Origin of the sequence: Pseudomonas sp. S5D5 (genome assembly GCF_003013355.1) — a bacterium.
Classification (GTDB): Bacteria; Pseudomonadota; Gammaproteobacteria; order Pseudomonadales; family Pseudomonadaceae; genus Aquipseudomonas; species Aquipseudomonas aylmerensis.
On the sequence record NZ_PTEO01000001.1, the window covers coordinates 3,280,609 to 3,395,951 of the forward strand.

At 59.4% G+C, this 115,343-nt stretch carries 90 protein-coding genes and 1 pseudogene (2 of these 91 only partly in view); 34 read left to right on the forward strand and 57 right to left on the reverse strand.

Annotated elements, in window-relative coordinates; translation table 11 throughout:
• The 7 genes from C9990_RS15330 to C9990_RS15360 form a co-directional block, all read right to left on the reverse strand.
• Nucleotides 1-975, reverse strand: the beginning of a protein-coding gene (locus C9990_RS15330) for a hypothetical protein (protein WP_106803814.1). The gene continues 2,916 nt to the left of window position 1, outside the view; only the first 975 of its 3,891 coding nucleotides appear in the window; it begins with the start codon at nucleotides 973-975; its stop codon lies off the left edge, out of view.
• Nucleotides 976-1,380: 405 nt separating this feature from the next.
• A complete protein-coding gene (locus tag C9990_RS15335) occupies nucleotides 1,381-6,807 on the reverse strand; it encodes a YopT-type cysteine protease domain-containing protein (protein WP_157955080.1) in 5,427 nt (1,808 codons plus the stop codon).
• 513 nt (nucleotides 6,808-7,320) lie between these two features.
• A complete protein-coding gene (locus C9990_RS15340; RefSeq protein ID WP_157955081.1) occupies nucleotides 7,321-11,532 on the reverse strand; it encodes a YopT-type cysteine protease domain-containing protein in 4,212 nt (1,403 codons plus the stop codon).
• A 245-nt stretch (nucleotides 11,533-11,777) separates the two neighbouring features.
• Nucleotides 11,778-13,460, reverse strand: coding sequence for an ATP-binding protein (locus C9990_RS15345; protein ID WP_106803817.1), 1,683 nt, complete (start codon nucleotides 13,458-13,460; stop codon nucleotides 11,778-11,780).
• A complete protein-coding gene (locus C9990_RS15350; RefSeq protein ID WP_106803818.1) occupies nucleotides 13,457-14,959 on the reverse strand; it encodes an ATPase domain-containing protein in 1,503 nt (500 codons plus the stop codon). Before C9990_RS15350 ends, C9990_RS15345 begins: the two co-directional genes overlap by 4 nt.
• A gap of 120 nt (nucleotides 14,960-15,079) precedes the next feature.
• On the reverse strand, nucleotides 15,080-16,138 hold the full coding sequence (locus C9990_RS15355; protein ID WP_065905361.1) for a tetratricopeptide repeat protein: 1,059 nt from the start codon (nucleotides 16,136-16,138) through the stop codon (nucleotides 15,080-15,082).
• 76 nt (nucleotides 16,139-16,214) lie between these two features.
• Nucleotides 16,215-17,108: a bestrophin family protein gene (locus C9990_RS15360; protein ID WP_106803819.1), complete on the reverse strand. Its 894-nt coding sequence runs from the start codon at nucleotides 17,106-17,108 to the stop codon at nucleotides 16,215-16,217.
• 222 nt (nucleotides 17,109-17,330) lie between these two features.
• On the opposite strand from C9990_RS15360, the gene C9990_RS15365 reads away from it, so the two are divergent.
• The 4 genes from C9990_RS15365 to C9990_RS15380 are packed head-to-tail and all read left to right on the forward strand — an operon-like array spanning nucleotide 17,331 to nucleotide 21,216.
• Nucleotides 17,331-18,098, forward strand: coding sequence for an SDR family NAD(P)-dependent oxidoreductase (locus C9990_RS15365; protein WP_106803820.1), 768 nt, complete (start codon nucleotides 17,331-17,333; stop codon nucleotides 18,096-18,098).
• Between the two features lie 11 nt (nucleotides 18,099-18,109).
• Complete coding sequence (locus C9990_RS15370) at nucleotides 18,110-19,294, forward strand: acetyl-CoA C-acyltransferase (protein ID WP_106803821.1); 1,185 nt, start codon at nucleotides 18,110-18,112, stop codon at nucleotides 19,292-19,294.
• A gap of 9 nt (nucleotides 19,295-19,303) precedes the next feature.
• Nucleotides 19,304-20,431 carry an acyl-CoA dehydrogenase gene (locus C9990_RS15375; RefSeq protein WP_065905356.1) on the forward strand — a complete coding sequence of 376 codons (1,128 nt, stop codon included), beginning with the start codon at nucleotides 19,304-19,306 and terminating at the stop codon, nucleotides 20,429-20,431.
• Between the two features lie 11 nt (nucleotides 20,432-20,442).
• The gene (locus C9990_RS15380) at nucleotides 20,443-21,216 is read left to right on the forward strand and encodes an enoyl-CoA hydratase (protein WP_065905355.1); all 774 of its coding nucleotides are present in this window, start codon (nucleotides 20,443-20,445) and stop codon (nucleotides 21,214-21,216) included.
• Nucleotides 21,217-21,354: 138 nt separating this feature from the next.
• Here the strand turns inward: C9990_RS15380 and C9990_RS15385 are convergent, their stop codons facing one another.
• The 12 genes from C9990_RS15385 to arnC form a co-directional block, all read right to left on the reverse strand.
• Nucleotides 21,355-22,506: an acyl-CoA dehydrogenase family protein gene (locus C9990_RS15385; protein ID WP_106803822.1), complete on the reverse strand. Its 1,152-nt coding sequence runs from the start codon at nucleotides 22,504-22,506 to the stop codon at nucleotides 21,355-21,357.
• Between the two features lie 3 nt (nucleotides 22,507-22,509).
• Complete coding sequence (locus C9990_RS15390; RefSeq protein ID WP_106803823.1) at nucleotides 22,510-23,613, reverse strand: enoyl-CoA hydratase/isomerase family protein; 1,104 nt, start codon at nucleotides 23,611-23,613, stop codon at nucleotides 22,510-22,512.
• A gap of 142 nt (nucleotides 23,614-23,755) precedes the next feature.
• Complete coding sequence (locus tag C9990_RS15395; protein WP_106803824.1) at nucleotides 23,756-24,466, reverse strand: HPP family protein; 711 nt, start codon at nucleotides 24,464-24,466, stop codon at nucleotides 23,756-23,758.
• Nucleotides 24,467-24,649: 183 nt separating this feature from the next.
• A complete protein-coding gene (locus C9990_RS33085; protein ID WP_348775363.1) occupies nucleotides 24,650-24,889 on the reverse strand; it encodes a type VI secretion system contractile sheath small subunit in 240 nt (79 codons plus the stop codon).
• 208 nt (nucleotides 24,890-25,097) lie between these two features.
• Nucleotides 25,098-26,720 (reverse strand): glycosyltransferase family 39 protein, encoded by a 1,623-nt coding sequence (locus C9990_RS15405; RefSeq protein ID WP_106803826.1) that lies wholly within the window; start codon nucleotides 26,718-26,720, stop codon nucleotides 25,098-25,100.
• A 3-nt stretch (nucleotides 26,721-26,723) separates the two neighbouring features.
• Nucleotides 26,724-28,103 carry a UDP-glucose/GDP-mannose dehydrogenase family protein gene (locus C9990_RS15410; RefSeq protein ID WP_106803827.1) on the reverse strand — a complete coding sequence of 460 codons (1,380 nt, stop codon included), beginning with the start codon at nucleotides 28,101-28,103 and terminating at the stop codon, nucleotides 26,724-26,726.
• Nucleotides 28,100-28,501, reverse strand: coding sequence for a 4-amino-4-deoxy-L-arabinose-phosphoundecaprenol flippase subunit ArnF (arnF, locus tag C9990_RS15415; protein WP_106803828.1), 402 nt, complete (start codon nucleotides 28,499-28,501; stop codon nucleotides 28,100-28,102). Before arnF ends, C9990_RS15410 begins: the two co-directional genes overlap by 4 nt.
• Nucleotides 28,498-28,845, reverse strand: a complete 348-nt coding sequence (gene arnE / locus C9990_RS15420; protein WP_065905342.1) for a 4-amino-4-deoxy-L-arabinose-phosphoundecaprenol flippase subunit ArnE — start codon at nucleotides 28,843-28,845, stop codon at nucleotides 28,498-28,500. The genes arnF and arnE overlap by 4 nt, the downstream gene beginning before the upstream one ends.
• Nucleotides 28,842-30,497, reverse strand: a complete 1,656-nt coding sequence (gene arnT / locus C9990_RS15425; RefSeq protein WP_106803829.1) for a lipid IV(A) 4-amino-4-deoxy-L-arabinosyltransferase — start codon at nucleotides 30,495-30,497, stop codon at nucleotides 28,842-28,844. Before arnT ends, arnE begins: the two co-directional genes overlap by 4 nt.
• The gene (gene arnD / locus C9990_RS15430) at nucleotides 30,494-31,378 is read right to left on the reverse strand and encodes a 4-deoxy-4-formamido-L-arabinose-phosphoundecaprenol deformylase (RefSeq protein ID WP_106803830.1); all 885 of its coding nucleotides are present in this window, start codon (nucleotides 31,376-31,378) and stop codon (nucleotides 30,494-30,496) included. The genes arnT and arnD overlap by 4 nt, the downstream gene beginning before the upstream one ends.
• On the reverse strand, nucleotides 31,378-33,369 hold the full coding sequence (arnA, locus tag C9990_RS15435; protein ID WP_065905336.1) for a bifunctional UDP-4-amino-4-deoxy-L-arabinose formyltransferase/UDP-glucuronic acid oxidase ArnA: 1,992 nt from the start codon (nucleotides 33,367-33,369) through the stop codon (nucleotides 31,378-31,380). Before arnA ends, arnD begins: the two co-directional genes overlap by 1 nt.
• Complete coding sequence (gene arnC / locus C9990_RS15440; RefSeq protein ID WP_065905334.1) at nucleotides 33,366-34,403, reverse strand: undecaprenyl-phosphate 4-deoxy-4-formamido-L-arabinose transferase; 1,038 nt, start codon at nucleotides 34,401-34,403, stop codon at nucleotides 33,366-33,368. The genes arnA and arnC overlap by 4 nt, the downstream gene beginning before the upstream one ends.
• A gap of 412 nt (nucleotides 34,404-34,815) precedes the next feature.
• Here arnC and C9990_RS15445 point away from each other — a divergent pair, with 412 nt between their 5' ends.
• Both C9990_RS15445 and xerC read left to right on the forward strand, forming a co-directional pair.
• Nucleotides 34,816-35,628 (forward strand): M949_RS01915 family surface polysaccharide biosynthesis protein, encoded by an 813-nt coding sequence (locus C9990_RS15445; RefSeq protein ID WP_106803831.1) that lies wholly within the window; start codon nucleotides 34,816-34,818, stop codon nucleotides 35,626-35,628.
• Nucleotides 35,629-35,736: 108 nt separating this feature from the next.
• The gene (gene xerC / locus C9990_RS15450; RefSeq protein WP_065905329.1) at nucleotides 35,737-36,651 is read left to right on the forward strand and encodes a tyrosine recombinase XerC; all 915 of its coding nucleotides are present in this window, start codon (nucleotides 35,737-35,739) and stop codon (nucleotides 36,649-36,651) included.
• A 92-nt stretch (nucleotides 36,652-36,743) separates the two neighbouring features.
• Here the strand turns inward: xerC and C9990_RS15455 are convergent, their stop codons facing one another.
• Both C9990_RS15455 and C9990_RS15460 read right to left on the reverse strand, forming a co-directional pair.
• Nucleotides 36,744-37,601: an SDR family oxidoreductase gene (locus C9990_RS15455; RefSeq protein WP_106805662.1), complete on the reverse strand. Its 858-nt coding sequence runs from the start codon at nucleotides 37,599-37,601 to the stop codon at nucleotides 36,744-36,746.
• Between the two features lie 95 nt (nucleotides 37,602-37,696).
• Complete coding sequence (locus C9990_RS15460; protein ID WP_065905327.1) at nucleotides 37,697-38,599, reverse strand: LysR family transcriptional regulator; 903 nt, start codon at nucleotides 38,597-38,599, stop codon at nucleotides 37,697-37,699.
• A gap of 114 nt (nucleotides 38,600-38,713) precedes the next feature.
• Between C9990_RS15460 and C9990_RS15465 the strand changes: the two genes are divergently transcribed.
• Entirely contained in the window at nucleotides 38,714-39,325 is a 612-nt protein-coding gene (locus tag C9990_RS15465) for a LysE family translocator (protein ID WP_106803832.1), read from the forward strand.
• Here the strand turns inward: C9990_RS15465 and C9990_RS15470 are convergent.
• A complete protein-coding gene (locus tag C9990_RS15470) occupies nucleotides 39,322-40,206 on the reverse strand; it encodes a LysR family transcriptional regulator (protein WP_106803833.1) in 885 nt (294 codons plus the stop codon). The two genes, C9990_RS15465 and C9990_RS15470, sit on opposite strands and share 4 nt — an antisense overlap.
• Nucleotides 40,207-40,938: 732 nt before the next feature.
• Here C9990_RS15470 and C9990_RS15475 point away from each other — a divergent pair.
• Both C9990_RS15475 and C9990_RS15480 read left to right on the forward strand, forming a co-directional pair.
• A complete protein-coding gene (locus tag C9990_RS15475; RefSeq protein WP_371920700.1) occupies nucleotides 40,939-42,147 on the forward strand; it encodes a methyl-accepting chemotaxis protein in 1,209 nt (402 codons plus the stop codon).
• A 4-nt stretch (nucleotides 42,148-42,151) separates the two neighbouring features.
• The gene (locus tag C9990_RS15480; protein WP_106803835.1) at nucleotides 42,152-44,170 is read left to right on the forward strand and encodes a bifunctional diguanylate cyclase/phosphodiesterase; all 2,019 of its coding nucleotides are present in this window, start codon (nucleotides 42,152-42,154) and stop codon (nucleotides 44,168-44,170) included.
• Here C9990_RS15480 and C9990_RS15485 read toward each other — a convergent pair.
• Nucleotides 44,094-45,314: a multidrug effflux MFS transporter gene (locus tag C9990_RS15485; protein ID WP_106803836.1), complete on the reverse strand. Its 1,221-nt coding sequence runs from the start codon at nucleotides 45,312-45,314 to the stop codon at nucleotides 44,094-44,096. The two genes, C9990_RS15480 and C9990_RS15485, sit on opposite strands and share 77 nt — an antisense overlap.
• Nucleotides 45,315-45,446: 132 nt before the next feature.
• Here C9990_RS15485 and C9990_RS15490 point away from each other — a divergent pair, with 132 nt between their 5' ends.
• Nucleotides 45,447-46,343 (forward strand): LysR family transcriptional regulator, encoded by an 897-nt coding sequence (locus tag C9990_RS15490; RefSeq protein WP_106803837.1) that lies wholly within the window; start codon nucleotides 45,447-45,449, stop codon nucleotides 46,341-46,343.
• Here C9990_RS15490 and C9990_RS15495 read toward each other — a convergent pair.
• The 3 genes from C9990_RS15495 to C9990_RS15505 all read right to left on the reverse strand — a co-directional run bounded on the left by C9990_RS15495 (nucleotide 46,320) and on the right by C9990_RS15505 (nucleotide 49,651).
• Nucleotides 46,320-47,516 (reverse strand): iron-containing alcohol dehydrogenase, encoded by a 1,197-nt coding sequence (locus C9990_RS15495; RefSeq protein ID WP_106803838.1) that lies wholly within the window; start codon nucleotides 47,514-47,516, stop codon nucleotides 46,320-46,322. The two genes, C9990_RS15490 and C9990_RS15495, sit on opposite strands and share 24 nt — an antisense overlap.
• Before the next feature lie 19 nt (nucleotides 47,517-47,535).
• On the reverse strand, nucleotides 47,536-49,020 hold the full coding sequence (locus tag C9990_RS15500; RefSeq protein ID WP_371920654.1) for an APC family permease: 1,485 nt from the start codon (nucleotides 49,018-49,020) through the stop codon (nucleotides 47,536-47,538).
• 271 nt (nucleotides 49,021-49,291) lie between these two features.
• Entirely contained in the window at nucleotides 49,292-49,651 is a 360-nt protein-coding gene (locus C9990_RS15505; RefSeq protein ID WP_106803839.1) for a helix-turn-helix domain-containing protein, read from the reverse strand.
• A gap of 100 nt (nucleotides 49,652-49,751) precedes the next feature.
• Between C9990_RS15505 and C9990_RS15510 the strand changes: the two genes are divergently transcribed.
• On the forward strand, nucleotides 49,752-50,501 hold the full coding sequence (locus C9990_RS15510) for an SDR family NAD(P)-dependent oxidoreductase (RefSeq protein WP_106803840.1): 750 nt from the start codon (nucleotides 49,752-49,754) through the stop codon (nucleotides 50,499-50,501).
• Between the two features lie 195 nt (nucleotides 50,502-50,696).
• Here C9990_RS15510 and C9990_RS15515 read toward each other — a convergent pair.
• From C9990_RS15515 to C9990_RS15545, 8 genes and pseudogenes are all read right to left on the reverse strand, one after another.
• Nucleotides 50,697-50,911, reverse strand: a pseudogene (locus C9990_RS15515) (IS3 family transposase); the annotation flags it as partial.
• Nucleotides 50,912-51,259 carry a hypothetical protein gene (locus C9990_RS33090; RefSeq protein ID WP_256595093.1) on the reverse strand — a complete coding sequence of 116 codons (348 nt, stop codon included), beginning with the start codon at nucleotides 51,257-51,259 and terminating at the stop codon, nucleotides 50,912-50,914. It abuts the pseudogene before it with no gap.
• On the reverse strand, nucleotides 51,189-51,881 hold the full coding sequence (locus tag C9990_RS15520; protein ID WP_256595094.1) for an MFS transporter: 693 nt from the start codon (nucleotides 51,879-51,881) through the stop codon (nucleotides 51,189-51,191). Before C9990_RS15520 ends, C9990_RS33090 begins: the two co-directional genes overlap by 71 nt.
• Nucleotides 51,878-52,963: an alcohol dehydrogenase gene (locus C9990_RS15525; protein WP_106803841.1), complete on the reverse strand. Its 1,086-nt coding sequence runs from the start codon at nucleotides 52,961-52,963 to the stop codon at nucleotides 51,878-51,880. The genes C9990_RS15520 and C9990_RS15525 overlap by 4 nt, the downstream gene beginning before the upstream one ends.
• 79 nt (nucleotides 52,964-53,042) lie before the next feature.
• On the reverse strand, nucleotides 53,043-54,200 hold the full coding sequence (locus C9990_RS15530; RefSeq protein WP_177410336.1) for an FAD-dependent oxidoreductase: 1,158 nt from the start codon (nucleotides 54,198-54,200) through the stop codon (nucleotides 53,043-53,045).
• Nucleotides 54,201-54,202: 2 nt separating this feature from the next.
• The gene (locus C9990_RS15535; RefSeq protein ID WP_106803843.1) at nucleotides 54,203-54,871 is read right to left on the reverse strand and encodes a cupin domain-containing protein; all 669 of its coding nucleotides are present in this window, start codon (nucleotides 54,869-54,871) and stop codon (nucleotides 54,203-54,205) included.
• A 70-nt stretch (nucleotides 54,872-54,941) separates the two neighbouring features.
• Nucleotides 54,942-55,283, reverse strand: coding sequence for a carboxymuconolactone decarboxylase family protein (locus tag C9990_RS15540; protein WP_213554135.1), 342 nt, complete (start codon nucleotides 55,281-55,283; stop codon nucleotides 54,942-54,944).
• 91 nt (nucleotides 55,284-55,374) lie between these two features.
• Nucleotides 55,375-56,148 carry an SDR family NAD(P)-dependent oxidoreductase gene (locus tag C9990_RS15545; protein WP_106803845.1) on the reverse strand — a complete coding sequence of 258 codons (774 nt, stop codon included), beginning with the start codon at nucleotides 56,146-56,148 and terminating at the stop codon, nucleotides 55,375-55,377.
• 197 nt (nucleotides 56,149-56,345) lie between these two features.
• On the opposite strand from C9990_RS15545, the gene gcvA reads away from it, so the two are divergent.
• Complete coding sequence (gcvA, locus tag C9990_RS15550) at nucleotides 56,346-57,275, forward strand: transcriptional regulator GcvA (RefSeq protein WP_106803846.1); 930 nt, start codon at nucleotides 56,346-56,348, stop codon at nucleotides 57,273-57,275.
• A gap of 317 nt (nucleotides 57,276-57,592) precedes the next feature.
• Here gcvA and C9990_RS15555 read toward each other — a convergent pair whose 3' ends face one another.
• The 11 genes from C9990_RS15555 to C9990_RS15610 all read right to left on the reverse strand — a co-directional run bounded on the left by C9990_RS15555 (nucleotide 57,593) and on the right by C9990_RS15610 (nucleotide 74,717).
• Complete coding sequence (locus tag C9990_RS15555) at nucleotides 57,593-58,945, reverse strand: aminotransferase class III-fold pyridoxal phosphate-dependent enzyme (protein WP_256595095.1); 1,353 nt, start codon at nucleotides 58,943-58,945, stop codon at nucleotides 57,593-57,595.
• Between the two features lie 84 nt (nucleotides 58,946-59,029).
• Nucleotides 59,030-60,505, reverse strand: a complete 1,476-nt coding sequence (locus C9990_RS15560; RefSeq protein WP_106803848.1) for an NAD-dependent succinate-semialdehyde dehydrogenase — start codon at nucleotides 60,503-60,505, stop codon at nucleotides 59,030-59,032.
• A 611-nt stretch (nucleotides 60,506-61,116) separates the two neighbouring features.
• Nucleotides 61,117-62,550 carry an amino acid permease gene (locus C9990_RS15565; protein ID WP_106803849.1) on the reverse strand — a complete coding sequence of 478 codons (1,434 nt, stop codon included), beginning with the start codon at nucleotides 62,548-62,550 and terminating at the stop codon, nucleotides 61,117-61,119.
• Nucleotides 62,551-62,750: 200 nt separating this feature from the next.
• Nucleotides 62,751-63,605 carry a DMT family transporter gene (locus C9990_RS15570; protein ID WP_106803850.1) on the reverse strand — a complete coding sequence of 285 codons (855 nt, stop codon included), beginning with the start codon at nucleotides 63,603-63,605 and terminating at the stop codon, nucleotides 62,751-62,753.
• 69 nt (nucleotides 63,606-63,674) lie between these two features.
• Nucleotides 63,675-64,397: a haloacid dehalogenase type II gene (locus C9990_RS15575; protein WP_106803851.1), complete on the reverse strand. Its 723-nt coding sequence runs from the start codon at nucleotides 64,395-64,397 to the stop codon at nucleotides 63,675-63,677.
• Between the two features lie 68 nt (nucleotides 64,398-64,465).
• Nucleotides 64,466-64,795, reverse strand: a complete 330-nt coding sequence (locus C9990_RS15580; protein WP_106803852.1) for a tRNA-binding protein — start codon at nucleotides 64,793-64,795, stop codon at nucleotides 64,466-64,468.
• 45 nt (nucleotides 64,796-64,840) lie between these two features.
• The gene (gabT, locus tag C9990_RS15585; RefSeq protein WP_106803853.1) at nucleotides 64,841-66,124 is read right to left on the reverse strand and encodes a 4-aminobutyrate--2-oxoglutarate transaminase; all 1,284 of its coding nucleotides are present in this window, start codon (nucleotides 66,122-66,124) and stop codon (nucleotides 64,841-64,843) included.
• 252 nt (nucleotides 66,125-66,376) lie between these two features.
• Complete coding sequence (gene gabP, locus C9990_RS15590; RefSeq protein ID WP_106803854.1) at nucleotides 66,377-67,807, reverse strand: GABA permease; 1,431 nt, start codon at nucleotides 67,805-67,807, stop codon at nucleotides 66,377-66,379.
• Between the two features lie 787 nt (nucleotides 67,808-68,594).
• Entirely contained in the window at nucleotides 68,595-70,160 is a 1,566-nt protein-coding gene (locus tag C9990_RS15600) for a PucR family transcriptional regulator (protein WP_106803856.1), read from the reverse strand.
• Nucleotides 70,161-70,263: 103 nt separating this feature from the next.
• The gene (locus tag C9990_RS15605; RefSeq protein WP_106803857.1) at nucleotides 70,264-73,170 is read right to left on the reverse strand and encodes an FAD-binding and (Fe-S)-binding domain-containing protein; all 2,907 of its coding nucleotides are present in this window, start codon (nucleotides 73,168-73,170) and stop codon (nucleotides 70,264-70,266) included.
• 254 nt (nucleotides 73,171-73,424) lie between these two features.
• A complete protein-coding gene (locus C9990_RS15610; RefSeq protein WP_256595096.1) occupies nucleotides 73,425-74,717 on the reverse strand; it encodes an MFS transporter in 1,293 nt (430 codons plus the stop codon).
• A 484-nt stretch (nucleotides 74,718-75,201) separates the two neighbouring features.
• On the opposite strand from C9990_RS15610, the gene C9990_RS15615 reads away from it, so the two are divergent.
• From C9990_RS15615 to C9990_RS15630, 4 genes are all read left to right on the forward strand, one after another.
• On the forward strand, nucleotides 75,202-76,803 hold the full coding sequence (locus C9990_RS15615; RefSeq protein WP_256595097.1) for an amidohydrolase family protein: 1,602 nt from the start codon (nucleotides 75,202-75,204) through the stop codon (nucleotides 76,801-76,803).
• 9 nt (nucleotides 76,804-76,812) lie between these two features.
• Entirely contained in the window at nucleotides 76,813-77,793 is a 981-nt protein-coding gene (locus C9990_RS15620; RefSeq protein WP_106803859.1) for a GTP-binding protein, read from the forward strand.
• Between the two features lie 305 nt (nucleotides 77,794-78,098).
• Nucleotides 78,099-79,538 (forward strand): ATPase domain-containing protein, encoded by a 1,440-nt coding sequence (locus tag C9990_RS15625; protein WP_106805665.1) that lies wholly within the window; start codon nucleotides 78,099-78,101, stop codon nucleotides 79,536-79,538.
• Nucleotides 79,539-79,561: 23 nt separating this feature from the next.
• The gene (locus C9990_RS15630; protein ID WP_065905277.1) at nucleotides 79,562-79,927 is read left to right on the forward strand and encodes a response regulator; all 366 of its coding nucleotides are present in this window, start codon (nucleotides 79,562-79,564) and stop codon (nucleotides 79,925-79,927) included.
• Nucleotides 79,928-80,137: 210 nt separating this feature from the next.
• Here the strand turns inward: C9990_RS15630 and C9990_RS15635 are convergent, their stop codons facing one another.
• The 3 genes from C9990_RS15635 to C9990_RS15645 form a co-directional block, all read right to left on the reverse strand.
• On the reverse strand, nucleotides 80,138-80,386 hold the full coding sequence (locus C9990_RS15635; protein WP_065905276.1) for a CsbD family protein: 249 nt from the start codon (nucleotides 80,384-80,386) through the stop codon (nucleotides 80,138-80,140).
• Nucleotides 80,387-80,596: 210 nt separating this feature from the next.
• Nucleotides 80,597-81,976 (reverse strand): heavy metal sensor histidine kinase, encoded by a 1,380-nt coding sequence (locus C9990_RS15640; RefSeq protein ID WP_106803860.1) that lies wholly within the window; start codon nucleotides 81,974-81,976, stop codon nucleotides 80,597-80,599.
• Nucleotides 81,973-82,644 (reverse strand): heavy metal response regulator transcription factor, encoded by a 672-nt coding sequence (locus C9990_RS15645; protein ID WP_065905273.1) that lies wholly within the window; start codon nucleotides 82,642-82,644, stop codon nucleotides 81,973-81,975. The genes C9990_RS15640 and C9990_RS15645 overlap by 4 nt, the downstream gene beginning before the upstream one ends.
• Before the next feature lie 146 nt (nucleotides 82,645-82,790).
• Here C9990_RS15645 and C9990_RS15650 point away from each other — a divergent pair, with 146 nt between their 5' ends.
• From C9990_RS15650 to C9990_RS15660, 3 genes are all read left to right on the forward strand, one after another.
• Nucleotides 82,791-83,294, forward strand: a complete 504-nt coding sequence (locus C9990_RS15650) for a heme-binding protein (protein WP_065905271.1) — start codon at nucleotides 82,791-82,793, stop codon at nucleotides 83,292-83,294.
• Between the two features lie 10 nt (nucleotides 83,295-83,304).
• Entirely contained in the window at nucleotides 83,305-83,715 is a 411-nt protein-coding gene (gene uraH / locus C9990_RS15655; protein ID WP_106803861.1) for a hydroxyisourate hydrolase, read from the forward strand.
• A gap of 218 nt (nucleotides 83,716-83,933) precedes the next feature.
• Nucleotides 83,934-85,253 carry an ankyrin repeat domain-containing protein gene (locus C9990_RS15660; protein WP_256595098.1) on the forward strand — a complete coding sequence of 440 codons (1,320 nt, stop codon included), beginning with the start codon at nucleotides 83,934-83,936 and terminating at the stop codon, nucleotides 85,251-85,253.
• A 91-nt stretch (nucleotides 85,254-85,344) separates the two neighbouring features.
• Here C9990_RS15660 and C9990_RS15665 read toward each other — a convergent pair whose 3' ends face one another.
• Entirely contained in the window at nucleotides 85,345-86,178 is an 834-nt protein-coding gene (locus C9990_RS15665) for an oxidoreductase (protein ID WP_106803862.1), read from the reverse strand.
• A 317-nt stretch (nucleotides 86,179-86,495) separates the two neighbouring features.
• Here C9990_RS15665 and C9990_RS15670 point away from each other — a divergent pair, with 317 nt between their 5' ends.
• Nucleotides 86,496-87,623: an NAD(P)/FAD-dependent oxidoreductase gene (locus C9990_RS15670; protein ID WP_106803863.1), complete on the forward strand. Its 1,128-nt coding sequence runs from the start codon at nucleotides 86,496-86,498 to the stop codon at nucleotides 87,621-87,623.
• Nucleotides 87,624-87,644: 21 nt separating this feature from the next.
• On the opposite strand, the gene C9990_RS15675 is transcribed toward C9990_RS15670, so the two are convergent.
• Nucleotides 87,645-88,589, reverse strand: a complete 945-nt coding sequence (locus C9990_RS15675) for a LysR family transcriptional regulator (protein WP_106803864.1) — start codon at nucleotides 88,587-88,589, stop codon at nucleotides 87,645-87,647.
• Nucleotides 88,590-88,692: 103 nt separating this feature from the next.
• On the opposite strand from C9990_RS15675, the gene araD1 reads away from it, so the two are divergent.
• From araD1 to C9990_RS15705, 6 genes are all read left to right on the forward strand, one after another.
• Nucleotides 88,693-89,691 (forward strand): AraD1 family protein, encoded by a 999-nt coding sequence (gene araD1 / locus C9990_RS15680; protein WP_106803865.1) that lies wholly within the window; start codon nucleotides 88,693-88,695, stop codon nucleotides 89,689-89,691.
• A 68-nt stretch (nucleotides 89,692-89,759) separates the two neighbouring features.
• On the forward strand, nucleotides 89,760-91,079 hold the full coding sequence (locus C9990_RS15685) for an MFS transporter (RefSeq protein ID WP_065905300.1): 1,320 nt from the start codon (nucleotides 89,760-89,762) through the stop codon (nucleotides 91,077-91,079).
• 45 nt (nucleotides 91,080-91,124) lie between these two features.
• Nucleotides 91,125-92,681 carry a UxaA family hydrolase gene (locus tag C9990_RS15690; RefSeq protein WP_106803866.1) on the forward strand — a complete coding sequence of 519 codons (1,557 nt, stop codon included), beginning with the start codon at nucleotides 91,125-91,127 and terminating at the stop codon, nucleotides 92,679-92,681.
• A gap of 116 nt (nucleotides 92,682-92,797) precedes the next feature.
• Nucleotides 92,798-94,384 (forward strand): aldehyde dehydrogenase (NADP(+)), encoded by a 1,587-nt coding sequence (locus C9990_RS15695; protein WP_106803867.1) that lies wholly within the window; start codon nucleotides 92,798-92,800, stop codon nucleotides 94,382-94,384.
• Nucleotides 94,385-94,548: 164 nt separating this feature from the next.
• Complete coding sequence (locus tag C9990_RS15700) at nucleotides 94,549-96,087, forward strand: cryptochrome/photolyase family protein (RefSeq protein ID WP_106803868.1); 1,539 nt, start codon at nucleotides 94,549-94,551, stop codon at nucleotides 96,085-96,087.
• The gene (locus C9990_RS15705; protein WP_106803869.1) at nucleotides 96,084-96,239 is read left to right on the forward strand and encodes a DUF2256 domain-containing protein; all 156 of its coding nucleotides are present in this window, start codon (nucleotides 96,084-96,086) and stop codon (nucleotides 96,237-96,239) included. Before C9990_RS15700 ends, C9990_RS15705 begins: the two co-directional genes overlap by 4 nt.
• 15 nt (nucleotides 96,240-96,254) lie before the next feature.
• On the opposite strand, the gene C9990_RS15710 is transcribed toward C9990_RS15705, so the two are convergent.
• Nucleotides 96,255-97,580, reverse strand: a complete 1,326-nt coding sequence (locus tag C9990_RS15710; protein ID WP_106803870.1) for an LLM class flavin-dependent oxidoreductase — start codon at nucleotides 97,578-97,580, stop codon at nucleotides 96,255-96,257.
• A gap of 329 nt (nucleotides 97,581-97,909) precedes the next feature.
• Here C9990_RS15710 and C9990_RS15715 point away from each other — a divergent pair, with 329 nt between their 5' ends.
• The 3 genes from C9990_RS15715 to C9990_RS15725 all read left to right on the forward strand — a co-directional run bounded on the left by C9990_RS15715 (nucleotide 97,910) and on the right by C9990_RS15725 (nucleotide 103,752).
• Nucleotides 97,910-99,487 (forward strand): efflux transporter outer membrane subunit, encoded by a 1,578-nt coding sequence (locus C9990_RS15715; protein WP_256595099.1) that lies wholly within the window; start codon nucleotides 97,910-97,912, stop codon nucleotides 99,485-99,487.
• A gap of 92 nt (nucleotides 99,488-99,579) precedes the next feature.
• Nucleotides 99,580-100,692, forward strand: coding sequence for an efflux RND transporter periplasmic adaptor subunit (locus tag C9990_RS15720; RefSeq protein ID WP_177343949.1), 1,113 nt, complete (start codon nucleotides 99,580-99,582; stop codon nucleotides 100,690-100,692).
• A gap of 9 nt (nucleotides 100,693-100,701) precedes the next feature.
• Nucleotides 100,702-103,752, forward strand: a complete 3,051-nt coding sequence (locus C9990_RS15725; protein WP_106803872.1) for an efflux RND transporter permease subunit — start codon at nucleotides 100,702-100,704, stop codon at nucleotides 103,750-103,752.
• A 32-nt stretch (nucleotides 103,753-103,784) separates the two neighbouring features.
• Here the strand turns inward: C9990_RS15725 and C9990_RS15730 are convergent, their stop codons facing one another.
• The 4 genes from C9990_RS15730 to C9990_RS15745 all read right to left on the reverse strand — a co-directional run bounded on the left by C9990_RS15730 (nucleotide 103,785) and on the right by C9990_RS15745 (nucleotide 108,565).
• Complete coding sequence (locus C9990_RS15730) at nucleotides 103,785-105,083, reverse strand: OprD family porin (protein WP_065905243.1); 1,299 nt, start codon at nucleotides 105,081-105,083, stop codon at nucleotides 103,785-103,787.
• A 79-nt stretch (nucleotides 105,084-105,162) separates the two neighbouring features.
• Nucleotides 105,163-106,533: an MFS transporter gene (locus tag C9990_RS15735; RefSeq protein WP_106803873.1), complete on the reverse strand. Its 1,371-nt coding sequence runs from the start codon at nucleotides 106,531-106,533 to the stop codon at nucleotides 105,163-105,165.
• A gap of 56 nt (nucleotides 106,534-106,589) precedes the next feature.
• Nucleotides 106,590-107,423 carry an inositol monophosphatase gene (locus C9990_RS15740; RefSeq protein ID WP_106803874.1) on the reverse strand — a complete coding sequence of 278 codons (834 nt, stop codon included), beginning with the start codon at nucleotides 107,421-107,423 and terminating at the stop codon, nucleotides 106,590-106,592.
• Between the two features lie 149 nt (nucleotides 107,424-107,572).
• Nucleotides 107,573-108,565 (reverse strand): LacI family DNA-binding transcriptional regulator, encoded by a 993-nt coding sequence (locus tag C9990_RS15745; RefSeq protein ID WP_106803875.1) that lies wholly within the window; start codon nucleotides 108,563-108,565, stop codon nucleotides 107,573-107,575.
• 227 nt (nucleotides 108,566-108,792) lie between these two features.
• Here C9990_RS15745 and C9990_RS15750 point away from each other — a divergent pair, with 227 nt between their 5' ends.
• Nucleotides 108,793-109,662, forward strand: a complete 870-nt coding sequence (locus C9990_RS15750) for an oxaloacetate decarboxylase (protein ID WP_065905235.1) — start codon at nucleotides 108,793-108,795, stop codon at nucleotides 109,660-109,662.
• Nucleotides 109,663-109,707: 45 nt separating this feature from the next.
• Here the strand turns inward: C9990_RS15750 and C9990_RS15755 are convergent, their stop codons facing one another.
• The gene (locus C9990_RS15755) at nucleotides 109,708-111,033 is read right to left on the reverse strand and encodes an LLM class flavin-dependent oxidoreductase (protein ID WP_106803876.1); all 1,326 of its coding nucleotides are present in this window, start codon (nucleotides 111,031-111,033) and stop codon (nucleotides 109,708-109,710) included.
• A 117-nt stretch (nucleotides 111,034-111,150) separates the two neighbouring features.
• Here C9990_RS15755 and C9990_RS15760 point away from each other — a divergent pair, with 117 nt between their 5' ends.
• Together C9990_RS15760 and C9990_RS15765 are read left to right on the forward strand one after the other, a co-directional pair.
• Nucleotides 111,151-111,564 carry a VOC family protein gene (locus tag C9990_RS15760; protein ID WP_106803877.1) on the forward strand — a complete coding sequence of 138 codons (414 nt, stop codon included), beginning with the start codon at nucleotides 111,151-111,153 and terminating at the stop codon, nucleotides 111,562-111,564.
• Nucleotides 111,565-111,940: 376 nt separating this feature from the next.
• Nucleotides 111,941-113,263 (forward strand): OprD family porin, encoded by a 1,323-nt coding sequence (locus tag C9990_RS15765; protein WP_065905229.1) that lies wholly within the window; start codon nucleotides 111,941-111,943, stop codon nucleotides 113,261-113,263.
• On the opposite strand, the gene C9990_RS15770 is transcribed toward C9990_RS15765, so the two are convergent.
• Nucleotides 113,264-113,746, reverse strand: a complete 483-nt coding sequence (locus C9990_RS15770) for a helix-turn-helix domain-containing protein (protein WP_106803878.1) — start codon at nucleotides 113,744-113,746, stop codon at nucleotides 113,264-113,266.
• 107 nt (nucleotides 113,747-113,853) lie between these two features.
• On the opposite strand from C9990_RS15770, the gene fabF reads away from it, so the two are divergent.
• A complete protein-coding gene (gene fabF / locus C9990_RS15775; RefSeq protein ID WP_106803879.1) occupies nucleotides 113,854-115,122 on the forward strand; it encodes a beta-ketoacyl-ACP synthase II in 1,269 nt (422 codons plus the stop codon).
• Nucleotides 115,123-115,195: 73 nt separating this feature from the next.
• Nucleotides 115,196-115,343, forward strand: partial view of a RidA family protein gene (locus C9990_RS15780; RefSeq protein WP_065905223.1) — the start only. The gene runs 233 nt beyond the window's last position; the window shows 148 of its 381 coding nt (coding positions 1-148); it begins with the start codon at nucleotides 115,196-115,198; its stop codon lies off the right edge, out of view.

The following is a 115,343-nucleotide window of genomic DNA, read 5'->3' on the forward strand; positions in this document are numbered from 1 at the left end:
GTTTTCCACCTGCAGTCCAGTGGTTGGGATATCCCAGCCATTGGTTTGCAGGTACTGTTTAAGGCTGATCTCACCTGATGTGCCAGCAAGCGTTTTCGCATAGGTGCTGTCGGGATCGACCGGGATTGTATTCTTCTCAAGATGCTCACCGATCAACGACGGTGGCAGGTCTCCGGTTTCCAGAAAGGTAACCATCTGCATGAAACCCTGGGCTGCGTGTCGCTGCGTATTGTGGTTAGCCAGTACCGTCCTCTGCCTGTCGAGGCTTTCTTCGCTGCGGGCTTCATGAAGACTGGAAAATTGCTCCAGGGGCAGTTCTTGGAAGGCCTTGTCCCGCTCCAGCTCTGCGACCCGCTGTGGCACTTCACCGGGCAGCGTTGCACGCTCCCGATAGAAACGCCCCACGAGCCATAATGGCGCGCTGTTGCTATTTTCCGACAAGGGCGGCTTGAATTTCGAAAACCCATAATTTGCGGCAATGACTTTGCCGGCCTGCATGACCGGACCGCTCACCTCTGCCCAGCGCTTGTCGTCTTGCCCACGGCTCTGCAGTACAGGATTGGAGGTAATGTGATGCTGAACCTTGTAGGAAATTTGGCCTGTTTCAGGAGATATCTGAACCGTGCGCGTATCGATCCCCACAGATCTCATCCAGTCGCCTACATCCGGGGACTGCATGGCGCGCCCCAGTTGTGCCCACCACTGGCCAAAGGTGGAATGTGGCGGAATGTTTTCCAGCATAAGCTCGCTGTCCCGGCTGGCGATACCGGTGATTTGTGGCAGTGTGCTGGCATAAAGCGCCGCCAGTTGAGTGTCGCCAGTGGCGCGAGAGGTACTCGAAAACGGGGAGGGTGTCGGGGTATCGCTTTCGGGGTCGATGCCATTGCCCGTAGCCGGCTGATCAACGGGAACCTGGGGGAAGGTGGAATTCTGGGTAGGTGTGCGAGGTGTTTGGGCTGCGGAGTTTGGCATCATCGGTGTGGTTCATCCAGGTCTTATTCAGAGGGTACCAGGGGCACATTTCATACCCTCAGGTACAAACCTTCGTACCCAAACTGTGATGAGTAATTCCACGCTTCGCCTGGCCAATGATTGCAGGCTATGTTCGTGTTGGGTGGTGATCCTGCGAACGCAATCAGGCCCGAATCATCTCCCTCACCTTACGGATGTATAGGCAGCATCAGCGCGTTTTTCCGGCACGGTTGCCTGGCAATCGTTGGCTCAGTAGGCTCGGTACCTACCGGCGGGGCTGAGGATCAGGCTGCTGGAGCCAGTCTCAGCCCCGCCGGCCAAAGGCGCGGGAACACGTGAATGCAGTCCTGCATTGTTGGCTTGATGGAGGGGCGGCGTCGAAAGCTCGACGCCGCTGATTTCACAGGTTCAAGGTGCCAATTTTTTCACATTGGCATTAAGCGTGCTGGCGGGTGTGTAGGCAAATTGCCAACCCGGTTTGCCCCCGAGCCCATCGAGGAAGTCCTGCAGGCCTTTGCTTTTGCCATTGCTAAGGGGGAACACTGACATCCCGCCACTATATTCCGGCGGATTGCCATTTCTGATCATCGCCACGTCAAGGTCCGGGCTATTGATATTGAAAAGAAACAACTCATCGTTTTTTGTTTTTTGAATGTAGACGGTATGCCCGAATTCTCCGCCTTGGTTGGTATGCTTGAAATTAATCAGCCCAGACTCTGTGATGTCTTCGGCATTGAAGGTCGCCTTCAGACTGTCTTGTTTGATGCCCATCAAGTCCAGATAGCGTCGTGAGTAATTAGTGCCCTCACCATTTGTACTTGCTATGACCGCGGTAAATACTTCGGGCGAAAGGGTTTTTTCAGATTGACCGATGAGCACGGAAGACTCGTAACAGATTCGCTGTTGATTGTCCGGCGCCTGATAGAGAATTTCCCAATTCTTCCGCAATTCTGCGTTAGAGAGGGGCGTAGTGCCAGAAAGCGCTAGGGGGTTTTCATACAGTTTTTTGACATCTGCGCTGAACACACTGTTTTTTTGCTGCCAGGCATCGTCATGGTCAAAAACCTTGAAGGTCAGCTTGTTGGGGTCGGTGTCGTGGGTTTTATATTGCGGTTTCAGCTTTTTATCGCGGGTCAGTTTTTCAAGCCCCTTTTGCATGGCCTCTGCACTGCTGAAGTCGGCGAGACCAAAATTAGGATCGTAGAAGTAATAGGATCTGCTGCCATCTTGGATTTTTACTCCTGCCGCCATGGCGTGCCCCGGCGAGTCGATCATTACTGACTTTGAAACAGTAGCGTCTGCCAATTCCTTGACCATGTCATTGACTGAGAGCTCCCGTACAGGCTGTCCTGCGTGAAAAGCACTGCGGGCACCCACTTGATTTTGCATCTTGCTCAGTTTGCCAATGAATTCTCGTGAGGCTGGATCCGTTGGAAAGGCCGCTGCGCTAAACATGTTTTTAATCAGTTGCCCTTCCTTTCCTTGCTCCATTGCGGTGGCCATCACGCGTGAAAGCGCAGCGCATTGCCCATCAGACAGTTGCGCGGTCTTGGAAAAGTAAACGACCTGCGGCATCGGGTGCACGTTGCCAAAACGTGGTTCGATGACGTCGATAAACTTCGCTGAACCATTGCGCCCCAGTTCGTAGGCGACGTCGTCGTACTTTTTGACCAGCATCCCAACCTGCCTTGCTGTGAGGTCTCTGTTACCCGCCAATTTCATGATATCGGGGGCTTTCATATTATTTGAGAAGCCCTTGATCGTTTCTGGGTTTCCAGAATAATACCCGCTCTCAAACGCCTCTTTTTCCGGCCCTTCGCGATGTGTCCTGACCGTTCTTTTCCAGTTATTGACAACGGCCTCATCGACTTTCTTGACGGTGCCATCGGCCGTCGTCCATTTCCCCAAGTCTTCCGTATTGAGTCGAGCAGAGGGCAGGAAGTCCCTCACCGCAGGGCCGTAGGCTTGGCCGGTTACCGTGTTGTAGCGATGCCATTTGCCATTTTGCAGGACAACGGGACCTTCCACTAACTCAGCGTTCACTTTGAAGGTGCCCAGAGACGATGCATCAAAGCGTTTGGCGGCGAGTAACAAGTCATAACTCCCAGCGGAGTTCGTCAGGGTGTTCAAACGGTGAGACACCGCGTTGAAACTGATCACGTTCGAGGATTGACTCCCCGACAACAAATCCCCAGGCAGAGCAGCTCTTTTAGGGTGGTTGGCTAAAGAGGGAAGCAGTCGTCGGGTGATTTCATCTTTGATTTGCTCACCGGTTAAATGTGCGGTGTTGGTAGGGACACTTCTTGAAATTTCGTTGATAGCGTCCGGCGACAGATTCGCTTGCAGAGGTCCTTGGAAGGCCTTGACTTCACGCTTGATCAATCCCCCGAATTGCTGCCTGAAAGAATCGACGCTGCCACTGGCAGGGTCGCACATTAACAGCCGCACGTTATTAAAACTTTCTGGATTTATATTGGAAGCCTTGAGCGTCGCCAACAGTTCAGCGGGTGTATTGTTCTTCCCGTTGTAATATATTTTCATCGGCTCATCGAGCAACAGGTCTGCGGCATTTGGGTCAATGCCATGCGCGCAAACGTTAAGTCGCTCAACGCCTTTGTATTCATCTACATAAGTAAAAATACCCGTCCCCGGCGAATTAAAATCCTTAATGTTTCGCCCAAAATTTATACTGTTGTCTTTGGTCAAACTCCTTTCCAGATGGTTTTCATTAACTCTTCGCGCAGCACTGTTGGAATACCTCGCCGTTTCAGGTGTAAAGTTATCAAGGGGCTTACCGTAGACCCTGTTCTTGATAACATCGTAAGGCAACCATTTGCCCGCAGCGTCATTGTATTTGGCCGCGACGCTGACAGGCTCGGTACTGCCCGCTACCTTGTAAGTTCCCATTGCAATATCGTGTCGGTTAGACAATTTCACCAAATCGACGTTATCCGTAATGCTCATCACCTTACCGAAACGCTGAGCCCCTATGACAGTGAGCTTTTGTCCGCCTTTTCCCACCAGGCGAACCAAGTCATCCAGGCCACCTACCGGGTTTGCTGCGGCAAGAATGCCTGCGCCGGCCATTTTGGCAATGCTCAAGGATTTGAGCGCCCCGCTGGTACCTATTTTGCCGATATTGCTGGCGACCTTCCCCGCAGGGACCACGAAACTCAAGCCATCCATGACAAACAGCATGGCGGCCTGTGCAGCGTCCCCGTCAATAGCTGCTTCGATGGCGTTCTTGAACGGAATCAAGCCCAGCAGGAACTCTCGTCCGGCGATGTGTTGTCGGGTGGTTTCCTCCAAGGCGCTTTCCCCGTGGGCAGCATTCTTGAATGTTTCATAGTCAGGTGTGAAATGTTGGCTGGCCGCCAGTTCCGCAAGGTATTCGGACTTCCCACCGAAATAAGACATCGGCATGGCGTTGACCGAACTGTCCTGAGGGGGCGGCACCCATTCTTTCTCTGGCGTTATGCGATGCAGCTGTATTTGCGAGGTGGTCGACTCGGCCCGAGGCGGTTTACCGGTTTTGTAGGCATTCCAATCAAGGCGGTGAGTTTTATTTATTTCGGTATTCACCAGCGGTTTCACACCGCCGAGTTCCAATTGACGGGGAAGATCCGTGCGTTTACGAATCAGCATGCTATTGGGGAAAACTTCGTAATGGCAGACATTGCCCTCGTGCTCAGAGCGAATTAACAATCCACCTAATCCTTTCGCAACGATTTCATCCGCCGAGGGGATGAGATGTGAAGCATAGCCGGTGATGGCCGGGCGTAAGTAATATAATTCCTGCTTACCAAACTCAAGATGCTTACGGTCCTCCTCGGGTAACTTCGAAAACATATTCTTCAGCAGGTTTTTATGGCTGACTTTCAAATCATGGTGGTAGGCATCGAATCTCGTTTTGAAAGTGAAGTTCGGGTCCGTCATGCCTTTGCTGGTAAGGTCATTAGCCGACAGGCTTGAATCGATAGACCTCCAGCGCCCAGGACGCAACTCGTTTGACATATAAACATCGACCGGCGAGAAATAACGATTGTCGCCGTATTGCTCGTTGGCCGATTGCAGGTAGTTCCTTTCCAGCGGTAGCGTCTCGCCAAACACATCCTTTAACTTTTCCAGCGCTATGTCACGGCGAGTCGGCATGGGCGTCATGAGGTGCTGGGAGACTTTCGACAACTCTTCAACTTGCTGATTAAAATGTGTCTGGCACAGCTTTAAATCCTCCAGTGAGGGAGTATCGCCCGCTTGATTGCCGATGACGCTATTGAGCTTCCCCCAGAGCATCAGCGATTCATTGGTAAACACGTTCCTGAGCGCTTGCTCATCACTGCTGAGCGGTGTCAGGTTGGCGCGCTCCATAATCTGAGTGAAGTTCATTTGAGCACTGGCCCCAGGCGCCTGTGCCTCAATGAACTTGACCGCAGCCCTCAAGTGCATCCACGAATTGGAGCCATAGGTAACGCTACTGGGGACGTCCTTGACCAATAGCTCCGGGGCGGCACGGGATAGCAGCAGATGCGTTCCAATGGGGGCTAGCCGTGCCGACGTTTTGCCGGTGGCGACCAAGTGGTCCGACAGTGTTTGCTTTACGCCCGCCAAGGGTTGACCGTAGAGGCGGTCGGCCGATAGATCGAACCCCGCCGTATGATGCTGTTTAGGCGCAAATACAGATTCGTTGTCCAGGGTGGTCATGATCGCGGTCAAGGCCCAATCCTGGAAGGTCTCCTCCGTTACTGCGGCGCCCATTTTTTCTTGAAGCGCCTTGCCCAACTCAAGCGCCTTGGGAGAGCCGAGAACATCCTCAATGACTCTGCGGGGGTTACGCAGGTCGTAAGTCTCAAGCGGCATCCTCTTCATGAGGTAATCCAGTGCGCCCTTCTTTCTGACAGTGGAGTTTCCCCCGTCCAGACCAGGAAGCTTCAAGTTATAGAGGACATGGCTGTAAACGTGTGTCTGCGACTCCAGATCCAGCGGTGGGGACCAGGATAATCCGCCGCCGAAGTCTCCATGGGGAGGCTCTTGCAGTGTCGGTATATCCAGGACTTCAATCATATTGTTCAGTTCAACGCGGCTTTTGGGTAGCTGCCATCCATTACCCGAGATAAAGGCTTCAAGGCTGACAGTGTCGCTGACTTGCTCCTCTTGGTTAAGGCTGTAGCTGGACAGGGGATGAACCTGCAGCAATGTGTCTTTCAAATACCTGGCGATTTGCGCTGGGTCATCGTTGGGGAGGGCGCGCAGCTTGGCCCCCAGGACGTGTTTATCCTGGGCATCTCCCAGCGTTGTCTGCTCATGCGCCAAGGCTTCATCAGAGCGCTCATGAACCCGCTTGGCCAGATCAGCCGGCGGTATCGGCTCAAATATTTTTGTGCGCTCCAGTTTCGTGGCGCGCTCTGCCAAGGTACCCATCGACCAAGGCCGCCTGGGCTCGCCATAGAACTTGCCGATTGTCTCCAAGGGGGCGGATGAACCGGAGGTGGGCGCTGTAATCGCTGTCTTTCCAAGCCCCAATACGCCCGCAGCTTTCATGACAGGCGCCATGAAAACAGGCCACGACTTATCCTGCTCGGGACCCCATAAGGATTTGCGTTCGCCATGAATGTAGCAGGAGATCTGGTCGAAACCCGGATAAATCTCGATGGGTTTCGATAGATCGATATGTTTGCTTTTGGCCCACTCGGTAAACTGTGGGCTCTTGATCGCGTCATGAAGATGCGACCACCATTTGCCGAACGACGAATCTTTAGGAATATTATCTAACGACTCCTGCAGGATCCCGTTTTTAATGCCATCGCGCAGGGCAGTGGCATAGAGTCCGGCGAGCACACTATCTGCTTCAACGTATCCGCTAAGATTCGAACTTTCAGGCGTTGTCTCTAACGGCCTACTCCTGCGCTCGGGTGTCGAGCTGTTCGCCTGAATCCCCCCTGACACTGCATTGACTGGAAGGGGTCTCAGGGAATTGCTGGTTGATAACATGCTCGCCTCGCTTCGCGTACTAAAAATATGGCCGTGTCATATGTCATGGTATGGCCCTATAAGTTGTTCAGCTTGGGCGGCGGGTTCCACAGCAGACATAGAAAGACTTATATGTTTACTGATAGGCGGATATACCCCTTGGGGCGGGCGGTTTTTAAAGAGAATTGATGAGCCCGAAGTTCAAGTCGCCAGGTATTCGGGCTGAGTGCGCTATTGTCAGGTAGGCAGACAGGTATATAGCAAGTTGGCAGGCGTCTTTTCTTTTAAATCTGCAGATAAATCCTGTGCGGCGTTATAGTTGCCGCAGCGGCGTCGAAAGCCCGACGCCGCTGATTTCATAGGCTCAAGATGAGAGGTGCCTTAGCTCACCATAAATGCCGGCGGTATGTCGCCTTTGACATAAAACACCTCTAACTCCTGCCCGTTCAATTTTTCAACGGCTTGCAGAAGGGTTGCCTTAGTGATTTTTTTATCCCTGACCAGTCTTTCACCGTCTTTGAGAACGATATCGACCACCGTCCGAAATGCGTCCGGGTCTTGGGTGGTGTCGACCGTAAAGACGGGCACCTTCTTCGTGGGGGTTGAGTATTGGGTGGCAAAACTATTGGCTTTGGCCTTGCTCGCGCTGAATGACATGACTTCACCGCCACTGCCTGATGTTCTCGCCGTATGTTGGATAATCGCAGCCAGATAGTCGTCGCCGGACGAGTCCGTTCCCGCTGCACGCCTGAGACCGGTCGCGAGAGTATCCCCGGTAGCTGTATGCCCCCGGAATATTTGGGTTGGGACGGCGAAGTCAAATTGCTTCAGTTCCTCAAGGGTTCGGACACTTGCCTTGGCTCCGGGCGTGGCAAGATGTTCACTGAGTAAACGAACCATGAACTTTTCAGCACTTCTTTCGCTGTCTGGTCGGATGGCCAGTCGTGCGTCATACAGCTTTTTAACATCCGTACTCAGCACACTGTTTGTTCGCTGCCACGCGTCAGTATGGTCGAAGACCTTGAACTCCAACTTCGCGGGGTCAGTGCTATGAGTCACGTAGCCTGGCTTCAGTTTCGTGTCGCGAGTCAGTTTCTCCAGGGCCTTTTCCATGTCCTGGGCATTGGAAAATTTCGCAAGCCCATGATTAGGGTCATAGAAGTAGAAGCTCTTTCCTGTGTCATCAACCCTTACCCCAGCCGCCATGGCGTGACCAGGAGAGTCGATCATTATTGACTTGGATACGCTGGCGTCGGCCAGCTCATTCACGATGCCTTGAATCGTGTCCTGACGCACTGTCTGCTGAGCATGGAAAGCACTTCGTGCGCCGACTTGGGTTTGGATCTTGCTCAGTTTGGCAGTAAATTCCCTGGAGGCCGCATCGGCCGGGTAGGCCGCTGCACTGAGCATGTTTTTGATCAATAGCCGTTCTTTGCCTTCTGCCATGGCGTCCGCCATGACGCGTGACAGCGCGGCACATTGGCCATCGGACAATTGCCCGGTCTTGGAAAGGTAGATGACTTGAGGCATAGGTATTACGCTGCCGAGCCCGGGTTCTATGGCGTCGATAAAACGAGCTGAGCCACCTCGACCGAGTTGGTAAGAGAGATCGTCGAAGCGCTTGAGCAGCATCCCGACCTCCTTGGCAGTAAGGTTTTTATTGCCAGCCAGGGTGATGATATCTGCGGGCTTCATGGAATTGGAAAACCCCGCGATAGTTTGCGGGTTTCCTGATTGGTATCCGCTTTCAAACTGAGCTTTTTGCGGTCCAGTGCGATGGTCGTTAACGGTCTTTTTCCAGCTTTTGACAACGGCCTCATCGAGTGTCTTTCGGGGGCTGTCCGCAGTCGCCCATTTCCCCAATTCTGCCATTTGGGCCTGCAGCGACGGCAAGAAATCCTCCAGCGGTGCGCCATAAGGTTTCAGTGACAAAGGATCAAGTGCGTACCACTTGTTATCTTTGAACGCTGCCGCGCCCTGCACAATTTCGCCTTGATGCTTGAAGGTACCAATCGACACGCTGTCCAGGCCGTTAGGCGCCGTGAGCAAACCGCGGCCAGACAACTGCAGAGAATGAACACCGTCATAGAGTGACGATGCTGCGGATTTCGCACCTTTGGTCAACAAGCGCGTCAGGTCCGCTACGTCAGCGAAAAGATTGGCGTCTTTCAGCACGGCGCCGCCGAATTTTTTAACGCCTGTCAGCAGCCCTAAGGCGGTTTTTTTACTGGTTCTGTTAACAATGCCACCGCCTTTGGCGCCAGGATTATAAAGCGATATCAGATCCAGCATGGCATCGCCGATGGCTTCGTCCCATTTACCCTCAATCGCGTTTTCGATAGCGGACTTGAACGGAATAATGACATTCAGAATGCCGTTGTTGAGTTGATGGTTTTCCCGGTATCGCTTCTCAAAGTTTGTTTCACCTGAAGCATCTGTCTCGAAACTGTCCTTGTCGCTGAAAAAATGCTCGCTGACGGTCGTGGCAATCGCATCGGTCTTAGTGGTGAAAAATGTCTTGAGGGGGGCCGTTGTCGAGTTCGGTTCGTCGGCGCCGGGGGTACCTGATGCGGGCTGGATCTTGACCCGATCAATGATGACGGGGACTTTTGGCGGTGGCAGCCCTCCGTGCCCGATCCCATACTTATCCAGATCGAAAGGCAGCCGTGTAAACCCTTCGATATATTTATCGCCGTCTACCCCACGGGCGATATGGGTTGCACCGATTGGCAGTTCTTCAGGCAGGTCGGTTTTTTTGCGAATGGTCTGATCGCTTATAGAAAACTCATAGTAGGTGGTTTCCTCGCCACGCACCGTTTTAAACAATAGGCAACTGCGCCCAATATTTTTGTATTGTTTTTGACTGATGTCATCGTCGCTATCCTCACGCAGAGGGAGGCGGACGGAGTAAGCCGTTACGCCGCCGAATTCAAAGTTTTTTCGGTCTTCTAAAGGGAGTCGTGAAATTTGACTCTTTATGCGTGAAGTAAAGGCTTCTTTTACCCCGTCGAAATAAGGCGTAAACGTTTCCTTAAATACTTCTTTGATATCCGGAAGCTCATCGAATTTAGGCTCGACTTTTTTTAGAAGCTCCTTGTCAGAATCAGACCTGAGCGTATCGGTCTTGAGCCGACCCGACATATATAGATCAATAATCGAGTACGCTATGCCACCTCTGTTTTGGCGGCCCAGCTTGATGAATTCTTTCTCCAGAGGGACGTCATCGCCCAGTACTTTTTTGAGTTCGGCTTCTGCCAAGGCTTTTCGGGTCGGCAGCGGTGAGGAGAACACCGCGAGGCGTGTACTGAGCTCTGTTATCTGCTCGTTGAATTTGCCCTGCGTGTGTTCAATCGCTGCCGGGTCGTAGTTGTCATCGTCATTCTTGATCAGAAAACCATTGACGATACCCCAGTCAACCATGGCGTTGCGTCGCGCAAGGGCGGCTTGCACCGCTTGGCGCTCGCTAACCGGAGAGGTGTTGCCGAACTCGATCACTTGGTCAAATGTCATGGTCGCCGCAGTACCGGGCGCCTGTTGCTCAATGCGCGAGACGGCAGCACTGAACACCGCCCACTCGTTGGAACCGTACACCAAGTTCTCGGGCAACTGTTTGACCAGAAACTGCGGCGCGACCCGCGAGAGCAGCAAGTACCCCCTTAGGTCAGGGACATCGGCGTTTTGACGTTCCAGATGGTCATTGACCGCTGCGATGATCGCCGAAGCGGGTTTGCCCCAATTGTCGGGCTGGTTCAGGTCATAGCCTGCGATACGGTTGCGTTGTGTTTCGGGCGTGATGCCCAGTTCCAGTGCCAGCGCTGTCATCAACCATTCATTGACACTGGTTGGGGTTGAAATGCCCTGCAGTTCGGCTTCCAGTTTCTGACCCAGTGCCTGCGCCTGGGGGTTTGCGATCAACTGATCAAGTACCTTGCGAGGGGTTACGGGTGAATCCGTGTTGGTGACAGCGTGTGTGATCAAGGACTGAATGCTGGTATTGGCTGATTCGTTGACGAAAGCGCGCACGCGGTCTTGCTGGGATTGAGCCAAGGGTATGGTCCGACCCAGCAGCCCCCCGAAATCACCCAGCGCAGGCGGTGCGGGCAATGGCATGGCAATTTTCTGGGTCAATCGCAAGGTCTCTTGCCAACTGGTGGGTAACGGCAAGCCCAGCGCCTGGATGTACCGTTCGGCGCTTATGCTTTGCCCTTCGACAAGGTTGTTTTTGCGCGCAATGTAAGAGTCTGGTGGCAGGGTTATCTGCAGCGATCTAAGCCGCCGTTCAGTGCCATAGTATTGATGTTTCTGCAATTCACCTGTTTTAGTCAGACCGTCGATAAGTGCTTGTTGGCCCATGGCATCAGCCGCCGTCATCGAATGTTTTTGCGATGGTGGTGGCAGCTGGTTCTGGACACTGTGTTGGGCGAGCAGCGATCCTTGCCCGATGCTCCGAATAGATCGTTGATTACGTACGGGATCGATGCCCCGCTCGGAAGAAGATTCAGCAAGAGGCGCTTGGGGCGAAGGGGAAGTGGGTGTTTGCGGGGCGTTCTGAAGATGTGGGCGGGGAAGAGTAACGCTATCAGGTGAAATCATGGGTGGCATTCTCTGAGAGGCAAATGAACATACCCCGGGTGTTGTAACTGCGCCCGCGGTATAACACTTGGTATTGGCATCAGCCTCTAGCGTTCCAACTCTACCCTTTGCCGGAAGTTTCTATGTGCGCTGTCGACGGCGATACAAACCGCGCCACTGCGTATTAGTGGCTAGTTCGTCGCCATCAACGTAAATAGCTCGTCAGCGGACCCGGTCGGCCCCCAGTGTTTTGTTTAACCTGCGCCTCATTCCCTTATCTGCAGGTGAATCATCTCCCGCACCTTCGCCGTCAACAAATCAAAGGTAAACGGCTTGGTGATCAACTGCATGCCCGGGTCCAGGAACCCGCCCCGTACCGCCGCATGCTCGGCATAGCCGGTAATAAACAAAACCTTCAAGTCCGGGCGAATTTGCCGGCCGATTTCGGCCAGCTGGCGGCCATTCATGCCTGGCAACCCCACATCGCTGATCATCAGGTCGATGCGCTGGCTGGACTCGATGATCGGCAGCGCATTGTCGGCATCGCCGGCTTCGACGAAGGCGTAGCCCAACTCGCTCAGCACCTGGCTCACCAGCACGCGCACGGCGGGGTCGTCCTCGACAATCAGCACGCACTCGCCGGCATTCGCGAACGGCAATAGAGCGGAATCCAACGGCGTATCAGCCGTGACTTCACCGACAAAACGCGGGAGAAACAGGCTCACGGTGGTGCCTTTGCCCACCTCACTGTGGATGGTCACATGGCCATGAGATTGGCGTGCAAAACCGTAGATCATCGACAAGCCCAGGCCGGTGCCCTGGCCGATGGGTTTGGTCGTGAAGAACGGGTCGAATACCCGCCCCATGAGGCTTTCCGGAATCCCGCAGCCGGTGTCGCTGACGCTCAGTTCCACGTAGTCGCCGGGGTTCAAGGTGCCATACGCGGCGGTGAACACGCTGTCGAGGTGGCGGTTGCTGGTTTCAACGATCAGCCGGCCGCCGTCGGGCATGGCGTCGCGGGCATTCAAGACCAGGTTGAGCAGGGCGCTCTCCAGCTGATTGGGGTCGGCTTCGGCGGTCCACAGCCGGTCCTCCAGGCGCATGTCCAGGGCAATGCTCTCGTTGATGCTGCGTTGCAGCAGTTCGCCCATCGAAGTGACCAGCTGGTTGATCTGCACCGGCTTGGAATCCAGCGACTGGCGCCGTGAAAACGCCAGCAGGCGGTGAGTCAGGCCGGCAGCGCGGTTGGCCGAGGTCACGCCCAGGTCAATCAGGCTGTCGAGGTCGTCCAACTTGCCGCGCGAGACACGCCGCCGCAACAGCTCCAGGCTGCCGATAATGCCGGTGAGCATATTGTTGAAGTCGTGGGCGATACCGCCCGTCAACTGCCCGACCGCTTCCATTTTCTGCGATTGGCGCAACGCTTCTTCGTTGCTGCGCAACTGCGCCGTGCGCTCCTCGACTTGCTGTTCGAGGGTTTCCAGGGTGCGCTGCAGGCGCAGTTCGCTCTCGCTGAGGTCAATCAAGCGGTCCCGCGCGTCGTATTGCCGGCGGCGACCGCGCAGGGCCGCGCTCACCAGGCTGATCAGGGTGATGGGGTGGAAAGGCCGCTCAAGGAACGTGACATTGCCGAGCAGGCCACTCAGGTGCGAGGAACCATTCTGTTCGCTGCCGCCGTGGTGGGTCATCAGCACGATGGGCAGGTCCGACCAGGCTGGCTGCTGATGCAAATGCTCCAGTAACGGTTCCAGGTCCGCGCCCCGCAGCGCTTCGGCCGCAATGATCAGCAGGCCGGCACCTTGCTCCAGGGCCTCGCACAGCATCGGCAGGCTGCTGGCAACGATGCCACTGTAGCCAGCCTCGTTGAGCATCATCAGCGCCAAAGTACCGTCGCGGCCCATAGGCGCCAGGACGATGGCGCGCTCGGATACGGGTGAAATAGCCGTCACACGCCCTCATCCTTGAGCAGAGGCGAGCCTGCGCCCATGTAGGTTGGAATGCCACGCAACACGCCCTGGAAATTATCCAGCGGTTCGCCGACGGTCATGCCACGGCTGCTGATACGATATTCGCGGATGGTCGACTCGTGGGAGCCGGTGCGTTTCTTGATGATCGAGATGGCACGGCGCACCTTGCCCAGCGCCTCGAAGTAACGCAGCAGAATCACGGTGTCTGCCAGGTAAGTGATGTCGACCGGTGCCTGCATGTCGCCGACCAGCCCATGCTGCGCGACGGTCATGAAGGTGGCCGCGCCCCGGCGGTTGAGGTACAGCAGCAACTCGTGCATATGCAGGATCAGCGCGTTCTCTTCCGGCATGGCCGCCTGGTAACCGTTGATGCTGTCGATGACCACGGTCTTGATCCCTCGCTCGTCGACACAGCGGCGTACCCGGTGCGAGAACTCGCCGGGGGACAGCTCGGCGGCGTCCACTTGTTCGATCAACAGGTTGCCGGTAGCTTGCAGGGCGTCGAGGTCGATGCCCATGTTTTTCATGCGCTCGAACAGCAGGCCCAGTTCTTCATCGAAAATGAACAGCGCGGCTTTTTCGCCACGGGCCACGGCAGAGGCGGCAAAGATCATCGAGATCAGCGATTTACCGGTACCGGCCGGGCCGAGGATCAGGCTGCTGGAGCCGGTCTCCACGCCGCCGCCCATCAAGGCGTCCAGTTCGCGAATGCCGCTGCTCAAGGTCTGGCGCACGTAGCCACCGCGATGCTCGGCGGCCACCAGGCGCGGGAACACGTGAATGCCATCCTGCATGATGGTGAAGTCGTGAAAGCCGCCACGGTATTTCTGGCCGCGGTACTTCACAATGCGCACGCGACGGCGTTCGGCGCCGTAATTGGGTGTCAGTTCTTCCAGGCGGATGACGCCGTGCGCCACGCTGTGCACGGTTTTGTCGAGGGATTCGGTGGTCAGGTCATCCAGCAGCAGTACGGTGGCGTCATAGCGCACGAAGTAGTGCTTGATCGCGAGGATCTGGCGGCGATAGCGCAGCGAGCTTTGTGCGAGCAGGCGGATTTCCGAAAGGCTGTCGACCACCACGCGGGTCGGCTTGACCCGTTCCACCACTTCGAAGATCTGCCGGGTGGCTTCGCCCAGTTCGAGATCGGAGGAGTACAACAGGCTCTGCTGGTGCTCGGCATCCAGCAGGCTCTCCGGCGGAGTCAGTTCGAAGATATGGATATTCTCGTCCAGGTCCCACCCGTGGGACTTGGCGCCTTGGCGCAATTCGCGCTCGGTTTCGGACAGCGTGATGTACAGCGTTCGCTCACCTTCTTTCGCGCCGGCCTGCAGAAAGTGCAGGGCGACCGTGGTTTTACCGGTGCCAGGTTCGCCTTCCAGGAGAAACAGATGGCTGCGCGATAGCCCGCCGGAAAGAATGTCATCAAGACCTTCGATGCCAGTGGCTGCTTTTTCGGATAACAACGCTTTGGATGTAGACAAGAAGTGCCCTCAGGTCACATACGAGTAGAGGATGCGCGCCCTGGTGGACGCGCCATGTTCTCTTGACCGTAGCGCTTTGCGGCGGTTCAACCTGTTCCTGGAAAATACGGCCGGTGATGTCTACAGACCCTGTTGCAGGGCCGGATCGTCGGGGTTTTGCTGTTCGAGCTGGGCCAGCAGCACCTGCACGTTCTGCAATTGGCCGCTTTCTTTCCAGTAGGTGACGAGCAGCACCCGCGCCTTGCGATTGGCCGGGTGGCGCTGGATGATTTCTTCCAACTGGCGCTGGGCCGCTTCCTGTTCCTGCTGGGCGTGCAGGGTGGTGGCCAGGTCGTAGCGGTAATCCTGATTGTCCGGCTCCAGCTCCACGGCCTTGGACAGGCCCAGCAGCGCATAGGGGCGCTCGCCGTGGTGCAGCAGCCACATGCCCAGCGCATGTTGCAGGTAAGCCGATTCAGGGTGCGCCGCCAGTTGCCGCGCGAGCAGTTGACGGGACTCGTCGGTCTTGCCTTGCTTATCCAGCAGCTCGATCTGCGCGACCACCGCCTGCAAGTTGTCCGGCTGCAGGCGCATGGCCTGTTCCAGCGCATTTTGTGCATCGGGCAGCAGGGCGCTGTGGATGTACAGGCGCGCCAGTTGAATCCAGCCCTCAGCCGTTTCCGGCTGGGCCTTGAGCTTCTTCACGAACTCATCCAGCACCTGCTGCAAGGGCCCGAAATACAAGCCCAAGGTGTCGGGCGAGAGACCGAGCAACGCATTGGCGGCGGCAAAGCGCACGCCTTGTTCGGGGTCATCCAGGGCAGGGCCGAGCAACAGCGTGCGCTGGCCCGTGGGCACTAGGCCGACAATGCTATGGATAGCGGCTTCGCGTACCAGCGGCGAGTCGCTGGCGAGGTCTTTATCCGCCAGCTTCAAGGCCTGGGGGCTGGGGTAGTTGGGCAGTTCGGCATGCAATGCGGCGCGGCGCTCGGGCGACAGGTCCGGCCGGCCCAATTGCTGATAGAGCACGCGCGCCGCGCCCGGCTCGCCGTTATGCGCCTGTTTCAGCGCTTTCGCGTAACCATGGGCAATGGCGGGTGGCACGGCCACCGGTGTGGAACGGGAGAAATACCAGGTGATCAGTACAATCAACAACAGGGCGCACAGGCCGACGATGGAGTAACGGCGTGACTTTGACATGCAGGCGTCCGAAAGCTTGGGCAGCTAGAGCAAAGCCATCAGCTTCGGCCAGACCAGGGCAGGTGTCAAACCCGCGTCAGGTCAGCACGTATTCCACCGGCTCGAGCGGCGGCGGCAAGTCGGTTTCGCCGAGGGCCGCGAGAATCTCGCGCTCCAGGGTGCGCAGGATCGCGTTGCAGGGCAGGTCGTTTTCGTCAAAGCCGAAAGGGTCTTCGAGATCATCGCCGATCTCGTCCAGGCCAAAGAAGGTGTAGCTGACAATGGCGGTGAACACCGGCGTGAGCCAGCCCAGGGGCTCGGCCATGGCGAACGGCAACAGAATGCAGAACAGGTAGATGGTGCGGTGCAGCAGCAAAGTGTAGGGGAAGGGCAGCGGCGTGGCCTTGATCCGCTCGCACGAGGCCTGCACCTGGCTGAGGCTGACCAGCCGGGTCTCCAGTTGGGTGTAGCGCCATTCGCTGAGCACGCCCTGTTCGGTCAGCACGGAAAACCGCGCGCCGACCTGCTGCAGCAGCTTGTCGGGGAGGTTGGGGTGGCGGGTGTCGACGCCGCTCCACGGTTTGATTGCCAGCGCTTCATCTTCATGTCGCAGGCGGGCGACCAGGCCGTGCGCAAAACCACCCAGCGCGCGCAGCAGGCCGGCGCGCTCGGCCGGGTCACTGAGCACCTGGGTCTCGCGGATCAGCGAGCGTACATCGATGATCATCTGCCCCAGTTGCTTGCGGCCTTCCCACCAGCGGTCATAGCAGGCGTTATTGCGAAAGCTCATGAAGATCGACAGCGACAGCCCCAGCAGCGTGAATGGCGTGGCGTTGACCTTGGAGAAATACGCCGGGTGCAGGGTTTCCACCAGCACGATCACCGAGGCCAGCAACGTGACCAGCAGGCTGCGCAGGGCAATGCGCTTGGCTATCGAGCCTTTGAGGGAGAACAGGATACCCAGGAGGTTGGGTTTGGGACGCACAATCATCGGCGGGACAGGGCTTCTTCGGGGACGCGGCTTCAGGGGGTGTAGCCCCTCAGATTAGAAGCAAGCGCGACAGGCGTCCAATCGCTTGGACTGACTGGCCGATAAGCAGGATTGATGACTGGCCAAACCAGTCAAGCAGGTTGAAAGCTTTGACCATTGCTGCGCCAGCGTGCGGGAGCGACTATTTCCACGATTCGGTCCTTCTGGTTCAAGGAAACAATAATGCAGATTGAAAACAAGATCTTCCTGGTCAGCGGCGGCGCGTCAGGCCTGGGCGCGGCCACCGCAGAAATGCTGATTGCCGCCGGTGCCAAGGTGATGCTGGTGGATTTGAACGCCGACGCGGTGACCGCCAAGGCCAAGCAGTTGGGCGAGAACGCGCGCAGCGCCTTGGCCGATATCAGCCAGGAAGCGGCGGCCGAAGCCGCCGTGCAAGCGACTGTTGACGCCTTTGGCGGCCTGCACGGGCTGGTCAACTGCGCCGGTGTGGTGCGTGGCGAGAAAATTCTCGGCAAGAACGGCCCCCACGGGCTGGCCAGCTTTGCCCAGGTGATCAACGTCAACCTGATCGGCAGCTTCAACCTGCTGCGCCTGGCGGCAGCGGCCATTGCTGAAACCGAAGCGAATGCCGATGGCGAGCGCGGCGTGATCATCAACACCGCCTCGGTTGCAGCGTTTGATGGGCAGATCGGCCAGGCTGCCTATTCCGCCTCCAAAGGCGCGATCGCCAGCCTCACGTTACCGGCCGCTCGCGAGCTGGCGCGCTTTGGTATCCGCGTGATGACCATCGCCCCGGGCATTTTCGAGACGCCAATGATGGCCGGCATGACCGCCGAAGTGCGCGACTCGCTGGCCGCAGGCGTACCATTCCCGCCGCGCCTGGGCAAGCCTGCAGAATACGCGGCGCTGGTCCGCCACATCATCGAAAACAGCATGCTCAATGGTGAGGTGATCCGTCTCGACGGCGCCTTGCGCATGGCCGCCAAGTAAGGAGAACTTCCATGACTGATCCCATCGTAATTGTCAGTGCCGTGCGCACCCCCATGGGCGGCTTCCAGGGCGACCTCAAGGGCCTGACCGCGCCTCAGTTGGGTTCTGCCGCGATCCGTGCCGCGGTCGAGCGTGCCGGCATCGCCACCGATGCTGTCGATGAAGTGCTGTTCGGCTGTGTGCTGCCCGCCGGCCTCGGCCAGGCACCGGCGCGCCAGGCGGCCCTCGGCGCCGGGCTGGACAAGTCGACGCGCTGCACCACCCTCAACAAGATGTGCGGTTCGGGCATGGAGGCGGCGATCCTGGCACATGATTCGCTGCTGGCCGGCAGCGTCGAAGTGGTGATTGCCGGCGGCATGGAAAGCATGTCCAACGCCCCTTATCTGCTCGACCGCGCCCGCAGCGGCTACCGCATGGGCCACGGCCGCGTGCTCGACCATATGTTCCTCGACGGCCTCGAAGACGCCTACGACAAGGGCCGCCTGATGGGCACCTTTGCCGAAGACTGCGCTGCGCACAACGGCTTTACCCGTGAAGCCCAGGACGCCTTCGCCATCGCCTCGCTGACGCGTGCGCAAGAAGCGATCACCCATGGCAGCTTCGCCGCCGAGATCGTCCCGGTGCAGGTCACGGTCGGCAAGGAGCAGAAGACCGTCCAGCACGACGAACAGCCGCCCAAGGCCAAGCTGGACAAGATCGCCAGCCTGAAACCGGCGTTCCGCGAAGGCGGTACCGTAACGGCCGCCAACTCCAGCTCGATCTCCGACGGTGCGGCGGCCTTGTTGCTGATGCGCCAGTCCGAGGCGCTCAAGCGCGGGCTCAAGCCGCTGGCGGTGATCCATGGTCACGCGGCCTTTGCCGATGAGCCCGGGCTGTTTCCGGTGGCGCCGGTGGGCGCAATCCGCAAGCTGATGAGCAAGACCGGCTGGAGCATCGACGAAGTTGACCTGTTCGAGATCAACGAGGCCTTCGCGGTGGTCACCCTGGTGACGATGAGCAAGCTGGAAATCCCGCACGCCAAGGTCAACGTTCACGGCGGCGCCTGTGCCCTGGGCCACCCGATCGGTGCCTCCGGCGCGCGAATCCTGGTGACCCTGCTCGCGGCCCTGCGCCAGAAAGGCCTCAAGCGTGGCGTGGCCGCGATCTGTATCGGCGGCGGTGAAGCCACGGCCATGGCCGTTGAATGCCTGTATTAAGGAAACCCTATGCTGCCCAATGACGAACAACTGCAGATCAGCGACGCGGCCCGGCAATTTGCCCAGGAGCGGCTGAAACCGTTCGCAGCCGACTGGGACCGCGAGCACCGCTTTCCCAAGGAAGCCATCGGCGAAATGGCCGAGCTGGGCTTTTTCGGCATGCTCGTGCCGGAACAGTGGGGCGGCTGCGACACCGGCTACCTGGCCTACGCCATGGCCCTGGAAGAAATCGCCGCCGGCGACGGGGCCTGCTCGACCATCATGAGCGTGCACAACTCGGTGGGCTGCGTGCCCATCCTCACGTTCGGCAACGATCAGCAGAAAGAGCAATTCCTCAAGCCACTCGCCAGTGGCGCCATGCTCGGCGCGTTTGCGTTGACCGAGCCTCAGGCCGGTTCGGATGCCAGCAGCCTGAAGACCCGGGCGCGCCTGGACGGTGATCACTACGTGCTCAATGGCTGCAAGCAGTTCATCACCTCCGGGCAAAATGCCGGGGTGGTGATTGTGTTTGCGGTGACCGACCCGGCCGCCGGCAAGCGCGGCATCAGCGCGTTCATCGTGCCCACCGACTCCCCGGGCTACAGTGTGGCGCGGGTCGAAGACAAGCTCGGCCAGCACGCCTCGGACACCTGCCAGATCCTGTTCGAGGACGTGAAAGTGCCGGTGGCCAATCGCCTGGGCGCGGAGGGCGAAGGCTATCGAATCGCCCTGGCCAACCTCGAAGGCGGTCGCGTGGGTATCGCCTCGCAGTCGGTGGGCATGGCGCGCGCTGCCTTTGAAGCCGCCCGCGACTATGCCAGGGAACGCGAAAGCTTCGGCAAGCCACTCATCGAGCACCAGGCCGTGGCGTTTCGCCTGGCCGACATGGCCACGCAAATCGCCGTCGCCCGGCAGATGGTGCAGTACGCGGCGGCACTGCGTGACAGCGGCAAGCCGGCGCTGGTGGAAGCGTCCATGGCCAAGCTGTTCGCCTCGGAAATGGCTGAAAAAGTCTGTTCGGCCGCCTTGCAAACCCTGGGCGGTTACGGTTACCTGAGCGACTTCCCCCTCGAGCGGATCTACCGCGATGTGCGGGTCTGCCAGATCTACGAAGGCACCAGCGATATTCAACGCATGGTCATCTCACGCAATCTCTAAGGAGCCGATACATGAGTTACGAAACCATTTTGCTCGAAGTCCAGGGCCGCGTCGGGCTGATTACCCTCAATCGCCCGCAAGCCCTGAACGCCTTGAATGCGCAGTTGGTCAGCGAGCTGAACCAGGCGCTGGACGGCCTGGAAGCCGATCCACAGATCGGCTGCATCGTGCTGACCGGCTCGAAGAAAGCCTTTGCCGCCGGCGCCGACATCAAGGAAATGGCCGAGCTGACCTACCCGCAGATCTACCTGGACGACCTGTTCAGCGACAGCGACCGCGTGGCCAACCGCCGCAAGCCGATCATTGCCGCGGTCAACGGTTTCGCCCTCGGCGGGGGCTGTGAATTGGCGTTGATGTGCGACTTTATCCTGGCCGGTGACGGCGCCAAGTTCGGCCAGCCGGAAATCAACCTCGGCGTGTTGCCGGGCATGGGCGGCACGCAGCGCCTGACCCGCGCGGTGGGCAAGGCCAAGGCCATGGAAATGTGCCTGACCGGGCGCTTTATTGATGCAGTGGAAGCCGAGCGCTGCGGGATTGTCGCGCGCATTGTGCCGGCGGATGAATTGTTGGAAGAGGCCTTGAAGGTTGCCACATTGATCGCCGGCAAATCGGTTCCGATCAGCATGATGGTCAAGGAAAGCGTGAACCGCGCGTTTGAAGTGAGCCTGTCCGAAGGCGTGCGCTTTGAGCGCCGGGTGTTCCATGCCGCGTTCGCGACCCTGGATCAGAAGGAAGGCATGGCGGCGTTCGTGGCCAAGCGTGCGCCGGCGTTCAAGGACAAGTAAGCCCGCATCACTTACACCGATGATCCAAATGTGGGAGCGGGCTTGCCCGCGAATACGGCTAATCAGTCACTGCAGCTTTGACTGACCTGGCGCATTCGCGAGCAAGCCCGCTCCCACATGGGGGGTGTGGTCTTTCAGTTAGAGGGGATAGTTCTTCAGTTCCCTGGCAATCACCATCCGCTGTATCTCGCTGGTCCCCTCGTAAATCTGCGTGATCCGCGCATCGCGGTAGTAGCGTTCCACGGGATAATCTTCCAGATACCCATACCCACCGTGAATCTGCATCGCCGAGGAGCAGACCTTTTCGGCCATTTCCGAGGCGAACAGCTTGGCCTGGGAGGCTTCCGACAGGCACGGTTTGCCGGCCGAGCGCAGGCGCGCGGCGTGCAGGATCAACAAGCGCGCGGCGTTCAGGCGGGTTTGCATGTCGGCCAGCAGGTTCGCCACGCTCTGGTGCTCGATGATTGCCTTGTCGAACTGCACGCGGTCGCGGGCGTAGACCAGCGCAGCTTCAAACGCCGCGCGGGCGATGCCCAGGGCCTGGGCGGCAATGCCGATGCGGCCGCCTTCCAGGTTCGACAGCGCAATCGCCAGGCCTTTGCCGCGCTCACCCAGCAGGTTGGCCTCGGGCACGCTGCATTGGTTGAGGGTGACGGCACAGGTGTCCGAGGCGCGAATGCCCATCTTGTGTTCGGTACGGTCGACGACGAAGCCTGGGGTGTCGGTGGGCACCAGGAATGCGGAGATACCTTTCTTGCCCAATTGCGGGTCGGTCACGGCGAACACAATAGCGAGCTTGGCGCGCTTGCCGTTGCTGACAAATTGCTTGGCACCATTGATCACCCATTGGCCATCGCGCAACTCGGCGCGGGTGCGCAGGTTGTGCGCTTCGGAACCGGCCTGGGGTTCGGTGAGGCAGAAGCAACCGATTGCCTGGCCACTTGCGAGGTCGGCCAGCCAGGTCTGTTTCTGTTCCTGTGTGCCGTAGTTGAGAATGGGCCCGCAACCGACTGAATTGTGGATACTCATCAGCGCGCCGGTGGCGCCATCGCCGGCGGAAATTTCCTCGACCGCCAAGGCATATGCGACGTAGTCGACATAGGTGCCACCCCATTCTTCGGGGACCACCATGCCCAGCAGCCCGAGTTCGCCCATCTTCGCGACCAGGGCATCGTCGATCCAGCCGGCTTTCTCCCAGGCTTGGGCATGGGGGGCGATTTCGCCACGGGCAAAGTCACGCGCCATGTCGCGAATCATCACTTGTTCTTCAGTGTATTCAATATCTTGCATGGCTTAGTTCGCAACCTTCTCGAAGTGATGGAAGAAGCTCTCGACATGGGTGTGGTCCAGGCCGTGCAGCGTGGGTGGATTCCAACGCGGGGCCTTGTCCTTGTCGATGATCAGCGCACGAACGCCTTCGATGAGGTCGCCGCGTTCAAACCACTGGCGGTCAAGGTGCAGTTCCAGGGCAAAGCAGCGTTCCAGCGGCAGGCGCCGGCCGCGACGCAGCATTTCCAGGGTCACGGCCATGGCCAGCGGCGAGCGGGTGTGCATCAGTTGGGCGGTAGTGAGTGCCCATTCATGGCTGTCGGCGACCGTCACCTGCTGCAATTGCTCGACGATACTCGGTATATCCGGCAGGCCGAAGAAATGGTCGATGGCCGGGCGCAAGGCGGCCAGCGGCGCGTCGGGCAACTGTTGCACGGCGAGTTTGGCCAGTACGCCCTGCAGGTCCTTGAGTGGCGACTCGTGCCATTGCAGGCGGTCGAGCTTGTGGTCGAGGTCGGCCAGCTTTGCGCTGTCCAGGTACCAATCGGCGAGGCCGCAGTAGAGGGCGTCGGCGGCGCGAATCTGCACGCCGGTGACGCCGAGGTAAATCCCCAGCTCGCCGGGAATGCGCGGCAAGAAGTAGCTGCCGCCAACGTCCGGGAAGTAACCGATTGCCACTTCCGGCATGGCCAGGCGGCTGCGCTCGGTGACCACGCGCAGATCCGCGCCCTGCACCAGGCCCATGCCGCCGCCGAGGACAAACCCGTCCATCAACGCGAGGACAGGTTTGCGGTAATGGTGGATGGCCAGGTCCAGCGCGTATTCCTCGACGAAGAAATCTTCGTGCAGGGTGTCGCCGTTTTTGAAGCTGTCGTAGAGGGAGCGAATATCACCGCCGGCGCAAAAGGCCTTTTCGCCGGCGCCGCGCAGCACCACGGCATGCACCTGCGGATCGTCGGCCCACGCCTGCAGCTGGCGGGCGAGGCTGCGGACCATGTCCAGGGTGATTGCGTTGAGGCCGGCAGGGCGGTTGAGGGTAAGGTGGCCGATGTGGTTGCGCACTTCGGCCAGGACGTCGTCTTGAAGGATATCGGCGCTGCTTGCTTGGTTTGAAACCTGAGCAGTCATCTGTAACTCCCTGCTTTTATTGTTCTTTATCAAGAGGTTCAGCGAAGAACCATCTCGCGATCGTACCAGTGCAAATTTGCCCAGTACAACCTTCAATCATGCAGGTCGTTTTTGCATTTATGCAGCAGGCCGCGTGTCTGCGTCAGGGGATGCGGCTGGCCAGGACTTCACCAATACTGCGGCGCCGTGCGTGGGTTTCGGCGGCGTGGATCAACTGTTCCAACTCGCTGGGGGCGACATCGTAGAACTGCTCCATGTCGGCCAGCGCGAGCTTCAGGTCGGCAGCGGTAATGGCCGGGTCTTGAGCGGCCTGGGTGTCTGGCAGGACCACCGCGGGAGCCTCGACGGCGCCCTTGGGGTAGCGGGTGCGCGTGGCATTGTTGTAGGCCAGTGCACAGGCGAGCAGGGCGCCGGCACCCAGCAACACCGCGCCCATCTCATGCCAGCCGAGGGCGGCCGAGGCCGGGTCGGCCAGTACCAGGGTCATGGCCAGGCCACCGGCAGGTGGATGCAGGCAGCGCAGCCAGCACATCAATACCACCGTCATGCCTGCCGCCAGGCACGCACCGCCCAGGGTGCGCCCAAGGACGCGGGCCACCAGCAAGGCCACCACGCCGGCACACAGGTAGCTGCCGATGATCGACCAGGGTTGCGCGAGCGCGCCGGATGAGACCGCAAACAACAACACCGCCGAGGCCCCGAGTGGCCCCAGCAGGTGCAGGGCCACGTCCATGCCAAACACTTGGGCACATAACCACACGCTGAACAGCGTGCCGAGCGCCATGCCGATAGCGGCACGACTCCATTCGGTGGGACGGGTATTGATAGCAGCAGGGAACCAGCGAGCGAGCATTGACAGGCATTCCATAAACGACAGGCAAAAAAAAGGCTTGTCTGGTTGCCCGGAAAAGCCCTTTGAAAGTTCCAACATTGGGGGAAGGAACCTGTGCAGTGTGCCGTGCCTGTCGACAGCGCGCCAATGCATATTAATGCAGGTTAAATCCAAAAATAATGCAGTTAAATGAGACTGCCACACTTACAAAAGAGGGACCTGCACACTGAGCTTGCCCAGGACGCGATCATCGGTCTCGTCGTTGAACAAGCGTTTTCGCAGATCCGCCTGCAGCCCGGTATCACTGGCAAGTGGGCCCTTGAGCGCCACCAGCGCGTCGCGTAATTCCATCAGCCGCTCCAGGGGCGGGACCGGCAAATAGCCAACGTGAACGAGATCGGGCTCCGGGGTCGCGTAGACGCCCGGCGAAACATCATCTGACACGGCATTGTCCTCTTATTGGATAGGCTGCGGCGTACACCGCGGGCCTACAGCTTCCTTGTTGTTATGCATGACCCGTGGCGGTAAATGATTACCACACATGGCATTCGAGTTTACCGTTGGGTTTCGGGCGCGGGGAAGGGCAATGGTCGCAGCAATTACGCATAGCTGCGTAGGAGTTTTCTGCGTCGGGAGCCCCGACGCAGAGCACTCAAGGGTGTGGGGCCTGGGCCAGGTGCAGCAGCACGTAGGGGTTGCGGTCGAACTCACCGCTCAGGGTCGGCGTGAGGGCGCGAAAGCGCGGGTCTTTCAACCCTTCGAAATCCGCCTCGCTCATCACCAGCCAGGCCGGCCCTTGTATCGGGTTCAGGTCAGCGGGGTTCTGGGTGAACAACGGTACCTGGTCGCAATCAAGGTTGACCATGTATTTGATGGCCTTGGCGTCTTTACCCAGGCCGTGCAATACCACGGGCGCGCGCTGCTGCATGACCTGCTCGTGCACCTGCAGGGTAAACGTGCGGGTGTCGTAGAGGCTGCGCTCCAGCGGCTCGACCACGCCGATATAGCTGGCCCACACCGCCAGTACACCGGCCAACGCCGGGCCCAGCGGGCGCAGTTGCGCCTTGAACAACGCCAGCAAAGCCACGACCTGCAGCGCGCCCAGCAGGCCAAACATTGGCCCCAGATGCTCCAGCTGCTGCGGATAACGTGTGCGTGCGAACAACAACCCGGCGATCAGCAGCGTCGGAAGCAACGTCCAAATGCCCAGCATCAGCCTGCGCAACCCGGCAAACAGCCGACCCTCGGCAACCTGGAACGGATAGGCCGCAATGATTGCCGCCATGGGCAACATCGGCAGCACATAGCGCGCCTTTTTCGCCTGTGGGATCGACAGGCCAAGCATCACCAGCAGGCCGGCGGCCGCGCAGTACAGCACCAACTGCAAGGCCGGCCCCGGCGTACGCTGGCCGCCGAGGGCGATTGCCAGCAGTACCAGCAGCGCCACGGGATAGGCCATGGCGTAATTGCCCAGCGAACTGGTGAAGTAATACAGCACGCCGCTGGAGCCTTCGCTGCCGTCCATGCGCCCCAGGAACTGCATGCGGATCACGTCCTGCATGAAGCTTTCACCGCCGCTGAGCTTGGCCATCAGCAACAGCAGGCCGACACACGCCACCAACAGCGCCAGCGCCAGCAAGCCAAAACTGAACAGCTGCCGCCATTGCCGATTGATCAGGTAGTAGCTGCACAGCACGCCGGTGGGTATCACCAGGCCAATCGGCCCGCGAATCGCAAAGCCGAGGATCAGCAGCAGGTACAGCCAGTGCAAGCGCTTGCCAGCACCGAAGTGGTCATGCGCGTAACCCAGGTAGAACACCGCCAGGGCAATCGCGGCGAGCATCTGGTCGAGGGATACCGAGCGGGTTTCACTGATGAAGGTGCTGCTGAGCAGCAATACCGCGATGCTCAGCAGGCCCCAGTGCCGGGAGTGGGGCGCCGTGAGGCGATACACCAGCACCACGATCGCTGCCGAGGCCAGCGCCGTGGGCAACCAGGCCGTGAGGCTGGTGACCTGGCCCAGGGGCAACGACAGCAACCAGGTCAGCAGTGTCGAGGTGGCCAGGTAATCCGCATACGGCTGCCCGTAGGTGGTCGGGAAAAAGCCCGGCCCGTGGCGCAGCATCTCCTGGGCAAACACCACGAAGCGGGAGTCGAAGCCGATAATCGCCTGGTGCCAGCTGCCAGCGATGAATAACGCCAGCGCCAGCAACCCCAGCAGTAGGGATTGGCGGCGAATCGTCGGGCTCAGCAGGGACGGTTGAGCTTTGTTCACGTATCAGGCTTCCACGACCTGTGGCACCCACTGTTGCTGCGGAATCGGCAACTGGCACGAGTCGCCACGGCCCATCGGGAAGTACTGGAAGCCTTTGCGCGCCAGGCGCTCGCCGTCATACAGGTTGCGGCCGTCGAAGATCACCGGGGTTTTCAGGCGCTGGTGAATCAGGTCGAAGTCCGGTGCCTTGAACTGCTGCCATTCGGTGCAGACGATCAGCGCATCGGCGCCGCTCAAGGTCGACTCCGGGGTGCCCATCAGCATCAGGTGCGGGTCATCGCCGTAGATGCGCTGGGTTTCCTGCATGGCTTCCGGGTCGAACGCGCGTACGTTGGCGCCGGCGGCCCACAGGGCTTCCATCAATACACGGCTGGGGGCATCGCGCATGTCGTCGGTGTTCGGTTTGAACGCCAGGCCCCAAAGGGCAAAGGTCTTGCCGCGCAGGTTGCCCTTGAAGAACGCATTGATACGCTCGAACAGCTTGCTCTTCTGGCGCTGGTTGATCGCTTCCACGGCTTCCAACAGGTCACTGGAGCAGTTGGCCTGCTTGGCACTGTGGATCAGCGCGCGCATGTCCTTGGGGAAGCACGAGCCGCCGTAGCCGCAGCCAGGGTAGATGAAGTGGTAGCCAATGCGCGAGTCGGCACCGATGCCCAGGCGTACGGCTTCGATATCCGCGCCCAAGTGCTCGGCCAGCTCGGCGATCTGGTTGATAAAGCTGATCTTGGTCGCGAGCATGCAGTTGGCGGCGTACTTGGTCAGCTCGGCGCTGCGCAGGTCCATGAAGATGATGCGGTCATGGTTGCGGTTGAACGGCGCGTACAGGTCGCGCATCACGTCACGCACTTCTTCGCGCTCGCAGCCGATGATGATGCGATCCGGGCGGCGGCAGTCGGCCACGGCCGAGCCTTCCTTGAGGAATTCCGGGTTGGAGACGATATCGAACTCCAGGTGCCGGCCCGCCAGGTGCAGGGCCTTCTCGATGTGCGCGCGCAGGGTGTCGCCGGTGCCCACCGGCACGGTGGATTTCTCCACCAGGATCACCGGCTCGATACGGTGGCGGGCCACGGCATCGCCTACCGACAGCACGTATTTCAGGTCGGCCGAGCCGTCTTCATCCGACGGCGTGCCCACGGCAATGAACAGTACTTCGCCGTGTTCGACGGCCAGCTTTTCATCAAAGGTGAAGTGCAGTCGCCCGCTCTCCAGGTTCTCCTTGACCATCGCGGCCAGCCCCGGCTCGAAGATGCTCACATGGCCTTGCTGCAACAGCTTGACCTTGTTTTGATCGACGTCCATGCAGATGACATCGTGACCGACTTCGGCCAATACGGTGGCCTGCACCAGACCGACGTAACCACTACCAAATACACTGATTTTCATGGGGCATTCCTGGGACTTGTAGCGCTAGCACGGCGAGAGTTGATAACCAGCACTCCGAGGATGACCAAGGCCACCCCCAGGGTTTTTGAAACCGAAAAGTGTTCGTTGAAGACCGGCAGGCTGGCCGCCAGCAGGTACACCAGCGCGTAGCTGATGCTCAGCAGCGAATAGGCCCGGCCCAACGGCAGGTGTTTGAGCGCGCCGAGCCAGCAGAGCATCGACAGCGCATAGGCGAGGATCGCCAGCAGCACCACAGCCAGGGCGCCGAGGTCGATCTGGGCCGTCAGCCATTCGTTGGGCAGCGGCAGGCGCGTCATGCTCCAGCGCATGCCCAGCTGGGCCGCGCTGACCAGTGCTACGCTGCCCAGGGCCAGGGCAAACCCCTGGACCCGGCTCATACGTGACGCCCCAGTAGCACGACGCCGCCGATCACCAGCGCCACACCCAGCCAGTGACGGCCATCGATGTGTTCATGGAACACAAAACGCGCCATCAGCGTGACCAAGACAAAATTCAGGCTGAGCATCGGGTAGGCGATGCCGACCTCCAGGCGCTGCAGTACCAGCAGCCACACCAGCAGGCCCAGGCCCAGGCACACCAGCGCCGCCCACAGCCACGGCGAGCGCAGTTTCAGCGCCCAGCCGTCCGGCAGGTCACGCCAGCTTTCCACGGCGAACTTTTGCGAGACCTGGCCCATGCAGGTCAGCAGGCAGGCGGCCAATAGCAGGAGCAGGGTGATCACGGCTGCACCTGCGGGAAGATCAGAATCACGATATTGCCTTGCTCATAGCGCTCGCCGTCGGTGGGCAGCAGCGCTACTTCGGCGATTTCATCGTCGCCTTTGACGCGCATCACCACACCCACCGGCCCTTGTTTGCGCGCCTCGCTCATCCACTGCTGGACCTGGCGGGTGTCGACCTTGTGATGCCCGGCATCCGGGTAGGCCAGGCCGTACTTCACTTCGCCGACCGTGTTGTACAGCGTCACATCCGGGCGCTGCAGGCGCCACGCCAGGGCCGATGCCGCGCCAAGGTCGTTGCTGAGCAACGCCGTAGCCGGGCGCAGTGCCTGCAGGTGATCGATGATGAATTGATCCGGGGTCTTGTTGTAGACCACCGAATGCGGCAGTGCGGCCGGCAGCAGGGCGACCATCAGCCAGCTGCCGATCACCGGCGCGGCCCACAGGTGCAATGGCCGTGCAGCCTGCAGCAGGTTGACCAGGATCCAGCCGAACAGGAAGACAAACACCAGCACCAGGCTGAAGGTTTCCTGGCCATGTTCGTACAGCGGCTTTTTCAGTTGGAACCAGCTCAGGGCGAGCAATACCACCACGCCGAGAACCAGGTTCAGCCAGCCGTTGAGGCGCAACGCGCGACCGCGGCCCTGGGCCAGTTTATCCGCCAGGGTGTTGCCCATCAGCAAGGCCAGCGGCAGCAGGCACGGCATGATGTAGGAGGGCAGCTTGCCTTTGGCCAGGCTGAAGAAGGCCAGGGGCATCAGCAGCCACAGCAACACAAAGCCGACCTTCGCCGTGCGCTTGTCTTGCCACGCCTGCTTGAGGGTGGACGGCAGCAGGGCGACCCACGGCAGCGAGAACGCCACCAGCAGCGGCAAGTAATACCAGAACGGCTCGGCATGCTGGGCGTCGTCGCCGGCAAAGCGCTGGATATGCTCGTGCCAGAAGAAGAAATTCCAGTAGTCCGGTTCCTGCAGGTGCACGGCCAATGCCCACGGCACGCTGACCACAATCGCCACCGCTACGGCCACCAGGCCATAACCCAACAGTTCGCGAAAACGCTTCTGCCAGATTGCGTAGGGCAGGGCGATCAACACCGGCAACAGCCAGGCCAGGAACCCCTTGGTCATGAAGCCCATGCCACATGCCAGGCCCAGCACTGCCCAGGACCACAACCGGCCGCTGCGCGTGGTGCTGTCGAAGCAAAACCACAGGGCCACACCGGTGAGGTTGACCCAGAAGGTGAACTGCGGATCCAGGTTGGCATAGCCGCCGAGGGCCGCGACGCTGACAAAGCTCATGTACAGCACGGTGCTGACCAGGCTTTTTTGCGGGTCATTCCACAACCGGCGTGACACCAGGTACACCAGCAGGATGCTCAGGCCGGTGCTCAATGCCGACGCAAAGCGCACGCCGAACAGGTTCTGCCCGAAGATCGCCTGGCCCAGCGCGATCATCCAGTAGCCGGCCGCAGGCTTTTCGAAATAGCGAATACCCATGAAGTGCGGCGACGCCCATTTGCCGGTCAGCAGCATTTCCTGGCTGATCTGCGCATAGCGGGTTTCATCCGGAATCCACAGGCCGTGGGTGGCCAGCGGCAGCAGATAAAACACGCCGAACGCCAACAGGAGCAGGGGCAGGGCCCAACGACGGATCATGCCTGTTGCACTCCGAGCCAACCCTCACGGCCGCTCAGGGCGCCGCGCACCAGCTGCTGCTGGGGCAGGGTGGTGACGTCGGCAGGCAGCAACTCGCCCAGCGGTTGGAAATCGATGCCGCGCTGCCCTGCCTGGGCCAGCAACTGGCGAAAATCATTGGCCATCAGAATCCCTTCTACTTCTGCGTGGATGGTGTAGACGTTGAGCTTCGACTCCGCGAAGCGCTCGAGGATGTAGCTATTGAAATCCTTGGCAGCTACCACCGGCCCGACGACTTCGTCGAAGGTCGGCAGGTCGACCGGAATCTGTGGGGTGCCCGCGCGGCCATCGGCCAAGGTTGGCCTGAACAGGCTCGTGCCCCGACAATCACTGTTGTAGCGGAAGTTGAACCCTTGCTTGGCCTGCACCACGCGTTCATCGGCGCGCCAACCGGCGGCCGCGGAACAGTCGATGCGTTCACCCAGGATATCGCTCAGGGTGTCGACGCCGCGCCGAATCTGCTCGACCAGTTGTGCGTCGCTCCAGCGCCCGGTGTTGGCCTGCCAGCCATGGTGATCCCAGGCATGCAGGCCGACTTCATGGCCGGCGGCCTTGGCCTGGCGCATCAAATGCCCCAGGTCACGGCCGATCGGCTTGCCCGGCCAGGCAGTGCCGGCGAGCAAAATATCCCAGCCATACAGGCCGGCAGCGTTGGAACGCAGCATCTTCCACAGGAACTGCGGGCGGATCAGGCGCCACAAGTGGCGCCCCATGTTGTCCGGCCCGACACTGAAGAAGAACGTCGCCTTGACCCCGGCTTCATCCAGGGATTCGAGCAGCCGCGGCACCCCTTCACGGGTCCCACGGTAGGTGTCGACGTCAATGCGCAAGCCTGCCTTCATTACTTCTTGTCCGCGATTTCGAGCATGGCTTCACGCAGGAAGAAGTCCAGGGTGTTGCCGATGGTCTCGCTCATCTCCACGGTCGGCTCCCAGTTCAGCAGGCGCTTGGCGTTTTCGATGCTTGGCTTGCGGTGTGCCACGTCCTGGTAACCGGTGCCGTAGAACGCCTTGCTCTCGACGTCGCGGAAACCGGCGAACGGCGGGAAGTTGCCACGCAACGGATGCGCTTCGAACTGACGCAGCAGCTCTTCGCCCAACTGGCGGATGCTGGCTTCGTTTTCCGGGTTGCCGATGTTGATGATCTGGCCGTTGCAGACATCGTTGTCGTTATCAATGATGCGCGCCAGGGCTTCGATGCCGTCGGCGATGTCAGTGAAGCAACGCTTTTGCTCGCCGCCGTCGAACAGGCGGATCGGCGTGCCTTCCACCAGGTTGAGGATCAACTGGGTGATCGCGCGGGAGCTGCCGATACGCGCCGAATCCAGGCGGTCCAGGCGCGGGCCCATCCAGTTGAAGGGACGGAACAGTGTGAAGTTCAGGCCCTTGGCGCCGTAGGCCCAGATCACGCGGTCGAGCAGTTGCTTGGAGACCGAGTAGATCCAGCGCTGCTTGTTGACCGGGCCGACCACCAGGTTGGAGGTGTCTTCGTCGAAGTACTGGTCCTGGCACATGCCATAGACTTCGGAGGTCGACGGGAAGATCACGCGCTTGTTGTACTTGACGCAGTAGCGCACCAGCTTGAGGTTTTCCTCGAAGTCCAGCTCGAACACGCGCAGCGGGTTACGCGTGTATTCGATTGGCGTGGCGATGGCCACCAGCGGCAGGACCACGTCGCACTTCTTGATGTGGTACTCGATCCACTCGGTGTGGATGCTGATGTCGCCTTCCACGTAGTGGAAGTTCGGGTGGCTGCGCAGGCGCTCGATGGCGTCGGAGCCGATGTCCAGGCCGTAGACTTCGTAGCGGTCGTCACGCAGCAGGCGCTCGGACAAGTGGTTACCGATAAAGCCGTTCACACCGAGGATCAGCACGCGGGTACGGCGCGGCTTGCGGCCGGACTCGGCGCCACGCAGCACGGAGCCGTCGACCAGGCCGAGTTCATTGGCCAGGGATGGGCCGGCCAGGTACAGGCCGTTGTCATTGCGTTGGCCGAACTTGACCACCAGCGAGTCTTCACCACAGGCGATGCGCAGCGGGTTGACGCTGATCACGCGGCCCGGCGCCAGGCCTTCATTGCCCTTCACCACCTCGGCCTGCCAGACGATCAGCTTGTGCTCGCCCACGGCGCAGAAGGCGCCCGGGTACGGTTGAGTCACGGCGCGAACCAGGTTGAACAGTTCTTCAGCCGGCTTTTTCCACTCCAACTTGCCGTCGGCAGCGGTGCGACGACCGAAGTAGGTGGCCTGGCTTTCGTCCTGGGCGGTTTCAGTCAGCTTGCCGGCGGCCAGTTGCGGCAGGGCGTCACGCAGCAGGTTGCTGGCGGCGTCGCGCAGTTTGGCGTGCAGGGTCAGGCCGGTGTCGGTGCGCTCGATGGCGACCTTCTGCTGGGCCAGGATCGCGCCGGCATCGGCACGCTTGACCATGCGGTGCAGGGTCACGCCGGTTTCGGTTTCGCCTTTCACCAGCACCCAGTTGGCCGGTGCGCGGCCACGGTATTTGGGCAACAGCGAACCGTGCAGGTTGAACGCGCCTTTGCTGGCGGTGGCCAACAGGGCTTCGCTCAGCAGGTTGCGGTAGTAGAAGGAGAAGATGAAGTCCGGTTTGAGCTTGGCAATACGCTCGATCCACAGCGGGTGGTTGGCGTCTTCCGGCGCGTGCACTGGAATGCCGTTACGGGCGCACAACTGCGCGACGGAACCGTAGAAGTTGTTTTCCTTGGGGTCGTCGGCATGGGTAAACACGGCAGCAATGTCGTAGCCGGCAGCCAGCAGGGCTTCAATGCCTGCACAGCCAATATCGTGGTAAGCGAAGACAACGGCGTTTGAATTCATGACGAAACCTGATCGGAAGGAGAAGTAGAAGTGGTATGGGAAGACACCAGGCCGTCGACGACGACCACGGGTGCCGGTGCTGCCGGTTGGTTGCGCAGCACTTTTTCAATGAAGAACCGAGGGCGGGCACGCACGTCGCTGTACATGCGGCCCAGGTATTCACCCAGCAGGCCCATGCCGATGAACTGGCCACCGGTGAACACGAACAGCACGGCGAACAGCACGAACAGGCCATCACCGGCCCAGTCGGCACCGAATGCCAGGCGCATGACGATCAACGCGAAGGCGAAAAAAACGCCCAGCGCCGCCAGGCTGAAGCCGACGATGGACAGCAGCCGCAGCGGGGTGGTGGTCATGCAGGTCAGCAGGTCGAACATCAGGCTGATCAGGCGCATGGCGCTGTATTTGGATTCGCCGTGCTCGCGCTCGGCGTGGTGCACCAGGATCTCGGTGGTGTGGCGGGCAAAGCCGTTGGCCAGGATCGGAATGAAGGTGCTGCGCTCGCGGCAGGCAAGCATGGCGTCGACGATGGTGCGCCGGTAAGCGCGCAGCATGCAGCCGTAGTCGGTCATGGCCACGCCGGTGGAGCGTTGCACCGCCAGGTTGATCAGGCGCGACGGCCAGCGGCGAAAGGCCGAGTCCTGGCGATTGTTGCGCACGGTGGCAACCACGTCGTAGCCCAGCGCGGCTTGTTCGACCAGGCGCGGGATTTCTTCGGGAGGGTTCTGCAGGTCGGCGTCGAGGGTAATCACCACCTCGCCCCGGCACTGCTCGAAACCGGCCATGATCGCGGCATGCTGGCCGTAGTTGCGGTTGAGGATCACCGCGACCACCTTGCTGCCGTCTACGGCGGCAGCGTCTTCCAGCAGTTGGGCCGAATTGTCGCGGCTACCGTCATCCACCAGGATGATTTCGTATTCGTAGGCCAGTTGCTGGCACGCTGCGGTGGTGCGACGCAGCAGTTCAGGCAGGCTTTCTTGTTCGTTGTAGACCGGGATGACGATCGACACGCAATGAATAGGGTAGGGTTTCAAAGATTCATGACCTCGGGGGTTAGCGCAACTTGGAGCGTGAAAACATCAATAAACAGTGGGCAAACGTCTAGACCGTAGAAGCAGGGACGGTGCTAAAGGTGAAGCGTAATCAACAGGTTAGACGGTGTTGCGCAATTTGCTATTAAGTTTCACGTTCAAGATTAAGCGCAAAAATGTTGAACAGATATGAAAGGCAGATGAAAAACTCGTTTATTTGACAGGTAGACAGCTAGGGTTCAGCTAAACATCCACGGCGTTGTCCGTTGAATTGGCTGGCGAAATAGGAACGGCCGCGCAGGTGTTTGGTTCAACGCAAACGTGCGCCCTGCGCGTTGGCACTTTATTCAAGAATCTTCTCTGCAATGCGCCCCAAGTGCCGGTAAAGTAAGCCGTCTCTTGCCAGGGTGATCGGATGAATAGCGTGCAGCTTTTACGCGGCCAGTTGCGGCCAGTGTTGATGGGATTGTTGATGACCGTGGCGTGCGTCACCACGGTGCGCGCCGACGACGGCGTGGCGCTGACCAGCATCGACCAGGTGCCGGACGGGGTGGAAGTGCGCGGCAAGCAGATCGCCGCGTATACCTGGGACGATCGCCAGGGCAAGAACCTGCTGGTGCTCGCCGAGCAAGTCAGCGAGCGCGACGATGACGGGACCCAGTCGGCCTTCGTCTACGCGGCTCAGTACCTGATCGATGGCAATCGCCCCAAGCGCGTGTGGATGCTCTACGACGACGTGCAGCACTGCGAATTCGACGCCGCCCTGCGCTTCGACCGGGAGGCGACCAAGGTCACCGACCTTGCCGGCGATGGCATCACCCAGGCGACCGTGGGTTACTCGCGCACCTGCACCAGCGACGTCAGTCCCAATGAATTCAAGTTGATCATGCACGTGGGCAAGTCGCAGAAGTACCGCCTGCGCGGTGTCGACCGGGTCGGCGCCAGTTGGTGGGACGAAGAAGCGGGCGCCCTGCGCGGCATGCCGCTGCCCAAGGATTGCAGCGTGGCCGGCCAGCAGGCATTGGTCAGCCAATACAAGGAGCAGGGCACCGAGTTGCCCTTGCCGGGCTGCTATGGCGATGAGAAGGATTTTGCCAAGGCCCCCGAGGCGTACCTGACCTTTATGCGTCAGCACTGGTTCGCGCTGATGCAGAAGCAGGACACCGATTGGAGCCAGGCCCAGACCCAACCGCAAGATTCCACCGAGGATGACGACAGCGCCCCGTGATGTGGTGCGAGGGCTCTTGCTGGGGTAGACTCAGGCCTCGCCAATTCACTAAATACCTCGATTAAACAATGGCTTGTTCGAGGTATTTAATCCAAAGGCTGATCTACCTTGACTGAGTCTATCCGCAACCCGCTGACCCTTTACCTCACCCGCCTGGCGCCCTCCAGCCAACTGACCATGCGCTACGTGCTGCAGGACGCCGCCGACCGCCTGGGCTTCGAGGACATCAACCTCGAAGACATCGACTGGCACCTGCTGCAGCCTGAACACGTGATCGCCCTGGTCGCCGCCTTGCGCGAGGACGGCTACGCGCCCAACACCTCATCGTTGTATGTGAACGCCGTGCGCGGGGTGATGAACGAGGCGTGGCGCCTGAGCCTGATCAGCCAGGAACACCTGCTGCGCATGCGCACGGTCAAGGCCGCGCCCGGTACCCGCCTGGGACAGGGGCGCAACCTGCGACGCACGCTGATCCGCGAAATGATGGAAGTCTGCGCCGCCGACCCACGCCCACAGGGCCTGCGGGACGCGGCGGTGATCGGCATCCTGTACGGCTCGGGCATGCGCAAGTCGGAGTCGGTCAACCTTGACCTGGCGCAGATCAATTTTGCAGAGCGCAGCCTGCGGGTGATCGGCAAGGGCAACAAGGAGCTGGTCAAGTATGCGCCGGACTGGGCCTTTGCCAAGTTGCAGGCCTGGCTGGCGTTTCGGCGCGAGCAGCTCAAGGAAGGTGAGCAGGACGACAGCTTCCTGTTCAATCGCATCCGTCGCGGCAGCCATATCACCCGCGAACGCATCACAAAACACGCGATTTACTACATTGCCCGCCAGCGCGGCGAGCAGGTGGGCGTGAAGATCATGCCCCACGACTTCCGGCGCTCGTTCATCACGCGGGTGATCGAGGAACATGATCTGTCGATCGCACAGAAGCTCGCGCACCACACCAATATCCAGACCACCGCCAGCTATGACGTACGTGACGACAATGAGCGGCGGCGGGCGGTGGATCGGTTCGATCTGTAGAGCGTTTTTTGTGGGAGCCGGACTTGCCCGCGATGCAGGCGCCTCGGTCTTCCTGGGAAGCCGAGAGGCCGACACCGCCGGTAAGCCAGTCGCTACAGGATGGGTTTGCCGCCGGTGACGGCATAGCGGGAGCCGGAGATGTAGCTGGCTTCGTCCGAGGCCAGCAGCACATAGATCGGTGCCACTTCCACCGGCTGGCCAGGGCGGCCCATCGGGGTTTCGCTGCCGAAGCTCTGGACGTCTTTGTCAGGCATGGTTGCCACGATCAGCGGCGTCCAGATCGGCCCAGGTGCCACGCTGTTTACCCGAATGCCCTTGCTGCCGAGCAATTGCGCCAGGCCGCCGGTGAAGTTGGCAATCGCGCCCTTGGTCGCGGCATAGGCCAGCAGGGTCGGCTTGGGCATGTCGGAATTCACCGAGCTGGTGTTGATGATCGAGCTGCCGGCCTGCATATGCGGCAGTGCGGCCTTGCAGATACGAAACATCGCGGTGATGTTGATATCGAAGGTCTTCACCCATTCCTCATCCTCGATCTCTTCGAGGGTTTCATGGGTCATCTGGAACGCCGCGTTATTCACCAGCACGTCAATGCGGCCGAACTGTTCGACCGTCTTGTCGACCAATGCCTGGCAGTTGGCTTTCTGCGCGATATCACCGGGCAGCAGCAGGCACTGGCGGCCCGCTTCTTCAACCCAGCGTGCGGTTTCCTTGGCGTCCTCGTGTTCGTCCAGGTAGGCAATGGCAACATCGGCACCTTCGCGGGCAAACGCGATGGCCACCGCGCGACCGATGCCGCTGTCGGCACCGGTGATCAGGGCGATCTTGTTGGCCAGTCGGCCGGAGCCCTTGTAGCTCTTCTCGCCACAATCGGGATAAGGCTCCATTTTCTTCTGGGTGCCGGGCACGGCTTGGGCTTGAGGGGCGAAGGGTGGGCGTGGATAGTCAGTCATTTCAATCTCCATAGCGCATCAAGGGTGCTATGGGGTTAGTAGTTTTGGCGACGGCGATAGTTGTAATGGATGCCTGGCGGGCCCGACGAATGGTCTCAACCCGTGGCAGGTAAAAACACCAGGCCCGGCAGGTCGATGGCCGGGATATGTCCGCTGAGCGCATCGCGCAACGCCTGCACTTGTTGGGTGTGGCGAGTCTCTTTCGGCCACACCAGGTAGTAGCCATCACCGGAGGCGACAGCCTTGCCGTACGGCAAGCCGATCAACCCGTCGCGGACATCGTCGGCCACCAGGTGCAGGTCGCCGATGGAGACACCGTGGCCGCGCATGGCCGCCGAGATGGCCTGGTCGAGCGTGTCGAAGACCTTGCCGCGATCCAGGTTGATCCGGGCTTCCAGCGGCAGGGCCGCCAGCCAGCGGCGCCAGTCGCGACGGTCGGGAGTGGGATGGATCAGTTCGGCGTGCGGCAGTTCGACGTCGATCTTGCCCGGCGCGCAGATGGGGATCAGCCATTCATCAAACAGCTTGTACGCCTGCACATCGGCACCGAAATGGCCGTTACCGAGCAAAATCGCGCAGTCGTAGGGCTCGGCGTAGAAGTCCACGCTGTCGAAATCCATCCAGACACTGGCCAGTTGCACGGTCAGCTCGGCCTTGAGAAGGTCCAGCGTGTGCAGCAGCCAGCGCATGGTCAGCGTGGAGGGCGCCTTAAGGCGCAAGTTGCCGGTGCCGGCACGAAACGGTGCACAGGCTTGTTCGATGATGCGAAAACCAACCTTGAGTTCCTGCGCCAGCCGCTCACCGGCAGCGGTCAGTTGCAGCCTGGGCCCGTGCCGCTCGAACAGCCGGCAGTCAAGGATGCCTTCGAGGGTCTTGATATGGCGACTGATCGCACTTTGAGTCAACGACAGCTCTTGCGCCGCGCGGGTAAACGAAGAAGAGCGTGCCGCGATTTCAAAGGCGCGCAGGGCATACAGTGGCGGGATGCGTTCGGCCATGGCGATTATTCATTGTGATAAATACTCATAGTAGGTCACAGGCTTTTGCGTTTTTCAACGCGTGCCTGATGCCTCACGCTGCCAGCCCCTGAACCCCACAAGGCGGCGTGCACCATGGACACTTCATTACTGCTGGTCTACCTGCTCAGCGTCTTCATGCTGATCGCCACCCCGGGCCCGGTGGTGGCGCTGGTCATCACGAACAGCCAGCAGGTCGGCACCCGACATGCGTTGTGGACGGCTGTGGGGACCAACCTCGCGTCGCTGACCCTGGCAGTACTGGCAGTGCTGATTCTGGCGGGCAGCCTGTCGGTCAGCCCGGCACTGTTGAACGGCATCAGTGTTATCGGCTGCCTGTTTATCCTCTACCTGGGCATCCAGGGCCTGCGTAGCCCTGCTGGTCAAGCGCCTGCGGCTGGCCGTCGCGGTGGCACTGTCGGCACCGGCTTCCTGGTGGGTATCTCCAACCCCAAGGACATCATTTTCTTCGTGGCGTTTTTCCCGCAGTTCATCCAGGTAGCCGACTCGTTCAGCCGCAGTGTGACGCTGTTGACCCTGGCGTGGGTGGTCATCGACTTCCTGGTGCTGGCGTTCTACATCGCCATTGCCCGCAGGCCGTTTGCGCTGAAGTACCGCGACGGCATCAACCGGGTGGCCAGCCTGGTATTGCTTGCGGTGGCAACAGTGGGGATCCTGCATGCAGCTGCCGTCCTGCGCAGCCACTAACGCAGGCGGCAGATTGCGGCCTTGTCGATCATGTGGTTGAGCACTGCCAGGGCAGCCTTCGACAAGGATTTCTCATTCGGGTAGACCGCGTAGAAGCCTTCGGTGGGCAGGTAGTACTCCGGCAGTACGTGCACCAGCTCTTTCTGTTCGAACTGGGTCATCACGTTGTTCAACAGCGCAATGCCCAGGCCCTGGTGCGCGGCATTGATCAGGCCGAGCATGGAGTCGGAAGAAAACCGGCCACGCACCGGCAGGCTGTAGGTCTGGTCCTGGCGCTTGAGGGTCAGCAGGTTTTCATGGGTCTTGCCCAGGTACTGCAGGTGTTCATGCCCGGCCAGGTCGTTGAGGGTCTGCGGTGTGCCTTGTCGCGCCAGATAGTGCGCACTGGCATATAAGCCCAATGTCACGTCGCGCAACTTGTGCGTGACATAACTGCTTTTTTTCGGCTTGCCCACGCGCAACAGCAGGTCGATACCGTCTTCGGTCAAGTTAGGTTCAATATCGGAGACGATCAGTTCAAGTTCGATGTCCGGGTACTTGTCCAGGAAGACTTGAAGGAAGTTGGTTTCCGAATATTCAAAGAAACTCGTCGACACGTGCACGCGGACGGTGCCGCGCGGTTCGCCATCCATGTGTTTAATCGATTCAATGGTGGCGTTAAGCGCATCAATGTTGGCGCTGCTCTGTTGATAAAGAACATCACCCGCCGGCGTGCAGCGCAGCGCGCGGGTCGACCGGAACAACAGCGGCGTGCCCATGGCCTGCTCCAGGCTTGCAAGGCGTCGGCCCAAGGTGTTGGCGGGGATGTCGAGCCTCTTGCTGGCCAGCGACAGGCTTCCGCTGCGGACGATTTGAACGAAGATAGCGACATCATCCAGCATAATTAACCTTGGCGCCCCTGCGGACCGAATTAATAATAAACACACCCAGTACGCTATAGCGGAATGGGGGAGGGTGATATATAAAACAGCGCTGTTTTGAGCGGCGCGATCTTACCGGTAGTGCTGCGGATAATAAATAACCAAATATGGATTTCACTCCTCCATATTTGGATTTATCGCAGTTTGTTTATTCTTCTTTCAGCCAATGCTATTGTTTGATGGCACTTTGACTCAAGTTTCGGCGTGCGCCTGATAACTGCGCGAGTCGTGCACCCATTAGATTAATTCCTGCACAAATCACTATCGCATGTCTGCGAGGGTGAGGCGTTTCTGCGCCGTGGGCACACTGAAACAAAGAGGCTGTTGGCTATGTCGCGTGGATTTGCATTGGAGCACCTGACCGTCCCCCGGAAACTGGGGTTGGGGTTTGGCCTGTTATTGGCGTTGGCGGTGCTGCTCGCGTTGACTGGGCTGTATGGCCTGCGCAGTGATGGGCAATCGCTCAAGCGCATCAATCGCCTCGGCAATCTGTTCGATCAGACCGTGTTCGCGCGCGATGCCAACTTTACCTACGCCTTGACCACGGACACAGCCCAACTCGCGCGCCGCGATGCGAGCCTGGAGAAGATGCAGAAAATGCTGGCGAGCATCGTCAGCGATGTCCACGACGGTGACTGGCCCCAGGAAGACCTCGGCAGGATCCGTCGCCTGGATGAGAAGCTGCACGCATACATGACCGCCCAAGGCCAGGTAGAAACCGGGGTGAATGTCGGGCCAACAGTCCTCAAGTTGAACGCCGCGCTGGCGGCGCTGCAAGGCGAGATCAATGAGCTGTACGACGCAGAAGCCGTACGGGCCAAGCGCAGTGTCGAGGCGGTGGTGATTGTGCTGGGGTCGATCACCTTGCTCGCGCTGGTGTTCGGTGGATTGCTGGCCTGGCGCATCGGGCACCAGATCGTCGTACCGCTGCGACAGACCCTCGAAGCTGCCGAGCGTATTGCCAATGGCGACCTTACCGTCGAACTGCACAGCGAGCGCGCCGACGAACTGGGCCAGATGCTCCGTTCGATCAACCACATGAGCCACCGCCTGCGTGATGTGATTTCGCAGATCGGCACCAGCTCGCACCGGCTGGCGGCGTCCTCCAGCCAGTTCGCGGCGATTACCTTGCAGACCCGCGCGGGTATCGAGAGCCAGAAAAGCGAGACCGACCGAGTCGCGACGGCCATGACCGAAATGACCGCGACTGTGCTCGAAGTGGCCCGCAACTCGGAGTCCGCCGCGCACGCGGCGAAGGCCGCAGACACCCAGGCCAGCAGTGCGCTCGGGGTGTCACAGCAAGCGGTGCAGCAAATCGAAACGCTGGCACGCGACGTGGGCCTGTCGGCGGAATCGATGACGCGCCTGCATCAGGAAAGCGAACGCATCGGTGGTGTGCTGGATGTGATCAAGACCGTCGCCGGGCAAACCAATCTGCTGGCGCTCAATGCGGCCATCGAAGCCGCCAGGGCCGGGGAGGCGGGCCGCGGCTTTGCGGTGGTGGCGGATGAAGTGCGCAGCCTGGCCCAGCGTACGCAGCAGTCATCGGAGGAAATTGAAAGCCTGATTGCCGGGCTGCAGCGTATCGCCGCAGAAAGCTCGCGAATGATGCAGGCCAGCGTGGTGCAAACCCAGTCGACTGTCACTGGCGTGCGTGACACTGGCGCAGCACTGGCGACGATTACCGAGCAAGTGGCGGGAATCCAGCAGATGAGCCTGCTGATCGCGACCGCCGCGCAAGCGCAGAACACCGTGGCCGACAGCATCAACCGCAGCGTGACGACCGTGCGTGAAGTGGCCGACCAGTCGGCCCAGGCGAGCGCCGAGATGGCCGACTCGAGCGCCGACCTGGCGCAGCTGGGGGGCGACCTGCAGCGATTGGTCCAGCGGTTCCAGGTCTAACCCCATGAGCAAGACGCTGGAACCCCACGGCTGGCTATTACCCGACGATGCCCCCTTGCGCCGCAGGGGCCTGCGTTCGCTGGCACTGCTCGGCCGGGTCTCGCTCAGTTTTGTGCTGATTCATCTGCTGGTGACGGTGCTGTTCACCGTCAGCGGTTATCGCTTCAAGGTGGCCGCTGACGAGGCGTTGCTGGGCACGCGCCTCAATGCAATTGTGCAAGCCTTGCCGGTGGTTATCGGTGATGACTACCTGCGTGAGTTACTCGCGCAGGGACCGTTCGATGCACCGCGCTACGAGGCCATGCTGCAACGCCTGGACAGCTACGCGAAAAAAGCCGGGGTCGATTCGATCTATGTGCTCACCCAGCGCCAGGGCCACACCTTGTTCGTGATGGATTCAGCCAGTGCCGAGGACATCGACAGCGGCCGCTACGGCGAGCACCTGAGTGCTTACGCAAGCGCACCGCCGCAGCTGGCCCAGGTGTTTGCTGAGCGGCGCAGCGCGGTGGTCGACTATCACGATCAATTCGGCGATTTCCGCTCATTGTTCATGCCTGTCACCGGTCCTGAGGGCATCCAACTGGTGCTTGGCGCCGATGTGAGCCTTGCGGACGTCGAGGCTGAACGTCGTGGCTGCCTGGTGTTATTCCTGGGCATTGGGCTGGTGACCTTCCTGCTGGGCTTGCTGGTGATTGCCAATCGAGAGCTACGGATCTCGCAACTGGCGTTCGAAGACCCGTTGACCGGGTTGCCCAACCGCACGCGCTTTATCATGAACGTCAACCAGGTGATCGAGGCCGGTGACCGGCCACTGGCAGGGCTGACGGTGGCGATCTTCGACATCTGCGACGTCAAGCGCATCAACGCGCTGTACGGTTATGCCGATGGCAACGTGTTGCTGCAAGGCGTGGCCAGGCGTTTATCGGCGGTGCTGAACGCCGGCGAGTTGCTGGCGCGATTGCCCTCCGACGGTTTCGCCTTGCTGCTGCGCTGCGATGAAGAGATCTGCCTGGCGCGCCTGGCCCGCACACTCGATCAACCCTTCAGGCTCGGCGGGCAGCACTCGGTGATGGTCAAGGCGCGCCTCGGGCTGGCCCGCTACCCCGTACACGGGCGCTGCGTGCAGGACTTGCTGTGTTATGCCGAAGTTGCACTGGATGCGGCGCGCAGCCAGGCCGTCAGCCATGTGTTCTACGACCCGGAACTGGAACAGCGGCGCCAGCAGCAGATGGCGTTGCTGGATGATTTCGACCTGGCCATCGAGGCCGGGCAAATGCGCGTGTTCCTGCAACCCAAGGCCAGCCTGCAGGACCGGCGTATCGTCGCGGCCGAAGCACTGGTGCGCTGGCAGCACCCGCGGCTGGGCCTGATTGCGCCGGGGGTGTTCCTGCCGATCATCGAGCACAACGGGCGCATCTGCGCGCTGAGCCTGTGGTTGTTGCAAGAATGCATGCAGTTGAGCCGCACGTCCGAGATCCGTATCAGTGTGAATTTAAGCGTACAGGACCTGGAGTCGGCGACATTCCCTGCCCAGGTCGAGGCGCTGCTCAAGCACACCGGCGCCAACCCGGCACTGCTGTGCCTGGAAATCACCGAGTCGAGTGCCATGCACAAGCCCGAGCAGGCCTTGGCGGCGCTGCGTGCATTGCGCCAGCTGGGTTTTTCGTTGTCGATCGACGACTTTGGCACCGGCCATTCGTCCCTGGCCTACCTGTCTCGCCTGCCGGTGGATGAGCTGAAAATCGACCGTTCGTTCATCACCCACCTGCACCAACCCGAGCAGCAGGCCATCGTCAGGGCGATTATTCAGCTGGGCCTGATCATGAACCTGCGACTCGTCGCGGAAGGTGTCGAAGACCCGCAGGCCTGCGCCTTATTGGCGGCGTTTGGTTGTCATGAAATCCAGGGTTACCTGATTGCCAAGCCGATGCCCGCGCCGCTGTTTTTCAATTGGCTGGCGGCGTGTGCGGCACGCTGGACGCCAGATGCGGTGGCAGGCGTTGCAAGGTCCACAGTGTCGTGAGCAGCGCCGCGACCGCGCACAGTGCGATGCCGATCAACATCGGCGCCGGCGTGTGGTCGGCGAACACGCCGACCAGGGTCATCGACACGGCGGCGGTTACCATCTGGATGGCGCCCAGCAGTGCCGACGCCGAACCCGCCACCGCGCCGTGGTCTTCCAGCGACAACACGCCGGCCGCTGGCAACAACAGGCCGAGAAAGCCGAAGCCGATAAACAGCAGCGTCATCATCAGGGCGAGGTTGTCGCTCCACAGGGTAGTCACAGCGAGCAGGATCATCACCGCCGCGACGCTGACCACGGACCAGCGAATCAACGGCGCCAGGCCGAAGCGCGCACTGAGGCGTGCGGTGAGCTGGCTCATGGCAAAAAACGACGCAGCGTTGAGGGCAAAGCACAGGCTGAACTGGGTCGGGGTCAGGCCGAAATACTCGATGTACACGAACGGCGCGCTGCCGATAAACACAAAGAATGTCGCCAGGCCAAACCCGCAGACCACCGACAAACCGGTGAAGACCGGGTCGTGGAGGAGGGCGCCGTAACTGCCGAACGCGCTGCCCAGGGTCTTGCCCAGACGCCGCTCGGCGGGGTGGGTTTCCGGCAGTTGTACGACGGTCATCACCAGGCAGAGCACAGCCACCACAGCGAGCACGACAAACACTTCACGCCAGCTCCACAACGAAATCACCAGGCTGCCGGCCAGCGGCGCAAGGATCGGCGAGACGCTCATTACCAGCATCAGCAAGGCCATCAGGCGCGCGGCTTCGTGGCCGGTGTACAAGTCGCGCACGATGGCCCGCGGGATCACCATCCCGGCACACGCCCCGAACGCCTGCACCGCGCGAAAGCCAATCAGCACTTCAATGCTCGGGGCCAGCGCGCAACCGATGCTGCCCACGGCAAAGATCACCAGGCCGGCATAGATCGGCAGCTTGCGCCCGAACACATCGCTGATCGGGCCGTAGAACAGTTGGCACACGCCGACGATGATGAAGAACACCGTCAGGCTCATCTGCACCGCTGCCGGCGACGCCTGCAGGCTGGCGCCGAGGGTCGGCAGGGCCGGCAGGTAGATGTCGATGGCGAAAGGTCCGACGGCGGTGATCAACCCGAGCAGGAGGGCGAGGTGGGCAATACTTCGAGACATGGAATATCCGGGGTAGGCGTGCAAAAGAGCGTCAGCTTAAGTTTCGTACCGCTGGCACACAAGCAAGATTGACGCTGGCGAAGTGCTCGCGTTGAATGAGCCCCTTCATCAGCCTGCACTCAGGGAATTGCTGTGCTCAGAAATGTCACGGACATGGATCTGCGCCTGCTGCGCATTTTTGCCGTAGTGGTCAGGTGCGGCGGGTTCACAGCGGCCCAGGCTGAGCTGAACATGAGCCAATCGAACATCAGCACGCATATCTCCGGCCTGGAAAAACGCCTCGGTTATCGCATTTGCGAGCGTGGCAAAGGGGGCTTTCGCCTGACCGAAAAAGGCCAGCGCATTCTCAAGGCGTCCTCGGCGCTGTTTGGGGCGGTGGATGCGTTTCGTGATGAGGCCCAGGATTTGGCCGGGCGCCTGGTCGGCGATTTATACCTGGGCCTGGCGGACAACATTGCGACCTTGCCCACGGCTCGTATCGACGCGGCGATTGCGCGGTTCTATGCGCGAGAGCACGACATGCACCTGCACATCTTCGTGAACTCGCCGACGGAGCTGGAACTGGCGGTGATCGATGGGCAACTGGACATGGCCATCTCGTATTTCAGCCGGCCATTGCCGACCCTGGACTACCAGCCGCTCTACAGCGAGGCGATTGGCATTTTCTGTGGCCGCACGCACCCGCTGTTCGGCGTCGATTCGCCGAGCGTGGACCAACTGCAAGCCTGTGACTGGATCAAGCATGGCTTTCTACCCGCCGACCAAGTCCTACCGGTCGTGCCCACGCGCGCGTCGGCCACGGCATACCACATGGAAGCGGTGGCCCACGGCGTCCTCGCCGGGACACACCTGGGTTATCTGCCGGCGCATTACGCGGCGCCCTGGATCGCCAGTGGCCATATGCGTGCGCTGCACCCCGACACCCTGCATTACGCGGTGCAACACAGCATGATCACGCATATCGGCCACCCGCGAAGTGAAGCGGTGCGCGCGTTTATCGAGGATTTACGCGTCGAGCACGAGTGCTAATTCGCCATGCACCGCGTTGCGGAAGATCTGGCTGTATTCATCGGCGCTCAAGGGACGGGCATTGGTGTCGGAGGACGAAATATCGGCCACCGCCTGCTCACCGACCCACGGCGCGGCGTCTGCCTCCAGGCCGATCTCGCCGAGTGAATGGGGAATGCCCAGCTGCCTGCGTAGCTGCAGTATCCAGCGCAGGAAACCGTCGAAATCCGCTTGGGGCAGTTCCAGGTAGCGCGCCAGGCGGGCGATGTCATCACTGATCACCGCCCGGTTGGCCACCATTACATAAGGCAGCAGGATCGCATTCAACAACCCATGGTGGCGGTGGTACCGCGCACCCAGCGGATGGGCGAGGGCGTGGACACCGCCGAGGCCTTTCTGGAATGCCACCGCGGCCATGGCGGACGCGACCAACATGCCTTCGCGCGCCACCATGTCCTGGCCATCCGCGCAGGCGGCGGCCAGGTGCTGCTGAATCAGGCGCACGCCCTCGACGGCGACCCCGGCCGACATCGGGTGATACAGCGGTGAGCAGAACGCTTCAATGTGGTGGGTGAGGGCGTCCATGCCTGTCGCGGCAGTGAGCGCCGGTGGCAGCCCACGGGTGAGGATCGGGTCGAGAATCACCGTGGCGGGCAACAGCTCCGGGTGGCTGATCACCTGTTTGATGTTGTGTTCGCTGAGGGTCAGCACCGCTTCCCGGCCCAGTTCCGAACCGGTGCCGGCGGTGGTCGGCAAGGCAATCAGCTTCGGCAACTCCAGGCGCGGAAAGTCCGCCAGGCTTGGGTAGCGCTCGATCACCTGGGACCACTCGAAGCGTTCGAGACCATGCCGATCGACAGCCTCGAGGCTGATGCCTTTGGCCGCGTCCATGGCACTGCCGCCGCCGAGGGCGATCAACGAATCATGGCCGCCAGCCTGGAAGGCGCTGACGCCGCGTGCGACATCGTCCAGCGTGGGGTTGCTGTGAATGTCACTGAACACGGCGAAGGGAATATCCGCTTCGATCAGGTGCGCCTTGAGTAAGGCCAGGGGTTCCAGGGCGAGCATGCCCGGGTCGGTCACCAGCATAGGTTTGCGCATTTCGAGCAAATTGCAGCGTTGCGCGAGGACCGCCAGCGCGTCGGGCCCGCAGAAGATTTCGGTGGGGTAATTCCAATAGTGAAGGGCTGACATCTGAAACTCCGTGTCCAGTTTATTGAGCGCGCAATTGCGCGGTGACGCCGCGTTGATACGGCTTGGCCCAGAACAGGTAGATCAACCCGAGCACGGCCAGTACCGAGAACACCAGGACCACCGCCCATACCTGGAACCACGGCGCGTCTGGCGGTGCCAACGCCACCCGCGGCCAGGCCACGTTGATGCTTTCGAATATCAGCCAGGCAAAGGCCGCGACGTTGACCGGCAGGCCCCAGCGCCCAAGGCTGAAGGTGCCGGGCTCGGGTTTCCAGTGGCCGTTAAGGCGAGCGAGCAGGGCGCAGGTCACCACGATCAGGAAGACAAAGAAGAACCCGCCACTGCCGAACGCGATCAAGGTGCCCACGGCGGTTGCGTTCAATCCCAGGGCCAAACCGAAGCTGGCGAACAGCGTGCTGAAGACCATCGCGGCGAACGGAACCTTGCGTTTATCCACCCGCCGCAGCAGCGCAGACGCCGGCAGGATTTCGTCGCGGGCCATGCCAAACACGGCGCGACCGATATAGGTCTGGACCGAGACGACGCAGGCAATGAACGCCACCAATACGATCGCCACGAAGGGACGCTCAGCCCAGGCGCCGAACGCATCGACCACGGCGGGCGTGACCGGATCGATCACCTGGCCGGAGACCATGGCGGCAGTGTCGGTATAGGACAGCGTCACGGCGAATGCGGTAAGCATCACGGTCAGGCCGACCAGAATCATCGAGCGCAGGATCGCGCGGGGCGTCGAGGTGCGGGCGTCGGCGGTTTCTTCGGAGACTTGCGAGCACGCATCAAAGCCCAGAAACGCCCAGCCGCCGACCGCCATGGCGGTGAGGAAACCCGAGAAGTAGGTCCCGTCACTGGTCGACGTCGCGCTCAGGCCTTCCAGCAGTATCGAAAACGAATGGTTACGGAAAAACAGCAGCAACAGCACACCAATACCAATCGAGGCGATGGCTTCCGCAACGATTCCTGCGTTGACGAAATACTTCAGCGGGTTGATCCCGAACAGGTTCACCCCCAGCCCCAGCAGTAACAGCACTGCGCCGCTGAACACCTGGGCATTCGCCGCCGGCGGTTCACCAGTGACGAACAGCCACAGCCAAAATCCGCCCAGATACGCCACGGTGGTCAAGGAAGCCAGGGCGGAGGCGAGGTACATGAACCCGGTAAACCAGGCCAGGCGTTCGCCAGCCAGGCGCTTGACCCACTGATAGCAGCCACCGGCCAACGGGTACTGCGAGGCAAGCTCGGCGTAAACCAACGCCACCAACAACTGCAGGGCGAGGCACAACGGCACGATCCACACCCAGGAAGGGCCGGCATTCATGGCGCCCAGCGACATCACCGAATAGATACCCACCACGGGGGAGACCGTGGCGAAACCGACCGAAAACGACGACCACAGCGACAGGCCGCGATGCAGTTGCTGGTCATAACCCTGGCTGTGCAGCAGGCGCTCATCGGCGTTTTGCCGGTCAGACAAATGAGAGGACATAGGTATTCCTTGGGTCGGCAGACACATTATTTTTAGGATCGCCCTTGTGTTCAGGGCGTACCGACGACGCATCCTCCATCACGGGGAGGAGTGAGGAGAGCTTAAGAGAGGCAAACATTTGGGAAAATCCATATGTTTGTAGGCTGGCATCTGGATTTTTTGATGTTTGCGCGGTGCGGGGGGATTGCAGCCAAGCTTGTGATTGTTTCGTAACTATATGATTTAACTCAACTAAATAGTCATTTAGTTGAGTTGGCTATCGGGGCAGGGCTCAGACCTGGGAGAGGGCGGCGGTACGCCGTTCGCTGATGCGCTCGACCGTCTGCATATGCTCGGTACCCCAGGCACACAGCCCACCCAGCGCCGTGGCCAGGGAACGGCCGAACGGTGTGAGGGAGTATTCGACCTTGGGCGGAATCTCCTGGAAGTCGACGCGCGCAATGATTTCATCACGCTCCAGCTCCTTGAGTTGCTGAATCAACACCTTATCGGTCACGCCTCCAATCGCACGTTTGAGCTCGCCATAGCGGTGAACATTTTGCGCCAGGTTGAACAGGACCAAGGGCTTCCATTTGCCGCCAATCACCGCCAGCGCAGCTTCAAGCCCGCAGTTGAACGAATTGTTTGCCATGAGGGTGGTTGCTCCCAAGGGGTACTTACTTAAAGGTGCATACTATTCAAAATAATAGCGCGGATCTACAGTTGGGCTTCAACATTTCCCGGAGTTCATCATGAGCAGGCTCAACGGCAAAATCGCAGTGGTTACCGGCGGCAACAGCGGCATCGGCCTGGCCAGCGCCATACGCTTTGCAGAAGAAGGCGCACAGGTCGTTATCGTGGGGCGCCGCCAAGAGGAACTGGACAAGGCGTTACAGCTGATCGGCCCTGGAGCCATCGCGATCCAGGGCGATATTTCCAACCTGGCGGACCTCGATCGCATCTACGCCCAGGTCAAAGCGACCAAGGGCCGGATCGATATCGTATTCGCCAACGCAGGGCTCGGCGATTTCCAGCCCATCGGCGCAATCACTGAAGCGTCGTTTGATCGCACGTTTGGCATCAACGTCAAAGGCACGTTGTTCACCGTGCAAAAGGCCTTGCCACTGATGAGCGCAGGCGGCTCGGTGATACTCACCGGTTCAACCACAGCCAGCATGGGCACGCCGGCGTTCAGCGTGTACAGCGCCACCAAAGCCGCACTGCGTAATTTCGCCAGGAGCTGGGCACTGGACCTCAAAGGCACCGGCATCCGCGTCAACGTACTTTCACCCGGGCCAATCTCGACACCGGGCCTGGACCTGGCGCTTTCAGGCACAGGACAGAAAGATGCGATCATCGACGCGATGGTTGCGCAGATCCCGCTGGACCGCATCGGCAAACCTGAAGAAGTCGCAGCAGCGGCGTTGTTCCTGGCGTCGGATGAAAGCAGCTTCATGACAGGCAGCGAAATGTTCGTGGATGGAGGCTTTGCGCAGGTTTGATCCAGAGAGGGGTTTTGCCCGTTGAAATCTGATGGGCACTGCCCCTGACTGCGTAACGTAGTATTACGCATAATGTATATTATGTTAAATCACATATCGTGTTAGCGATGTTCATGAGCTTTCTAAGGCACTGATTCGGCGAAGTCTTTTTACGTCTACTATCTCAACGGGCAAAGCTGACACCGTACTTTTTCAACTGGTCATTTTCGTTGTCATTGACCAGTCATCGACCTGACGAGAAAACAGATCCAACACCACCGCCAAATACAACCAGCCTTCATACGCTCGCTACACGATGACGACCACAATCCTCACCGACCTCGCGCAGATCTTTTTGGATTTTGCGATAGCTATAAACGTTGCTGGTCGTCTTTGGCGCGTACAGATTGCGGCTCAGACAACCAGGCGTATTAAACCGACAGGCCCTTGTACTTGGGGACAGTCAGTGCCAGCGCGACGGCAGCCAACACAAGCGGTAAAAACGACACCCACAACACTGTGTTCCAGCCATATACCGACAGCAGCCCACCCGATGAAAAAGACCCGATCGCCATCACGCCGAACACGATGAAATCATTGAGCGATTGAACGCGCGTCTTCTCTTCGGGCCGATGGCATTCCAGCACCAGTGCGGACGCGCCCAGGAAGCCGAAATTCCAACCAAGCCCCAGCAAGATCAGCGAGCCGTCAAAATGCATCACCTCGGTCCCGCCAAGTCCAACTGCAGCAGAGAGCCCCGTTAACGCCAGGCCGGCCACTGCAACGCGAACGGCACCGAACCGCGTGATGAGGTGGCCAGTGAAGAAGCTGGGTGCGTACAAAGGTGGGGGCGAATGGGTACTGCGGCCAAATGTCCATCGTCCAAGTCACTAACTGCGGCCCCACTACCCCAGCGACTACGCCCCCCGCCATGACAAGGGACAGGGCCCGTGCGCGCCGTGATGGCGGGACACCGTCGGCGGCCGCGAAGCGGAACGACAACACCACGGCCGCGTAGCCCCCGCCCAGGAACGTCGCCAGGCAAAACAACCAGAATGAGCCGACGAAGACCGCGAGCATCGCCAACACCCCCGTGAGCACACCCGCGCCCGCGCCTGCGAGGAACGCCGCGCGTCGCCCATACCGGCGCGCCAGGGCGCCCATCGGGAAAATACACGCCGCCATGCCTACCACGAAGATGGAAATGGGCAACGTGGCCAGCGCAGGTGCAGGCGCGAGCGTGTTGCCCACAATCGCTCCCGTGGCGTAAATCACCACCGCATTCGCTCCTGCCAACGCCTGAGCGACGGACAGTCGCCCTATGTTTTCGCGTTGCAAGCGCTCTGGTAGCAAGTAAGGCTCGCTGGCGGGGGGTGCAGTGTTGAGGTTGTGGTTCTTCATGGGTGTCGAGCGCCCATCGAAAGGTCGTCATCACGCGTCGATGGGCGCGCAGTGGCGTGTCCACGTGCGATGGTCAATACCATGCGGAATTTGACGTCGCCGGACTTCATCCGTTGGTAGGCTTCATTGGCCTGTTCGAAGGGCATCACTTCGATCCTCGGGCGTACGCCAGCCAACACGCTGAAATCCAGGGTCTTTTCGTTTTCATAGGGCGAGCCGGTGATCGAACCCAGCAGGCTGCGCTCACCCACGACCAGGTGGCCGGTCGACACCGGCAACGGGTCTTTGCCCGCACCGAGCAGCACAAGACAGCCTTGTGGCGCGAGCCCTGCCATGAGCGCCGATACGGCAACAGGGGCGCTGATTGTAGTCACGATGGCGTGAGCGCCGCCCATTTCCTTGAGCGTTGTTGCCGCGTCTTCTTCATGGGTGTCGATGTAGACATGGGCCCCCAGGTTCAATGCGTCCTCGGCGATATCACTGCCGCGCCCGACGGCAACCACGCGAAAGCCCATACGGCGCGCGTACTGCAGGGCCATATGCCCCAGGCCGCCAAAACCAAAGATGGCAACCGTATCGCCTGCCTGCGCGCCGCATTTCTTCAGTGCATTGAACGTGGCGACACCAGCGCAGAGCAACGGCGCGGCTTCCTCGGCAAGGAGTTCGTCAGGAATCGATACCAACCCGGAGGCTCGCGCCAGCATCATTTCGGCATAACCACCGTCGCAAGTAGCGCCGACGAAGGGCTGGTGTTGGCACAGCTGAAAATGCCCCTGGCGGCACTGTACACATTCACCGCAAGACCCGCCCAGCCGGCCCACGCCGACACGCTGGCCGACCTTCCAGAGAGACGAAACGTGCTCGCCCAGCGCGGCGATACGGCCGACCACTTCATGGCCTGGCACGCGCGGTGGCTGCAGTGCAGGGTCTGCCCCTTCGATGTCACCCACATCGGCACCACAGATACCGCAGGCCTCAACAGCAATCAGCACTTGGCCAATACCGGGTGCTGTTGACGGACGTTCCACCAGTTCAAGAACACCCGGTCGGGTGACTTGCATGGCACGGTATGTAGCGTTCATAGCCGTCGCTCCTAAAAATGATGAATAACGGGAGATACCGGCACTGCTGATCAGTGCCGCCTTGCCTCGCGATCTCACGTCAACGCTTCGATGGACTCAACGCAGGCGCAGCGGCACGTTCAGCCAATGCCTTCACGCCCAGGCCGGCGGCCTCGACGGCACCGGCCACATAGCCCGAAAATTGCGGAGACCACTCACTGGCGATGCCTGTCAGGTACCCTTGCCAAGGTCCCGAAGTTGCGTTGGCCGAGGGCGCCCGGGCGTGCTGGGGCGCCGCATTTACATCGACTGCAGTGGCCGTGAACGGCTCTTGCGCCCAGTCCTTGATGGTCTCGGCCTTAGGCGTCGCCGCCTGGGGACCAAACATCCGGACGAGTTGCGAACGGCAATGGGTGCGCAGTACCTCGTCGGAGACCGTGCTGCGCACTTGCGCCGGCACACCCAGAAAGCCAAACAGCGCCGCGCTGCCACCGGGCATGGAGGCGTCATGGATTTCACCCAGCGGCCCACGTGCACTGCGGCCTTCCCCGGACAAACCCTGCTCCCGCCAGAACGGCGTGTCATAGAGGGCGACGTACTTGGCTTGGGGCGCCATCCACGTTCCCGTTTCACGCCACTGTTGGGCCAGGGATGCAGGCAAGGCTGGTTCGAAGACGAGGGTGCTTTCAACCAGGCGAGGCGGCAGCGCCAGCAAGACATGCTCAGCCTGCCAGGCCTTGACATGGCCTGCGGCATCTTCGCTTTCGAGTTCGATATGACCGTCGTATTTGCGCAGCCGGCGCACCGTGTGGCCGGTGATGATGTTTGCTGGGGCCAGTTTCTCGCGCAGGGCTTCGATCAAGCTCCCCATGCCACCGACCAGGCGCATGGACGCGGGCGAGTTTACGTAACCACGCATGCGCACAGGGTGCTCCTCGGGCGAACGCTCCACCACCATGTCACCCTCCTCGAACTGCTCAAACCGCTCCAGGCCCAAGGCCTCCACGAGCCGGTCAAGCTCGCGTTGGTAGCCAGGCCAGAACCAGGTGGGGCCCAGGTCGAAACGGTCGATGCCGTCGGTGTTTACTGTGGTGTGGGTGACGGCCTGGCCGGTGGCGCCGATAGACGCAATCCGACCGCCGAGGACTTCCCTCCCCTCCAGCAACACATAATCGGTAATGCCCTGGCGCTCCAGCAGGTAAGCGGCATACAGGCCGCTCAAACCAGCACCAACGATAGCGATGCGTACAGTGTGCATGCTTATTCCTCGACCGCTACATCGGCCAGATGGCCAGTTTTGAGATACACAGTGGCGCCTTGGTCTCCAGCGTGGAGGTTCGCAGACTCGCCGGCGGGCAGGCGCAGCCAGCTGCCGCGTTCGTAGGCCTCTCCATCCAGCGTCACGTTGCCCGCCAGCACCAGTAGTTCAGCGCCGTCAGGCGGTGTTTCGAAAATCGCTTCGCGCGGTGTCAGGCGTTGCAGACTGACCTGCTCTGTTTCATCGCAGAACAACGCGCAGATCTCGCGTTGACCCTTCCGACGCCACGCGGCAGGGTCACGGGTGTCAATGCGCACAGAGCGCTGCTCGCCTCCGTGCATCTGCTGAAGCTTGACGAAAATGACGGCGCCCTCGGCACTGGAGGGTTGGTGGCTGGACCCGGGGGGATTACGCAAATACCAGCCCACCGGGTAGTCCCCACTCCCGTCAGAGAAGGTCCCCGACAACACGAGAATCTCCTCTCCCCCGGGATGGAAATGGCGAGCGAAACAGGAGTCAGGGGCATACCGCACAAGGCTGGTGGCACGGGCTTTTTCAGCACCCACGCGATCCAGCATCAAACGCTCGACGCCATCCTGCGGCGAAGCCACCCATTGGTACTGCTGGGACGCCACGATGGCGCGGCGCGTGAAATCGGCATTGATCAGCATGAGGGTTATCCAAACGGGGCAAAGACACCGGCCAACCCGTCCGTGGGTGGTCGGTGCTTATCGATAGGGCTTACTGACTGGGCAGTTGTTGATAGGCCTCGACGACGCGTGCCGAGTACGTCAACGCAGCACCCGCGTTCAGGGCAATCGCTACACCGAGGGCCTCGGTGATTTCTTCAAGCGTGGCACCGTGCTCGACCGCTTTTTTGGTATGGACGGAAATACACCCGTCGCAGCGCGTGGTCACCGCCACGGCCAATGCGATCAGTTCGTGGATCTTCGGCTCCAGATGCCCCGTCTTGACCGCCGAATTGTCGATCATCATCAGGCCACGCATTACTTCGGGGCTTTGTTTAGCGTAGTCGCCTACGCGCTCCATCAGGGAGTCGCGGTAGCCATTCCAGTCTTGCATCATGGTCTTTCTCCAAAACAGATTGAAGCCAGGTGTCGGGTCACGCCTGGCAAAGAACTCAGTGCCTCAGCAACGCTTGCAGCAGCGCAGGTCAGTTACGACCGGCCATCACACCGCCATCGACGTCCCAGACAGCGCCAGTGACCCAGCCCGCCTTGTCCGACAGCAGGAAAGCGACCACTTCGGCGACGTCCTGAGGCGTGCCCACGCGACCAATCGGGTGGAAGCTATTGAAGCCTTGCAGCGCACTGTGCACTTCGGCCTTTGGAATGAAGCCTTCGTAGATAGGGGTCTGCACCACGGCAGGCGACACCGCGTTAACACGGATGTTCTTGCTACCTAGTTCCATCGCCAGGTGCTGGGTCAGCGAGTGCAGGCCCGCCTTGGCCATCGAGTACGCAGAAGACGGTGTGGCTGCGATCGCCTGCTTGCCCCACATCGAACCAATGTTCACGATCGCACCGGGGCGGTTGTTGGCGACCAGGTTGGCGGCAACCTTTTGCGTGATGAAGAAGGTCGCTTTGTTGATCGACATGTACTGGGCGTAGTCGGCTTCCGAATGTTCCAGGAATGGCTTGGGGAAGAACACGCCAGCGGCGTTGACCAGCAGGTCGATATCCGAATGCTGCTCGTCCAGGGTTTTGATCAGCGAAGCTACGGCGGCGTCGTTGGACAGGTCGGCAGTCAGTGCCCACACCTGGCCCAGTTCAGCCAACTCCCTGCGGGCTGCTTCGGTTTTTTCCGGGCGGTTGCCCACGATGACTACGCTGCCGCCCTCGGCCAGTACGGTGCGCGCCGTCTGCAGGCCCATGCCGCTGGTGCCACCGACGACCAACAGCTTCTTACCTTTGAATTGATTACTCATCTTTAAACTCTCTCCGTGCGCCCGCTTTCCGGCAGGACTTGAGTGGAAGAAAAACTATTGGTTCCAATGGTGTTCACGTGCCTATGCCCTCACCCATAAAACAGGCCAGCAGTCGGCATGGAGGTGATTTTTCTCTTCTTTCAGGCCGCAGACAAACGAGATAAAGTGTCAAGCCCTGAAAGAAAAACTTTATTGCCATGAAATCACCGGTCCATCTGAACGCTTTGCGTGCCTTCGAGGCCAGCGCCCGCCATCAGAGCTTTTCTGCGGCGGCGGGCGAACTCAACGTCACACCGGCGGCGGTCGGTCAGTTGGTGCGCACGCTGGAAGATTGGCTGGGCAGCCCGCTGTTTGTACGCGGCAACAGCGGCCGGGCAAGGCTTGTGCCCACGGAGGCAGCCGAGCGCGCGTTGCCCGACATCCGCGCAGGTTTCGACAGGCTGACCCTGGGGATGGAGCGACTGCGGGAAAGTTCGATCAACGGCGTACTGACCGTAGCCGTCAGCCCGGCCTTTGCCGCCAAGTGGCTGTTGCCTCGCATCGACAGCTTCCAGGCGGTGTGCCCCGAAACAGACGTGCGCCTGGATACCAACCTCAAACCGGTGGACTTCGTTGCACAGCGGATCGATATCGGCGTGCGTTATGGCACGGGGCGGTGGCCGGGGCTGACCGCCGAAAAACTGATGGATGAAGAGGTCTATCCGGTGTGCTCGCCGCAACTGTTGCGCGAGCACTCGCGTTTGCAGAAGCCCAATGACCTGACACAGGAGACGTTGATTCACGACCTGTCGATGGATAGCCATACCGGTTTTCCGACCTGGGAAACCTGGATGCAGAAAGCCGGGGCGAAGGACGCACTCTCTCTGCGGGGCATGCAAATCAACAATTCTGCCGCCGTGTTGCAAGCTGCGGTTGAGGGGCACGGCATCGCGCTGGCCCGCAGCGTCATGGCCCACGATGACCTGGCAAGCGGACGCCTGGTGCGGTTGTTCCCCGACATCAGCTTTGCATCGGAGCTGGCCTACTACATCGTTTATCGGCCTGAGTGCGCCAGCTTGCCCAGGCTGACGACTTTTCGGGACTGGTTGTTGGCGCAAGCGCAGCAGACGGAAAGTCGCGGACTGTGAAGATGATTTACGGTACCCGCACGTGCCCCCTACACCACGTTTTCGCTTTCTTCTCGTGAGCCGCGAAAAGTAATATTTCGCCAAGAGAATTTGTTCGAAAGTTTGGGCTACCCGATAAGTCTCCAGAGATGCCTGAATGGCTCATATCGTGGTCAGGTGCCTGTGACGCCATGAGTTATCAACTCAGTGAAGAAGAAGGCATCTAGAATCAATAGCAGCGATAAGCTGAGCAATTAAACGGCTTATAGCTATCTTAAAAAGAAGGTCTTCTGATCGAAGACCTTAAACGCAGTGCTAAATCGCGCAGCGGGAAGCAGTCAGACCCATTTAGCGCCGATCACCTTTTCGATAGAAAAGGTCAGAATCTCAATCAGCTTGTCGACGTCAGCATTGGTGTAATTCAGAGAGGGAGCAAAACCGAGTATGTCGTCGGCAAAAGCACGGAATACAAGCCCCTCGCTAAACGCATGGGCCAAGATTTTCTGACCGATTTTCAAGCTCGGGTCAGGCTTGGCTCGTGTGTGCTTGTCTGTAACAAGTTCAACGCCCGCCAGCATACCCTGCCCCCGCACCTGTCCTACTACGGCCAGCGCCTCAAGGCTACGCAGCCTTTCCTGGAAATACTCACCAACAGCTTTGCCATTTTCCAAGAGACCGGTTTCGTACAGATCCAGCGTGGCGTTGGCAATTGCCGCGCTGACAGGATGTCCGGCGTAGGTTTGGCCATGACCAAACGGAGTACCGTCAGCGCCGGCCTCCGCGATTGCGGCATAGATGCTATCGGAGATGATGGTTGCGCCCATGGGCGCATACCCTGAAGTAAGGCCTTTGGCGAGTGTCAAGATATCTGGACTAACACCTTCGTGCTCGCAGGCGAACATGGGGCCAGTACGACCAAATCCAGTAATCACCTCATCAACGATCAGCAGGATGCCGAGCCTGTCACAGGTCTCGCGCATTGCTTTCAGATAACCTGCAGGAGGAACAATTACCCCACCAGAGCCAATGATGGGCTCGCAGATGAACGCGGCCACTTTTTCCTTGCCAATTTCTCGCACTTTGCTTTCAAGTGCCGCAACAGTCGCTTGCAGTACCGATACTTCATCTGGGCCGGCACTATGACGGTAAGTGTAAGGCGCTTCAATGTGGTGCTGGGTAGGCGCAGGTACATCAAAATAGCGATGGAACACAGGCAGTGCGGTAAGTCCGCTGCCCAAAGCTGAGGAGCCGTGATAGCCACGCTGCACTGCAATGAAGTGCTTTTTTTCAGGCTGTCCGATCGCGTTGAAGTAGTAGCGTACCGTTCGGATCGCTGTGTCTACCGCATCAGATCCGCCCTGCCCGAAAATGACGTGGTTCAAACCAGAAGGCGCCAGGTTGGCTAAACGATGGGCTAGCTCAATCGCAGGCTCGCTACCGAAGCCGAAGTAACCGGTCGCGTAAGGCAGGACTTCAAGCTGCTTCCTTGCGGCCTCGATGATCGTCGGCTGCCCGTAACCGGCGTTCACACACCAGAGGCCCGAGAAGGCGTCTTGGACCCGATGACCATTCACATCCACCAGGTGAATCCCATCCGCACTTTTCCAGGCACATACGCCCTTTGCCTGGTGATCGATCAGGGCGGTCACAGGGTGAACCCAGTGTTGATCTTTTTTCTGAAGGTTGTTCATACGATCTCTCAATAAACACACATAGCGGATTCTCTCCGCCTCAAACAGGTTTGAGTAAAGAGCTCACTCATCAAAGGTCGGGAGTCAATCCAGGCCGCCTTGGCAGACATATTTGATGTGCATGTATTCCTCCAGGCCATGTACGGAGCCTTCTCGGCCATAGCCCGAATCCTTCACTCCCCCAAACGGAGCGGCTTCGGCGGCTATAGCACCTTCGTTCACGCCAACAATGCCGCACTCCAGCGCATCAGTAACCCGGTGCACACGGCGCATGTCGTTGGTATAGAAATAAGATGCCAATCCAAATGGCGAGTCATTGGCCATCTTGATGACCTCTTCCTCGGTTTCAAACCGAGTGATGGGTGCAACCGGCCCGAAGGTTTCTTCATGGAAGCATTTAGAGGAAGGATCTACGTCCGCCAGGACGGTTGGCGCGTAGTAAGTGGACTCGGCACGCTGTTCGGTAAAAAGACGCTTGCCACCCGTGAGGACTCGAGCACCACGCGCGACTGCATCATTGACGTGCTCCTCGATCTTGGCGATCGCTTTGGCGTTGATCATAGGGCCAATCTGCGACGTCGAATCGCTGGCAGGGCCAACGACCAGGGCCGACACGCGGGCGCTGAGTTTCTCCAGGAAATTGCCGTAGATTTTCGACTGAACGTACACACGGTTTGGACACACGCAGGTCTGGCCGCCGTTACGGAATTTAGCCACCATCAAACCTTCTACTGCGGCATCGACGTCGGCGTCCTCGAACACGATGAACGGTGCATTACCGCCCAGTTCCAGCGCCAATTTCTTCAGGGTACGCGATGATTCGTGGGCCAGATGCTTACCGACCGGCGTCGATCCTGTGAAGGTGATTTTGCGAACACGGGGATCATCCAACCAGACATCCGCTACCGTCTTTGAGGCGGAAGTGTTGACGATGTTCAAGACGCCAGCCGGGACGCCCGCCTCCTCCGCAAGCTTCACCAATGCCAAAGCAGTCAGAGGTGTTTCCGCCGCTGGCTTACAGACAACAGTACAACCTGCGGCCAGAGCCGGAGCGATTTTCCGAGCGATCATCGCTGCGGGGAAGTTCCAAGGCGTGATGGCCGCTACAACGCCTACCGGCTCCCTGTAAGCAGCCATTTTACGTCCGCGTACGGCTTGAGGAATGATGTCACCGTTCGCCCGGGTGGCTTCCTCAGCAAACCACTCTACATAACTTGCGGCGTAGGCGATTTCGCCAACGGCTTCAGCAAGGGGCTTACCTTGCTCAGTAGAAATGATCTTACCCAAGTCTTCAGCGTTAGCCATGATCAAGTCATTCCAGCGCTTCAAGATCACAGCTCGCTGCTTGGCGGGCGTCGAGCGCCAAGCTTCAAACGCTTGCACTGCAGCGTCAACTGCAGCCTTTGCATCCTTTTCGTCGCTATCGGCAACGAGGGTTACGCGCTCTCCCGAAGCGGGGTTGTTGACTGGGAGGGTTGCGCCAGAGACTGCGTCCTGCCACACACCCGCGATGAAGTTCTTGGTGAGTATCAACTCTTCGCGCTGCAGCTTAAAACTCATAAAACCTCCAAAGAGATTCGTAAAAAATGAAAAGAAAATACCTTCGTGGCTACACCACGAAGGAACAGGTATTCATGTACCGTCGATGACTAAGCACTTAGAGCCATGGTTCAATCCACTACGCCTGCAGGCCGTCTTTGGGAGGCGTAACTTCAACCATTCATCTTGGGTAAATCCTAAGCAACGAACTCAGTGTCAGCTACCGGTCCTGAGCAGGACAAACAAGCGTGTTTTTAGTATTTAAAGTATTAATCATTTAAGCCTTGAAGTGCCCCCTGGTGGTTTCGAGAACGGGGGGATACTTCAATATGAATATGAGGGCATGGGCAAGCTACCAACACGTCGTCATCTTTCTCGGTAACAGGCCCTGCCAAACAAAAATCCCGAATGGCGACTAGGATGCTGATGAATAGACTTTTATTATTATTCATTTAATACCCCGTGCAAGATTAGTCATTCAGAGGTTGATTTTTACGATTAGTCAAATGAGCACTGAAAGGTTAAGTGCTGTTATGAGGGGGCGGGATCCATTGCCACCCTTCTTTCGCAAAGGGTGGCTTTCTTCTGATAAACACAACATTCAGCGCGGTCTGCTGAGTGTGAGTCTATGGTCAGAGTCTTACGTTGTGTTCCTGGCGCTTCAAGCGATTACAACGTCGCTGATGCACGATCCCAATCAGCACCAAAGCGAGACCCGCACTGCCTGTCGACACTACCAGGACCTGGTACTCAGCCATGAACGACATCACCGCCAAACACGCCACGATGAAGATAATCACCGCCCAGGTCAGCCAAGGAAACAGCCACATTTTCAGCGGGATTTCACTGCCCTTCAGTTCCAGCTTGCGGCGCATTTTCAGCTGAGAGCACGCGATAACCAGATACACCAGAAGCGCGATAGTACCGGTCATGTTCATCAGCGTATCGAGCACATCCTTGGGCCTCAGCGCCTCGCTGAAATTGATCAGCGCCAGAATCACAGCCACCAGACAGGATCCGACGATGGCATAGAGCGGAACACCCGTTCCTTGTTTTGTGAACTTGAAGAATGACGGGGCGTCGCCGCGACTGGCCAACGAATAGAGCATGCGTGAAGCTGTGTAGTGCGCGGAAATCAAGCAGCTGCTCACCGACGTCAGCACCACGAAATTCATCAGCACTTCTGCACCAGGCACCCCAAGCAGCTCCAGCGTGCGTCGGTAGGCCCCATAGCCTGGCACACCGAGCATGGGGTCATTCCATGGCACCAAGCACACAATCAGGAAAATCGAGCCCACGTAAAACAACCCTACGCGCCAAACGACCGACTTGGTCGTCTTGATGATCTGCTGGGACGGGTTCGCAGACTCAGAAGCGGCAATAGTCGCGATCTCTGCCCCCAGGAACGCAAACATCACTCCCAGCATGGCGCCGACGACAGGGTCTATGCCGTTCGGCATGAAACCGTGCGCCGTCAAGTTGGTGATGCCCCTCACCTCCCCCAGCGTCCAGATATTGGCTACCGCGAGGCCACACACTATCAAGAAGCAGAAAATCGCCACGACCTTGATCAGTGCAAACCAGAACTCAAATTCGCCGTAGTTTTTCACGTTGAAGAAGTTGATGCTGATCAGTACCAGCGTGGTTGCCAGAACGAAGACATTGATACTGATCGATGGAAACCAGCCGTTAAGGATCTTGCCTGCAACGTAGGCCTCCCAAGCCATGAGGCTTACCCAGTAGCCCCAATAAAGCCAGCCAATGGTAAAACCGGCCCACCGGCCAATCGCCCGATCGGCGTAAGTTGAGAAAGACCCCGTATCAGGAGAGGACGTCGCCATCTCACCCAGCATTCTCATGATAAGCATCATCAGAATACCGCCGACCAGAAATGCCAAGACGGCAGCGGGCCCTGCAGTATGGATGATACTTGCCGACCCTACGAACAGAGAGCCACCAATGACCCCCGCGATAGACATCATGGTGAGATGCCTGGACTTGAGCCCCGTCTTGAGTTGACTATCTTGGATCTTCGGGTTTTCGATACTTATATTTGTTTCAATCATCGAGTCACCTCTATTTTTTACCAACGACATTTCCGCCAAGCATCTGCGGCGCTGCGCACTTGGATGTTCTACTTCGATAGTTCAGGCATATAAAAAAGCCCCCAGCGTGACGGGGGCAAGGTTAAATCGGCGACTATGAATAGAATGACCTGTTCTATTCCTTCACCTTATTGACGCACGCATACAATCAATAGCGATGCCTAAGTTGCTCTTCTCGACATTATCATCGAGCAAACAACTAATCCCGCGCCTACCCAGATGTACCACTGCATGCCGACCTGCAGGTAGATGGCCAAGAATGCGGTGGACAGCACAGGTGTGGCATAACTGAGGACGGCTACCTGCTCATGATTGGCATTTTTCATGGCATAGTCCCAGAGGTAAAAGGCTCCACCCATAGGCCCCAACCCCATGTAGACAATTGCCCAGGTCTCACTAGGGGTGAGCGACGGCCATTGCGCGCCTGCGCGATAAACCAACAGGCACGCAGCGCCCGACACAAGACAAAACAGCCCGACCGATGCACTGCGAACACCCGTATATTGCTTGGCAAGTAGCGAGTAAGCTGCCCACAGGATGGCCGAAACAAATGCCAGGCCATAGCCAAGCCAGTTACCCTCACCCAGAGAGTGATCGGGATTACAGCTGATCACTGCGCCAACAAAACCCACAAGTCCGGCCAAAATCGACCTCGTGGTGAGTCGTCCGCTCGACACAAAGAGTGGAGCCATCACCACGATCAGCACAGGCCAAAGGTAGTGCAGCAGACTGACGCCGATCGGATCAGCCAGTTGGAGCGCGTAAAAATATATGACGTGGTAGGCCAACATGCAGAATGTGCCCAGCACAAAGAGCCTGCGCGGCATAGCCCAGAGCCTGAACCACGGAAGCCCGATGAGCCCACCAATAAATAGCGCAGCACCCGTAATAAACATGGGAGACACGTTCTGGCAGTAGGTAACACTCACTGCCAAGGTGCTCCAGATGATCACTGAGACTACCGCTGGGATAATCCCGAACTGAGATCTTGAGACAGTTGAATCATACGAACTCATGGCAGTCTCGCTGTTAGTTCAAGTTCAGCGGAAAATACCGGCGACCCGCAACAGTCGCCGGCATCGGTATTAACCCTTAAGCGCTTGCTTATGGGCCTCAGCCATCTCGCCCATGCTGTTGAAGCGGAAATCGATGTTGGGCATACGCGACGGAACGTGGGTCGCACCGTAGCCTTCTTTACCGTGACGGCGGTAGATCCAGGCCGAAGCCAGACCTGCGTCGTTGGCGGGGATATGGTCGTGGTAAAGGCTTTCTGCAGTGTGCAGGATATCGCCTTTCTCGATGCCAGCTTGAGCCAGAGCATCGATCATGAAGGTAAAGTTGTTTGGGTTTGGTTTGTACGAACCCACATCCTGAGCGGTGATAATGTGGTCGAACTCGACACCCAGCTTCGCATTGCTCAGCTTGAACTCATTGCGGTCGATGTTGGACAGGATGACCAGCTTGTAATGGTTCTTCAGATACTGCAAAGCTTCCACCGTATCTGGGAATGCAGGCCAGTTCTTCACAGAGGTGCCGAACTCTTCACGCTCAGCAGCCTCAGGTTGCAGACCCCATTCTTTGGCGATGCGGTCATACACAGCGCGCAGAATGTCCTGGTAAAGCGCACCAGGGGTCTCGGTTTGCTGAGGCGACTCGTTGCGACCAAACACTTCCAGCAGCTCGTCAGAGGTGAAAGACTTGCCAGTGCGCTTGGCCAGTGGTTGGAGGGCGTTGACGATACCGGTTTCCCAGTCGATCAGGGTGCCGTAGCAGTCGAAGGTCAACGCTTTGAAGTCGGTCAGTTGCATCTTGATATCCTACTTTAGGTTTACTTGTTTTGAATCAGCCGCGGTATCGCAGCACAGCGGCTAGAGGGTTAAAAAATCTTGCTGCCGAGTGGAACAGGCCGCTCTGTGGTCAGGTAAACAACCTCACCCGGCTCACGATCGACACCCAACATCAATACTTCGGAGGTAAAGCCCGCAATCTTCCTGGCGCCCAGATTGACGGCGCACACCACCTGCTTACCGACAAGCTCTTCAGGGCAGTAGAGCTTGGTGTACTGCGCGCTGGTGGTTTTCTCGCCCAACTCACCAAAATTGATCCAGAACTTATAAGCTGGCTTGTTTGCTTTTTCATTGAGCTCCACTCGCGCGACCTCGCCGATACGAATGTCAACCTCATTGAACGCTTCAAACGGGGACATAACCACTCCAGTATTATTGCGGTGTAAATCGATAAAACCTCAGCCTTATGCTTCGGCGACAACCAGCGCACGCTCAAACATGCCCAAGGCTTCAGCCACATCCTGCTCGGAAATGACCAGCGGGCAGATGAAGCGGACAACATTGCGGTACACGCCGCATTTGATCACCAGCAACCCCTCTTCACGGGCAGCATCGATGATCCGTTGCGCCAGAGCCGCATCTGGCTCTTTTGACTCACGATCAGAAACGAACTCAACGGCTGCCATTGCACCGATCGCACGCACGTGACCGATGCCTTTGAAGCGGCCTTCCAGGGCTTTGAAGCCTTCCAGCAGCTGGGCGCCGATCGCGCGGCTACGCTCCGTCAGGTTTTCCGACTCGAAGATCTTGATGACTTCCAAGGCTGCAGCGCAACCGAGCGGGTTGCCACCATACGTACCGCCCAAGCCACCTGGTTGTGGGGCATCCATGATTGCGGCACGACCTACGACACCAGAGATCGGCAGACCGCCGGCCATGCTCTTGGCAACGGTTACCAAGTCAGGCTGGATGCCGGAGTGCTCGAAGCCGAACATCTTGCCGGTACGGCCGAAGCCGGTCTGAATTTCGTCGCAGATCAGGACGATGCCCAGCTCTTGAGTTTTCTTGCGCAGAGCACGCATGAACTCGACCGGCGCGGCGATGAAACCACCATCACCCTGGACGGGCTCAATGATGATTGCAGCGACGCGATCAGCAGCGATTTGAGTGTCAAATACCTCCTGCAGAGCGGCCAGTGCTTTCTCGGTGGTCACCCCACGGTACTCGTTCGGATACGGCGTATGGTAGATATCCGGAGCGTACGGGCCGAAATTCTGACGGTAAGGCTGGCTCATACCAGTGAGGGTCATACCCATCAAGGTACGACCGTGGAAACCGCCACGGAATGCGATCACACCTGGACGATTGGTATGGCCACGCGCGATCTTGATGGCGTTCTCAACAGCTTCAGCACCGGTAGTCAGGAACACTGACTTGTAGTGCTCCGAGCCACCCACCAGGTTGTTCAGCTTTGCGGCGAGGTCGGTGTATTGGTTGTAAGCCGCGACCTGGAAGCAGATGTGCGAGAAGGTATCCAGCTGCTTACGTACCGCTTCGACGACGCGTGGGTGGTTGTGACCGACGTTCAGCACGCCGATACCACCCACGAAGTCCAAGTATTTCTTGCCTTGGTCATCCCAGAGGTAAGCACCTGCAGCGCGGCTCACGGTGATCGGGTGAGCAACCGCAACACCATTGGATACATGTTGTGCGCGAGGCGATACGGACAGTTTTTGTTGAGAAGACATGGTATTCACCTTTGTGTGTCAGTGTGGCAATCGTAACGACACCTTCACACTCAAAATACGTGCGAGAACTAGGAAGACTGATTGATTTTTTCGTACTAAAAGTAGATACAGAAAAGATGGGGCTCAGGGCAGGAAAGCGAGACAGCAACAAGCCGAGCCCAACTATTCCGTTGGCAGCTGGTAGGCCAACAACAAGGGGGCGCGCGACCCCGCCCCCTCCACCCCTCTTGAATAACCTGGACCTGAAGGAGGTCAGCGATGGTTATTGCTGACGACACCCTGAGACCAATTCGCCGCGTTGCTACGGCGCTTGGTGTAAACACCAGTGGCAACGATCACGAGTGCCAGCACCGCCGTCGACGCCACCTCATAAGTGTGTTTAGGGAGCGTCAGCATCAGGCACAGCGCGGCCGTAATGAAAATGATCACAAGCCAGGTCAGCCAAGGGTAAAGCCACATCTTGAAGCCCAACTCCTGGCCGTCAGCGACCAGCTGCTTGCGCATGCGCAACTGCGAAACCGCGATAACCAGGTAGACCAGCAATGCAACTGCCCCCGAGGTTGCCAGGAGGAATGCAAATACTGTCTCAGGGGCAAAGTAGTTAATGGCAGTCGTAACGAAGCCAATAGCCGTACTGGCCAAGACTGCCCTGCGCGGGACATTTGAGGCAGTCGTCGCCTTGAGCGCTTGTGGCGCATCACCGCGCTTGGCCAGGGAGAACATCATCCTGGAAGCGGTGTAGATGGCCGAATTGAGACAGCTCGCTACAGCGACGAGAACCACGATATCGACGATCAGCTTGGCGTAGGGAATTTGCAGCAGCTCCAGCGCACGCTGGTACGACCCAACCACGGAAAGCTGGGCGTCGTTCCATGGCACGATGGAAACCACCATAAAGATCGAAACAATGTAGAAAATACCGATCCGCCAAATAACAGAGTTTGTAGCCCGGGCGATCTGCTGAGACGGGTTTTTCGATTCTGCTGCAGCGATCGTGACGATCTCGGTACCCATGAAGCTGAACATGGTCGTCAGCAAGGCACCCAGCACCGGCCCATAGCCATTCGGGGCGAAACCGCCATTTGCGTGCATGGTAGCGACGAAGCCTTCAACCTCCCGACCGGGCAGCCCTCCCACGAGAGCGACTGCAACCAAGATGATGAATGCCATGATTGCGACCACTTTCGACAACGCAAACCAGAACTCAAACTCGCCGTACTTAGCGACGCTGAAGAGATTTGAAATGGTCAGAAGTGCAGTGATCGCCAACGCGAACAACCAGGTATCAACAACCGGGAACCACGTGTTCAAAATGGCAGCTGCTGCAATGGCCTCCAAGGGGATAACGAGAACCCAGAACCACCAATACAGCCAACCGATTGAAAATCCGGCCCATTGACCGATGGCCCTGTTCGCATAGGTGGAGAATGATCCGGTATCGGGAGAGGCTACTGCCATTTCGCCGAGCATTCGCATCACCAGCACAACAAGCGTACCGGCTGCGATATAAGAAAGAAGCACCGCCGGGCCAGCAGCAGCAATTGCATGACCCGAGCCAACAAACAAACCCGCCCCGATGACACCCGCAATCGAGAGCATCGTGACGTGGCGCTGTTTTAAACCAGTGGAAAGGTTTGATCCTTCAGCAGTAGCTGAATGGACTGAATGAGAGGGTTGGGACATCTTGAAAAGCCTCGAGTTATTATTAGGCAGGCGTACATATCTGGATCTAACTACTCGGTTCGCACGACCGGCAGGCCCTTTCCCTGGGACTTACAGGGAATCATTGAACAGGAGGGGGACGAAAGAGACTACCTACTCGACAAACGAATTCGCGATCGTTTTTTGGGTCGGCTGATAGCACACAGCCGTAATAGAGAAGAAAAAGATAAGTAATATTAAACAGCTACTTTTTGCCCGGTCCCTTTCTTGTGATTATCCAGTAAAGTCAGCAGGAACGAATCCAACAATGTAGTGCAGGCTCCACGACCACCGGCACTCAGTCCCACGATAGGAACAACCCCCCTATCGGTCAACTCACACAAGACGCCTGCCAACTGCTGCCCTCTGAGTGTGTTGTGAAAAACTACGGCGTCTACTAGAACTTGAGCCGCCACCTCACCACCGTTGTTAAAACACTTCTCCCACTCGGCCATGAGCCTGGTCTGAGATACAACCATCGCAGCATAGCCCGCACGGTAGACTCGACCACCTGAGCATCCAGCCCCGGCAGACGGAGGTTCACCCACGGCGACGACAACGCGGTTGCCAGCAGCCTTTAAATCAATAGCCGTTCTGGCCAGCGCAACTAACTCAGACTGCACTACCCCGCCGTCGAGATCAAAGAGAGTATTTTCAGACTGCGATACCAAACGCAGCCCGCATGAAGTTTTCGTCACACGCCTAGACACATAGCCTCCCACGCTTTGGGACAGGCAATTAATAGCCGCGCCCCAACACGTAATATTTTCTAAGAGTTCTCGTCAGCGGCCAAAAGATACATTTGAGCGGCTACTTGAAGCTTGAATTTGTCATCAGGGTTATCGAGCGAAATATCCAACATCATCTCAATACGCTCTACCCTGTAGCGCAACGTACTAATATGGATATCCAGTGCCTTGGAGGTATTCAATAACTGGAAGCCTTCCTTGGCCAAGGTAAGAGCCGTTTCAATGAGCGTGTTGCCACGCTTGGGATTGCCCAGCGGTTCAATCATTTTCTCTACCAGCAAGCGTCGAGCATCCGCATCGCCCATCAGCGCCCTGGGAAATAGAACCTCATCAAAATCATGCAACTTACCTGGCTTGAGCAAAGGCAGAAGCGCAGATACATCCTCTGCGCCATGAGCCATACCGGTCACTCCTTGGTGAGTCCGACTGACCGCCATTGCGCAGCCCTCGGTGCGCACCGCCCGCCATACCGCGTCCGGCGCAATTTCCGACGGCAACAAGAAGCTCACCTGGTTCAGAGACACGGACATGAGCGGCGCCACACCCAGGCTCTGCATTGCTTGCGAGATTCGATCCGCAGTTCTTGAACGCCGAGTGAAACCCTCGATAGAAAGCGGAATCGGCTCATTCAAAAGCACCAGGCAAACCCTGTAGTTTCTATTTTCACTCCAGCCCGAAGCTTGAGCTCGCTCGATAGCGCTAGGCGTGGCCGAAAATTTTCCCTCCAACAAACCCGCTACAAATGCGTAACCCAAGCGAGTTTCTTGATCAGACAGCTCTCGCTGATAGGTCAGGTGCAGAGCTGCAATAACCGCAGCATGCTCCAAGGCGCGGGAGTCTAGTTCTTCAAACTCGCGCTCATCACTTCCCAGCCATACGATTCCAATGACCTCGTTCCTTAAACGGATGGCTCCACCCAACCTGGGCTTGGTCACCCACTCCGAAACCACTTTAGGGACATTGGACTCGAAAAAAGCAGTGAGAGGCTCCAGCTCGGTGAGTTTTTTAACCAGCAGTCGTTCGCAGGCTTCATCTGCGCTGGGGTCGGACGCCCCCAATATCGTCCCGTCCACGGAAACGACGGTAGCTGATTTGTCGAGTGCCGCTTTCAAAGCCTTAGCCAGCCCCTCCAGGTTTTTCCCCTCCAGCGCAGCTTCGGTCAATGTGCGATGGATGTGGTCAGAGCGGCGAATCGTCTCGGCCTGGATATTGATGATCCGTGCCAACACATCGTGCATGATGTCGCTGAACGGAATTTCCCAAGGCAATTCAAGCAGAGGCAGATTGCAGAGGTTGGCTTCTTCGATTGCCGCTTCAGTGAAGTGCTCCCGAAAATGCGGGACTGCCAGAACGACTCCTGCCAAGCCGATCTCACTGAGGCGACGCACCATGCTTCGGCTTTCATCGTCATCCACCGGCCAGTTGTAACCGGTGGTCAACAGCAGCTCGCCTGGTTTCAACCAATTGGTGATCTCAGGGTGATCGACGATATGAACCCACGTTATTTCGCGATCCATGGCATTTGCCCCTGCAACAACAGAGGCTTCGCGCAACACAGTGTTTTCAATCGCAGTATCGAGCTTCATGACCAACCTACTCCACTCCATAAGTACCTACACGCTGCATCCACTGACTGCCAGGACACAGGCCCCAGCAGCCGAATGCATGAGAATGCCGTGCCTGGCGCGACTAGCCCAGAATTTTCGCGAGATACTCAGCCAAGTGCATGGCTTCTCGACCACTCACGTTTCGGATCTGACCCCGGCAGCTGAATCCATCGGCGACCACCGGAGTTTCCTGTGGGATCTTGTCGATATGGGGCTTGAATTCTTTTTCACCGATGATCTTGGCTATCGGAGCCGTTTTGCTGTGGTAGGCGTACGCTCCAGCAACACCACAGCAACCGGAATTGATCACCTGGCCTTTACCACCGAGCTTCTCCAGGACGCCTTGCTCGCCTTCCATGCCGCCACAAGACTTCTGATGGCAATGACCATGAATGCGGACATCTTCATCAATCAGGGGCAATTGCAAGCCACGACTCTTGATGAACTCACTAAGGGTCATGATCGACTCCTCGAGTTGCTTGGCACGCGGGTCTGCTGGGAACAAACTGGGCATTTCGTCTCGGAATACCGAAAGACAGCTTGGTTCCAGAACAATGACAGGCATGCGCTCCTCCAACACCGGCTCCAACTGAGTGAGGATCTGCTCCAGATTAGCCTTCGCCTGATCAATCATCCCCACGTCGTAGTAAGGCCGGCCACAGCACACATGACGCTTCATCAGCTTCACATTGAAGCCGAGCGTTTCCAGGACAGTCACACCCGCCTCCAACACCTTGGGCGTGAACCCATTGTTGAAGCTATCTACCCACAACAGCACTTCAGTGCCTGTGCGCTGGCCCTGGTTTTTCAGGATACGCTTGGCTGTGACACCACTGCGAAAGCTCTTCGCCGCGATCTTGGGAAATTTGGCGTGGCGCGCCAGGCCGAAATATGAACCTGCTGTGCGCACCAGCGGGTTACCCATCGCGTAATTGAGTACAGGTGAAAACTTGGTGGCATGGGGCAGCCATTCACCAATTCGGCCAATCATCGCATCCATGACCGGGCGACGCTTCTCGCTGTAGTAACGATTGAGGAATTCGGTTTTATATCGCGCGATGTTCACATTGGTAGGGCAGTCGGTCTTGCAGCCTTTACAGCTCAAGCACAAATCAAGCGAGTCTTTGACCTCTTCGTTCTGCCAGCCATCCTCAATCACCTCGCCCTTGAGTAACTCGAAGAACAGGCGCGCACGACCCCGCGTGGAGTATTTTTCGTCGCGTGTAGCCCTGAAACTCGGGCACATGGTTCCACCTTCCAGGGAGCGGCACTTACCCATTCCAATGCAGCGCTCGGATTCGCGAGCCAGGCCTTTGTCGCCGAGACGAGGGTCGTATGTGAACTGGCTGGGGATTTCTCGACGCTTGTAATCTGGACCCAAGCGAAGGTTGGCATCGACAGGCATTGCATGGATCAGCTTGCCTGGGTTCATTTTGTTGAGCGGATCCCAGATAGCCTTGAACTCGGCAAAGGCATTCATTATCTCGGCGGAGTACATGATGCGCAGGTACTCACCCTTTGCCTGGCCGTCGCCGTGCTCGCCGGACAAAGAGCCGCCGTAACGGACAACCAAGTGTGCAGCCTCGTCGAGGAACGCCCGCCAGTTGTCCAGGCCATCTTGAGACTTCAAATCGAAGGTGATCCGAGAGTGGATGCAACCATCGCCGAAGTGGCCATAGAGATTCGTTTTGTAGCCATAGTTGCTGACTAGGCTCTTGAACTCGCGCAGGTACTTCCCCAGGTGCTCTGGCTCAACCGCCGCATCTTCCCAGCCCACGACAGGATCAGGTTCGTTGGGGTCCAACCCCAGGGAAGTGGCCGAAGCCCCGGTCTCACGAATTGTCCAAATCCGGTTCATCAAGCCGGCATCCGTAACCAGCCGGACGCTTGGACGCCCTGGCAGCTCTGGCGCTATATCGACGGCTTTCTGAGCGAAAGCGATCGCATCTTCGGTTGAGAGCGCGCCGAACTCAATCATCAACCAGGCATTGCCGGCAGGCAGCTCCGCAATGTCAGCGAGCTTCATACCGCGCTCTTTGAGTCCCTCGATAATGCCGTCGTCCAGCCCCTCCATGGCGATAGGGTTGAGCGGTAGCAACTGAGGGACCGAATCGGCGGCGTAGTAGATCTCCTCGTAACCCAATACCAAAAGGACACGATGAGTTGGATTCTTCACCAGGAGGGTCTCGGCCTGGAGCACTGTCACGCAAGTACCCTCCACACCTACCAGTGCTCGAGCAATGTTGAAGCCATTCTCCGGCAACAACTGATCCAGGTTATAACCCGAGACTCGACGCTTCAGCTTGGGGAAGCCTTGACGAATTTGCTCCTCGTTCTTATCTACCAACGCCTTCAAGGAACGAACGATTTCGGCGCGACGGCCACCGGCGTTGATATGCTCCTGATACGTGGCCTCATCGGTCGGCCCGACCCAAAAACGCTCACCGTCGTAGGTGAGAATTTCCAGCCGCTCCACGTTCTCTACCGTCTTGCCGGCCATTACCGAGTGAGCGCCGCAGGAGTTGTTCCCAATCATGCCGCCAAGGGTGCAACGGCTATGAGTCGCGGGATCAGGGCCGAAGGTCAAGCCCACCTTTGCAGCTTCGCCTTTGAGCTGATCGCAAATGACGCCTGGCTCAACCCTGGCCAGGCGTCGGCCCGGATCGATCTCGTGAATTGCATTGAGATATTTAGACGCATCAATGACCACCGCAGCGTTGACGGCTTGGCCACACATCGAAGTACCAGCACCACGAGGAAGAATCGGAATCCCGGAATCCCTGCACACTCGCACCGTGGCGATGATGTCGTCGATGCTTCTAGGGATCACGATACCGATTGGCAGTTGACGGTAGTTCGATGCCTCAGAGGCGTAGATCGCACGAGTCGCTGCGTCGAACCTCACCTCCGCCGAGGTCTCAGCCTCCAGTTTGGAGCGCAGACTCATGAGGACATTGAGGTCGAACGGGATAGGATTATTTTTTGTCATTTGGAAAAGCCTGGTCTCGATCAGCAGCACGGGAACACAACGTGAAGCCCTACGCGGAAGACCGGAGGTAGAGCGACGGAGGTTAGGTACTGTAAGCCGAGAAAGCGCGCAGCTCTACCAACTCAAAGAAGGATAAAAGCATTATTTTATCCTGCTCAAAATAGGAATTAAGCAAAGACAAAATTTCAGATGAGATCGCCCAATACACCGCAAGAACGCCGGGTATCGCATAAGCGACCCCGGCGCTTCATGGATCAGCGACGACCAGGCTGCCGATAACCGAGCATTACACCGAGAAAACTGAACGCTGCCGCGATCATCACATAGAAAGCTGGAGCGGTAACCGAGCCGGTAACACTGATAAGCCAAGTGAGGATCAGCGAGGCAAACCCACCAAAAGTCATCACTGCAAGGTTGTAGGCCAAGGACAGGCCCGTTGACAGCACCTTGGTGGGAAAGGTCTCTGAAAGCGCAGCGAGTATCGGACCAGTGTAAACCGCGATCAGGACACCAAACACCGCCTGGAAGATGCAGAGTGTGTAAAGCGAGGGCGAACTGGCGATCATATTGAACATCGGCCAAGCCACAAGAAGTATCACCGCCGAGGCTCCAGCTAGCAGGTACTTGCGACCAACCTTGTCAGAAATGTAACCCGTGATTGGAGAGCAGAACGCAATTACGCCGCCGCCCACCATAGCGGCAATGAAGGAGGCAGACTGAGGAAGCTTCAGCACCTTCACAGAGTAGGTTGGCATATAAAACAGAATGACATAGATGCACACCGTCCAAAGTACGATCATGGCGAAGCTGGCGACCGCCTGCCGTGGATACTCGCGAAGAACGTCTCGCAGCGGCGTCTCGGTCAGCTCGCAAGACTCTTCAAACACCGGTGACTCATGCAGGTTGCGGCGAATGAAGAATCCGATAGGGCCAATCAGGATGCCGAACAGGAATGGAATTCGCCAACCCCAGCTCTCGACCTCCTCCGGGCTCAAGCCGAGTGTAATGCCGGTACCGAAACAAGCACCGAGCAGAACTGCAAAGCCAATACTCGTCTGGATCCAGCTTGAGTAATAAGCCTTCTTCCCTTCAGGTGCTTGTTCAGTCAGATAAGCCGTGGCGGCACCCATCTCACCCCCCGCAGAGATACCCTGGAGCAGTCGCGCAAATACGATGATACATGGAGCGAGCATACCTGCCTGCTCATAGGTCGGCGCCAAACCAATCAGGGCCGTACCAGCCCCCATCAAGATGATGGTCAGAGACAACGCCCCCTTGCGGCCATAGCGATCAGCGTAGATGCCGATCAGCACACCGCCCACCGGCCGCACCAAAAAACCGACACCAAAAGTTGCCGCCGAAAGCATCAGCGACGTCAAGTCATCTCCGGTAGGGAAAAATAACTTACCGATGATAATGGCAAAGAAGCCATACACCATGAAGTCAAACCACTCGAATCCATTCCCTAGAACAGTGGCGATGATAGCTTTGCGCCGCATTGCGCTCATATCCACCGCACGACCAACATCCAAACTAATTGCACTCATTTTCAGATTCCCTCGAGCCTTCTGTGAAAGCCGCGCCTTTTGTCGTTGTTGTAGGGTTCGTCAATTGAGCGCCTGGGAACGTCGCGCTTCTACCACACCAAAATAGGAATTTGAGGCAAATAAATCCTATTTCGAGCACTTCAACCTATTCCGAGTCGGAATTTAACCGTCTCGCTTCGACTCCAGACACTAAGAAATGCAAGGGCTGCAGGGATAGGATGGGTGTAAGGGCAAATCCTCCAGCCGTACATCCAAGCCGCGCCACCCGATGGCTGAGATAGGCCCTGTAGAGCCTGAGCAAAGGTCACAAAGACCACCCGATTCAGGCCGACTTTCTTACTGCCCATCTGCCTAGGGTGCTGTGGTAACTCCACACCCCTGAGTGGCTCGACATCAGCGTCTAAAATGCTGTGAGCCCCTGCTCAACTCCAACAGGCCCGCCACTAGTCGTCGCTGGTCGGTAAATAAAACAATAGGAGGCTATGTGAAGACGAGCCCTGCTACGTCAATTGAGGTAGGCGAAGAAATGGTCGCCGGCTTCGCCAAGAAAGGCCTTGGCCAAGTCAAACCCGCCACCAGCAACGAGCGAGGCAATGGACCATACTCCCGCCTGGTGCTTCGAGGCATCACGGTCATTGATGGTACCGGTGCCCCACCTTGGGGGCCTGCCGATATCGTTGTCGAAAATGGCCTCATCACTGAAATCGCAGCGGTTGGCGTCCCCGGGCTGCCGATAAACCCCGCCCGTCGCCCCGCAGAAGGCGTTCGCGAGATCGACTGCCATGGCAAGTTCGCTACGCCAGGTTTCATTGATTGTCACGCTCACGTCGGCACACCCTTTCACGCAGAAAGCGGTGAGATGCTTTCAGCCGATTACGTATACAAGCTCTGGCTGGCCCATGGCGTCACCTCGGTGCGAGAGGCCGGCTGCATGAACGGGCTCGCCTGGACATGTGAGCAGCAACGTGCGTCAGCTGATCACACCATCGGGGCGCCCAATCTCTACCCGTACGTCTACTTCCCTGCTGTGAACGATTACCTGAAGGTGATCTACAGCCCAGAGCAAGGACGTGAGTGGTTGCGCCAGGTGCGCGAGAAAGGCGCCTGTGGTGTGAAGTTCTTTGGCTCTCCACCCGCCATTATGGAAGCCGCTTTGGACGAGTGCCAAAACCTCGGGCTCAAAACCTGCTGCCACCATGCCCAGCTTTCAGTCGGCCGCATGAACGCGCTCAAGACAGCGAAGTGGGGACTGACCAGCACAGAGCATTCCTACGGCCTCCCCGAAGCGCTGATGGAAGGAAGTACCCTTCAGTTCATTGATGACGACTACAACTACAACGACGAGTACATCCGCTTCGCCGCCGCCGGCAGAACATTCCTGCAGGCAACAAAACCAGGTAGCCAGAAGTGGAATGAGGTGCTCGAAGCATTCCTTGAGGTGGGCCACACCTTTGTTCCGACGATGAATGTCTACGACAGTAACCGTGACGTAATGCGAGCTCGTCGCGCTGACTGGCATCAGGAGTACACCGACAGCACCTCCTGGAACTACTTCCAGCCTCAACGAGGTGGGCACGGCGCCTACTTCTTTCGCTGGTCAACCAAGAATGAACTGGAGTGGAAGGAAAGCTTCAGGATCTGGATGCAGTTCTTGAATGAGTACAAAAACCGAGGGGGTCGGGTGTGCCCAGGCAGCGATTCCGGATTCATGTTCCAGGTCTATGGCTTCGGCTTTGTACGTGAGCTTGAGCTTCTACAAGAGGCGGGATTCACGCCACAGGAGGTGCTGCGTGCTGCCACCCTGCAAGGGGCCGAACTATTGGGTATTGAGCACAAGACTGGCACCCTGGAGGTCGGAAAAGAGGCCGACATCCTCATTCATAACCAGAACCCCTTGTCGGACTTCAAGCTGCTTTACGGGACTGGCGCCGTGCGACTCAACGATGACACCAACGTAGCCGAACGTAAGCGCTGCCTTGATTACACCCTCAAGGGCGGCGTCATTTTTGATACCGGGGAACTGCTCGCCGATGTCCGCGAGATGGTTGACGAAACCTGGAACGGCGAACATAAGCCAACCCTGTAGGAGGCGGATATGATTTCTCCTGCAAAGGGTATCGATTTCTTCATCTTGACCGGCCCGCTGGGCAGCGGCAAAACCACCCTGCTGGAACAGCTTCTCTACACCGTAGAAGACAGCAACGGCACAGCGGTAATCGTCAACGAAGCCGGTGCCGTCAACATCGACGGCGCGGTACTCGTCGATTCGACCAATGGGCTGGTCATCGAAACACTCAGCAATGGGTGCGTTTGCTGCAGCCTTAACAATGACTTGGTCACCACGGTGCAACATCTAATTGAATCCAGGGCACGGATGGATTTACCGCCATTTGAACGAATCATCCTGGAGTGCAGCGGGCTGTCCATGCCCGGAGAAGTGGTGCGCTCCCTGGCTGGCTTAGCCCACCTGCAGATGGCCGTTTCGATCATCTGCACCTACGACTGCACGAGACCGTCCTTACTAAGCACCCAGTTCGATGCAGCAGCCGCTCAACTTAGTGCAGCCCAAACTGTAGTGCTCACCAAGATCGATTCAGCGTCACAGCAGGAACTGTGCACTGCAATGGCAACAGCGGAGCGAATCAACCCGTTCGCAACCATTGTCGAAGAGATATCGCAAGCCAAGAGGAGCCATCGCGCTTTTCTGAACGCGACCCTACGCCCACTTGATCACACCCTCCCCCAACGCAAGCTCGTTCAAGCCACCGCTCACCCACGCATACACGTATACCAGGCTCAGCTAAATGAGCCGGACCCGGGCGATGCCATCGACTGGCTTGAAAACGTCACCGGCTGTCTCGGTGAAAAACTGCTCAGAAGCAAAGCACTGATCTGTACACCAGAGAGGGATTTTCTGATGCAGACAGTCGGCACAGCGTTTTCCGCGCCACGGCTACTTCGTACAAAGTCTGGAGGTCGATCGGTGGCCATCTTCATCACCCAGGACTGCGAGTTACATGAGCTGACAAGGATTCCGTCGAGCCTTTCTATAGAGTGGGAGCAGGAAGCCAACTGAGCGATGAAGATCAGGCCAGTTCAACGCCCCTCCTACGCTTTGCCTGACTTCATTCCACTTGTCGCAAACGCTCGCTATCTCTAACTGCAATTGAATCACTGCGAGATTAAAGGGTCATCTGCTAGCAAGGCTGATTTCGCCGTGACTTTAGAGAGTCTAAGTCCGAGTTCAAGGCGACTGGAATGGGCCATATAACGCTCTAAGTCAGCCATGCTTCAGCCGAGAATGGCCCCAGAACGAAAATGGCGTTAGCATTCCGCCTCACTCGGCTTAAACAGCCTGTTTTTTCAGATCAGGGTCGCAACGTGGAAAAGCTAAAACGCCTCCAAAGTGGAATCGAAGGGCTCGATGCTCTGCTCAAGGGAGGGCTGGTCGCAGGCGCTTCATACATAATCCAAGGGCGCCCGGGATCTGGAAAAACGATCCTCGCCAACCAACTTGGGTTCCATCATGCGAGCAATGGAGGCCGGGTTCTGGTCGCCACGCTTCTGGCCGAGTCACATGACCGCCTGTTTCAGTTTCTTTCTACGCTAAGCTTTTTCGACTCGTCCAAAGTCGGCGCCGAAATTCAATTTGTCAGTGCTTTTGACACCCTGGAAAACGAAGGCCTGGATGAAGTAGTAAAGCTGCTTCGGCGCGAGATAAGTCGCCAAAAAGCCACCGTGATGGTAGTCGACGGCTTGCTCAATGCGCGCTCAAAAGCCGATTCGCACATCGACACCAAGAAATTCATTTCAGAGTTGCAAGGGCATGCGGCTTTCGCCGGTTGCACCGTCCTGTTTCTTACCAGTTCGCGACTCGATGACGGCAGCCCTGAGCACACGATGGTAGACGGCGTGATTGAAATGGGTGAAGAACTATATGGCACTCGCTCGGTGCGCCGTATTCAACTACGTAAAACTCGCGGCAGTGGGGCAATGACAGGCCTTCATGAATGTGAGATCACCGACAACGGATTGGTGGTTTACCCTCGACTCGAAAGTCTCTACAGCCACCCGTCCGCCCCAGACAGCGCCGACATGACGCGCATTGCCAGTGGCATTGACTCACTGGACGACATATTGGGCGGAGGCCTTTACAGTTCCAGTGTGACTCTGGTCATTGGCCCATCAGGAATTGGCAAAACCACGCTGGGCCTCAAATTCCTGGCCGAATCGACGGTGGAGGCTCCGGGACTGCATTTTGGTTTCTACGAGAGCCCACAGCGGTTGCGGCTTAAAGGCCAATCACTGGGTATCGATATCAAAGGTATGGAAGACAGTGGTGCCCTGAATATTGCCTGGCAGCCGACTACCGAAGGCCTGCTGGATGGCCTGGGGGCACGATTGCTGAGTATCGTTGAAGATAAGGGCATCAAGCGTCTGTTCATCGATAGCCTCAGCGGTATGACACGTGTCTCGACAAATCCCGCGCGTATTACTGACTTCTTCAGTGCGCTGATGAACGAGTTGCGATCCAGGGGCGTTACGGTATTTGCGTCCTGGGAAATGCGCGATCTTTTTGGCTCAGAGGTCAGTGCACCGAACTCTGACCTGTCCAGCATCGTCGACAACCTGATGCTGATGCGGTTCTCTGAGAATCACTCTGAACTAAGCAGGACGCTATCCATTCTTAAAGTAAGAGACAGCTCTTACGATCCCTCTCGATTTGAGGTCGTCATCCGTGATCATGATGTTTTCCTGAAAAAGGCTTTAAGACATGAACCCTCAGTCCCCACTGATTCATGCCCCGGTTCAACTTTTTAAGCTTTTGAGCAGGTTGTATTAACATGACCACCATCCTGGTCGTCGACGACGAGTATTTGATCGCTGATATTCTCTGCTTCGCGCTGGAGGATGAGGGGTTCATGGTGGTGACCGCCAGCAATGGTCAAAAAGGCCTCGAGGTGCTCAATAGAGAACAGCCAGCCCTGATCATTACCGACTTTATGATGCCGGTCATGGATGGCCTGGAATTCGCCACAGCTGTCCGAGCCCTCCCGTCCGCTGGCCATTTGCCGATTATCTTGATGAGCGGTGCTCAGGCACATATCGGTATGCAGAGATCAGATTTGTTTGATGCTGTATTGGCCAAGCCATTTAATATCGACTTGATCATCGCCGAGGTTCGAAAGCTCCTGGCGAACAGGCCATGATGGTGTAGATGATCAATCACAGCTGACAACTCCGGATACGACCCAGTGCAGCCGCTAGAGGCCTCTACGACGCGGCTGCCGACGCGGCGAGCCAGCGAGATCAGCAGCGTGGATGCCTGCCTGAATCGCCTCCCTCCCCCTCTCCTGATGGGAAGCCCTGGAGAGTCAGAGGGAAGGTTTCGGAAAAGCTATTGACGGCCTCCTCCTGGCTTAGCGCCGCAGGAGACGGTCAAGCACCAGCAGTGCTACTGCACCGATTGCCAGTGCGGCAACAGGCTTCTCTTTAACGAACGTCGAAACACTGTCCAGTGCGTCGCCGTAAGTCTGGGTCAGCTGACCCGCCGCTTGGCGTCCGGCGCCTTCGGCTTCCAGCTTCGAATCACCGAACAGTTTTCCCACGGCGCTTTGTGCCTTGCCAGTCAGCTTTTCTGCAACACCTTCTACCTGTTCACTTTTCATGATTCATAAACCTTCGTGTCAGTGGAAACTCAAATTAAGCCAACTGCTCTGGCGACCAGAGGAATAGGCGTCTTATCGGGACAGAAAAGTTGACCGGTGGGGATGAGCGGGAGTTCCACTTTTTATGATGACCGCTGGTCGTTGATGCCTCAAAAAAAGAGGCGCTGCGAAAAGCACCTCTCTGCTTAGGCTTAGTCGTTAGACGCTGAATCAGACAACGCGAGGGTTTTGCGCAGGAAACTCCAGGCGAAAGCTCGTTCCTGATGAGCGGCTGTCTACGGTGACCCGGCCGCCATGTAACTGCATGATTGAATGCACGATGGCCAACCCCAGGCCCCCGGAATCATCCGGCTGATTGCGTGATGGGTCGCACCGGTAGAAGCGCTCAAAAAGTCGCGGTAGGTGCTCCGCGGCAATGGGCGGGCCCTGGTTGTGTACAGAGACTTCGACCCCAGCCTCGCGCACCACGCTGCGAATAATCACCTCCGCCGCGGGAGAACCGTAGCGCAGGGCGTTGGCCACCAGGTTAGCCAATGCTCGACGGATCAACGCCGGATCGGCACGCAACTCGCCATGGGCCTGATTAATCAGGGTGACGTCGCGTTCTTGCGCCACACCTTCGAAATACTCACACAGTTGCTCGACCAGTTCATGCAGGTTAATGAGTTCGTCCTGCACGGATGCTTGCGGCTGCTCAGTCCGTGCGAGGAACAGCATACTGTCGATCATCCGCGCCAGACGCTCATATTCTTCCTGGTTCGACACCAGCAGGTTTTGATAGTCCTCGATGGAGCGGCTGTGCCTCAAGCTTTGCTGGGTATGCCCCATCAGGTTGCTCAGTGGCGTACGCATCTCGTGGGCGAGGTCTTCCGAGAACCGTGATAGCTGGGCGAACCCGTCTTCAAGACGTGCAAGCATTTGATTGAGCGCATGGCTGAGCACTTGCAGCTCACTCAGCTCGTTGAACTCGTCCAGCCGCAGATGCAGATGTTGCACATCAATCGCGGCGGCGCGCTGAGCCAGCCTGCGCACAGGCTGCAAGCCTCGTCGACTGACCCACCCGCCGAGCACAAAAGCCAGCAGCGCGCCGACTGACAGGGCGAGCCAGAGCTTGAGACGGTACGCCGCCAGCATCTGCTCGCGCTCACTCAACAACTTGCCGGCAATCAGCGTCAAGCCGCGACCACCCTGCATGACATGCTGCCAGGCAAGCCGCACTGACACCGAAGAGTCGCCGTCACCGAGCTGAGCCTGGGCTGCAGCCGGTAACGTGGGCAAGCGCATGCTGACGGGGTTGATTTCGATCAGTACCTGGCCGGTGTCATCGACAATCCACAGCAGGTTGTCGCGATTGCCCAGCATGTTTTCGTAGAGCTTGGGCCGATTTCTGAGTTGCTCGACGCTGACACTGTCGTTGATCAGTGCTTGCATGCGCTCCAGGCGCCCGAGCAGCGCCTGGTCATCGCGCCACGCGATTTCTCGCTGTAGCGACTGATAAAGATAAAACCCGATGGAGCCCAGCAGCAACGCGCTGACCAACGCGAACATGACCGCCAGGCGCAAGCTCAGGGTACGCGGAAACAGTTTCAGGATTGCACCTCAAGCATGTAGCCGATGCCCCGCACGGTGTGTATCAACTTGAGCGGGTAAGGATCGTCAACCTTGGCGCGCAGTCGCCGAATGGCGACATCGACCACATTGGTATCGCTGTCAAAGTTCATCTGCCAGATCTGCGAAGCAATCGAGGAGCGAGATAGCACCTCGCCTTCCCGACTGACCAGCAGGTGCAACAAGGCAAACTCCTTGTTGGTCAGGGTCAGCCGTTCACCCTGGCGCGTGACCTTGCGGCGCAACAGGTCCAGGCTCAGGTCTGCAACCAGGAACTGCTCGACTTCACGGGGCGGCCCCCTGCGCAGCAGCGTACGTACGCGCGCCAACAACTCGGCGTAGGAAAAAGGTTTGACCAGGTAATCATCGGCGCCTGACTCGAGCCCTTTGACCCGATCCTCCACAGAATCCCTGGCGGTCAGGAAAAGCACCGGGGTTTGCCACTTGCGCCGAATGATCTGGAGCAGTTGCCAGCCGTCCAGGCGCGGCAGCATGACGTCCAGAATGATCAAGTCGAACTCACTTTCCTGCGCCAGATACTGGCCCTCCAGGCCATCCAGGGCGACTTCTACCACGTAGCCCGATTCAGTCAGGGCTTTGTGCAGGTAATCCGCGGTTTTCGCTTCATCTTCAACAACCAGGATACGCATCTTTTCCTCCAGAACTGGAGCATAGGCTAGCGCGCCTGAGCGTTTTGGCACATTACATCTTGGTAATCATCAGGCAATCATTCTGACGGCCCGCACGCGTCATCCTGCCTGACCACGACTCAGCCAGACCAAATAAAGGAAAAAGCATGCGGACAAGCCTATCGAACTTATTGCTGATGCCACTCGCAATGAGCTCTGCGCTCGCGGTTGCATCTGCGGATCAGGTTGTACAGCGCAACGACGTTTCACTGGCAATCGCCAATGATTTGCTGAATGCCGCGCTGGCAGCGTGTCATGCCGATGGTCGTACCGGTGTTGCGGCAATTGTCGACCGAGGAGGCAATTTGGTCGCCCTGCAGCGTGACGATAACGTTGGCCCACACAATACATTGGCAGCCCAACGCAAGGCCTATACCGCCCTATCGACTAAGACCCCGACACGGCTATTGGCAGAGCGTGCCCGCAGCACCCCCGATGCGGAAAACCTCAACACCCTGCATGAGCTATTGCTGCTCGGTGGCGGAGTGCCATTGCTGTTTGAAGGACAAGTCATTGGCGCCATAGGCGTGGCCGGCGCCGGTGGTGCAGCAACCGATGAAGGTTGCGCATTAGCCGCTATCAACAAAATTCTACCTACCGTCAAAAACTAAGGACATCCTCATGACTGGATTAAAATCGTTGTTCGCTGGCGTTGTATTGAGTGTCGCCTCTTCGCTGGCATTCGCGGCAGGAAACCCGCTCAGCGTGCATGTACTCAACCTGCAAGATGGTCTGCCCTCCCCTGGCGTCAATGTCACGCTGGAAAAACAGGATGGCAACAACTGGAGCCTGCTCAACAGCGCTGCGACCAACGAGCAAGGGCGTATTCCCGGCCTGTACCCGGAAGGTAAGGCCCTGGAGAAAGGCACCTACCGTGTCACCTTCAAAACCGGTGAGTGGTTCAAAGCTCACAAGGTCTCGAGTTTCTTCCCCGAAGTACCGGTCATTTTTGAAGTAGACGGTACCCTTGCGCACTACCACATCCCGCTACTGCTCAGTCCCTACGGTTTCTCGACCTACAGAGGCAATTGAGCGTCGCCCCAACACCGAGGCAAGGCCGCCCTCACCTGATGGGCGGCATTTGTGCCTGACACCGATTCGATCAAAAGAGCCGTTGGGAAAATGCAGCGACATCTAAATGCCCGCGTACATCAGATGTTGAACGCGCTAGGGATATCAATAGGTGTAATAGAACTGGAAAGGACAGCAACACCACTAAGCTGCACGCTGAATAAGTTTGGAGCCATGGTATGAGTTGTGTTCCTCCCGGCAATAGCGCTTCGATAGCGCCGCTGATGATTTGCAACACTAACGACCCGATTCATGCTGCTGTGGCCCGCGGCGATAGCAAGCAGGTGTTGCAAGCGCGCATCGAAGGCATGCGCGCCGACGTGCTGGATAGCGAACGTCGCTCGCCTATCGATGTGCTGGAGAGCATGCGTGACCTGGACAAGCGCAGCCTCTCCCGCATGCGCATTGCCTTGTTGCAATCCTTAAACCCTACTGCACCTCTGGGCTACATCAAGCCCGAAGCCCTGCATGGTTCCCCGTGGGGCCTGGAAATACTGACCTCTGGCTCGCTCAAGGGCGGTGTCAATGATGCCAAGGGGGGCTCACAGTCGTTGAATGGTCGGGTTTTTTTCTCTGATCGAACGCCTGAAAGTGCCACGGATGCCACGACCCGTAAAAACCTGCGCACCAAGGCCCGTACCTACTCACGAGGCCTCGGGATTGTGCCCTCTAGCGCGTCATCCCGCGCCCAGCAACACCGTTTGACCCAGATCCTCACACACTCAACGGATCGAGGTTCGCCACTTTCGCTGACTTACAAGCCGGTGACGCTCGCTATAAAAGATCCCCAGGCTATTAATGCTGAAGGTAGCGCGTGGCTGCAAAACTTTCTGCATGATGCCTATATCGTTTCCGGTGCTGCCAGCAAGCTGCTCACCGCGCCCCCTGAGCAAAGCGTCAACGCGGTGAAACTTCCTCGCAGCATAACGTTTAAGTTCGAGAACGCCCCCGACTGTGTGCTCGAAGGTAAAGCGCTGGAGGTCCTTTATACGCAGTGGGCTTGCAAACTACGCGAGGCGTTGGAGCAGGGTAAAGCGCCTTATTTGAGCCTGATCAATAAAGGCACGGTAATACCGGTAGTGTTTGGTTTTGAAAAACTCAGGAATCTTTCCTCCCATCCTATTCATGACCACTCGGGCAACGCCACCAAGCTCTATTCATACCAAAATCAGAATCACCCACTGTCGGGTGGTGCAAACGGCGGCAAACTTAAGGAAATAGAAGTGCGCAGCCTGGCAGACCTGGCCACTTTACTGCTCGGATGCGAAGTTAAAAGTACTCAACTACCAGAAGAGGTGCTGGTCCGGATCAAGGGTAAGAGGGAAGACAAAGCCGAGTACCTGACGCCTGCCCAGCTCAGCCAGTTTCGGCAGAGAGTCTTGGCTCAGGCCGCCCTCCATGCCCCCCAAGGCTCAAGCCTGGCTCTGGCGTCCATGAGTCACTTGCAGCAGATCAATGCGATCGTGCGTAGCGGAAATCTCCAAAATCATTGGGTATGAGAGCGATAGGAGACATCCAGGGTGAAGACACGCGCCTTATGCCAGGCGGCTGGGTGACAACCAACCTCCTCCCTTGCCAATTCCCGGCTTCTTAACCATCCGTAGAACGCGTCAGTGCCTCCCAGTGGCTAATATCGCGCAGGGATTGCTCAAGTTTTTCGCGCACGTATCCCAGCGCGTCACTGCCCAGCAGCAGGTGGGCCGGTGGATTGTCGCTGGCGATCAACTGCAGCATGGCGTGCGCAGCCTTCTGCGGGTCGCCCAGTTGGTGGCCGCTCTTGGCTTCACGCGCCTGGCGCACGGGATCAAAGCTGGCGTCGTAGTCGGCAATGCTGCGCGGCGTACGCTGCATGGAGCGGCCGGCCCAATCGGTGCGAAACGAGCCCGGCGCCACGGCGGTCACGAAGATATTGAACGGCTTGAGCTCCTTGCTCAGCGTGTCGGAGATGCCTTCGAGCGCGAATTTGCTGCCGCAGTAGTAGGCGATCCCAGGCATGGTGATGGTGCCGCCCATGGACGTGATGTTGATGATGTGTCCGCGGCGACGCTCCCGGAAATACGGCACAAAGGCCTTGGTCACGGCAACTGCGCCGAACACGTTGACGTCGAACTGGCGGCGCATGTCTTCCAGCGACGACTCTTCGAAAATCCCCTCGTGGCCGTACCCTGCGTTGTTCACCAGGACGTCCACCGGGCCGTAGCGAGTCTCCATCTCGGCGACGACGCTGTCGATCCGCGCAAAGTCGGTGACATCCAGAATCACCCCGTGGGCACGGTCGGCAGACAACGCCTCGAATGCTTCAAGGGCTGCTTCATTACGCACGGTACCGATGACACGGTGACCGGCCGCTAATGCCTCGGTCGCGAGGGCCTTGCCAAAGCCGCTGCTGATGCCGGTGATGAACAGGGTTTTGTGAGTGCTCATGGACATGCCTCTCGGTTGATGAGTACTGATGTTAGTCAAGTCACCGCTGCCGACCTATGCCGGATCATCTGTGAGGCTTGCCTATTCCTATCAGCCCTGCGAGGAATGGATTGGCATTGCTGGCGGGCTGCGGAGATGCGCTGCACGTCCCCGCTGGAATGACGGCGCCTGACCGGTAGCGCCCCGCGGCTTGGCTGAACAATCATTTGTTGCAGGCCTCCCCCTTTCTGCCGGCAAAATAGGGTAGAAATCTCCGGCCAACGATGGCCGGGACATGCCGCGCCGCCGGCCCCTTTCTCACAGCCAACAGGTACCTTATGCACACCTGCGTCACAATCATCGGGGCTGGCCTGGGCGGCCTCATCCTGGCGCGCGTCCTGCACGTCCACGGCATTGCCGCCACGGTCTATGAAGCCGAGCCGTCGGCAACCGCACGCGCGCAAGGCGGGATGCTCGACATCCACGACTACAACGGCCAACTGGCTTTGCAGGCGGCGGGCCTGACGGATGAATTCCGCGCCCTTGTCCTGGAAGGTCGCGAGGCGACTCGAGTGCTTGATTGGGACGGCACCGTTCTGTTGGACCAACCCGACGACGGCACTGGCGGGCGTCCCGAGGTCATGCGTGGCGAGCTGCGCAAGATGCTTCTCGATTCACTGCCTGCCGGTACCGTGCGCTGGGGCCACAAGGTCAATAGCGTGCGTGCCCTGGGCGCGGGCCGCCATGAGGTGACCTTCGCCGACGGCACTCACGTTGTCACCGACCTGCTGGTGGGGGCCGACGGTGCCTGGTCTAAAGTCCGCCCGCTGCTCAGCACCGCCGTCCCCGAGTACATGGGCCGCTCGTTCATTGAAACCTACCTGTATGACAGCGACACCCGCCACCCCGCCACCGCCCAGGCGGTAGGGGGCGGTGCGATGTTCGCCCTGCAACCCGCAAAAGGCATCCAGGCGCACCGTGAGGAGGGCTCCACGCTGCACACCTATGTCGCCATCACCGCGCCCCAGGAATGGTTTGCCGCCATCGATTTCACTCACACGCCAACAGCGGCAGCACGGATCGCGCAGGTATTCACAGGCTGGTCCCCTGCCCTCACGGCACTGATTACCCACAGTGACACCGAACTGGTATGGCGCCCGCTCTTCACGCTGCCGGTTGAACACCACTGGAACCGAGTGCCGGGCGTGACGCTGGTGGGTGATGCCGCACACCTTGCAGCCCCGAATGGCGAAGGTGCCAACCTGGCCATGTACGATGGCGCCGAACTCGGCAAAGCCATCGCCTCACACCCGGATGACGTCGAAGCCGCGCTGCATGCGTACGAACAGGCGATGTTCCCGCGCAGCGCGCAAACGGCTGCAGAGTGCAATGAACTGCATGAGTTGCTGTTTGGTAACGACGCACCGCACAGCCTGGTGAGCATGTTCAACGGCGCAGGTACTTGAATACGGGACGCTTCATTCCTATCAAACGCCTGCTGCTGGGCTCACGCTTGCACCGGTGAGTTCTTCAATCAACAGAACCATCGGCGCCGTGTACTCCACATCGGCCCGCGTCACGATTTCATAGGGCTCGCTGGTCGACTGAATGGTCAACGCCAGCTTGACCAACATGCCGTGGTCGAGTGCCATTTGCGCCACGTCGTTCGGCATGACGGCGACCAGGTTCGGGTCCTTGAGCAACAGCGACAAGGTCGTGAATGTCGATGAGGTCTCGATGGCGTACAGCGGGAAGCTCAACCCCACTTGGCGAAACTCGCGCTCTAGGGTCAAGCGCATGGGCATATTGACCGGAAAGACTACCCAGTGGCTGTCCATGAGGTCGGCGAGTTGCAGCGTCTGCGCGCTGGCCAGTCGATGCCCCGGGTTGGCCACCACGACCAGCGGTTCCTGTGCGCGGAAACGGGTTTGGTAAGCCGTCGGGCGTGGGCTGACGCTGGTTCGACAGATCGCCACATCCAACCGCCCCTGATCCAGCAAGCTCAATAGCCGCGAGCTGGTGTCCTCGACAATCGCAATCGACAGCTCCGGCTGTTTATCGCGAAGGCGCGCCAGGCTCTCCACCAATGCCGGCACGGCTCCCATGATGGTGCCCACCGCCAGGCGTCCACCGTGTCCCTTGAGAATGCCGACCATTTCCTCGCGAAGGTGCTCGAGGTCGGTGTGAATCAAACGCGCATAACGAATCACGCAGCGGCCAAGGTCGTTGGCTTCCAAACCTTTGCTCGTGCGTTCGAAGAGGCTTGAGCCGAAGATGGTTTCGATTTCCTGCAATGCCTTGGTGGCACCGGGTTGAGACAGCGCCATGATCTCCGACGCCTTGCGCACCGAGCCGTGCTCGTCGAGGGCAATCAAGAGGCGCAATTGCTTGAGCCTCAGGCGCGATACGATGGATGAGAAGGACGGAAGCATGGGTATACCTGAAAGTTATCGCTCGGGTCGTAACTCTCATTAGGCAGCAACAGCCTGGAAATTTAAAGTGGCCCCAACGATAACAACAAGCTGAGGCTCCTCCATGCGATTAATCCAATTTGAAGACTCCACCGGCCAGCGTGGAGTCGGCGTCGTCGAAGGCGACGCGATTCAAGTCGTCAACGGTGCATCCAGCACCCGCACGCTTGCCCTCGCCGCGATTGCCAATGGTCGCAGCCTGCTCAAGGAAGTCGAGGCCAGGGGCACCACCCCCGGTCCAGAAGGTTATACCCAAGTGCTGCAAGCACGCCGAGTCCTGCCGCCCCTCGACCATGAAGACCCCGCGCACTGCCTGATCAGCGGCACTGGCCTGACCCACCTGGGAAGCGCCTCCACCCGCGACCAGATGCACCAGCAAAAAGTCGACGACAAGGCCGCACTTACCGACACCGCCAGAATGTTCCAATGGGGCCTCGACGGCGGCCGTCCGGCGGCAGGAACAGTGGGCGCCCAGCCGGAATGGTTCTACAAGGGCGATGGTTCCATTGTGGTACGCCCGAACCAGGCCTTCCAGTCGCCGGACTTCGCCGAAGATGCGGGGGAAGAACCAGAGCTGACCGGCCTCTATGTGATCGGCGAAGACGGCAAGCCCTACCGCCTGGGCTTTGCCTTGGGCAACGAGTTCTCCGACCATGTCATGGAGCGTCGCAATTACCTCTACCTGGCACACTCCAAGCTGCGTAACTGCTCCTATGGGCCAGAGCTGCGCGTGGGCGAGTTGCCCCGGCACCTGGCGGGGACCAGCCGGATCTGGCGCGACGGCACCGTGTTATGGGAGAAAGAGTTCCTGAGTGGCGAGGACAACATGTGCCACAGCCTGGAGAACCTTGAGTACCACCACTTCAAGTACGCCCAGTTCCTGCGTCCAGGTGACGTGCATGTGCACTTCTTCGGCACCGCCACCCTGTCGGTAGCCGATAACATCAAGACCCAGCCGGGCGACCGTTTCGAAGTCAGCATGCGTGAGTTCGGTGAACCGCTGTGCAACACCATCGAAGTGGTTGCACCCGCCTTCAGCACTGGAGAAGTACAGACGCTCTGACCGATGCGGCCCTTGATCGGGCCTCAAGCAAGGCTGCATTTCATAATAAACATAAGAGTGAGATGAAAATGACCACTGGCAATGCACAGGTCGTTACCGCTACGACAGCGAGTCCCGCCATCACCGCCCGCCCGACCACCGTACGTTGGAGGATTTTCCTGCTCCTGCTGCTGCTATCGGCCATCAACTACATCGACCGGGCTTCACTGTCGGTTGCACTGCCGCTGATTTCAGCTGATTTCAACATGACGCCGGCGCTTGAAGGGTTGATGCTGAGTGCATTCTTCTGGTCGTACGCGCTGATGCAGATCCCCGGCGGCATGCTGCTCGACCGTTTCCAGACGCGCAATATCGTCGGCATTGCCACGGTCGGCTGGGGCCTGTTCCAGGCCTTGGCGGGCGGCGCGCACAACTGGATCACGTTGCTCATCACCCGTATCGGCCTGGGTGTCGCGGAGTCGCCGATCATGCCGGCCGGCGCCAAGCTCAACGGTGCCTGGCTGACGCCCAATGAACGCGGGCGCGGCGCCACCCTGGTTGACGGCGGCGCGCCGCTGGGCACTGCACTGGGCGCAATCCTGATCGCAGGGCTGATCACCTGGTTTGATTCGTGGCGGATCGCATTCGTCATCGCGGGCGTCGGCACCATGGTCGTGGGCATATGGGCGTGGTGGTACATCAGGAACCATCCCAGTGAGCACCCGAAAGTCAATGCTGCAGAGCTGGCCTACATCACCGATGCCAACGAAGCCGCGAAGAAAGCCACCGGTGGGCGCAAGGCGATCCTCAAGGACCTGCTCAAGAGTCGTTCGGTACTGGCCATGTTCGCGGGGTACGCGTGCTACAACAGTGTGTTCTACGGCCTGCTGACCTGGATGCCAAGCTACTTGCACAAAGCCCATAACCTCGACATCAAGGCCATGGGCGGCGCCACCTTCCTGATCTTCATATGCGGCTTCATCGGCGAACTGTTTGGTGGCTGGGTGTCGGATAAATGGAAGGCTGCCGGCGGCCAACCCAACACGGTCATGCGCAGCATGTTCGCAGGCTCCGCCGCAATTGCCGCGATCTGTATCCTCGCCGTGGCCTACAGCAGTGATGCCGTCGTGGTTATCTCGCTGCTCTGTGTCGCGCTGTTTTTCATTCGCTGGTGCGGCATGTACTGGTGCCTGCCCGCCATTCTCGGCGGCCAGTCCAAAGCCGGCGTGTTGGGCGGCAGCATGAACTTCTGCGGCAATATGGTCGGGGTGATCGTGCCTATCCTGATCGGCCTGATTGTGCAATTCACCGGCTCGTACTTCCTGGCGCTGATCTTCTTCGTCGTCATGGCTTCAGGATTGATGCTGTTCTCCAGCCTGATTGATTATCGCGAGCGTGGGTTGGCCTGACCTGCCCGACTCCATAGCGCTCCCTGAAAAACCGAGGCAACCGTCATGCAACTCATAACTACAACAGGCAGCGAGACCGCTGCCAATGCCGTGATCAGACTCAATGTGCTCGACGATGTGTTGATCGCGCGGCAACCGCTGATCAAGGGCCTGGAGCTCAAGGCCGAAGGCATCCAGGTACTTGAGCCGGTGCCCTCCGGCCACAAAGTCGCTGCGCGTCATATCGACGTGGGCCAACCCGTGCGCCGCTACGGGCAGATCATCGGCTTCGCGAGCCAGCCAATCGAAGCGGGACAGCATGTGCACGTTCACAACGTCGCAATGGGCGATTTCTCTCGGGACTATGCCTTCGGCGTCGATGCCAAAGGCAGTCCTGCGCCCACCGCAGAGACGTTCATGGGCATTGTGCGCGCCGATGGCCGTGTCGCGACCCGCAACTACATCGGCATTCTGACCTCGGTCAATTGCTCGGCGACGGTGGCGCGTGCGATTGCCGATTACTTCCGCCGCGACATTCATCCTGAAGCGCTGGTCGAGTACCCCAACGTCGATGGTGTCGTTGCGCTCACCCACGGCGTTGGCTGCGCAGTCGACCCCGGCGGCGAGGCACTGGCCATGCTGCGCAGGACACTGGGCGGTTATGCCGTCCACCCTAACTTTGCCTCGGTGCTGCTGATTGGGCTGGGGTGCGAGACCAACCAGATCCCTGAGTTGCTCGCGGCCCAGGGCCTTGAAAGCAGCGATTCGTTGCGCACATTTACCATCCAGGGCACCGGTGGCACCTCCAAGACCATTGCCAGTGGCATTGCTCAAGTGAAGTCGCTGCTGGCCGAAGCCAACCAGGTCAAGCGTGAGCCGGTCAGCGCCAAACACCTGATTATCGGCCTGCAATGCGGTGGTTCGGACGGTTACTCGGGCATCACCGCCAACCCGGCGCTGGGCAATGCCGTGGACCGCCTGGTGGCCGCCGGCGGCACCGCGATCCTGTCGGAAACCCCGGAGGTCTACGGCGCCGAGCACTTGCTGACCCGTCGCGCCGTCAGCCAGCAAGTGGGTGAAAAACTCATCGCGCGCATTCATTGGTGGGAAGCCTACTGCAAGCGCATGGATGCCGAGCTCAACAACAACCCGTCGGCGGGCAACAAGGCCGGTGGCCTGACCACCATCCTGGAAAAATCCCTCGGCGCCGTGGCCAAGGCCGGCTCGACCGATCTGGTCGACGTCTACGAATACGCTGAAACCGTCAGGGCCCACGGCCTGGTGTTCATGGACACCCCCGGCTATGACCCGATCTCCGCGACCGGCCAGGTCGCCGGCGGCGCCAATCTGATTGCCTTTACCACGGGGCGCGGATCGGCTTATGGGTGTGCACCCTCGCCGTCGATCAAGCTCGCCACCAACAGCCGTCTGTGGGAAACCCAGGAAGAAGACATGGACGTCAACTGCGGCGGGATTGCCGACGGCACCATGACCATTGAGGAGCGCGGCGAATACATCTTTCGCATAATGCTGCGCATCGCCTCAGGCGACAAAAGCAAAAGTGAACAGCATGGCTACGGCCAGAACGAATTCGTGCCGTGGCAGATCGGTGCGATCACTTAAGGCCCTGCATTCACTTCGACACACCGGCTCCCGTCGTCCCGCACGATGTGGGGCCGCTTTAGTTTGCCGGTGTCGAGCCTGGCATTTCTCTTCATCCTCCAATCAGGAACCCTGACATGACTCAGATTCTCGGTCAGAACTACATCGGTGGTCAGCGACTTGGCGCGGGCAACGTGCAGCTGCACAGTTTCGATGCGACAACCGGCGAAGCCCTCCCGGGCCACTTCATCCAGGCCACACAAGACGAGGTCGACGCGGCAGCCAAGGCGGCCAGCGCCGCCTACCCAATTTACCGCAACCTGCCAGCCGCGCGCCGCGCCGAGTTCCTGGAGGCCATCGCTGACGAGCTGGATGCCCTCGGCGACGATTTCGTCAGCACCGTCTGCCGTGAGACCGCCTTGCCTGCCGGGCGTATCCAGGGTGAGCGTGGCCGCACCAGCGGGCAAATGCGCCTGTTCGCCAAGATACTGCGGCGAGGCGACTTCTACGGCGCGCGCATTGACCGTGCCCTGCCGGATCGAGCGCCCCTGCCCCGCCCTGACTTGCGCCAGTTCCGGATCGCGGTGGGCCCCGTCGCCGTGTTCGGCGCGAGCAACTTCCCGCTGGCGTTTTCCACTGCCGGTGGCGACACCGCTTCTGCCCTGGCAGCGGGCTGCCCGGTGGTGTTCAAGGCTCACAGCGGCCACATGGCGACCGCTGAATGGGTCGCGGACGCGATCATGCGGGCCGCGCAGCGCACCGGTATGCCCGCCGGCGTGTTCAACATGATCTATGGCGGGGGCGTCGGCGAGTGGCTGGTGAAACATCCCGCCATCCAAGCCGTGGGGTTCACCGGCTCGCTCAAGGGCGGCAATGCGCTGTGCAAGATGGCCGCGCAACGTCCGCAGCCGATTCCGGTGTTTGCCGAGATGTCGAGCATCAACCCGGTGATCATTCTGCCCCAGGCCCTGCAAGTGCGCGGCGAGACCATCGCCAAGGAGCTGGCCGGCTCCGTGACCTTGGGTTGCGGGCAATTCTGTACCAATCCCGGGCTGATCATTGGCCTGCGATCAGCGGATTTCAGCGCCTTCCTGCAACGCTTCACCGCGCAGATGCATGACCAGCCGGCCCAGACGATGCTCAACGCAGGCGCCTTGGCCAGCTATGCCAGCGGTCTGCAACACCTGCACGCGCATCCGGGCGTGGAGCACCTGGCGGGCAATCCTCAGCAAGGGAAACAGGCCCAGCCACAATTGTTCAAAGCCGATGTCAGCCTGCTGCTCAACGGTGACGAATTGCTCCAGGAAGAAGTGTTCGGCCCTGCCACTATCGTTATTGAAGTCGCCGACCAGGCGCAACTGGTCGCCGCACTCAATGGGCTGCGCGGGCAACTGACGGCCACCGTGCTGGGCGAAGCCGATGAGTTGCTCGAATACAGCTGGTTGACCGGCTTGCTGCAGGAGAAAGTCGGACGGATCCTGTTGAACGGCTATCCAACCGGTGTTGAAGTCACCGACACCATGGTGCATGGCGGGCCTTACCCGGCGACATCCGACGCGCGCGGCACGTCGGTGGGAACCTTGGCGATTGATCGTTTCCTACGCCCGGTCTGCTTCCAGAACTACCCCGACGCCCTCTTGCCCGAAGCGCTTCAAGATGCCAACCCGCTTGGTATTGCGCGCTTGGTCGACGGCGAACACACGCGTGCTGCACTGAGCAACTAAAGCGAGCGGGGAGTAAAAACGCTTCAATAGAGAACCCGACCGCTGTGTCGGGTTTTCTGTTTATGGTGGATTGTCAGTCCATCCCTTTAAGCCTATCGTGTTAAAAACTTATACAAAGGCATAGGCTATGTACAACAAATCGCAGTGGTCGGCGATGTTCTGCAATGGATAAGACTCACCGACTGTGCCTGGTCCTGGGCGACCAGTTGTCTTTTGACCTGGCCTCCTTGAAGGCGTTGGATGCCGAACACGATACGGTGTTGCTGGTCGAGGTGATGGAGGAAGCCAGCCACGTGGCCCATCACCCGCAGAAAATCGCACTGATCTTCAGCGCGATGCGCCATTTCGCCCAGGCGCTGCAACAGCGGGGCATCCGCGTGCACTACGTTACCCTCGATGATCCGCACAACAGCGGCTCGGTGCCGGGCGAGTTGCAGCGCTGGCAGTCGCTGCTGCAACCCGACTCGCTGCATCTGACCGAGTGCGGTGACTGGCGCCTGGAGCAGTCCCTCAAGACATGCGGCTTGGCCATCCAGTGGCATACCGATAGCCGCTTCCTCTGCACCCGCGGCGGATTCTCGTCCTGGGCCGCCGGCAAAAAACAGCTGCGCATGGAGTTTTTCTACCGTGAGATGCGGCGCAAGAGCGGCCTGCTGGTCAATGGCGACGGCAGTCCGGTGGGCGGCGCCTGGAACTTTGATGCCGACAACCGCAAGGCGCTGCCCAAGCAGGTGAGAGCGCCCCTGCCGATGCGCTTTACCGCAGATGCCATCACCCAGGAGGTGCTGGCGCTGGTGGCGGAAAACTTCACCGAGCATTATGGCGACCTAGGCACCTTTGACTACCCGGTGACCCACGCCGACGCCCAGGCGCTGTGGGAGTATTTCCTCGACTGGGGGCTGGCGGCGTTCGGTGACTACCAGGATGCCATGGCCAGCGATGAACCCTTCCTGTTTCATGCCCGGATCAGCGCCGCGCTGAATATCGGCCTGCTGGACCTGCGCCAGGTGTGCCAGGACGTCGAGTCGGCGTATTGGGCGCAGAGGATTCCCCTCAACGCCGCCGAAGGTTTTATCCGCCAACTCATCGGCTGGCGCGAATATGTCCGCGGTGTCTACTGGCTGAAAATGCCGGACTACGCCAGCGGCAATCTGTTTGGCAACAGCAGGCCGCTTCCGGAGTTCTACTGGACGGGCGACACCCAAATGAACTGCATGCGCCAGGCGATCGGCCAAAGCCTGAAGCATGCCTATGCCCACCATATCCAGCGGCTGATGGTGACCGGCAACTTTGCGCTGCTGGCCGGCATCACGCCGAATCAGATTTGCGACTGGTACCTGGCGATTTACATGGACGCGTTCGACTGGGTCGAGTTGCCCAATACACTGGGCATGGTCATGCACGCGGACGGCGGCTACCTGGGCTCCAAGCCTTATTGCGCGAGTGGCCAATATATAAAGCGCATGTCCGACTACTGCGGCAACTGCGCGTACAAGGTCAGTGAAAGCACCACTGACGACGCCTGCCCGTTCAATGCGCTTTACTGGCACTTCCTCATGCGTCACGGCGACCTTCTGCGCAGCAATCCGCGCATGGGCATGGTCTACAAAAACCTCGACCGCATGACTGAGACCAAACAACAAGCGCTCTGGGACCGCGGCCAGACACTGCTCGCCAGGCTCGATGCCGGGGAGTCGTTGTGAAGAAGAGCGAACTCCCAGTGAAAAAATGCGTGGTCTGCGGATTGGATTTCGCCTGGCGCAAGAAATGGGCACGCTGTTGGGATGAAGTGCGCTACTGCTCGCAGCGTTGCCGACGACACAAGCCGTCAGCACCGAGCAGCCCGCCCGCCTGAACACCTGTTGGACCGCTAGCCGTCGCGTGCAAACCGAGGAATGTCCAGCCCCAGGTTTTCACGCAATGTCGTGCCTTCGTACGCCGTGCGGTACACACCTCGTTCCTGCAACAACGGAATGACCTCCTGGGTGAACCGCTTGAATTGCTCTGGGTGCCCGATATAGAGGTTGAAACCATCCACGGCGCGCGCCTCGAACCACTCGGCCATTTTCCGCGCGACGGTGTCGGCGGTGCCCACGAAGGCACCCGGACGCAGTTGTCGACCAAACTCAACGGCCTGGCGCAAGGTAAAACCCTTATCGCGCGCTTGATCGGCAATGCGTTTGGCTGCGGTAAAGAAGCTGCTGCGCGCGGCCTCCAGGCTTTCTTGCGGAAACGGCGCATCCAGGTCGTACTGGCTGAAATCATGCCAACCGAAGTTGCGTCCGAACTCCTTCAGGGCGAGTTCAAAACTATGGTCGACGTGATGGTAATGCTGCTCGATTTCACGTGCATGCGCGTCGGTGTCGCCGACATACACTTCTGCGCCGGGCATCACCAGCAGGTGCTGTGGGTCACGGCCCAGCCGCGCTGCCCTGCCCTTCACATCCTGGTAAAACGCCTGGCCCTGCTCGATGCTGGCGGCGTGGGTGAAGATCACGTCGGCGGTAGCGGCACCGAGGGCGCGGCCTTGTTCCGAATCACCGGCCTGGAAGATCACCGGCTGGCCCTGGGGTGACCGCTGGATGTTCAGCGGGCCGACCACGGAAAAATGCTCGCCCTTGTGGTTCAGGCTGTGCAGTTTGCTCGGGTCGAGGAACTGGCCGGTGGAGCGGTCGCGCACGAAGGCATCGTCTTCATAGGAGTTCCACAACCCCTGCACCACCTGCACGTGTTCAGCGGCGCGGCCGTAGCGGGTGTCGTAATCATAATGCTCGTCGCGGCTGTAATTGCCGGCCGTGCCGGCGTCGCCGCTGGTGACCACGTTCCAGCCGGCGCGGCCTTTGCTGATCAGGTCCAGCGATGCCAGGCGCCGCGCGACGTTATACGGCGAGTTGTAGGAGGTCGTCAGCGTGCCGACCAGGCCTAGATGCCGCGTGCTCACGGCCAGCGCCGATAACAGGGTCAACGGCTCCAGGCGATTGAGGTAATGGGAGGGCGACCCCGGTGTGATGAACTGGCTGTCGACGATAAACATCAAGTCGAACAGCGCCGCCTCTGCCTGGCGCGCGATGTCGATATACCAGTCGACGTTGACACTGGCATCGGCCGGCAGGTGCGGGTCAAGCCACAGGTTGTGGCGCCCGGGCCCACCGCAGCCCATGGTCAGGGCGCCCAGTTTCAGCTGTCTTTTGCTCATGTCCACGTATTCCAGCCCAAGTGACTAAGGGCGCATACAGTGAGCGACTCGCCCCGTCGTGTAAAATAACCACAATGCATAACCTAATTCATTAACAATGCCGAAAGCGCATTTAATGCGCCTGCCGTGCCTGTGCGACCCCATGCACTGACATTGCGCAGCGCCTGGCACCACCTACACTCATCTGAATCCGGCGACGCCGCGCCCTTGTTGCCCAGCCGGCCCGTAGCACCTGCACGCATTGCTCGACAAAAAAAGCAGTTAACCAACTGATTAATAGAGTAACTATGAAAGAGCACCTGCGGCAGCGTGTATTCAGACCGCAACACGTGGCACACCTTCTGGCGCCCTTGAGCCTGCTATGCCTCGCCCTCGCCGGCTGTACGGTCGGGCCGGATTTCGTGCGCCCCGATGCGCCGGCGAATGCCGACTACTCTCGCGAAAAGCTAATCACCACTGCCCAGGCCGATATCGACACCGGGGGCGCGGCCCAGCGGTTGATCGCCGGGATGGATATTCCCGGTCAATGGTGGGCGCTCTTCCGTTCGCCAGCCCTCAATGCCCTGGTTGAAGAGGCCTTGCGCGCCAACCCGGACGTGAGCGCCGCGCAAGCCGCGCTGCGCCAGGCCAACGAGTTGGTGTATGCCGACCAGGCGTCTCTGTTTCCCTCGGTCAGTGGCAACGTGCAAAAAGCCCGCGAGAAAGTCTCCGGCGTCACTTCGGGGCTGCCGGAGTCGCCGATTCTCACCGTCAGTTCGGCCTCGTTGAGCGTGTCCTATGCGCCCGATGTGTTTGGCGGTACGCGCCGGCAAATCGAAGCCACCTCGGCGCAGGCCGAGTACCAGCGCTTCCAGCTGGAGGCGACGTACCTGACCTTGACCGCCAATGTGGTCAATACCGCGATCAGCCTGGCGTCGGTGCGAGACCAGATCGCCGTCACCGAGGAAATCATCCGCCTGCAGGGCGGCCAGCTCGACTTGCTGCAAGCCCAGCGGCGCCTGGGCGCCATCAGTGATGCCGACGTGCTCACGCAACAGACCGCGCTGGCACAGTCGCGCGCGACCTTGCCGCCGTTGCAGAAGCAATTGGCGCAGACGCGCAACCAGCTGATGGCCTACCTCGGCCGCTTCCCCAATCAGGATCAGGGTGAGCGTTTCAACCTGGCCTCCCTGCAACTGCCGCAGGCACTGCCGGTCAGCCTGCCTTCCGACATGGTCGCGCAGCGGCCGGATGTGCGCTCTGCACAGGCGCAATTGCACCAGGCCAGCGCTGACATTGGTGTAGCCGTGGCCAACCAACTGCCGCAGTTCAGCATCACCGGGTCATTGGGCTCCACGGTGGCGGGCGGCACCAAGCTGTTTTCGTCCGGCTCCGGCGTGTGGAGCCTGGCCGGCGCGATCACTCAACCGCTGTTTGATGCCGGCGCGCTCGAACACCGCAAACGCGCGGCCGTGGCGGCCTATGACGAATCGGCGGCGCGCTATCGCGGCACCGTGCTGACCGCGTTCCAGGACGTGGCCAACGCGCTCCGGGCGCTGGAAGCCGACGCTGACGCACTCAACCAGCAGGTCGTGGCGGAACGCTCCGCGCAAGCCAGCCTGGATCTGGTGCAAGCCCAGTTCCGTCTCGGCGCCGTGGCTTACATCAACCTGCTCAACGCCCAGCAAACCTACCAGAACACTGCGTTGGCACGCGTCAGGGCACAGGCTGCGCGCTACAGCGACACCACGGCGCTGTTCCAGGCACTGGGTGGCGGCTGGTGGAACCGCACGGATGTGGACCCCGCGACAAAGGGCCGCCCGGATCGCTTCGGCCTGCCGTCGTGGCAGGAAATCATGCCGCCCACGAAAAAGCCTGCGCCCAGCGACTCGGCGCGGTTCGACAGAACTGAATCATTGAAACAGTGAGATTCTCCATGGCTGACGTCCAGACTGCCTCTCCCCTGCCTCCCGAGCCCGGCGCACCGGGAACCCCACGCAAGCGCCGGTTATGGCGGCCGATGCTGATCATGGTCGCGGTGGTGCTGGTGATCGTGGCGATCATTGCCGGGGTGAAATTCGTGCAGATTTCGGCACTGATCGCCCAGTCCAAGGCGCCGTTGCCCGCCGCCGTAGTGACGGCCATGCACGTGCCGTTCAGCGAGTGGCAACCCAGCGTCTCGGCCGTGGGGTCAATGAAGGCGGTTCGCGGGGTGGATGTGACCACCGAGGTCGGCGGTATCGTGCGCACCCTCGGTTTCAAACCTGGCCAAGAGGTACCGGCCCAGGCCCTGTTGGTGCAACTGAATGCCGATTCTGACATCGCGCAACTGCATTCGCTTGAGGCCACGGCCGATCTGGCGGTGATCGTACTCAAGCGCGACAAAGCCCAACTGGCGGTCAACGCCGTGTCCCAGGCCCAGGTCGACACCGACACCGCCGACCTGAAGGCCAAGCAAGCGGCAGCCGAGCAACAGCGCGCGCTGGTGGCGAAAAAAACCATTCGCGCGCCGTTTGCCGGGCGGATCGGCATTACCAGCGTCAACCCGGGGCAATACCTCAACCCCGGCGACAAAATCGCCACGCTGCAGACGTTCGACCCGATCTACATCGACTTCACCGTGCCGCAAACCCAGCTCGAAGCCATCGCCATCGGCCAACCCGTCGCAGTGACCGCCGACGGCCTGTCCAACCAGACCTTCACCGGGCGCGTCAGCACCATCGATACCCAGTTCGACTCGACCACGCGCAACGTCACCGTCGAAGCGACCGTCGAGAACCCCAGGCAAAGCCTGGTGCCCGGCATGTTCGCCCGCGCCGTCGTGACCTCCGGGACGCCGCAGCGCTACCTCACCGTGCCGCAGACCGCGGTCACCTACAACCCTTACGGCACCACCGTATTCATCGCGACGTCGGCGAAGAACGACAAGGGCGAGGACGTGCTGACGGCGCAGCAGACCTTTATCCAGACCGGGCCGACCCGTGGCGACCAGGTAGCGATCCTGTCCGGCGTGAAGGAAGGCGACCTGTTGATCACCAGCGGCCAGATGAAACTCAAGAATGGCTCGCCGGTGAAGGTCGATAACAGCGCGGCACCGCTCAATGACCCGGCCCCGACTCCCCAAGAACATTAAAGGTGTCCCATGAAGCTTACCGATACCTTTATCCAGCGACCGGTGTGGGCCGTGGTCGTGTCGCTGTTCATCCTGATCCTGGGGCTGCGCTCGATCTTCGAATTGCCGGTCAACCAATGGCCGCGCACCGAAAATACCGTGGTGACCATTACTACCTCCTATTACGGGGCGGACGCGTCCACGGTCGCAGGCTTTATTACCCAGCCGCTGGAGTCGGCGATTGCCCAGGCCCAGGGCATCGACTACCTGGCCTCTTCAAGCATCACCGGGATCTCGACCATCACCGCCACGCTGCGGCTGAACTACGACGCGAGCAAGGCGCTGACCGAGATCAACACCCAGGTCAACTCGGTCAAGAACCAACTGCCGGCCCAGGCCCAGGAGCCGGTGCTGACCATTGCCGTCGGGCAGACCACCGATGCGATGTACCTGGGCTTCTACAGTGACACCCTGCCGACCAACAACATCACTGACTACCTGGTGCGCGTGGTCAAGCCCAAGCTGGATTCGATCCAGGGCGTGCAGACCGCCGAAATCCTCGGCGGACGCCAGTTCGCCCTGCGCGCCTGGCTCGACCCGGACAAACTGGCGGCGCATAACGTTACCGCGCAGGACGTGTCGACGGCCCTGGCCAACAACAACTACCTGTCGGCCGTCGGCTCTACGCGCGGGCAGACCGTGACCGTGGACCTCACCGCCGGCACTGATCTGCACACGGTGGATGAGTTCAAACAGCTGGTGATCAAGCAGAAAGGCGATGCACTGGTGTACCTGGCGGACGTGGCGACGGTCACCCTCGGCGCCGAGAGCTATGACAGCAGCGTGGCATTTTCCGGCAAGCGCTCGGTGTTCATCGGCATCAAGGTAGCCCCCACCGCGAACATCCTCACGGTCGCCGACAGCGTGCGCCAGGCGTTCCCCGAGCTGCAATCGCAACTGCCCACCGGTGTGCGCGGCGACATCGTGTATGACTCCACCGCGTTCATCAACACCTCGATCTACGAGGTGGTGAAGACCCTGGTCGAGGCGATGATCATTGTCTCGGTGGTCATCTACCTGTTCCTCGGCTCTTTCCGGGCGGTGATTGTGCCCCTGGTGGCGATCCCGCTGTCGCTGGTCGGTACCTTCTTCGTCATGTACCTGCTCGGTTACTCGATCAACCTGCTGACCCTGCTCGCGCTGGTGTTGGCGATCGGGCTGGTGGTCGACGACGCAATCATCGTGGTGGAAAACGTCGACCGGCATATCAAGGAAGAAGGCAAAGGTGTGCTGGAGGCCGCGTTGGTGGCGGCGCGCGAACTGGGCGGGCCGATCATTGCGATGACGGTGGTGCTGATTGCTGCGTACGTCCCCATCGGCTTGCGCAGCGGCCTGACGGGCGCGCTGTTCAAAGAGTTCTGTTTTTCGCTGGCGGGCGCGGTCACGGTGTCGGCCGTGGTGGCGTTGACGCTGTCGCCGATGATGACCTCCAAGCTGTTCAAGACCGGCCAGGAGGAAGGTCGCTTCGCGCGCCGCCTCGATCAGTATTTTGACTGGCTGCGCGGGCGTTATCACCGCGTGCTGTCCGGCGGGCTGGATATCTGGCCGGTGCTGGTGACGTTTGGCTTTGTGCTGTTCCTGCTGGTCGCCGCCAGTGGCATGACCGCCAAGAGCGAGCTGTCGCCGACCGAAGACCAGGGCCTGGTGTTCATGCAGATCAAAGGCCCGCCGACCGCCTCGCCACAGCAGATGGAGCGGATTGCCGACCAGGCGTTCCAGATCGCCAGCAAGGAGTCCGAGTACGCGCAAATGTTCCAGCTCACTGGCCTGCCGGCGCTCAATCAAGGCCTGGGCGGCGTGCTGCTCAAGACCTGGGACGATCGGACCCGCTCCCAGGCCCAGCTGATTCTGGACCTGCAGCAAAAGTGGAACCAGGTGCCCGGCGCAACCATCGCCGCCTTTCCGTTGCCGTCGCTGCCGGGGGCCCAAGGGTTGCCGGTACAGTTTGTGATCACCACCACTGATTCGGTGGAAAACCTCAATGAGGTCGCGCAAGCGGTGATGGCCGAGGCGCAGAAGCAGCAGCTGTTCTGGTTCTCCGACATGGACCTGAAACTCGACAAGCCCCAGGCGCGACTGGTGGTCGACCGGGAAAAAATCGCTGCATTGGGCATGACCCAGGCCGATGTCGGCGCGGCGCTGTCGGCGGCCCTGGGCGGCAACTACGTCAACTACTTCTCCACTGCCGGGCGCTCGTACAAAGTCATTCCCCAGGTGCTGCAGGTCAACCGCCTCAACCCGGAGCAGATTCTCGACTACTACATTCGCACGCCCGCCGGTGCGATGATCCCCGCGCGCACCGTGGCGCACATCGAGACGTCGACGCAGCCGGAGTCGATCAACCACTTCCAGCAACTCAATTCGGCCACGCTTTCCGGCGTGAGTGGCGTGGCCCAGGGCGAACTGCTGGCCAAACTCAATACGATCCTCAACAACGTGGCGCCGTCCGGCTATACCTCCGATTTTTCCGGCGAGTCGCGGCAGTTCATGCAGGAGTCCGGTGGGTTCGTCGGGCTGCTGATGTTCTCGATCCTGATCGTCTACCTGGCGCTGGCCTTCCAGTTTGAAAGCTTTCGCGATCCGGTGGTGATCCTGTTCTCGGTGCCACCGGCGCTGTTTGGGGCATTGGCGTTTATCACCATGGGTTACGCCTCGATCAATGTGTACACCCAGGTTGGCCTGGTGACGCTATTGGGGCTGATCACCAAGCACGGGATTCTGATTGTGCAGTTCGCCAACGAACTGCAGCGCGCAGGCCACAGCAAACGTGAGGCCATTGAAGAAGCGGCCGCCGTGCGCCTGCGGCCGATCCTGATGACCACGGCGGCCATGGTCCTGGGCGTGGTGCCGCTGGTCTGGGCCTCCGGCGCCGGGGCTGCGGGTCGACATGACATGGGGCTGGTGATCTTTGCCGGGCTGTCGATCGGCACGCTGTTGACGCTGTTCATGGTGCCGGCGATGTACCTGTTTATCGGTGCCACGCACCATCGAGAGATCGAACAACCGGTGTATGAGAGTTGAGCCAGTGCACAGCCCGCTGTGCACTGGCGTGCTTACAGGATCGAGATCGGGTACTGAACGATCAGGCGGTTCTCGTTGAAGCTGTTGGTGTTACCAAAGCTTCGACGCTGTGTCGCATTGCGCCAGCGCAGGTTCAATGAGCGCAACGGCCCGCTCTGCAGCGTATAGCCCACTTCGGTTTCGCGCCCGCGTTCGCGACCATCACTCACGGCGCCGGCGTGCACATTGCTGCCCTTGATGAACCTGTTCATCAGTGTCAGCCCCGGCACCCCGACGGCCGCAAAGTTGTAGTCATGCCGTACCTGCCAGGAACGCTCGTTGGCCAGGTCGTAACTCGAGCCATAGCTGTCGTTCGCCAGGGTCGCCCCACTGGTGCCGGCGACCCGCTGCAGGCCGGTTTCACCGGTGAGACGTTGCAGACCGACGTAGAACGTGTGGCCGCCGGTCTTCAGGGAAAACAGGCCCGACAGGGTGCGGTTGTCCTCGCTGCCGGCCAGCGCGGCGCCGTCTTGCGTACCGATGAAATAGCCGATATTGGCACCCAGGCTGATGCTCTCGGTGATCGGCTGGGTGTGCAGCAGCTGGAAGTATTGCTGCTGGTAGACGTCTTCGAGTTGGCCGTACCAGGCCGCAACCACTGTGTGTTCGTGGTTGAACGTATAGTCGCCGCCGATGAAATTGAACGCATCCGATTCGATGCTGTTCCTGCCGTGCAACACCGTGCCGACACTGTTCTGCGACAGCTTCTGCATGCTGGCGTCGTTACGCTGGCTGTTGCCGCGAAATTGACCACCGTACAGGTTCACGTTGGGGATTTCCCGCGAGGTGATTTGCGCGCCTTCGAGGGTCTGCGGCAGTGAACGGCCATCGTCGGCACGCAATATTGGCAGGACCGGCATCCACTCGCCGATTTTCAGCTCGGTCTTGGAAAACCGCGCCTTGCCGGCGACAGCCAAGCGGCCAAAGTCATCAGCCGGCCGGTTGCCGTCGTGGGTCGGCAACAACTGCGTGCCGTAAGTGCCCCGGCCGCCGTCGAGCTTGATCGCCAACATGCCCAGCGCGTCCAGGCCAAAGCCGACGGTGCCCGAGGTAAAACCCGACTTCGCATCGAGGATAAAACTTTGTGTCCACTCCGCGGCCTGGCCATGCCCGGTAGACCCCGGCAGGGCTTTGGAGGCGCCGTTATCGACAAAGTCACGGCTCATGTAGAAGTTGCGCAGCACCAGGTTGGCCTTCGCATCCTCGATAAACCCATCGGCCTGCACCAGGCCCGAGAAGCCCAGTGCAATGACCACGACGTTGCTTTTCACACGCTGAAAATTGAGGCTCATTATTATGCTTCCCATTGTTTTTTGAGCGCAGCGATCCCGTCCCCGACCACCGTCGCCGGGGCGGTTTACACAGAAAAGGTCAGGTGTTGGCAGGCAGCGCCGCCAGTGACGAGGGGCGTCGTGGACGCCGTGCCACCCAGGACAACAGGCAGGTCAGCAGCACCGAGCCGATGGCCGCGCCGACCCACAGTTGCGAGAGGGTGTTGAAGTCGTAGAGTTTGAGGCCGGTGGCCGACAGCGTGGTGCCACGCTGGATGATAACGCCGGTGAGCATCTCGCCGGCTGCCGCGCCGATGTAGCTGACGATCCCGATCATGCCCAATGCCGCGCCAGCCGCCGCCTTGCCGGCGATATCAACGGCCATCAGGCCGCCGAGGAAGCACAGCAATGCCCCCAGCGAACTGCCGAATATCACCATCGACAGCACGTCCATCCAGTAATGCCCGGCCGGGCCATACAGAAACAACGCCAGGCCCCCTGCGTTCATGACGCCGAAGACCACCGCCAGGCCATGGCGGCGGCCGGCGAAAAAGCGATCGGAGATCAGCCCGCTCAAGCCCGTACCGGCAATCCCGCAGATGCTCGCCACGGAAATCAGCGTGGACGCGGTCAGGGTGTCGTAGTGCTTGGCGTTTTCCAGGAAGAACACGCCCCAGGAGTTGACCGCATAGCGACCGACATACATCAGGCACGAAGCGAGTGCCAGCAGCCAGAGCGCCGGGCTCTTGAGCAATAACCATTGAATTGCGGCAACACTGGTGACGGTGCCTTTGATTTCCAGTGCGGGCTTGGAATTGACCGGTGCAAAGCCTTCGCTTTCCGGCGAGTCGGCCATGAACGCAAACACCAGCACGATGCCGAGCAAGCCCATGGCGGTCGCCAGCCAGTAGCCATACTGCCAGCCCCACGTGACCACGACCGCGGCGACAGCGACATACGTCAGCGCTTCGCCGAGGTTGTGCGCAATCGACCAGAAGCCGTAATAGGTACCCCGCTCCCGGTCGCCATACCAGCGCGCCAGGGACACCACGCATGGCCCGACGCCCATCGACTGCGCCCAGCCATTGATGCCCCAGGCCAGGGTCAGGATCACCGCGTTGGTGGTCAAGCCCATGCAGGCGTTCACCAGTGCACTCAGGGCCAGGCCAAGCATCATGAAACGGCGCACATTGGCATGGTCGGCGAGAAAGCCGTTGACCAATTTACCGATGGCATAGGTGAAGAACAGCGCCGAGCCGATCATCCCCAATTCGCTGGGGCTGAGAATGTCCTGGGACACCAGCGCGGGCTTGACCACGTTGAACGACAACCTGCAGACATAAAACAATGCATAACTGAGTGACATCGACAGCAAGGTTTGCAGGCGGATGCGCCTGAAGAGTTTGGGGTCGATTTCGGGCTCCAGCGCGCGCGCTGGTGCAGCCTTGAGCAAGCTCAATAGAGATTTCATAGCCGACAGTTCCTGTTTTTATTGTGCTGTACGTGCTTTAAAAGGTGCTGCTGCGATCAGGCGTCCAGGGCATTCCCAAGCATCGAGGCGACTTGGGCGTAGACCTGCGGGTTGGCCACCAGCAAGGGATTGCCCTCGGTCAGGCCGTGGTTGCGCAGAAAGTCATTGCTCACGCCGCCCGCCTCCTTCACCAGTACCAGCCCGGCGAGGCAGTCCCAGCTGTTGATGTGGGTTTCGTAGTAACCGATCAGCCGGCCTGCGGCGACGTAGGCCACCATCAGCGCGCCCGAGCCATTGCGAATGAAGGTACCGCCCTCCTCCAGCAACTGCGCGATAAAGGGAATGAAATGTTGCTTGCCGCGCCGATGGGAGGTGCCTACGCCCATCACGCCATGAACAATGTCGGGCGCCGTGTGCACGCTCAGCCGCTGCTGATTGAGCCAGGCACCTTGGCCGTTGCAGGCATGGAACAACTCGTCGTGCACCGCGTCCGCCACGGCGCCCAACCACGGTTCGCCGTCGACCATCAGGCCGATGGACACGCACCAACTGTGCAGGCCGTTGACGAAACAGCTGGTGCCATCGATGGGATCGACCACCCAGATGCACTGCGCATCAAGGGTCGCGCCGCCTGTCTCTTCCCCCAGAAACCCATCCTGCGGAAACCGCTCGGCCAAGCGTTGTTTGATGTAGGCCTCGGTGTCCTGGTCGACGATGCTCACCAAGTCCTGAAGCTGGTCGCCCTTGTGGCTGACGACCAGTGTGTCGCGCTGCCGGTAAGGCTCGAGTGCGCGCCGCGCGGCTTGCATGGCCAGCTCCTGCGCACAGGCATAACGCTGTTGCAGGTCTTCAGGACTCAGCGGTGTGCAGCGCTGTTGGCTACTTTGCATGGGCTACCCCCTTGTTGGATGTGTGAATTTCAGCGTTTTGCACACGTGTGCAACGCAAGTGCAAAAAAATGGCGGACCTGCCGCCATTCACACTGAACCGCTTTATAAGGCACGAAAAAAATATTCGTTTCAACACATTTTTAAACTATTTATTCCAACGTGCTGCGCCGTTGAATCAACTGCACCGGCACCACGAAAGGCTGCTCCACGGCCGCGTTGAGCGTGGCGGCCACTGCGTGCCGGGCCAAGGCCTCAGGGTCCTGGCGGACGGTGGTCAGGGCGTAGGCATCGTGGCCCGCCTGGGGAATATCGTCAAAACCGACCACCGCCACATCCCGGGCAACCTGCAGGCCCAGCTTGAATCGCAGGGCGTCCATCACCCCCAGGGCCAGCAGATCGGTGGCGCAAAAAATCCCGTCGGGGCACGTCGGCTGTGCAAACAGGGCCAGCGCGGCGTCCACGCCTGCGGCGTAACCCCCGACGCCCTCGTAATGTTCGGCCAAGGGCGCCAGGCCGGCCTCGGCGACGACCTGGCGAAATCCCTGCAAGCGTTGTCGTGAGCTGTAATTGCCCTCGCTCTGGCCGACGAAGGCCAGGCGCGTCGCGCCGCTGCGCAGCAATTCGCGCGCCGCCAACCGGCCCCCTTGGACATGGTCGCTGACCACTAGGTTGGCACCCTGCAGGTGCGCATCGCAATTGATCATGGTCAACGGCACTTGCCGATTCAGGTAGCGCTCCACCTGCTCGCTCGAAGCTGCCGCCGAGGTGAGGATCACCCCGGCCACTTGATAGCTCAGCAACTCCTGCATCGAGCGTTCGAGTTGTTCCGGGTCATTGGCGTTCATCAGCAGCGGCATCAAGCCTTGCAGGCTCAAATGGTGAGTCAAGGGCCCCAGCAGGCTCGCGAGGAACGGGTTTTCAAACCCGGCGGTGATGATGCCGACAAAATTGCTGCTGCCCTTGTTCATGGTCCTGGCAATCAGGTTGACCTGGTAACCCAGCGCCTCGGCAGACTTCATCACCCGTTCGCGCATGCGTGGCGACACGCTGGCGCCCGGCGTGAAGGTACGGGAGACGGCAGAGCGTGAAACCCCGGCATGCAGGGCGACGGCTTCGGCGTTGATAATGTCCGGGCTAGGCATGTAGGCAAAGTCGGCCTGAAGGAGAAGGCAGCATTCTGGCAGCGCAAAAACCTGAAGTCGACGGCAACGGCGCAGTTGCTGGCAGGAAAAAACACAGGCTAACCTATGTGCTAGAGGCATAGCCCATTCTCAAACGTCATAATCCTACGTTTTCCTACATGGTAATCTCACATCCCTACCAATAGGCATTGATCGTTTGTCGACAATGGCCCCAACCAGGAAAGATCATGCCAAGAAAGTCACACTCAGCCCTGCGTCGTAATTTCCGTGAATTGCTTGCAACGCCTACGTGCGTTGAAACCGCGTCTGTATTCGACCCGATGTCGGCGCGTATCGCCGCCGACCTGGGTTTTGAGGTAGGTATCCTGGGGGGCTCCGTCGCCTCGTTGCAGGTACTCGCCGCCCCCGATTTTGCCTTGATCACGCTGAGTGAGTTCGTCGAACAGGCCACCCGCATCGGCCGCGTCGCCCAGTTGCCGTTTATTGCTGACGCCGACCACGGCTACGGCAATGCCCTGAACGTCATGCGCACCGTCGAAGAACTCGAACGTGCCGGTGTCGCCGCGCTCACCATCGAAGACACGTTGCTGCCCGCGCAATTCGGGCGCAAATCCACCGACCTGATCTCCATCGAGGAAGGCATCGGCAAAGTCAGGGCAGCCCTGGAAGCACGCGTCGATCCGGAGTTGGCGATCATCGCCCGCACCAACGCCGGCGTCTTGCCCACCGAAGCCGTGATCGAGCGGACCCTGGCCTATCAAAAGGCCGGTGCGGACGGGATCTGCATGGTCGGTGTCAGCGACTTCGAGCACCTGGAGAAAATCGCCGAAAACCTCACCGTGCCGTTGATGTTGGTGACTTACGGCAACCCCAAGCTCAATGACAGCCAACGCCTGGCAAGCCTCGGTGTACGCGTGGTCGTGGCGGGTCACGGCGCCTACTTTGCTGCAATCAAGGCCACCTACGACAGCCTGCGCGCACAGCGCCAGTTGACCCACAGCACCTCCAACCTCAGTGCCACCGAACTGACGCACACCTACACGTTGCCGGAAAACTACGTGGCCTGGGCGCAAGAGTTCATGGACGTCAAAGAGTAATACCCGGGCGGAACGAGGGGGTCACCCCCTCCTCCACACCCCGCTTCAGCTGAAGAACCGGTTGCCCGGCCGTGGCAATCCCAGGTTCTCGCGCAAGGTCGCCCCTTCATACTCGCGCCGAAAAATCCCCCGCGCCTGCAACTCAGGCACGACGTGGTCGACAAAATCATCGAGCCCGCCCGGCAGCCACGGGAACATCACGTTGAAGCCGTCACTGCCCTCCTCCTCCAGCCATTGCTGCATCTCGTCAGCAATACTCTGGGCGGTGCCCACGAACGACAGGCCGGCATACCCGCCAAGGCGCTGGGCCAATTGACGCACGGTCAGTTGTTCGCGGTCGGCCAGGGCCAGCACACGTTCGCGCGAGCTCTGGCTGCCGTTGGTTTCGGGAATTGCCGGCAGGTAGCCGTCCGGGTCGAATTTGGACGCGTCCGTACCCAGCGCAACCGACAGCGAGGCAATTGCGCTCTGCTCATGCACCAGGCTGTCGAGGTGCGCACGAATGCGGCGTGCGTCTTCAAGGGTGTCGCCCACCACCACAAAGGCGCCAGGCAGGATCTTCAGGTGGTCGGGGTTGCGCTGGATCAGGCGCATGCGCCGCTTGATATCGGCATAGAAGGCTTTGCCCTCCTCCAGGTTGCCCGGCGCGACGAAGATCACTTCGGCGGTTTCTGCCGCCAGTTGCCGCCCAGGCTCGGAGGAACCGGCTTGCACGATCACCGGCCAGCCCTGTACCGGGCGGGCAATGTGCAGCGGGCCGCGCACGTTCAGGTAGCGCCCCTTGTGATCGAGGGTGTGCAGCTTGTCGGGGTCGAAGAACACGCCGCTGTCGGCATCGCGAATAAACGCATCGTCGGCCCAACTGTCCCACAGCCCGGTGACCACGTCGTAGAACTCGCGGGCACGGGCGTAACGCTGATCGTGCGAGTAGGCCTCGTCCAGGCCGAAATTCAGCGCGGCATCCGGGTTGGCGGTGGTGACGATATTCCAGCCGGCGCGGCCATTGCTCAGGTGGTCCAGGGAGGCAAAGCGCCGGGCAATGTGGAAGGGTTCGTCATAGGTGGTGGACGCGGTGGCCACCAGCCCGATGTGCTCTGTCGCCTGGCTCAAGGCCGACAACAGCGTGAACGGCTCGAACGAGGTCGCGGTATGGCTGCGCTTGAGTGCCTCGGTGGGCATGTTCAGCAAGGCCAGGTGGTCGGCCATGAAGAAGGCGTCGAACCGACCGCGCTCAAGGGTTTGCGCAAAGCGCTTGAGGTGCGCGAAATTGAAATTGGCGTCACGAAAAGCGCCGGGATAGCGCCAGGCGCCGGTGTGGATACTGGCCGGACGCATGAACGCGCCCAGCTTGAGTTGGCGTTGTGCAGTCATGAAGCACTCCCAGGAAATAGTCCTCAAGCATCGTCCGGCTGGACTTTTGCTGTCCAATAATCAAACGTGCTGGCTTATTCCTTGAAGTACCACCGTGCCCTGTCGTGAGGTTTAGCTATGCAGACCGTTTTTCACTTTGCCTTCAATGTCACCGACCTGGACCGCGCCAGGGCCTTTTACGGCGGCGTGCTCGGTTGCGAGGAAGGCCGCAGCACCGAGACGTGGGTCGATTACGATTTTTTCGGGCACCAGCTGTCATTGCACTTGGGCACACCGTTCAAGACCGAAAACACCGGGCATGTCGGCAAGCACCTGGTGCCGATGCCGCACTTCGGCCTGGCCATGGCCCTGGAAGACTGGCAAGCCACCGCCGGGCGCCTGACCCAAGCCGGCACCGACTTTGTGTTGCAACCGCAAGTACGCTTTGCCGGTGAGCCCGGCGAGCAGTGGACGATGTTTTTCCTCGATCCGTTTGGCAACCCTATCGAGTTCAAGGGGTTCAGGTCGATGAGTGCGCTGTATACGCGTTGAATTCCAATTGAGCCACGCGGTGTTTAAATAGCCATTGGTTAAGTGCCGCGTTATATAAGTTATTTGACCACGCATAAAAAATCCGCCGCAGTATCTGCGGCGGCAACCAAAGGTTTTTGTCGAAGCAGAGCGGCTAAGACAGGTCCCACGCTACACCCCTGCTTGATTAAATAGTGTGAAGTTTAATTAATCGAGTTTAATCCAGCGCCTGGCTGCAGGCCGCGTGAACTGTGCTTAGAATCAACCTCGGCAAACTCGCCGAACACAATAAGAATCGTAACGCCTCACCTGAAAAACATCTGCCAATACGCTTTTATGCGCCATCCAGTCAGTGCGATGTTTCTGTGCGCGTTAATTATTCCGGGGAAGTCACAACATGATCAAACAGTGCAGCCTGTTAGCGCTGGCGGTGTGCGCCAGTATCAGCCAATTCGCGCAAGCCGACGCCGTCTCCGACCAGGCCGATTCCAAAGGGTTTATCGAGGGCAGCAGTGTCACCGGGCTGTTGCGCAACTATTACTTTGACCGCAACCGCGAAGGCGGCAGGGCCGACAACCGTGACTGGACCCAGGGCGCGATGCTCAATTACGCCTCGGGCTTTACCCAGGGCACCATCGGTTTCGGCGTGGATGCCTACGCCTACGGCGGGCTGAAACTCGACGCTACCCATGCGGACGCCGGCACCGGCAACCTGCCGACCGACCGGCATGGCGATCCCGAAGATGCCTACGGCTCCGTCGGTGCCGCGGTGAAGATCAAAATCTCCAAGACCCAACTCAAGTTCGGTGACATGCAGCCCACTGCACCGGTGTTCGCCACCGGCGGTACTCGCCTGCTGCCCCAGACCGCCACCGGCTTTGACCTGACCAGCAGCGAGATCGCCGGGCTGGACCTGGAAGCCGGGCACTTCACCAGTACCAACAGCGGCATGACCAGCGACCATGACCACGATATCTACGCCACCTACGCCAACGTGCCGGCCAACAGCGCGAGTTTTGTCGGCGGCAAATACGCCTTCACCCCGTCCCTGAGCGCGACGCTGTACGCCAGCGAACTGGAAGATATCTGGCGTCAGTACTACACCAACCTCAACTACGTCATCCCGCTGGGCCATGACCAGTCGCTGGCCCTGGACGGCAACCTGTATCGCACCCTCGACACCGGCAGCGCCAAGGCCGGCGCGATCAACAACACCACGTATTCGGTCGCGGCGGCGTATTCATTCCTGCAGGCCCACACGCTGACGCTGTCGTTCCAGAAAGTGCACGGCGACACGCCCTTTGACTACATCGGCACCGGCAACAACGGCGCGGGTGAAGGCGGCGACTCGGTGTACCTGGCCAACTCGGTGCAATGGGGCGACTTCAACGGCCCGGGCGAACAGTCCTGGGGGATCCGCTATGACTTGAACATGGCCAGCTATGGTGTGCCGGGCCTGAGCTTCATGGGCCGTTACATCAATGGCTCGGACATCAACGGCACCCATACGCCGGTCAACAGCGCGTATGCCGGCGACTATGGTGCCGATGGCGCTCACCACGAGACTGACCTTGAGGCCAAATACGTGATCCAGAGCGGCCCGGCAAAAAACCTGTCGCTGCGCGTGCGCGATGCGATCGTGGCGTCGAACGCCGACCAGCGCGACGGCGATTTGAACGAGTTGCGATTGATCGTCGACTACCCGTTCACCCTGCTGTAATCACTGCCCGAATGACTCCAGCCGCTCGCGCATCCCCGCGCTGGCGGCTGGACCGGCCTGCAACGTGCAGGCATCCATGGGCACCACCTGCCCATCGGCATCAGCCATCATCGGCTGCACCAACCGCCCTGTCCCGCGCTCCACCACCTGCACACTGGCGCCTTCCTCGGCGTAGTGCCGGTTGCCCCACGCCACCAGCGACATCAGCACCATACGAAAATCCTCGCCCCTGGCCGTCGGTACGTATTCGTAGCGCGGCGGCCGTTCGCTGTAGGCCTTGCGCTCGAGCATCCCGGCGTCCACCAGGGCGGTGAGGCGGCGCGTGAGCATGTTCGGCGCGATGCCGAGGCTGCGCGAAAACTCATCGAAACGACGCAGGCCTTGCAGCGCGTCGCGCATGATCAGGATGCTCCACCACTCCCCTACCCGGTCGAGGCTGCGGGCGATGGGGCATTCGTCGCGGGTCAGGGACTTGCGTTGCATAGGGGTTCCTGTGAGTCGCTATAAAGTTGTGTGACGCCATGTTACTTTCATCATGATAGTGACGTCCATAGGGTCTGTACCCTCAACACAACCGGAGTCGATTGATCATGAGTAAACGTATCGTTGTGACGGGCATGGGCGCCCTGACGCCGCTGGGCGCCAGCGTGGAAGCGACCTGGCAGCGCCTGTTGAAAGGCCAGTCGGGCATCCGTCGCCTGCCTGAAGAATTGATTGGCGACCTGGCGGTCAGCATCGGCGGCCAAGTCCAGAGTGCGCAGCAGGATGCCGAGGCGGGTTTTGATCCTGATCGGCTGTTGGCGGCCAAGGAACAGCGCAAGATGGACCGCTTTATCCTGTTCGCCCTGGCGGCGGCCGACGAGGCGTTGAAGCAAGCCGGCTGGGCACCGAAAACCCCGGAAGAACAGGAACGCACCGCGACCATCATTGCTTCGGGCGTAGGCGGTTTCCCGGCGATTGCCGATGCGGTGCGCACCACTGACAGCAAAGGCCCACGGCGTCTGTCACCGTTCACTATTCCGTCGTTCCTGAGCAACATGGCCGCCGGGCATGTGTCGATCAACTACGGTTTGAAAGGCCCGCTGGGTGCACCGGTGACCGCCTGTGCGGCCGGCGTGCAGGCGATTGGCGACGCCGCGCGGATGATCCGTGCCGGTGAAGTCGATGTCGCCGTGTGCGGGGGCGCCGAAGCGGCGATCCACCGGGTCAGCCTCGCCGGGTTTGCAGCGGCGCGGGCGCTGTCCAGCGACTTCAACGACACCCCGGAGCGTGCCTCGCGGCCCTTCGACCAGGCGCGCGACGGCTTCGTGATGGGCGAAGGCGCCGGCATCCTGGTCATCGAGGAACTTGAACACGCCCTGGCACGCGGCGCCCAGCCGATTGCCGAGCTGGTGGGCTACGGCACCAGTGCCGATGCCTATCACATGACGGCCGGCCCGGAAGACGGTGACGGCGCACGCCGGGCCATGACCCAGGCTTTGCGCCAGGCCGGAATCGAGGCGTCTGCGGTGCAGTACCTGAACGCCCACGCCACCTCGACGCCCGTGGGCGACAAAGGCGAGTTGGCCGCGATCAAGACGGTGTTCGGCGCCACGGGCAGCCCGGCGATCAGCTCGACCAAATCCGCCACCGGCCACTTGCTGGGCGCTGCGGGCGGCATCGAAGCCATTTTCACCGTCCTCGCCCTGCGCGATCAGATCGCCCCGGTGACCCTCAACCTGGACAACCCTGACGCCCTCGCCGAGGGCCTGGACCTGCTGCGCGGTGAGGCACGGCCGATGGCCATTGAATACGCGCTGTCCAACGGCTTCGGCTTTGGCGGCGTGAATGCCAGCGTGCTGTTCCGCCGCTGGCACTGACCCGCCGGTTTGCCCCTGTTGTGATTTTCGGGGACCATGGGCGCCTTTCCTTGACTGCCAACCAGAGGCGCCCATGGCCAACCACGACCTGTCCTACACTCCCGATCCGGATGCCGATTCGATTTCCTCCGACGTCATCGGCTTCAACGGCATCCTGGTCTCCACCCAGATCCCGACCCGCGCCGACGGCAGCCTGGAACTGGGCGATATCACCGCGCAAA

What these genes read in the sequence shown, in the direction of transcription:
- C9990_RS15340 (WP_157955081.1), bottom strand. Translation starts at nt 11,532, where the DNA reads ATGATTTCACCTGATAGCGTTACTCTTCCCCGCCCACATCTTCAGAAC.
- C9990_RS15355 (WP_065905361.1), bottom strand. Translation starts at nt 16,138, where the DNA reads ATGTCAAAGTCACGCCGTTACTCCATCGTCGGCCTGTGCGCCCTGTTG.
- C9990_RS15360 (WP_106803819.1), bottom strand. Translation starts at nt 17,108, where the DNA reads ATGATTGTGCGTCCCAAACCCAACCTCCTGGGTATCCTGTTCTCCCTC.
- C9990_RS15365 (WP_106803820.1), top strand. Translation starts at nt 17,331, where the DNA reads ATGCAGATTGAAAACAAGATCTTCCTGGTCAGCGGCGGCGCGTCAGGC.
- C9990_RS15370 (WP_106803821.1), top strand. Translation starts at nt 18,110, where the DNA reads ATGACTGATCCCATCGTAATTGTCAGTGCCGTGCGCACCCCCATGGGC.
- C9990_RS15375 (WP_065905356.1), top strand. Translation starts at nt 19,304, where the DNA reads ATGCTGCCCAATGACGAACAACTGCAGATCAGCGACGCGGCCCGGCAA.
- C9990_RS15380 (WP_065905355.1), top strand. Translation starts at nt 20,443, where the DNA reads ATGAGTTACGAAACCATTTTGCTCGAAGTCCAGGGCCGCGTCGGGCTG.
- C9990_RS15385 (WP_106803822.1), bottom strand. Translation starts at nt 22,506, where the DNA reads ATGCAAGATATTGAATACACTGAAGAACAAGTGATGATTCGCGACATG.
- C9990_RS15390 (WP_106803823.1), bottom strand. Translation starts at nt 23,613, where the DNA reads ATGACTGCTCAGGTTTCAAACCAAGCAAGCAGCGCCGATATCCTTCAA.
- C9990_RS15395 (WP_106803824.1), bottom strand. Translation starts at nt 24,466, where the DNA reads ATGCTCGCTCGCTGGTTCCCTGCTGCTATCAATACCCGTCCCACCGAA.
- C9990_RS15410 (WP_106803827.1), bottom strand. Translation starts at nt 28,103, where the DNA reads ATGAAAATCAGTGTATTTGGTAGTGGTTACGTCGGTCTGGTGCAGGCC.
- arnF (WP_106803828.1), bottom strand. Translation starts at nt 28,501, where the DNA reads ATGAGCCGGGTCCAGGGGTTTGCCCTGGCCCTGGGCAGCGTAGCACTG.
- arnT (WP_106803829.1), bottom strand. Translation starts at nt 30,497, where the DNA reads ATGATCCGTCGTTGGGCCCTGCCCCTGCTCCTGTTGGCGTTCGGCGTG.
- arnD (WP_106803830.1), bottom strand. Translation starts at nt 31,378, where the DNA reads ATGAAGGCAGGCTTGCGCATTGACGTCGACACCTACCGTGGGACCCGT.
- arnA (WP_065905336.1), bottom strand. Translation starts at nt 33,369, where the DNA reads ATGAATTCAAACGCCGTTGTCTTCGCTTACCACGATATTGGCTGTGCA.
- C9990_RS15445 (WP_106803831.1), top strand. Translation starts at nt 34,816, where the DNA reads ATGAATAGCGTGCAGCTTTTACGCGGCCAGTTGCGGCCAGTGTTGATG.
- C9990_RS15455 (WP_106805662.1), bottom strand. Translation starts at nt 37,601, where the DNA reads ATGACTGACTATCCACGCCCACCCTTCGCCCCTCAAGCCCAAGCCGTG.
- C9990_RS15460 (WP_065905327.1), bottom strand. Translation starts at nt 38,599, where the DNA reads ATGGCCGAACGCATCCCGCCACTGTATGCCCTGCGCGCCTTTGAAATC.
- C9990_RS15465 (WP_106803832.1), top strand. Translation starts at nt 38,714, where the DNA reads ATGGACACTTCATTACTGCTGGTCTACCTGCTCAGCGTCTTCATGCTG.
- C9990_RS15470 (WP_106803833.1), bottom strand. Translation starts at nt 40,206, where the DNA reads ATGCTGGATGATGTCGCTATCTTCGTTCAAATCGTCCGCAGCGGAAGC.
- C9990_RS15475 (WP_371920700.1), top strand. Translation starts at nt 40,939, where the DNA reads ATGACCGCCCAAGGCCAGGTAGAAACCGGGGTGAATGTCGGGCCAACA.
- C9990_RS15480 (WP_106803835.1), top strand. Translation starts at nt 42,152, where the DNA reads ATGAGCAAGACGCTGGAACCCCACGGCTGGCTATTACCCGACGATGCC.
- C9990_RS15485 (WP_106803836.1), bottom strand. Translation starts at nt 45,314, where the DNA reads ATGTCTCGAAGTATTGCCCACCTCGCCCTCCTGCTCGGGTTGATCACC.
- C9990_RS15495 (WP_106803838.1), bottom strand. Translation starts at nt 47,516, where the DNA reads ATGTCAGCCCTTCACTATTGGAATTACCCCACCGAAATCTTCTGCGGG.
- C9990_RS15500 (WP_371920654.1), bottom strand. Translation starts at nt 49,020, where the DNA reads ATGTCCTCTCATTTGTCTGACCGGCAAAACGCCGATGAGCGCCTGCTG.
- C9990_RS15505 (WP_106803839.1), bottom strand. Translation starts at nt 49,651, where the DNA reads ATGGCAAACAATTCGTTCAACTGCGGGCTTGAAGCTGCGCTGGCGGTG.
- C9990_RS15510 (WP_106803840.1), top strand. Translation starts at nt 49,752, where the DNA reads ATGAGCAGGCTCAACGGCAAAATCGCAGTGGTTACCGGCGGCAACAGC.
- C9990_RS15520 (WP_256595094.1), bottom strand. Translation starts at nt 51,881, where the DNA reads ATGAAGAACCACAACCTCAACACTGCACCCCCCGCCAGCGAGCCTTAC.
- C9990_RS15525 (WP_106803841.1), bottom strand. Translation starts at nt 52,963, where the DNA reads ATGAACGCTACATACCGTGCCATGCAAGTCACCCGACCGGGTGTTCTT.
- C9990_RS15530 (WP_177410336.1), bottom strand. Translation starts at nt 54,200, where the DNA reads ATGCACACTGTACGCATCGCTATCGTTGGTGCTGGTTTGAGCGGCCTG.
- C9990_RS15535 (WP_106803843.1), bottom strand. Translation starts at nt 54,871, where the DNA reads ATGCTGATCAATGCCGATTTCACGCGCCGCGCCATCGTGGCGTCCCAG.
- C9990_RS15540 (WP_213554135.1), bottom strand. Translation starts at nt 55,283, where the DNA reads ATGCAAGACTGGAATGGCTACCGCGACTCCCTGATGGAGCGCGTAGGC.
- C9990_RS15545 (WP_106803845.1), bottom strand. Translation starts at nt 56,148, where the DNA reads ATGAGTAATCAATTCAAAGGTAAGAAGCTGTTGGTCGTCGGTGGCACC.
- gcvA (WP_106803846.1), top strand. Translation starts at nt 56,346, where the DNA reads ATGAAATCACCGGTCCATCTGAACGCTTTGCGTGCCTTCGAGGCCAGC.
- C9990_RS15555 (WP_256595095.1), bottom strand. Translation starts at nt 58,945, where the DNA reads ATGAACAACCTTCAGAAAAAAGATCAACACTGGGTTCACCCTGTGACC.
- C9990_RS15560 (WP_106803848.1), bottom strand. Translation starts at nt 60,505, where the DNA reads ATGAGTTTTAAGCTGCAGCGCGAAGAGTTGATACTCACCAAGAACTTC.
- C9990_RS15565 (WP_106803849.1), bottom strand. Translation starts at nt 62,550, where the DNA reads ATGATTGAAACAAATATAAGTATCGAAAACCCGAAGATCCAAGATAGT.
- C9990_RS15570 (WP_106803850.1), bottom strand. Translation starts at nt 63,605, where the DNA reads ATGAGTTCGTATGATTCAACTGTCTCAAGATCTCAGTTCGGGATTATC.
- C9990_RS15575 (WP_106803851.1), bottom strand. Translation starts at nt 64,397, where the DNA reads ATGCAACTGACCGACTTCAAAGCGTTGACCTTCGACTGCTACGGCACC.
- C9990_RS15580 (WP_106803852.1), bottom strand. Translation starts at nt 64,795, where the DNA reads ATGTCCCCGTTTGAAGCGTTCAATGAGGTTGACATTCGTATCGGCGAG.
- gabT (WP_106803853.1), bottom strand. Translation starts at nt 66,124, where the DNA reads ATGTCTTCTCAACAAAAACTGTCCGTATCGCCTCGCGCACAACATGTA.
- gabP (WP_106803854.1), bottom strand. Translation starts at nt 67,807, where the DNA reads ATGTCCCAACCCTCTCATTCAGTCCATTCAGCTACTGCTGAAGGATCA.
- C9990_RS15600 (WP_106803856.1), bottom strand. Translation starts at nt 70,160, where the DNA reads ATGAAGCTCGATACTGCGATTGAAAACACTGTGTTGCGCGAAGCCTCT.
- C9990_RS15605 (WP_106803857.1), bottom strand. Translation starts at nt 73,170, where the DNA reads ATGACAAAAAATAATCCTATCCCGTTCGACCTCAATGTCCTCATGAGT.
- C9990_RS15610 (WP_256595096.1), bottom strand. Translation starts at nt 74,717, where the DNA reads ATGAGTGCAATTAGTTTGGATGTTGGTCGTGCGGTGGATATGAGCGCA.
- C9990_RS15620 (WP_106803859.1), top strand. Translation starts at nt 76,813, where the DNA reads ATGATTTCTCCTGCAAAGGGTATCGATTTCTTCATCTTGACCGGCCCG.
- C9990_RS15630 (WP_065905277.1), top strand. Translation starts at nt 79,562, where the DNA reads ATGACCACCATCCTGGTCGTCGACGACGAGTATTTGATCGCTGATATT.
- C9990_RS15635 (WP_065905276.1), bottom strand. Translation starts at nt 80,386, where the DNA reads ATGAAAAGTGAACAGGTAGAAGGTGTTGCAGAAAAGCTGACTGGCAAG.
- C9990_RS15645 (WP_065905273.1), bottom strand. Translation starts at nt 82,644, where the DNA reads ATGCGTATCCTGGTTGTTGAAGATGAAGCGAAAACCGCGGATTACCTG.
- C9990_RS15650 (WP_065905271.1), top strand. Translation starts at nt 82,791, where the DNA reads ATGCGGACAAGCCTATCGAACTTATTGCTGATGCCACTCGCAATGAGC.
- uraH (WP_106803861.1), top strand. Translation starts at nt 83,305, where the DNA reads ATGACTGGATTAAAATCGTTGTTCGCTGGCGTTGTATTGAGTGTCGCC.
- C9990_RS15660 (WP_256595098.1), top strand. Translation starts at nt 83,934, where the DNA reads ATGAGTTGTGTTCCTCCCGGCAATAGCGCTTCGATAGCGCCGCTGATG.
- C9990_RS15665 (WP_106803862.1), bottom strand. Translation starts at nt 86,178, where the DNA reads ATGAGCACTCACAAAACCCTGTTCATCACCGGCATCAGCAGCGGCTTT.
- C9990_RS15670 (WP_106803863.1), top strand. Translation starts at nt 86,496, where the DNA reads ATGCACACCTGCGTCACAATCATCGGGGCTGGCCTGGGCGGCCTCATC.
- C9990_RS15675 (WP_106803864.1), bottom strand. Translation starts at nt 88,589, where the DNA reads ATGCTTCCGTCCTTCTCATCCATCGTATCGCGCCTGAGGCTCAAGCAA.
- araD1 (WP_106803865.1), top strand. Translation starts at nt 88,693, where the DNA reads ATGCGATTAATCCAATTTGAAGACTCCACCGGCCAGCGTGGAGTCGGC.
- C9990_RS15685 (WP_065905300.1), top strand. Translation starts at nt 89,760, where the DNA reads ATGACCACTGGCAATGCACAGGTCGTTACCGCTACGACAGCGAGTCCC.
- C9990_RS15690 (WP_106803866.1), top strand. Translation starts at nt 91,125, where the DNA reads ATGCAACTCATAACTACAACAGGCAGCGAGACCGCTGCCAATGCCGTG.
- C9990_RS15695 (WP_106803867.1), top strand. Translation starts at nt 92,798, where the DNA reads ATGACTCAGATTCTCGGTCAGAACTACATCGGTGGTCAGCGACTTGGC.
- C9990_RS15700 (WP_106803868.1), top strand. Translation starts at nt 94,549, where the DNA reads ATGGATAAGACTCACCGACTGTGCCTGGTCCTGGGCGACCAGTTGTCT.
- C9990_RS15710 (WP_106803870.1), bottom strand. Translation starts at nt 97,580, where the DNA reads ATGAGCAAAAGACAGCTGAAACTGGGCGCCCTGACCATGGGCTGCGGT.
- C9990_RS15720 (WP_177343949.1), top strand. Translation starts at nt 99,580, where the DNA reads ATGCTGATCATGGTCGCGGTGGTGCTGGTGATCGTGGCGATCATTGCC.
- C9990_RS15725 (WP_106803872.1), top strand. Translation starts at nt 100,702, where the DNA reads ATGAAGCTTACCGATACCTTTATCCAGCGACCGGTGTGGGCCGTGGTC.
- C9990_RS15730 (WP_065905243.1), bottom strand. Translation starts at nt 105,083, where the DNA reads ATGAGCCTCAATTTTCAGCGTGTGAAAAGCAACGTCGTGGTCATTGCA.
- C9990_RS15735 (WP_106803873.1), bottom strand. Translation starts at nt 106,533, where the DNA reads ATGAAATCTCTATTGAGCTTGCTCAAGGCTGCACCAGCGCGCGCGCTG.
- C9990_RS15740 (WP_106803874.1), bottom strand. Translation starts at nt 107,423, where the DNA reads ATGCAAAGTAGCCAACAGCGCTGCACACCGCTGAGTCCTGAAGACCTG.
- C9990_RS15745 (WP_106803875.1), bottom strand. Translation starts at nt 108,565, where the DNA reads ATGCCTAGCCCGGACATTATCAACGCCGAAGCCGTCGCCCTGCATGCC.
- C9990_RS15750 (WP_065905235.1), top strand. Translation starts at nt 108,793, where the DNA reads ATGCCAAGAAAGTCACACTCAGCCCTGCGTCGTAATTTCCGTGAATTG.
- C9990_RS15755 (WP_106803876.1), bottom strand. Translation starts at nt 111,033, where the DNA reads ATGACTGCACAACGCCAACTCAAGCTGGGCGCGTTCATGCGTCCGGCC.
- C9990_RS15760 (WP_106803877.1), top strand. Translation starts at nt 111,151, where the DNA reads ATGCAGACCGTTTTTCACTTTGCCTTCAATGTCACCGACCTGGACCGC.
- C9990_RS15765 (WP_065905229.1), top strand. Translation starts at nt 111,941, where the DNA reads ATGATCAAACAGTGCAGCCTGTTAGCGCTGGCGGTGTGCGCCAGTATC.
- C9990_RS15770 (WP_106803878.1), bottom strand. Translation starts at nt 113,746, where the DNA reads ATGCAACGCAAGTCCCTGACCCGCGACGAATGCCCCATCGCCCGCAGC.
- fabF (WP_106803879.1), top strand. Translation starts at nt 113,854, where the DNA reads ATGAGTAAACGTATCGTTGTGACGGGCATGGGCGCCCTGACGCCGCTG.